The 113,006-nt window shown below is 73.3% G+C and carries 101 protein-coding genes and 3 tRNA genes (1 of these 104 only partly in view); 66 read left to right on the top strand and 38 right to left on the bottom strand.

Annotated features, from left to right (window positions below; genetic code table 11):
* The first annotated feature begins 179 nt into the window (after window positions 1-179).
* From ACF09K_RS06640 to ACF09K_RS06655, 4 genes are all read left to right on the top strand, one after another.
* Entirely contained in the window at window positions 180-1,112 is a 933-nt protein-coding gene (locus tag ACF09K_RS06640) for a ribokinase (RefSeq protein ID WP_392241398.1), read from the top strand.
* A complete protein-coding gene (rbsD, locus tag ACF09K_RS06645) occupies window positions 1,109-1,498 on the top strand; it encodes a D-ribose pyranase (RefSeq protein WP_392241399.1) in 390 nt (129 codons plus the stop codon). Before ACF09K_RS06640 ends, rbsD begins: the two co-directional genes overlap by 4 nt.
* 151 nt (window positions 1,499-1,649) lie before the next feature.
* Entirely contained in the window at window positions 1,650-1,823 is a 174-nt protein-coding gene (locus ACF09K_RS06650; RefSeq protein ID WP_392241400.1) for a type II toxin-antitoxin system VapB family antitoxin, read from the top strand.
* Window positions 1,824-1,961: 138 nt separating this feature from the next.
* Window positions 1,962-2,501, top strand: coding sequence for a GNAT family N-acetyltransferase (locus ACF09K_RS06655; protein ID WP_392241401.1), 540 nt, complete (start codon window positions 1,962-1,964; stop codon window positions 2,499-2,501).
* 72 nt (window positions 2,502-2,573) lie between these two features.
* Here the strand turns inward: ACF09K_RS06655 and ACF09K_RS06660 are convergent, their stop codons facing one another.
* A complete protein-coding gene (locus ACF09K_RS06660; RefSeq protein WP_392241402.1) occupies window positions 2,574-2,837 on the bottom strand; it encodes a GntR family transcriptional regulator in 264 nt (87 codons plus the stop codon).
* Between the two features lie 166 nt (window positions 2,838-3,003).
* On the opposite strand from ACF09K_RS06660, the gene ACF09K_RS06665 reads away from it, so the two are divergent.
* Complete coding sequence (locus ACF09K_RS06665) at window positions 3,004-3,231, top strand: hypothetical protein (protein WP_392241403.1); 228 nt, start codon at window positions 3,004-3,006, stop codon at window positions 3,229-3,231.
* On the top strand, window positions 3,228-3,488 hold the full coding sequence (locus ACF09K_RS06670; protein ID WP_392241404.1) for a hypothetical protein: 261 nt from the start codon (window positions 3,228-3,230) through the stop codon (window positions 3,486-3,488). Before ACF09K_RS06665 ends, ACF09K_RS06670 begins: the two co-directional genes overlap by 4 nt.
* Before the next feature lie 70 nt (window positions 3,489-3,558).
* Here the strand turns inward: ACF09K_RS06670 and ACF09K_RS06675 are convergent, their stop codons facing one another.
* Both ACF09K_RS06675 and ACF09K_RS06680 read right to left on the bottom strand, forming a co-directional pair.
* Window positions 3,559-3,918, bottom strand: coding sequence for a hypothetical protein (locus ACF09K_RS06675; RefSeq protein WP_392241405.1), 360 nt, complete (start codon window positions 3,916-3,918; stop codon window positions 3,559-3,561).
* Window positions 3,915-4,394 carry a hypothetical protein gene (locus tag ACF09K_RS06680; RefSeq protein ID WP_392241406.1) on the bottom strand — a complete coding sequence of 160 codons (480 nt, stop codon included), beginning with the start codon at window positions 4,392-4,394 and terminating at the stop codon, window positions 3,915-3,917. The genes ACF09K_RS06675 and ACF09K_RS06680 overlap by 4 nt, the downstream gene beginning before the upstream one ends.
* A 453-nt stretch (window positions 4,395-4,847) precedes the next feature.
* Between ACF09K_RS06680 and ACF09K_RS06685 the strand changes: the two genes are divergently transcribed.
* From ACF09K_RS06685 to ACF09K_RS06730, 10 genes are all read left to right on the top strand, one after another.
* Entirely contained in the window at window positions 4,848-5,180 is a 333-nt protein-coding gene (locus tag ACF09K_RS06685; RefSeq protein WP_392241407.1) for a hypothetical protein, read from the top strand.
* Between the two features lie 46 nt (window positions 5,181-5,226).
* A complete protein-coding gene (locus ACF09K_RS06690) occupies window positions 5,227-5,538 on the top strand; it encodes a pore-forming ESAT-6 family protein (RefSeq protein WP_363088395.1) in 312 nt (103 codons plus the stop codon).
* A 110-nt stretch (window positions 5,539-5,648) separates the two neighbouring features.
* On the top strand, window positions 5,649-6,038 hold the full coding sequence (locus ACF09K_RS06695) for a DUF6507 family protein (RefSeq protein WP_366059277.1): 390 nt from the start codon (window positions 5,649-5,651) through the stop codon (window positions 6,036-6,038).
* Window positions 6,035-8,653 (top strand): hypothetical protein, encoded by a 2,619-nt coding sequence (locus ACF09K_RS06700; RefSeq protein ID WP_392241408.1) that lies wholly within the window; start codon window positions 6,035-6,037, stop codon window positions 8,651-8,653. Before ACF09K_RS06695 ends, ACF09K_RS06700 begins: the two co-directional genes overlap by 4 nt.
* Before the next feature lie 11 nt (window positions 8,654-8,664).
* On the top strand, window positions 8,665-9,534 hold the full coding sequence (locus ACF09K_RS06705; protein ID WP_392241409.1) for an immunity 49 family protein: 870 nt from the start codon (window positions 8,665-8,667) through the stop codon (window positions 9,532-9,534).
* 51 nt (window positions 9,535-9,585) lie between these two features.
* Complete coding sequence (locus tag ACF09K_RS06710; RefSeq protein ID WP_392241410.1) at window positions 9,586-9,852, top strand: hypothetical protein; 267 nt, start codon at window positions 9,586-9,588, stop codon at window positions 9,850-9,852.
* A gap of 16 nt (window positions 9,853-9,868) precedes the next feature.
* Window positions 9,869-11,254, top strand: coding sequence for a type VII secretion integral membrane protein EccD (gene eccD / locus ACF09K_RS06715; RefSeq protein ID WP_392241411.1), 1,386 nt, complete (start codon window positions 9,869-9,871; stop codon window positions 11,252-11,254).
* Between the two features lie 462 nt (window positions 11,255-11,716).
* Window positions 11,717-12,802, top strand: coding sequence for a hypothetical protein (locus tag ACF09K_RS06720; protein WP_392241412.1), 1,086 nt, complete (start codon window positions 11,717-11,719; stop codon window positions 12,800-12,802).
* 205 nt (window positions 12,803-13,007) lie between these two features.
* On the top strand, window positions 13,008-17,072 hold the full coding sequence (gene eccCa, locus ACF09K_RS06725) for a type VII secretion protein EccCa (RefSeq protein WP_392241413.1): 4,065 nt from the start codon (window positions 13,008-13,010) through the stop codon (window positions 17,070-17,072).
* Window positions 17,069-18,541 (top strand): DUF6177 family protein, encoded by a 1,473-nt coding sequence (locus tag ACF09K_RS06730; protein ID WP_392241414.1) that lies wholly within the window; start codon window positions 17,069-17,071, stop codon window positions 18,539-18,541. Before eccCa ends, ACF09K_RS06730 begins: the two co-directional genes overlap by 4 nt.
* A 193-nt stretch (window positions 18,542-18,734) precedes the next feature.
* On the opposite strand, the gene ACF09K_RS06735 is transcribed toward ACF09K_RS06730, so the two are convergent.
* The 3 genes from ACF09K_RS06735 to ACF09K_RS06745 are packed head-to-tail and all read right to left on the bottom strand — an operon-like array spanning window position 18,735 to window position 21,864.
* Entirely contained in the window at window positions 18,735-19,565 is an 831-nt protein-coding gene (locus tag ACF09K_RS06735; protein ID WP_392241415.1) for a sugar phosphate isomerase/epimerase family protein, read from the bottom strand.
* Window positions 19,562-20,716, bottom strand: a complete 1,155-nt coding sequence (locus tag ACF09K_RS06740) for a dihydrodipicolinate synthase family protein (RefSeq protein ID WP_392241416.1) — start codon at window positions 20,714-20,716, stop codon at window positions 19,562-19,564. Before ACF09K_RS06740 ends, ACF09K_RS06735 begins: the two co-directional genes overlap by 4 nt.
* Window positions 20,713-21,864, bottom strand: coding sequence for a Gfo/Idh/MocA family protein (locus tag ACF09K_RS06745; protein WP_392241417.1), 1,152 nt, complete (start codon window positions 21,862-21,864; stop codon window positions 20,713-20,715). Before ACF09K_RS06745 ends, ACF09K_RS06740 begins: the two co-directional genes overlap by 4 nt.
* Before the next feature lie 323 nt (window positions 21,865-22,187).
* On the opposite strand from ACF09K_RS06745, the gene ACF09K_RS06750 reads away from it, so the two are divergent.
* The 3 genes from ACF09K_RS06750 (at window position 22,188) to ACF09K_RS06760 (ending at window position 25,866) form a co-directional block, all read left to right on the top strand.
* Entirely contained in the window at window positions 22,188-23,234 is a 1,047-nt protein-coding gene (locus ACF09K_RS06750; RefSeq protein ID WP_392241418.1) for a LacI family DNA-binding transcriptional regulator, read from the top strand.
* A gap of 303 nt (window positions 23,235-23,537) precedes the next feature.
* Window positions 23,538-24,338: a sugar phosphate isomerase/epimerase family protein gene (locus tag ACF09K_RS06755; protein WP_392241419.1), complete on the top strand. Its 801-nt coding sequence runs from the start codon at window positions 23,538-23,540 to the stop codon at window positions 24,336-24,338.
* A 205-nt stretch (window positions 24,339-24,543) separates the two neighbouring features.
* Window positions 24,544-25,866 carry an MFS transporter gene (locus ACF09K_RS06760; RefSeq protein WP_392241420.1) on the top strand — a complete coding sequence of 441 codons (1,323 nt, stop codon included), beginning with the start codon at window positions 24,544-24,546 and terminating at the stop codon, window positions 25,864-25,866.
* Here the strand turns inward: ACF09K_RS06760 and ACF09K_RS06765 are convergent.
* The 4 genes from ACF09K_RS06765 to ACF09K_RS06780 form a co-directional block, all read right to left on the bottom strand.
* Window positions 25,838-26,458 carry an RBBP9/YdeN family alpha/beta hydrolase gene (locus tag ACF09K_RS06765; RefSeq protein WP_392241421.1) on the bottom strand — a complete coding sequence of 207 codons (621 nt, stop codon included), beginning with the start codon at window positions 26,456-26,458 and terminating at the stop codon, window positions 25,838-25,840. The genes ACF09K_RS06760 and ACF09K_RS06765 overlap by 29 nt on opposite strands.
* Before the next feature lie 229 nt (window positions 26,459-26,687).
* Window positions 26,688-26,828 (bottom strand): hypothetical protein, encoded by a 141-nt coding sequence (locus ACF09K_RS06770; RefSeq protein ID WP_392241422.1) that lies wholly within the window; start codon window positions 26,826-26,828, stop codon window positions 26,688-26,690.
* Window positions 26,825-28,066, bottom strand: coding sequence for a 3-phosphoshikimate 1-carboxyvinyltransferase (gene aroA / locus ACF09K_RS06775; protein WP_392241423.1), 1,242 nt, complete (start codon window positions 28,064-28,066; stop codon window positions 26,825-26,827). Before aroA ends, ACF09K_RS06770 begins: the two co-directional genes overlap by 4 nt.
* 156 nt (window positions 28,067-28,222) lie before the next feature.
* Complete coding sequence (locus tag ACF09K_RS06780) at window positions 28,223-29,146, bottom strand: EamA family transporter (protein WP_392241424.1); 924 nt, start codon at window positions 29,144-29,146, stop codon at window positions 28,223-28,225.
* A gap of 89 nt (window positions 29,147-29,235) precedes the next feature.
* On the opposite strand from ACF09K_RS06780, the gene ACF09K_RS06785 reads away from it, so the two are divergent.
* Both ACF09K_RS06785 and ACF09K_RS06790 read left to right on the top strand, forming a co-directional pair.
* Entirely contained in the window at window positions 29,236-30,156 is a 921-nt protein-coding gene (locus ACF09K_RS06785; protein ID WP_392241425.1) for a LysR family transcriptional regulator, read from the top strand.
* 382 nt (window positions 30,157-30,538) lie between these two features.
* The gene (locus ACF09K_RS06790; protein WP_392241426.1) at window positions 30,539-32,362 is read left to right on the top strand and encodes a glycoside hydrolase family 3 protein; all 1,824 of its coding nucleotides are present in this window, start codon (window positions 30,539-30,541) and stop codon (window positions 32,360-32,362) included.
* An 87-nt stretch (window positions 32,363-32,449) separates the two neighbouring features.
* Here the strand turns inward: ACF09K_RS06790 and ACF09K_RS06795 are convergent, their stop codons facing one another.
* The 5 genes from ACF09K_RS06795 to ACF09K_RS06815 all read right to left on the bottom strand — a co-directional run bounded on the left by ACF09K_RS06795 (window position 32,450) and on the right by ACF09K_RS06815 (window position 40,380).
* Window positions 32,450-33,871: a S28 family serine protease gene (locus ACF09K_RS06795; protein WP_392241427.1), complete on the bottom strand. Its 1,422-nt coding sequence runs from the start codon at window positions 33,869-33,871 to the stop codon at window positions 32,450-32,452.
* Window positions 33,872-34,037: 166 nt separating this feature from the next.
* The gene (locus ACF09K_RS06800; protein WP_392241428.1) at window positions 34,038-34,427 is read right to left on the bottom strand and encodes a hypothetical protein; all 390 of its coding nucleotides are present in this window, start codon (window positions 34,425-34,427) and stop codon (window positions 34,038-34,040) included.
* Between the two features lie 85 nt (window positions 34,428-34,512).
* Complete coding sequence (locus ACF09K_RS06805) at window positions 34,513-38,295, bottom strand: ABC transporter ATP-binding protein (protein ID WP_392241429.1); 3,783 nt, start codon at window positions 38,293-38,295, stop codon at window positions 34,513-34,515.
* 158 nt (window positions 38,296-38,453) lie between these two features.
* Window positions 38,454-39,488 carry an esterase-like activity of phytase family protein gene (locus ACF09K_RS06810; protein ID WP_392241430.1) on the bottom strand — a complete coding sequence of 345 codons (1,035 nt, stop codon included), beginning with the start codon at window positions 39,486-39,488 and terminating at the stop codon, window positions 38,454-38,456.
* Window positions 39,489-39,558: 70 nt separating this feature from the next.
* Window positions 39,559-40,380, bottom strand: coding sequence for a serine hydrolase (locus tag ACF09K_RS06815; protein WP_392241640.1), 822 nt, complete (start codon window positions 40,378-40,380; stop codon window positions 39,559-39,561).
* Between the two features lie 211 nt (window positions 40,381-40,591).
* Here ACF09K_RS06815 and ACF09K_RS06820 point away from each other — a divergent pair, with 211 nt between their 5' ends.
* The 5 genes from ACF09K_RS06820 to infA all read left to right on the top strand — a co-directional run bounded on the left by ACF09K_RS06820 (window position 40,592) and on the right by infA (window position 45,722).
* Window positions 40,592-40,969: a hypothetical protein gene (locus ACF09K_RS06820; protein ID WP_392241431.1), complete on the top strand. Its 378-nt coding sequence runs from the start codon at window positions 40,592-40,594 to the stop codon at window positions 40,967-40,969.
* Between the two features lie 293 nt (window positions 40,970-41,262).
* Window positions 41,263-43,446: an ArnT family glycosyltransferase gene (locus tag ACF09K_RS06825; RefSeq protein WP_392241432.1), complete on the top strand. Its 2,184-nt coding sequence runs from the start codon at window positions 41,263-41,265 to the stop codon at window positions 43,444-43,446.
* 193 nt (window positions 43,447-43,639) lie between these two features.
* Entirely contained in the window at window positions 43,640-44,443 is an 804-nt protein-coding gene (locus tag ACF09K_RS06830; RefSeq protein WP_392241433.1) for an endonuclease I family protein, read from the top strand.
* A 266-nt stretch (window positions 44,444-44,709) separates the two neighbouring features.
* On the top strand, window positions 44,710-45,501 hold the full coding sequence (locus ACF09K_RS06835) for a GNAT family N-acetyltransferase (protein WP_392241434.1): 792 nt from the start codon (window positions 44,710-44,712) through the stop codon (window positions 45,499-45,501).
* Window positions 45,498-45,722 carry a translation initiation factor IF-1 gene (gene infA / locus ACF09K_RS06840; protein ID WP_392241435.1) on the top strand — a complete coding sequence of 75 codons (225 nt, stop codon included), beginning with the start codon at window positions 45,498-45,500 and terminating at the stop codon, window positions 45,720-45,722. The genes ACF09K_RS06835 and infA overlap by 4 nt, the downstream gene beginning before the upstream one ends.
* A gap of 294 nt (window positions 45,723-46,016) precedes the next feature.
* Here infA and ACF09K_RS06845 read toward each other — a convergent pair whose 3' ends face one another.
* Together ACF09K_RS06845 and ACF09K_RS06850 are read right to left on the bottom strand one after the other, a co-directional pair.
* On the bottom strand, window positions 46,017-46,382 hold the full coding sequence (locus ACF09K_RS06845) for a hypothetical protein (RefSeq protein WP_392241436.1): 366 nt from the start codon (window positions 46,380-46,382) through the stop codon (window positions 46,017-46,019).
* The gene (locus ACF09K_RS06850) at window positions 46,379-46,744 is read right to left on the bottom strand and encodes a hypothetical protein (protein WP_392241437.1); all 366 of its coding nucleotides are present in this window, start codon (window positions 46,742-46,744) and stop codon (window positions 46,379-46,381) included. Before ACF09K_RS06850 ends, ACF09K_RS06845 begins: the two co-directional genes overlap by 4 nt.
* A 194-nt stretch (window positions 46,745-46,938) precedes the next feature.
* On the opposite strand from ACF09K_RS06850, the gene ACF09K_RS06855 reads away from it, so the two are divergent.
* Together ACF09K_RS06855 and ACF09K_RS06860 are read left to right on the top strand one after the other, a co-directional pair.
* Window positions 46,939-47,733, top strand: a complete 795-nt coding sequence (locus ACF09K_RS06855) for a Scr1 family TA system antitoxin-like transcriptional regulator (protein WP_392241438.1) — start codon at window positions 46,939-46,941, stop codon at window positions 47,731-47,733.
* Window positions 47,726-47,947: a DUF397 domain-containing protein gene (locus ACF09K_RS06860; RefSeq protein WP_392241439.1), complete on the top strand. Its 222-nt coding sequence runs from the start codon at window positions 47,726-47,728 to the stop codon at window positions 47,945-47,947. The genes ACF09K_RS06855 and ACF09K_RS06860 overlap by 8 nt, the downstream gene beginning before the upstream one ends.
* A 165-nt stretch (window positions 47,948-48,112) precedes the next feature.
* Here ACF09K_RS06860 and ACF09K_RS06865 read toward each other — a convergent pair whose 3' ends face one another.
* The 4 genes from ACF09K_RS06865 to speB all read right to left on the bottom strand — a co-directional run bounded on the left by ACF09K_RS06865 (window position 48,113) and on the right by speB (window position 52,855).
* Window positions 48,113-48,793, bottom strand: a complete 681-nt coding sequence (locus tag ACF09K_RS06865; protein ID WP_392241440.1) for an RloB family protein — start codon at window positions 48,791-48,793, stop codon at window positions 48,113-48,115.
* On the bottom strand, window positions 48,793-50,070 hold the full coding sequence (locus ACF09K_RS06870; RefSeq protein WP_392241441.1) for an ATP/GTP-binding protein: 1,278 nt from the start codon (window positions 50,068-50,070) through the stop codon (window positions 48,793-48,795). Before ACF09K_RS06870 ends, ACF09K_RS06865 begins: the two co-directional genes overlap by 1 nt.
* A 116-nt stretch (window positions 50,071-50,186) precedes the next feature.
* Window positions 50,187-51,878 carry a thiamine pyrophosphate-binding protein gene (locus tag ACF09K_RS06875; protein WP_392241442.1) on the bottom strand — a complete coding sequence of 564 codons (1,692 nt, stop codon included), beginning with the start codon at window positions 51,876-51,878 and terminating at the stop codon, window positions 50,187-50,189.
* Window positions 51,875-52,855: an agmatinase gene (gene speB / locus ACF09K_RS06880; RefSeq protein ID WP_392241443.1), complete on the bottom strand. Its 981-nt coding sequence runs from the start codon at window positions 52,853-52,855 to the stop codon at window positions 51,875-51,877. Before speB ends, ACF09K_RS06875 begins: the two co-directional genes overlap by 4 nt.
* 217 nt (window positions 52,856-53,072) lie before the next feature.
* Between speB and ACF09K_RS06885 the strand changes: the two genes are divergently transcribed.
* Both ACF09K_RS06885 and ACF09K_RS06890 read left to right on the top strand, forming a co-directional pair.
* Window positions 53,073-54,587, top strand: coding sequence for a helix-turn-helix domain-containing protein (locus ACF09K_RS06885; protein WP_392241444.1), 1,515 nt, complete (start codon window positions 53,073-53,075; stop codon window positions 54,585-54,587).
* Between the two features lie 114 nt (window positions 54,588-54,701).
* A complete protein-coding gene (locus ACF09K_RS06890; protein ID WP_392241445.1) occupies window positions 54,702-55,490 on the top strand; it encodes a phosphatase in 789 nt (262 codons plus the stop codon).
* A 103-nt stretch (window positions 55,491-55,593) separates the two neighbouring features.
* Here the strand turns inward: ACF09K_RS06890 and ACF09K_RS06895 are convergent, their stop codons facing one another.
* From ACF09K_RS06895 to ACF09K_RS06905, 3 genes are all read right to left on the bottom strand, one after another.
* Complete coding sequence (locus ACF09K_RS06895; protein WP_392241446.1) at window positions 55,594-56,466, bottom strand: acyl-CoA thioesterase; 873 nt, start codon at window positions 56,464-56,466, stop codon at window positions 55,594-55,596.
* 35 nt (window positions 56,467-56,501) lie between these two features.
* Window positions 56,502-57,659, bottom strand: coding sequence for an acyl-CoA dehydrogenase family protein (locus tag ACF09K_RS06900; protein WP_392241447.1), 1,158 nt, complete (start codon window positions 57,657-57,659; stop codon window positions 56,502-56,504).
* A 149-nt stretch (window positions 57,660-57,808) separates the two neighbouring features.
* Window positions 57,809-58,405, bottom strand: a complete 597-nt coding sequence (locus ACF09K_RS06905; protein WP_392241448.1) for a TetR/AcrR family transcriptional regulator — start codon at window positions 58,403-58,405, stop codon at window positions 57,809-57,811.
* Window positions 58,406-58,503: 98 nt separating this feature from the next.
* Between ACF09K_RS06905 and ACF09K_RS06910 the strand changes: the two genes are divergently transcribed.
* The 12 genes from ACF09K_RS06910 to glmS all read left to right on the top strand — a co-directional run bounded on the left by ACF09K_RS06910 (window position 58,504) and on the right by glmS (window position 74,044).
* The gene (locus ACF09K_RS06910) at window positions 58,504-60,120 is read left to right on the top strand and encodes a carboxyl transferase domain-containing protein (RefSeq protein WP_392241449.1); all 1,617 of its coding nucleotides are present in this window, start codon (window positions 58,504-58,506) and stop codon (window positions 60,118-60,120) included.
* 14 nt (window positions 60,121-60,134) lie between these two features.
* On the top strand, window positions 60,135-62,078 hold the full coding sequence (locus ACF09K_RS06915; protein WP_392241450.1) for a biotin carboxylase N-terminal domain-containing protein: 1,944 nt from the start codon (window positions 60,135-60,137) through the stop codon (window positions 62,076-62,078).
* Window positions 62,075-63,052 (top strand): hydroxymethylglutaryl-CoA lyase, encoded by a 978-nt coding sequence (locus tag ACF09K_RS06920; RefSeq protein WP_392241451.1) that lies wholly within the window; start codon window positions 62,075-62,077, stop codon window positions 63,050-63,052. Before ACF09K_RS06915 ends, ACF09K_RS06920 begins: the two co-directional genes overlap by 4 nt.
* A 5-nt stretch (window positions 63,053-63,057) precedes the next feature.
* Window positions 63,058-64,218, top strand: a complete 1,161-nt coding sequence (locus tag ACF09K_RS06925) for an acyl-CoA dehydrogenase family protein (protein WP_392241452.1) — start codon at window positions 63,058-63,060, stop codon at window positions 64,216-64,218.
* Between the two features lie 194 nt (window positions 64,219-64,412).
* Window positions 64,413-65,462 carry an ABC transporter substrate-binding protein gene (locus ACF09K_RS06930; protein WP_392241453.1) on the top strand — a complete coding sequence of 350 codons (1,050 nt, stop codon included), beginning with the start codon at window positions 64,413-64,415 and terminating at the stop codon, window positions 65,460-65,462.
* Between the two features lie 131 nt (window positions 65,463-65,593).
* On the top strand, window positions 65,594-66,403 hold the full coding sequence (locus ACF09K_RS06935) for a siderophore-interacting protein (RefSeq protein ID WP_392241454.1): 810 nt from the start codon (window positions 65,594-65,596) through the stop codon (window positions 66,401-66,403).
* Window positions 66,404-66,575: 172 nt separating this feature from the next.
* A complete protein-coding gene (gene desA / locus ACF09K_RS06940) occupies window positions 66,576-68,018 on the top strand; it encodes a lysine decarboxylase DesA (RefSeq protein ID WP_392241455.1) in 1,443 nt (480 codons plus the stop codon).
* The gene (locus ACF09K_RS06945; RefSeq protein WP_392241456.1) at window positions 68,002-69,294 is read left to right on the top strand and encodes a lysine N(6)-hydroxylase/L-ornithine N(5)-oxygenase family protein; all 1,293 of its coding nucleotides are present in this window, start codon (window positions 68,002-68,004) and stop codon (window positions 69,292-69,294) included. The genes desA and ACF09K_RS06945 overlap by 17 nt, the downstream gene beginning before the upstream one ends.
* The gene (locus tag ACF09K_RS06950; protein ID WP_392241457.1) at window positions 69,291-69,842 is read left to right on the top strand and encodes a GNAT family N-acetyltransferase; all 552 of its coding nucleotides are present in this window, start codon (window positions 69,291-69,293) and stop codon (window positions 69,840-69,842) included. The genes ACF09K_RS06945 and ACF09K_RS06950 overlap by 4 nt, the downstream gene beginning before the upstream one ends.
* On the top strand, window positions 69,839-71,650 hold the full coding sequence (locus tag ACF09K_RS06955) for an IucA/IucC family protein (protein ID WP_392241458.1): 1,812 nt from the start codon (window positions 69,839-69,841) through the stop codon (window positions 71,648-71,650). The genes ACF09K_RS06950 and ACF09K_RS06955 overlap by 4 nt, the downstream gene beginning before the upstream one ends.
* 271 nt (window positions 71,651-71,921) lie before the next feature.
* Complete coding sequence (locus ACF09K_RS06960; protein WP_363088612.1) at window positions 71,922-72,179, top strand: hypothetical protein; 258 nt, start codon at window positions 71,922-71,924, stop codon at window positions 72,177-72,179.
* 47 nt (window positions 72,180-72,226) lie between these two features.
* Window positions 72,227-74,044, top strand: coding sequence for a glutamine--fructose-6-phosphate transaminase (isomerizing) (glmS, locus tag ACF09K_RS06965; protein WP_392241459.1), 1,818 nt, complete (start codon window positions 72,227-72,229; stop codon window positions 74,042-74,044).
* Window positions 74,045-74,374: 330 nt separating this feature from the next.
* Here the strand turns inward: glmS and ACF09K_RS06970 are convergent, their stop codons facing one another.
* On the bottom strand, window positions 74,375-74,902 hold the full coding sequence (locus ACF09K_RS06970; RefSeq protein WP_392241460.1) for a universal stress protein: 528 nt from the start codon (window positions 74,900-74,902) through the stop codon (window positions 74,375-74,377).
* A 306-nt stretch (window positions 74,903-75,208) separates the two neighbouring features.
* Between ACF09K_RS06970 and ACF09K_RS06975 the strand changes: the two genes are divergently transcribed.
* The 4 genes from ACF09K_RS06975 (at window position 75,209) to ACF09K_RS06990 (ending at window position 78,059) form a co-directional block, all read left to right on the top strand.
* A complete protein-coding gene (locus ACF09K_RS06975; protein ID WP_392241461.1) occupies window positions 75,209-75,538 on the top strand; it encodes a hypothetical protein in 330 nt (109 codons plus the stop codon).
* A gap of 380 nt (window positions 75,539-75,918) precedes the next feature.
* Window positions 75,919-77,166, top strand: coding sequence for a helix-turn-helix domain-containing protein (locus tag ACF09K_RS06980; protein WP_392241462.1), 1,248 nt, complete (start codon window positions 75,919-75,921; stop codon window positions 77,164-77,166).
* Between the two features lie 135 nt (window positions 77,167-77,301).
* The gene (gene orn, locus ACF09K_RS06985; protein WP_392241463.1) at window positions 77,302-77,904 is read left to right on the top strand and encodes an oligoribonuclease; all 603 of its coding nucleotides are present in this window, start codon (window positions 77,302-77,304) and stop codon (window positions 77,902-77,904) included.
* Between the two features lie 82 nt (window positions 77,905-77,986).
* A tRNA-His gene (locus ACF09K_RS06990) sits at window positions 77,987-78,059 on the top strand.
* Between the two features lie 265 nt (window positions 78,060-78,324).
* On the opposite strand, the gene ACF09K_RS06995 is transcribed toward ACF09K_RS06990, so the two are convergent.
* The gene (locus tag ACF09K_RS06995; protein ID WP_392241464.1) at window positions 78,325-79,380 is read right to left on the bottom strand and encodes a LacI family DNA-binding transcriptional regulator; all 1,056 of its coding nucleotides are present in this window, start codon (window positions 79,378-79,380) and stop codon (window positions 78,325-78,327) included.
* 338 nt (window positions 79,381-79,718) lie between these two features.
* Between ACF09K_RS06995 and ACF09K_RS07000 the strand changes: the two genes are divergently transcribed.
* The 4 genes from ACF09K_RS07000 to ACF09K_RS07015 all read left to right on the top strand — a co-directional run bounded on the left by ACF09K_RS07000 (window position 79,719) and on the right by ACF09K_RS07015 (window position 85,257).
* Window positions 79,719-81,047 (top strand): extracellular solute-binding protein, encoded by a 1,329-nt coding sequence (locus ACF09K_RS07000; RefSeq protein WP_392241465.1) that lies wholly within the window; start codon window positions 79,719-79,721, stop codon window positions 81,045-81,047.
* Window positions 81,048-81,052: 5 nt separating this feature from the next.
* Window positions 81,053-82,060 (top strand): carbohydrate ABC transporter permease, encoded by a 1,008-nt coding sequence (locus ACF09K_RS07005; RefSeq protein ID WP_382790501.1) that lies wholly within the window; start codon window positions 81,053-81,055, stop codon window positions 82,058-82,060.
* 10 nt (window positions 82,061-82,070) lie between these two features.
* Window positions 82,071-82,985 (top strand): carbohydrate ABC transporter permease, encoded by a 915-nt coding sequence (locus ACF09K_RS07010; RefSeq protein WP_382790498.1) that lies wholly within the window; start codon window positions 82,071-82,073, stop codon window positions 82,983-82,985.
* Between the two features lie 835 nt (window positions 82,986-83,820).
* Window positions 83,821-85,257, top strand: a complete 1,437-nt coding sequence (locus tag ACF09K_RS07015; protein WP_392241466.1) for a GH1 family beta-glucosidase — start codon at window positions 83,821-83,823, stop codon at window positions 85,255-85,257.
* Window positions 85,258-85,379: 122 nt separating this feature from the next.
* On the opposite strand, the gene ACF09K_RS07020 is transcribed toward ACF09K_RS07015, so the two are convergent.
* The 3 genes from ACF09K_RS07020 to ACF09K_RS07030 all read right to left on the bottom strand — a co-directional run bounded on the left by ACF09K_RS07020 (window position 85,380) and on the right by ACF09K_RS07030 (window position 87,955).
* A complete protein-coding gene (locus tag ACF09K_RS07020; protein ID WP_392241467.1) occupies window positions 85,380-85,709 on the bottom strand; it encodes a PIN domain-containing protein in 330 nt (109 codons plus the stop codon).
* Window positions 85,710-85,793: 84 nt separating this feature from the next.
* On the bottom strand, window positions 85,794-87,194 hold the full coding sequence (locus ACF09K_RS07025) for an ATP-binding protein (protein ID WP_392241468.1): 1,401 nt from the start codon (window positions 87,192-87,194) through the stop codon (window positions 85,794-85,796).
* A complete protein-coding gene (locus ACF09K_RS07030; protein ID WP_392241469.1) occupies window positions 87,191-87,955 on the bottom strand; it encodes a response regulator transcription factor in 765 nt (254 codons plus the stop codon). The genes ACF09K_RS07025 and ACF09K_RS07030 overlap by 4 nt, the downstream gene beginning before the upstream one ends.
* Window positions 87,956-88,141: 186 nt before the next feature.
* Between ACF09K_RS07030 and ACF09K_RS07035 the strand changes: the two genes are divergently transcribed.
* Window positions 88,142-88,681: a hypothetical protein gene (locus ACF09K_RS07035; protein ID WP_392241470.1), complete on the top strand. Its 540-nt coding sequence runs from the start codon at window positions 88,142-88,144 to the stop codon at window positions 88,679-88,681.
* Window positions 88,682-88,706: 25 nt separating this feature from the next.
* Here ACF09K_RS07035 and ACF09K_RS07040 read toward each other — a convergent pair whose 3' ends face one another.
* Entirely contained in the window at window positions 88,707-89,576 is an 870-nt protein-coding gene (locus ACF09K_RS07040; RefSeq protein WP_392241471.1) for a spermidine synthase, read from the bottom strand.
* 149 nt (window positions 89,577-89,725) lie between these two features.
* Window positions 89,726-90,148 carry a hypothetical protein gene (locus ACF09K_RS07045; protein ID WP_392241472.1) on the bottom strand — a complete coding sequence of 141 codons (423 nt, stop codon included), beginning with the start codon at window positions 90,146-90,148 and terminating at the stop codon, window positions 89,726-89,728.
* A gap of 230 nt (window positions 90,149-90,378) precedes the next feature.
* Here ACF09K_RS07045 and ACF09K_RS07050 point away from each other — a divergent pair, with 230 nt between their 5' ends.
* A complete protein-coding gene (locus ACF09K_RS07050; RefSeq protein ID WP_392241473.1) occupies window positions 90,379-91,794 on the top strand; it encodes a tetratricopeptide repeat protein in 1,416 nt (471 codons plus the stop codon).
* Between the two features lie 222 nt (window positions 91,795-92,016).
* Here ACF09K_RS07050 and ACF09K_RS07055 read toward each other — a convergent pair whose 3' ends face one another.
* The gene (locus ACF09K_RS07055; RefSeq protein ID WP_392241474.1) at window positions 92,017-92,613 is read right to left on the bottom strand and encodes a histidine phosphatase family protein; all 597 of its coding nucleotides are present in this window, start codon (window positions 92,611-92,613) and stop codon (window positions 92,017-92,019) included.
* A gap of 189 nt (window positions 92,614-92,802) precedes the next feature.
* On the opposite strand from ACF09K_RS07055, the gene ACF09K_RS07060 reads away from it, so the two are divergent.
* The 7 genes from ACF09K_RS07060 to ACF09K_RS07090 all read left to right on the top strand — a co-directional run bounded on the left by ACF09K_RS07060 (window position 92,803) and on the right by ACF09K_RS07090 (window position 99,449).
* A complete protein-coding gene (locus ACF09K_RS07060) occupies window positions 92,803-93,756 on the top strand; it encodes a phosphatase PAP2 family protein (RefSeq protein WP_392241475.1) in 954 nt (317 codons plus the stop codon).
* The gene (locus tag ACF09K_RS07065) at window positions 93,707-94,828 is read left to right on the top strand and encodes a hypothetical protein (protein WP_392241476.1); all 1,122 of its coding nucleotides are present in this window, start codon (window positions 93,707-93,709) and stop codon (window positions 94,826-94,828) included. The genes ACF09K_RS07060 and ACF09K_RS07065 overlap by 50 nt, the downstream gene beginning before the upstream one ends.
* Window positions 94,819-96,543, top strand: a complete 1,725-nt coding sequence (locus ACF09K_RS07070) for a hypothetical protein (protein ID WP_392241477.1) — start codon at window positions 94,819-94,821, stop codon at window positions 96,541-96,543. Before ACF09K_RS07065 ends, ACF09K_RS07070 begins: the two co-directional genes overlap by 10 nt.
* On the top strand, window positions 96,540-97,880 hold the full coding sequence (locus ACF09K_RS07075) for an AAA domain-containing protein (RefSeq protein ID WP_392241478.1): 1,341 nt from the start codon (window positions 96,540-96,542) through the stop codon (window positions 97,878-97,880). The genes ACF09K_RS07070 and ACF09K_RS07075 overlap by 4 nt, the downstream gene beginning before the upstream one ends.
* Window positions 97,881-98,243: 363 nt before the next feature.
* A complete protein-coding gene (locus tag ACF09K_RS07080; RefSeq protein ID WP_392241479.1) occupies window positions 98,244-98,612 on the top strand; it encodes a hypothetical protein in 369 nt (122 codons plus the stop codon).
* 161 nt (window positions 98,613-98,773) lie between these two features.
* Entirely contained in the window at window positions 98,774-99,385 is a 612-nt protein-coding gene (locus tag ACF09K_RS07085; protein WP_392241480.1) for a bifunctional DNA primase/polymerase, read from the top strand.
* Window positions 99,376-99,449, top strand: a tRNA-Lys gene (locus ACF09K_RS07090). The genes ACF09K_RS07085 and ACF09K_RS07090 overlap by 10 nt, the downstream gene beginning before the upstream one ends.
* A gap of 161 nt (window positions 99,450-99,610) precedes the next feature.
* On the opposite strand, the gene ACF09K_RS07095 is transcribed toward ACF09K_RS07090, so the two are convergent.
* Complete coding sequence (locus tag ACF09K_RS07095) at window positions 99,611-100,867, bottom strand: M6 family metalloprotease domain-containing protein (protein WP_392241481.1); 1,257 nt, start codon at window positions 100,865-100,867, stop codon at window positions 99,611-99,613.
* 317 nt (window positions 100,868-101,184) lie between these two features.
* Between ACF09K_RS07095 and ACF09K_RS07100 the strand changes: the two genes are divergently transcribed.
* Window positions 101,185-103,044, top strand: coding sequence for a putative bifunctional diguanylate cyclase/phosphodiesterase (locus ACF09K_RS07100; RefSeq protein WP_392241482.1), 1,860 nt, complete (start codon window positions 101,185-101,187; stop codon window positions 103,042-103,044).
* Here the strand turns inward: ACF09K_RS07100 and ACF09K_RS07105 are convergent.
* Both ACF09K_RS07105 and ACF09K_RS07110 read right to left on the bottom strand, forming a co-directional pair.
* Window positions 103,023-104,153, bottom strand: coding sequence for an LLM class flavin-dependent oxidoreductase (locus ACF09K_RS07105; protein WP_392241641.1), 1,131 nt, complete (start codon window positions 104,151-104,153; stop codon window positions 103,023-103,025). The genes ACF09K_RS07100 and ACF09K_RS07105 overlap by 22 nt on opposite strands.
* 342 nt (window positions 104,154-104,495) lie before the next feature.
* The gene (locus ACF09K_RS07110; protein WP_392241483.1) at window positions 104,496-105,227 is read right to left on the bottom strand and encodes a decarboxylase; all 732 of its coding nucleotides are present in this window, start codon (window positions 105,225-105,227) and stop codon (window positions 104,496-104,498) included.
* A 541-nt stretch (window positions 105,228-105,768) separates the two neighbouring features.
* On the opposite strand from ACF09K_RS07110, the gene ehuB reads away from it, so the two are divergent.
* The 6 genes from ehuB (at window position 105,769) to ACF09K_RS07140 (ending at window position 110,201) form a co-directional block, all read left to right on the top strand.
* Window positions 105,769-106,695, top strand: coding sequence for an ectoine/hydroxyectoine ABC transporter substrate-binding protein EhuB (ehuB, locus tag ACF09K_RS07115; RefSeq protein WP_392241484.1), 927 nt, complete (start codon window positions 105,769-105,771; stop codon window positions 106,693-106,695).
* Window positions 106,695-107,438, top strand: coding sequence for an ectoine/hydroxyectoine ABC transporter permease subunit EhuC (gene ehuC, locus ACF09K_RS07120; RefSeq protein WP_392241485.1), 744 nt, complete (start codon window positions 106,695-106,697; stop codon window positions 107,436-107,438). The genes ehuB and ehuC overlap by 1 nt, the downstream gene beginning before the upstream one ends.
* Window positions 107,435-108,082, top strand: coding sequence for an ectoine/hydroxyectoine ABC transporter permease subunit EhuD (gene ehuD / locus ACF09K_RS07125; protein WP_392241486.1), 648 nt, complete (start codon window positions 107,435-107,437; stop codon window positions 108,080-108,082). Before ehuC ends, ehuD begins: the two co-directional genes overlap by 4 nt.
* A gap of 133 nt (window positions 108,083-108,215) precedes the next feature.
* A complete protein-coding gene (gene ehuA, locus ACF09K_RS07130; protein WP_392241642.1) occupies window positions 108,216-108,986 on the top strand; it encodes an ectoine/hydroxyectoine ABC transporter ATP-binding protein EhuA in 771 nt (256 codons plus the stop codon).
* A gap of 185 nt (window positions 108,987-109,171) precedes the next feature.
* Window positions 109,172-109,930, top strand: coding sequence for an IclR family transcriptional regulator (locus ACF09K_RS07135; RefSeq protein WP_392241487.1), 759 nt, complete (start codon window positions 109,172-109,174; stop codon window positions 109,928-109,930).
* 197 nt (window positions 109,931-110,127) lie between these two features.
* Window positions 110,128-110,201: transfer RNA gene (locus ACF09K_RS07140), tRNA-Lys, on the top strand.
* A gap of 109 nt (window positions 110,202-110,310) precedes the next feature.
* Here ACF09K_RS07140 and ACF09K_RS07145 read toward each other — a convergent pair.
* The 3 genes from ACF09K_RS07145 to ACF09K_RS07155 all read right to left on the bottom strand — a co-directional run.
* Complete coding sequence (locus ACF09K_RS07145; RefSeq protein ID WP_392241488.1) at window positions 110,311-110,916, bottom strand: lytic polysaccharide monooxygenase; 606 nt, start codon at window positions 110,914-110,916, stop codon at window positions 110,311-110,313.
* A gap of 138 nt (window positions 110,917-111,054) precedes the next feature.
* On the bottom strand, window positions 111,055-112,164 hold the full coding sequence (locus tag ACF09K_RS07150; RefSeq protein WP_392241489.1) for an SPFH domain-containing protein: 1,110 nt from the start codon (window positions 112,162-112,164) through the stop codon (window positions 111,055-111,057).
* A 169-nt stretch (window positions 112,165-112,333) separates the two neighbouring features.
* Window positions 112,334-113,006, bottom strand: partial view of a peptidoglycan-binding protein gene (locus ACF09K_RS07155; protein ID WP_392241490.1) — the 3' portion only. It continues 671 nt past the right edge of the window; only the last 673 of its 1,344 coding nucleotides appear in the window; its start codon lies beyond the right edge, outside the window; it ends in the stop codon at window positions 112,334-112,336.

A 113,006-nucleotide genomic window follows, 5' to 3' on the forward strand; every position in this document is an offset into this window, starting at 1 on the left:
TTGGGGGGGGCTGGGTGTGGTGGGGGGGGTTGGGGGGGGGGGGGGGGGGTGGGGGGCGGGGGGGGGGGGGGGCGGTGGGGCGGGGGGGGGGGGGGGGGGCCCCGGCCGGGGAACCGGGTCCGTCCGCCCGCCCGCCTCACGTCACGTACGACATGTACGACGTACGCAGGGGAGTTCTCATGTACGACTACGACCTCCTGGTCGTGGGGTCGGCCAACGCCGACCTGGTGATCGGCGTCGAGCGGCGCCCGGCGGCGGGCGAGACGGTCCTCGGCTCGGACCTGGCCGTCCACCCGGGCGGCAAGGGCGCCAACCAGGCGGTCGCGGCCGCCCGCCTCGGTGCCCGCACGGCGCTGCTGGCACGGCTCGGCGACGACGCGTACGGCCGGCTGCTGCTCGACTCGCAGCGGGCGGCCGGGGTGGACACCGCGGGCGTGCTGGCGGGCGGGGCGCCGACCGGGATCGCGCTGATCACGGTGGACCCGTCGGGCGACAACAGCATCGTGGTGTCCCCGGGCGCGAACGGGCGCCTGACCCCGGACGACGTGCGCGCCGCCGCCGGCCTGGTCCGGGCCTCCCGCGTGGTGTCGGCGCAGTTGGAGATCCCGCTGGAGACGGTCGTGGAGGTCGTACGGAACCTGGCGCCGGGCAGCCGCTTCGTGCTGAACCCGTCGCCGCCGCGTCCGCTGCCGGACGAGGTGCTGGCGGCCTGCGACCCGCTGATCGTCAACGAGCACGAGGCGAAGGTCATCCTCGGCGGGGCGGGGGCGGACGACTCGGGAGCCGGTGACGCGGCGGTCGGTGACCGGCCGGAGGAATGGGCGCGGGCACTGCTCGCGAGAGGGCCGAAGTCGGTGGTCGTGACGCTGGGTTCGCAGGGCGCGCTGGTGGCGTCGGCGGAGGGCGTGGAGGAGGTGGCGGCGGTGAAGGTCGACGCCGTGGACACCACCGGGGCGGGCGACTCCTTCACGGCGGCGCTGGCGTGGAAGCTGGGCGCGGGGTCCTCGCTCGCACAGGCCGCGGCGTACGCGGCGCGGGTGGGGGCGGTGGCCGTGACGCGACGGGGCGCGCAGGAGTCGTTCCCCACGGCGGCGGAGGTGGCCGCCCTGTGAGGAAGGCCGGAATCCTCAACCGCCACCTCGCGGGCGCGCTGGCCGAGTTGGGCCACGGGCACGGGGTGCTGGTGTGCGACGCGGGGATGCCGATCCCCGAGGGCCCGCGCGTCGTGGACCTCGCCTTCCGGGCGGGGGTCCCCTCCTTCGCGGAGGTCCTGGAGGGCCTGCTGGCCGAGCTGGTCGTGGAGGGCGCGACGGCGGCCTCGGAGGTGCGGGAGGCGAACCCGGCGGCGGCCGGCCTGCTGGACGCGCACTTCCCCGACCTGGCCCTGGTCCCGCACGAGGAGCTGAAGAGGCTGTCGTCGGGGGCCCGCCTGGTGGTGCGCACGGGCGAGGCCCGGCCGTACGCGAACGTGCTGCTGCGGTGCGGGGTGTTCTTCTGAACGGGTGAGGCGCGGGGACGCTTCGAGGGGCTCGGTCGGTCGGCCGGGCCCCTCGGCCTGCCAGGTCCCGGAGCCGGTCCCAGGGCGGGTCCGTGAACGTGAGTGACGTGCTCCTATGTGTACATCACCAACGTTCTGCGGGAGGCGCGGCATGCCTGCAACCCGGATCGATATCGATGACGACGTCCCGGAAAGCGCCCACGGCTCTGTCGCCGAGCAGCAGGAGCATGCGGTCCGTATCAGCCGTCACTTCGAGCGTGCGCGCGACTGGGGTGCCGTCGAGGACGCCGAGCGCATGCATCGGACGGAGAAGCGCAGCCGGTGATCCTTTTGCTTGACACGTGAACGATCTGGGGACAGTGATCTGTCCGGCCTCAAGCCGAAGGTGTTGTCCGCGGTTCGGGTCCCAGTGGAGCCGAGCATTTCCCGTCCGGGTGGTTTGACCACCTGTTAGCGTGCGCGGATGGAAGATCTGGGATCCGTGGCCTGGCCGCCGGAACCGATCAGGACCGAGAGGCTCGTGCTCCGTGAGTCCGAGGCCCGGGACCGTGCGGCGTTCGTCGAGCTGCTGGCGTCGCCGGAGGTGCACACCTACCTCGGCGGCCCCCGGCCGCGTGACGAGCTCGAGCGGGAGATGCCCGAGGTGCCCGAGCGGTGGCCCGGGAGTTTCGTCGTCGATCTCGACGGGGCGATGATCGGTCAGATCCTGCTCAGGAGGGCAACGGGACACCGTCGCCCGGCCGCCGCGGGAAAGGCCGATCTCGGCTACCTGTTCCTGCCGCGGGCCTGGGGATCCGGGTACGCCACCGAGGCGTGCGCGGCCGCTCTCCGCTGGCTCGCCGGCGCGCTTCCCGGCGAGCCGGTGGTGCTCACCACCCAGACCGCCAACGTCGCCTCGATGCGCCTCGCGGCGAAGCTGGGGTTCATCGAGGTGGAGCGGTTCGAGGCCTGGGACGCCGAGCAGTGGCTGGGTATGCGCTCCCCGGTTGCGCCGTCCGGCTGAGTCGGCGACGGAGTCCTGGCAGTGCTTTTCGACGTCACCCGTCGCGGACGCCCGCCTCCTCCGGAGTGTCGTCTAAGCAGGTGTGTCGGGAGCGGGCGGCAGGGGGTCGGAGACGAACGATCCCCGAGCGCGGACCGTCACGACGAGCCCCCTCTCCCGAAGGATGTCCAGAGCGCGGCGGACCGTACCCGGACCGACTTTGTGCTCGTGCGTCATGGTCAGTTCGCCCGGCAGCCGCGTGCCCGGCGGGTACTCACCGGAACGGATCTTCCGTTCGATGATCGCTGCGAGCTGTTCATAGACGTACTGCGGTGAATCGGGGCTGATCTTGTCCACCCGTCGACCGTATGCCGCTACCTTCCACCGCGCATTACTTAGCACTACTACCAACTACTACCTACTACTACCCTCTGCGCGCTACAGTTCCCGGAAACGAAGACGCCCCGGCGGGAAGATGACAGCTTCCATGCCGGGGCTGAGCCGACTGACAAGGAGTCGACCTGTGCGCAGCCTACTGGCCGCTGTCCTGAGCCTCTTCCTGCCGCCCCGGGGAGCGCACCGCGCCCTCACCCCGCTCTCCTTCGCGGCCACCCCTGCCCCACAGCCGCCCCACGTCCGCCGGACGCGCCCGCACCCCGCGGACGTGATCCTCGCCGACGGCCTGCCCCTGGTGCGGCCGTACCTCGCGGTCCTGGGCCAGGACCACGTCCTGGCGGAGGCCGCCGTATGAGTGCGCGGTGCTTCCGCAGTCTCGGCGTCGACCCCACCACCGGCAGGGAGGCGTTCGTGGACGCGCGCCCCGGTGGTGTGCTGGACGAACTGGCCGACGTCCATGCTCTGAAGGCCGCCGCCGTCCTGGTGACGGTCGTCGGGGCCGTGCTGGAGGGAGGCCGGTCGTCGGACACCGAACTCGCCGCCTTCGTGCCGGCGCTGCACGCGGCACTGGAGGAGTGCGTGGGCATCATGGCGGCGGACCGGGGGCGGTGATGTGGACGGGTCGTCGGACATCACGTTGTCGTGATGTCCGACGACCCGCTTTTCACTCGGCCGTGCGGGATCAGCTTCGGTCCGTGGCTCGCGGGTGCCCTGTACCCGCGAAGGTGACCCAGCAGGTGTTACGGATCGTGTCCAGGAGGTACCAGACACGGCCGCCGCCGGTCACCTCGATCTGCCACTGCTCGCAGGTCTGTCCGCGATGCGTACCGTGTGCCAGACCGCCCTTGAGCCGGTGGTGCCGGGGCGTCTCGGTGGTCGGCCTGGGGGCGGTACGCATGGCGATCCAGGCGCGATAGGTGTTCTCACCGGCCTGTTGGGCGAGATTCTCCCAGCCCTTGGCCGAGGCCGCGTCGGCAAACCGGACTTCCCAGTGGCCTTCTGGCGCCGGTGGTGCGGCGCGGTCGCCGCGGCCCGCGGTCATACGACGTCCCGCGGGTCCGGCACCGGACCGTAGTCCTCGTCGTGGTCCCGGGTCAGTGCGGCCAGCAGATCGGGGTCGGAGTAGACCTCGGCAGTGTGCCGCCAAGCGATGAGCAGCTGGGCGACGGAGGCGCTGTTGCCGATCGAGTCGGCGGCGCGCATGGTGTCGACCAGTTCGACGGCGAAGGCGTGGAGATCGGGCTCGGGCAGGAAACGAACCCACGGGAAGGCGTCCGGCAGTATGCCAAGGAGCAGCTCCGTGCTGCCGGGTTCCCGGCGCGCCATCGCGGCGAGCATCCGGGTGGCTGCCGACACCACGGTCTGGTCCTGCTCGGCACGCGCCGCGGTGGTGAGGACCAGGTCCTCGCCGTCTCTGCGGTGGAGGAGCAGTCTCGGTGATTCCTGAAGCCGGGCCAGCGTCTGCTTGTTCTTGTTCACCAGCTCGGAGAAATTCACTGCTGCACTTTCGGCACCCATGACTTTGAAACTACTTCGAAATTTGCCTCGGCGCCATCACCCGAAGGAGGGGAGCGGAACGGCGGGCCGGTCGCACGCGAGCAGCCCGCATCGGCGACCGGTTCCTCTCCCTTCACCGATGAAGGATCTTCTCTTGGCGCAGGGAGGACCAGAGCCTTCGCGACCACACTTCACCCCGCCCGCGGACGACGCGGCCCGTTCCGGGGGTCCCAGGCGTCGACAGCCTCCGCACCCCCTCTGCACGACGCTCCGCGCACACATGAGGACATGCCCTGGACGCCCACCTACGGAGCAGCAAGACAGTGACTAGGGAGGCCAGGACGGCGGGACATCGTTCCAGCCGCGTCCGGATCACGTCACAGCGCAACCAACCGCGTTGCGCCCGCAACGGATTGTGCGACAACATGCTCGAACAACTATGTGATGCGTACGTGATGCACGGGGGTGACACACGTGAAGTTCGACATGGGGTCCACGACCCTGTCGGAGCTGGGCAGGAGCACGTTCGGTTCGAGCACCGACCTGGGCACGCTGATCCGCATGCTCATCCAGGCGGCCGAGCCGCTGGAGGGCAAGTTCAACGGCTCCGGGAAGGTCGCCTTCGACTCCTTCAAGACGCGTGCGGACGAGATCACCGCCGCGCTGAACGAGTCGCTGGGCGCGATCCTCGAGGGCCAGGGCGGCATGGACACCGCGTTCGCCACCGGTGACACCGAGCAGCAGGACAACGCCAACAAGAACATGGGCGCCGCCAACTTCGACGCGGCCCGCTTCGGCGCGCGTTAGAACGCCGGGCGGGGCAGGGGCCGACAACCACAGGGGGTTTGTGACGATGGGCCAGAATCTGGACCGCCGCTCCTACGACACCGGCGCGTCGAGCGAGGTGCAGGGCGGACTGCAGGGAATCGTCGGGCAGTTGGAGCGTGTGCTGGCCGACCGCGACAGCGCGGTGAAGGCCGCCATGGCCGACTTCCAGGCCGACGGGGTCTCCGAGGAGTACCACGGCAAGGAGCTGCGCTGGAACCGCGCGGCCAACGAGGTGCGCAGCATCATCCAACTGGTGCGCACCACCCTCGAGGACAACGACGGGACGGCCCAGTCGACGATGGCGAAGGCGCGCGCGGCGGTCGACAACATCGGCTGACGCGGGCGCGGGCTCCGACGCCGACGCGCTCACGGGCGCGGGCTCGGGCGCGTCGGCGGGTGACGGCACACGGGAGTGCACGGAAGCACGGGGAAGTACGGGGAATCCACATGACGGGGTGGGACATCTCGCCGTCGGGCGTGCAGCACGTCCTCACGGAGACGGCGAAGGCGGCCGAGGGCCTCTCGGACACCGGGAAGGCCCTGCAGGAGACCATGCCGAGCGCGGCGAAGTCCGCCGGCACGATCCAGCAGGGCGGCGTGGAGAAGAGCGGGGTCCAGGGGCCGGTCGCGGCGGCGCTGGGCGAGTTCTTCACCGCCTACCAGGAGAAGCTGATGTACGTCGCTGTGCGCACGTCGAACTCCCTCAACGGGGCGGCCACCGCGACCAACGCGTACGTCAAGGGTGACCTGGACATGGCCGCGCAGGCCCAGGCGAACGCGTTGAAGGAACCGAAGATCGACCTGCCGGGCGTGGACGGGCAGCAGGGGGGCCAGTGAGCGCGGACCTCATCGACCCGCAGAACATCCCGCAGTTCACCGGCGATCTGGAGCAACTGGGCACGGACTCGATGCTGTTGACGGCGGAGGCGCTCGTCTTCCGCCAGTCGGGATCGGACGTGCACACCCGTTTCCAGGGGCTGTCCGCGTGCTACACCGCTCCGGAGGCGGACCAGTTGTTCGCCACGACGGCGCCGGTGGCGGCCAAGGCCGACGAGTTCGCCGACGACCTGGAGAAGGTGGCGTCGGCCCTCAGCTCGTACGAGACGGAGATCCAGCCGCTCGTGGCCAAGCTGAAGAGCCTCAAGCAGCGTGCGGAGACCTTCCGGCACCAGATCGCGGGGGACGACGACTGGCGCGAGGACGACGACAACGTCCAGCTCAACAACGACCTGGTGCACGACGTCAACGCCACCACGGCCGCCTTCTGGCAGGCGGAGATCACCTGCCACAACAAGATCACCGCACTGGTGGGCGGCTCGACGCTGATCCTGGAGGACGGCGCCGAGAAACGGCTGGTCGAGCGCGGCACCACCACCTACGGCTTCACCGCCGACCTCCTGGACCAGTCCGGGGAACTGCCCTGGGGCAAGACCGTGGAGAAGGAACGGCACGGGCTCGACTGGCTGGGCCACCAGGTGTGGGAGTTCGGCAAGGGATTCGTCGTCGACGGGGTGTGGGGCACGATCCGGGGCCTCGGCACTCTCGTCGGCGTCGACGGCTGGGACGCGGCGGGCGAGGCCTGGAAGGGGCTCGGCAAGCTCGCGACCGGCGTGCTCATCACCGCGGTGCCGGTCGTCGGCACCGCGTACTGGATGATGCCCGAGGACAAGCTGCCCTCCTACCTGCGCGACTCCCGCGACACGGTCAAGGAGGCGGGCAAGGCGCTGGTCGCCTGGGACCAGTGGGGCGACAACCCCGCACGGGCGGGCGGCGCGGTCACCTTCAACGTCCTGACGACGGTCTTCACGGGAGGCGCCGGAGCGGCGGCCAAGGGCGGCGCGGTCGCCCGCACGGTCGGCGTGCTCGGCAGGACGGCCCGGCTCGTCGACCCCATGACGTACCTCGGCAAGGCCGCCAAGTTCGGCACGGTCAAGGTCACCGACCTGTTCGCCGGCCTGCGGGGCGTGCACGCGGGCGCCTACGACGACCTCCTCTCCGGAGCGGGACGCGTCCAGCCCGACGGCAGCGTGGTGCGGATCGCCGACGACATGCCGGTCATCCGCGACAACGTCGTGGAATGGCCGGACGGCACCCGCCTCGACCTGACCGACGGCTCGGTCGTACGCGCGGACGGGACGGCGGCGCCGGCGAAGGTGGAACTGTCGGCGGCGGACCGGGAGTTGCTGGAACGGAGCCTGCCGCACGAGGAGGGTGTGCTCGTCGGGGCCGGCGACCGGGCAGGCGCGCACGCCGCCGGGGGCACGGCGGCCCACGTCGGCGGCGACACGACGGGACGGGCCGCCGGGAACACGGCACCGACCGCCCACGTCGGCGAGCAGGCCGGGGCCCGCGGCACGGACACGGTGCCCGCACGCGGCACCGGGGGTCACGCGACAGGCGGCGACGGGCCCACGGGCGGCGACCACGGACCCGCGGGCGGCGGAACCGACAGCGGTCGGGTTCCCACCCCACACGGCGGGACCGGCGGCGGCCACGGGGGCGGCGACGGCTCGGGCGGATCGCCGTCCGGCAGCCGCGATCCGCTGGACGTCGAACGCGAGATCATGCACCGGCAGGTCGAGCGGGCCAACAACGACCCCCAGTGGTTCAAGGAGAACTACCGCAAGAACGGGTACCGGCGCTCCACGGCCAGCGAGGGCGGGTACGGCCAGGTCGTACCCCAGCTCACGCGCAACCCGTTCGCGCCCCCCGAGTGGATCGCGGCCAGTGACATGCCTCCGGCGATCAAGGAGCACTACGTGCACCTGGATCCCGTCAGGGGCAAGGCTTCGGACCTCCCCCACGAGACGCTGAAAGACCTGAACGAGCAGGCCGCCAAGCGGGACGCGGCCGTCAAGGCCGACGACGCGGCGGAGAAGGCCCTCAAAGAGGCGGAGAAAGCCTATTCCGCCAACCCCACAGACGAGTTGGCCGCCGCGAGGGATCTCGCCGACGAGACGCACTCACCGCTCCACGGCGACGCGAACCGGCAGAGCGAACTGCTCGGCGAGCACGCCGCCGAGCACCACGCGGTACCCGAGCACTACCCCGGTGCGGTGCGCCTGGACGACGGGGCGTTCGGGAACAATCGGTTCGACCAGGTGTACCGGACGACGGACGGCCGGTACGTGGTGGTCGAGGCGAAGGGGTCCACCACGGCTTCTCTCGGAGTGCGCAAGGGGCTCAGCGGGCGGTTGGTGACCCAAGGCACGCGAGAGTACTTCCGAACCATTCTCGACCAGATGGATATTCGGGCCGAAAGGAACGAATCAAAAGCCGAGAAAACCGGAAATCAGGACCTGCTCGAAGCGGCCAAGGCCGAACGCAAGCTGGCGGAGGATCTGAGCATGGCCCTCAAACGGGGCGAGGTGGATTACGTCCTCGTGAAAGCCAAGTTCAAGGGCCCTAAGTACGCTGGTTACGAGATGCTGCAGTTCGACATCACGAAATGAGGGAACCGTCCATGCCGACGAGGATTTCGCGGCCGCTGGCAGAAGGAAGCCACCCGGATCCGGACGGGCTGCGACAGAGGATCAATGCGCGCACCGTCAAAGACATCGAGGACTTGGAGGAGTACCCCGACAGCCTCGACATGACGTTCAACCGAGCACGCCAGAGAGCCGCACTCCTGTGCGTCGAGGACCCCACCGCCGAGAAGCTGGAGACGTGGGAAGCCTGGGTCATGGCCATGCAGGTCGGGTCCGCCCTGTTCGCCTCGGCGACCGCTCCCGAGGGTTCCACCGTCGAGTGCATGATCGGCCATGAGGTGCGCACCATTCCCGCCGTGGGGATCACGCATTTCGTGGACGCCGGTACCTGGTTGGATGCCTTCTGGCTGGCCGTCGTCTGCCGGGACCAGGTGCGGATGACGCAGTTGTGCCAGGTGCCGATCGAGACGCTGCGGGCCTCCGGCGCCGTCTTCGAGGAGTACGTCTACCACTGGGTCGACGCCCTCCAGACCTACTGGCTGGAGCGCCCCGGACTCGGGGACAAACTCGTCGCCGCGTTCGACGGGACCGACCCGGACCGGCTGCGGTTCATGGACCGCGAGACCATGCTCAAGGTCCTGTATCCGCCGATCAATCTCTTCTACCGCTTCGTCGGCCAGGACCCGGTCAAGTTCAACGAGGCCCTGGTCCAGGCGCTCCAACTCCACAAGGAATACTGGACGGCGAACGAGGAGCGCCAGGAGACGAGTGACGGCGACGTCCCCCTCGCGATCCTCGCCCTCACCTGCCTCGCCCACGACGCCGGGCGGCCCATCGAGGTCGAGTCGGAATACCTGCCCGAGCACCTGCTCAAGCGCAGCTGGCTGGGCGAATTCCCCACGTGAGACACGTAAGACACGCGAGACAGGTGAGACACGCGAGACAGGTGAGCTGACATGACCGCCCAGGAGTACGACAGCCAGCTCCTCGAGTCCGTCTCCGTGCGGCGGCGGCGGTTGCGGGACGCGCTGTTGTTCGGGGCGCAGCGGCAGCGGCGGGCCGTGGACGAGCGGGTGGGGAAGGTGCTGGCCGGGACGGTCGTCGCGGCCGTGCTGTGCGCGGGGTGCGTGGGGTGGTCGTTCGTGTCGCACCGGGTGATCGGGCAGAACAGCCCGTACTCCCCCGGCGTTTCCACACCCTCCGACGGTCCTACAAGCCGGTGATAGGTTCGCGAACGTGATGTCTACGGGGGCCTTGAGCAGGGAAACGGCCGGTGGGCCCGCGGTGTTGAGCCGGGTCACACTCGTCGGTGAGCGGCGTCGCGTCGATCTCGTGCTTCCGGCGCGGGAGCCGGTCGGGCTGCTGCTGCCCGAGATCATGCGGTTGCTGGACGACCGCGCGGAGGGGCGGCCCGCCTCGCGTCACCTCGTCACGGTGGACGGCTCCGCGCTCGACCACGACGGCACGCTGGAGACGGCGGGCGTCCGCGACGGCGCCGTCCTGCGTCTCGTCCGCGCGGAGGACGCCCCGCCCGCTCCCGTCGTGCACGACGTCACCGACGAGGTGGCCGAGGACCTCGGCCACCGGGCATGGCGGTGGGGGCCGGCCGCGCGCCGGGTCACGGCGGGTGTCGCGAGCGTGGGCTGGGTGGTCGTCGCCGCCCTGTTCGCGCGTGCGCACTACGACCGTCCGGCCGTCGCCGGTGCGCTGCTCGCCGCCGCCGGCCTGGCCGCGGTCGCGGGTGCGGTCCTGGGGCGGGCGCGCAGGCACGCGCTCGCCGCGACCCTCCTGTGTGCCGGCGGCGCGCTCGGTGTACCGGGCGTGTGGAGCCTCGTCGACGTCGTCGGCGGGTCCTCGGCGGGTGCCCTGCGGCTCGCCGGGGTGGCCGCCGTGGGCGTGCTGGTCCTCGTCCTGCTCGGGCTGTTCACGCCGCTGGGGCGGGGCGGGGTCGTGGGGGCCGGCGCCCTGGCCCTGACCGCCGTCGGCTGGGAGGCCGTCGTCGCCGTGCAGTCCGGCGCCGGGACGGCGGAGCAGCAGGCCCGTGCCGGGGCCGTTCTCGGTGTCGTCTGCGTGGTGCTGCTCGGGGTGCTGCCGCGGCTCGCGCTGATGGCGTCCGGGCTCTCCGGGCTCGACGACCGGCGGGCCGGTGGCGTCTCCGTCAGCCGCCACCAGGTGTCCGCCGCCCTGGCCGCGGCCCACCGAGGGCTGGTGCTCGCCACGGTCACCCTGGCCGGGTCGGCCGCCGTGGCCGCCGTACTGGCGCTGCGGGCCCCCTCCGTGTGGACGGTGCCGCTCGCCTCGGTCGTCGCGGTGGTGCTGGCCCTGCGGTCCCGGGCGTTTCCGCTGGTCGCCGAGGTGGTCGTCCTGCTGGCCGCCGCGGCGTGCGTCGCCGTACGGTTGTCGACGGTGTGGGCGGAGCGGTCCCCGGCCGCGGCGCCGCTGGCCGTCCTCGTCGTGCTGGCGGTCCTGCCGCTCGTCGTGCTCGCGGTACAGCCGGCCGAGCACGTGCGGGTCCGGCTGCGGCGGGTCGGTGACCTGCTCGAGTCGGTGGGGGTCATCGCGCTGCTTCCGCTGCTGATCGGCGTGTTCGGTGTGTACGGGCGACTGCTCGACACCTTCGCTTAGGGGCTTGAGGGGCGCGGCGGCATGACGAACGGGGAACAGGGGCGGGAGCGGCCGTCGGCGCACGGCGGGGACGGCGACTGGCAGCGGGACGTGCTGCGGGAGTTGAGCGGCGGGGGAAGCGGCCGTCCGGACGGGGGGACGCGCACCGGTGCGGGGAGCGGGTCCTCTCCGGCCGCCGCCGGTACCGGCGAGCCCGCACCGCGGCTCGTGCACCCCGCGCCCCCGCACCCCGCACCCTCACGGCCGGCGGCCGCAACGGCGGAAGCGGGGGCGGCAGCGGACGCGGAAGCGGAAGCGGAAGGTGACACGTCCGGTCCGTACGTTCCCGGCCCTCACGCCACCACTCCCCACGCCACCGGCTCGTACGTCCCCGGCTCGTACGTCCCCGGCCCGGTGGCCCCGGTCGGAACCGTCGTCCCGTCCGCGCCCGGTGATCCGGCGGGTTCCGCCTCCCCGGCGCCCGTGACCGGTCCCGGTTCCCGGGCCGACGTACCCGCTCCCGCCTCCGGGGCCGCCGACGAGCCGGCCCCGGAGCGGCCCGCGACGCCCACCGCCCCGGGCACCACCCCGGCCCCCGCCCCCGCCGCGGTTCCCGCCCCCGTCCGCAACCCCCGTCTCCCGGCCTCTCCCGCCCCCGAGTCCTCCCCCACCCTCGATCCCCGTCTCCTCCTCGCTCTCGGACGGCCCCTGCACGGCGACTCCGTGACCCGGCGTACGGGTCGGGCGCTGCGCAAGCTCACCTCGTCCGTCACGCAGGACGTCACCGAACGGACCAGGATCGCGCGCGAGTTGCAGCAGCCCGTCACCACGGGCCGGGTGGTGGCCGTCACCTCCATCCGGGGCGGCGTCGGCAAGTCCACCGTCTCCGCACTGCTCGGGCGGACCCTGAACCACTACCGGCACGACCCGGTGCTGACGCTGGAGGCGGATGCCGCCCTGGGCACCCTGCCGGTGCGCATGGGGGCGGAGGCGGTGCGCTGGACGTGCGCCGATCTCGCGTCGATCCTCCACCCGTCCATGCAACTGACGGACGTGACGGGGTACTTGGTGCCGGTGCCGGACGGCGGCTGGCTGCTGCCCGCGAGCCGGGGGCAGGTCGGCGCCCCGCTCGACATGACGTCGTACCGCAAGGTGACGCTGGCGCTGCGCCGCTACTTCGCCGTGACCGTCGTCGACTGCGAGACGCTGCCCGGCGAGGTGGCCCGTACGGCGATGGACACCGCGCACGCCCGGGTGGTGGTCGCGCCGACCACCGCGGAGGGCGTCGGCGCGACCCGTCAGGTGCTGGACTGGCTGGCCCGGTTGCCGCACTCGGCCCTGGCCACGACGGTCGTGGCGCTGGTCGCCGGCACCCCCGACACCGTCCTCGACGACAAGACGGCCGCCGGGCACCTGAAGGAGCCGGGGGTCACCGTGGTCACCGTGCCGTACGACCGCCATCTGGCCGGGGGCGGCCCCATCCGCACCGACCTCCTGGCGCACGCCACGCGGGAGGCCGTCCTGCGGCTGGCCGCCGAGGTCATGGGGCGCGCGGTGAGGGTGCGGTGAGCATCCGGCGGGCGCACCCGATCCGATCCGCGCACCCGGTCCGGCAGGCGCGCCCCGGCCCGTGCCCGTGCTCGCCCCGGCCGACGCACCCCCACGCCACGTGCTCGCTGCGGCCGGCGCACCCCGACGCCCCGCCCCCGCTCCGCCCCGGCCCGCGCCCGCCCCTCCCCTCCCCCGTCACGACCCGCTCCGGAGAAGTCCGCCCGTGACCCTGCGCATCGTCCACCGGCCCGCCCGCAGCACCCGTCCCCCGGAGCCCGCCCGGCCCCGCACGGTCGAGGCGCCGCCCAACCTGCCCGAGGGCAAGACCGGCAACGCGGCCACCGCGCTGCTGCCGATGGCCGGCGTCATGGGTTCCGTGATCATGATGACCGTGGTCCGCAACAGCCGGTTCGCGGTGCTGGGCGCGGTCGTGCTCGTCCTCGCGCTGGTGGCGGCGGTCGCGCTGTTCCTGTCGCAGCGCGGCAAGGCGCAGCGCACCCGGCGCACGCAACGCGAGCGCTACCTGGAGTACCTGGAGGAGCTGCGGGAGGAGCTGGGGGCCGCCGAGCGCCGGCTGCGGGACGCGGAGCGGGAGCTGAACCCGCCGCCGGACGCGCTGTACGACCTGGTGGGCGACCCCGCCCGGTTGTGGGAGCGGCGCCGTCAGGACGCCGACTTCCTGCGGGTGCGGGTCGGTCTCGGTGACGTGCCGGTCCAGGAGCCGGTGGTCCAGCAGAGCGGCGCCGGCGGGGTACTGACGCCGCCGGACCCGTTCATGCTCAACGAGGCGCGCGCCCTGCAGCGCCGGTTCGCGACGGCCGCCGACGTGCCGCTGACGGTGCCGCTGGACCGGGCGGGGAACGTCAGCGTCGTCGGCGACCGGGAGGACGTCCTGCGGGTCGCCCGGGCGCTGCTGGTGCAGACGGCGGTGACGCACGCCCCCGACGACGTCGGGCTCGCCCTGGCCGTGCCCGGCGAGCGGATCGCCGCGTGGGAGTGGGCGAAGTGGCTGCCCCACGTGCTGGATCCGCGGGCGCACGACGGTCCGGTGGCCGCCCGCCGCATCGCGCCCGACCTCGGGCAGCTGGCCGGACTGCTGCGGCACGAGCTGGGCCGCCGGTCCGGGTACGCGGCGGAAGTGCGGCGCGGCCTCGCCGACCGGAGCGCGCTGCGGCTCGCGGACCGGCTGCTGGTGGTCGTGGACGCCCACGGGGAGCCGGCCGCCGAACTCCCCCGCCCGGACGCCGCGGTCGGGCTGCCGGACATGGGGGTCACCGTGGTGCACCTGCTGCAGGAGCAGGTCCACGAGCCGGACGAGGTGAGCGTGCGCCTCACCGTCCGCGGCGAGCGGGTGGTCGTCGAGGACCTGCGCGGTTCCGCCGCCGCGGGCGGCTCCGCCCCGGCCACGACCGCCACGCCCGCCGCGGGCGGCGCCGCCGGGGGCACCTCCCCCGCGGTCGCCGCCGCCGAGGGCGCCGTCGACCCGGTCACCGCGGCCGGGGCGGAGGGCATCGCCCGGCTGCTGGCCCCGCTGCGGCTGTCGCCGGAGTCCGCCGCCGAGGGCAGCCCCGTCGCCGGGCCGGTCGACTTCCCCGCGCTCCTCGGCATCGCCGATCCCGCCGGACTCGACCTGGCCGCCCTGTGGAAGCCCCGCGGCGAACGCGACTTCCTCCGCGTGCCCATCGGCCTGACGGACCGTCACGAGCCGGTGCTGCTGGACCTGAAGGAGTCCTCCCAGCTCGGCATGGGCCCGCACGGGCTGTGCGTGGGCGCCACCGGCTCGGGCAAGAGCGAGCTGCTGCGCACCCTCGTCCTCGCCCTGGTCGCCACCCACTCCCCCGAGGACCTGGCGCTCGTCCTGGTCGACTACAAGGGCGGTGCCACGTTCGCCCCCTTCGCCGAACTCCCGCACACGGCCGGAACGATCACCAACCTGGAGAACCAGGCCGGGCTCGTCGAACGCGTCCACACCAGCCTCGCCGGCGAGGTCAAGCGCCGCCAGCAGGTTCTGAAGGACGCCGGCAACGTCGCCGACATCGGCCACTACGCCGTGCTGCGCGCGACGGAGCGGCCGGACCTCGAACCGCTCCCGCACCTGTTCGTCGTCATCGACGAGTTCGGCGAACTCCTCACCGCCAAGCCGGACTTCATCGACCTGTTCCTGTCCATCGGGCGCATCGGCCGCTCCATCGGCGTGCACCTGCTGCTGTCCAGCCAACGCATCGAGGGCGGCCGGCTCAAGGGCCTGGACACCTACCTGTCGTACCGGCTGGGCCTGCGCACCTTCTCCGCCGACGAGTCCCGCACGGTCCTCGACACCACCGACGCCTTCCACCTGCCGCCCCTGCCCGGGTTCGGCTACCTGAAGGTCGACACCTCCACCTACGAACGGTTCAAGGCCGGGTACGTCTCCGGCGCCCACCGCGGCCCGGCGGCGCTCGAGCAGCGGGACGAGGAGCCGCTCGCCCTGCCCTACCCGGCGTACAACACCGCGGGCCGGGCCGGGGCGCCGGCGGAGGAACCCGCCGCCACCCGGCGGGAGACCGGCCCGACCGTCCTGTCCCTCATGGTCGGCCGGCTCGCGGGCGCCGCGCCCGCCGTGCGCCGCGTCTGGCTGCCGCCGCTGCCGGACGCCGTCACCCTGGACGCGGCCGCGGGACCGGTCCGGGTCTCCGAGCGCGGGCTGCACCTGGCGCGCGCCACGGGCGGGATGCGGGTGCCGCTCGGGGTGCTCGACGACCCGGCCCGGCAGTGGCAGGGCCAGTGGGTGCTGGACCTGACCACGGCCGGCGGTCACGTGGCCGTGATCGGCGGCCCCCAGTCCGGCAAGACCACGCTCCTGCGGACCCTCGTCCTCTCCCTGGCGGTCACCCACACGCCCCGCGACGTCGCCGTGTACGGCCTGGACCTGGTCGGCGGCGGCCTGTCGGCGACGGCCGCCCTGCCGCACGTCGGCGGGGTCGCCGGGCGGGCCGACCGGGAACGCGCGGCCCGTACGGTGGCCGAGGTGCGCGCCATGCTCGCCGAGCGCGAGACGGTCTTCCGCGAGCACGGCATCGACTCCGTCGACCAGCTGCGCCGGCTCCGCGCCCAAGGGGGGCTGCCGCAGCTCGGCTCCACCGACGTCGTCCTGGTGGTCGACGGGTTCGGCGCGCTGCGCGACGACTTCGCCGACCTCGACGAGCCGGTCGCCGACCTGCTGAAACGGGGCGGCGGCTACGGCATCCACGTGGTGGCGGGCATGCTGCGCTGGAACGACGTCCGCATCGCCACCCAGTCCCTCTTCGGCACCCGTGTCGAGCTGCGCCTGAACGACCCCGCCGACTCCTCCGTCGACCGCAAGCTCTCCGGGACCCTCGCGCCGGACGTGCCCGGCCGGGTGCTCACCGACGGCAGGCTGTTCGCACAGGCCGCCCTGCCCCGCCTCGACGGCTCGCCCACGACCGGCGACCTGGGCCCGGCCCTGGACGAGGCGGCCCGCTCCGTCCGCGCCACCTGGCACGGCGAGCCCGCCGCCCCGGTGCGGGTGCTGCCGGCCCGGCTGCCGGTGACCCGGCTGCCCCCGCCGGCCGCCGAACCGCGGCGGATACCCCTCGGCCTCGACCAGGACGCCCTCGCGCCCGTGCTGCTCGACCTCTTCGGCGGCGACCAGCACCTGCTGGTCCTCGGCGACAACGAGTGCGGCAAGACGAACCTGCTGAAACTGGTCGTCGCCGGGCTCGTCGAGCGGTACTCCGACGACGAGCTGGTCTTCGGCGTCTTCGACCCGCGCCGCGGCCTGCGCGGCGTCGTCCCGGAGCCGTACCGGGGCGGCTACGCCCACAACGCCACGCTCGCCGGCGCCCTCTCCACGGGCATCGCCGCCGAACTGGGCAAGCGGCTGCCGGAGACCGCCGACCCGGACGCGCCCGAGAGCGGCGAACCCGCCTTCCGGGGCCCGCGGATCGTCATCCTCGTCGACGACTACGACATCCTCACCACCGCCGGACAGCAGCCCCTCGCGCCCTTCCTGCCGTACGTCTCCTCCGCGCAGGACATCGGCCTGCACTTCGTCCTGGCGCGCCGCACCGCGGGAGCCTCCCGCGCGCTGTACGAGCCGCTGCTGACCACCCTGCGCGAGACGGGCACCACCGCCCTGGTGATGACCGGCGACCGCACCGAGGGGCAGCTCTTCCCCGGCCTGTACGCCTCCCCGCAGCCGCCCGGCCGCGGCACCCTGGTCCGTCGCGGCCGACGCCATCAGCTCGTCCAGACCGCGTTGACCGGAGCCGGAGAGGAGGGGTCGTGACCAAGGACGTCATCGCCCTCACCCCGAGGATGCCGGACACCTGGGCCCTGCTGGCCGGCCTGTACGCGGGCGGGCCCGGGGCGGGCGTGAGCGCCGCGTCCGAGGGCGCCGTACTGCGGCTGTGCGCCCCGGACGGCAGGCCCCTCGTGTCCGTGGAGGCCCCGCTGCTGGTCCAGGTCCCCGGGGAGGCCGAACGGCTGCTCGGGCGGGACGTGCCCGTGCCGTTCTGGTGGACCGAGGCCCGGGCCTCCGGCGCCGTGCCCGGGGCCGAACGGCTGGCGGGATCGGTGTGCGGGCGGCTCGCCCTGCTGCTGGGCGGCACCACCTGGCCCGAACCGGCGGCGGGCACCGAGGTCGTGGACGTGGCCGCGGGCACCGCGGGAGCCGACGCGACCACGGGCACCACGGGCACCGGAAGGGCCGACGTGGCCGCGGCCCTCGCGCCGGACGACGGGCAGCCGGTCGTGGACGTCCTCACCGACAGCACGTCCGTCGTCCTGGCCGACCGGCCCGTCCTGGCCCTGACCACCTGGCTCTCGGAGGTGCTGCGCGACACCTCCGAGTCGGGCCGTGCCCTGCAGATCGTCACCCCGCCGCACGTCCGGCTCAGCGCCCCGGCCCGCGCCACCCTCCTCCAGGTGCCCAACCGCTGGGTCGTCCAGGACCCGGCCCAGGGCTACTACGACGGGCTGTCCGGGGCGGTGCTGCGCTGGCGGGACGGGACGTTCGCACCCGTGCCCGGACCGGACGGCGCGGTCCCGGTCGCCGAGGCGTTCGCCCGGACGTCCCCGTCGCCCGACCGGCAGCTCGTCGTCGCCTTCCGTACGACGCTCCCCGCGCACGAGGACGTCGTCCTGGGCGAAGCGCTCGAGACGGCCTGGCGCGGGCTCACCGGCTCGGCGCCGGCCGGCTGGGGCACCGCGGAACCCGTCAACCTGCCCTGGTCGACCCGGCAGCTGACCGAACTGGCCCGCGGCCGGGCCCCCGAGCCCACCCATCTGCTCGTGACGGGGCACCCCGGCCGGCCCGCGCTGGCGTGGATCCGGGTCACGCGGACGACCGCGGGCGTCGAGCAGGACGTCACGTTCACCCTCGGGTACGGGGAGGACGAGGCGCCGCCCCTGGAGGCGATCGCGCCCCTCGCCGAGACCCTCGTCGTGGAGCACGGCCTGACGACGATGCTGGCCTCGGTGCGGCGGGCCTCCCGCAACCTCACCACGGCGCCCGTGCTCCAGGCGCCGCCCGTCCCGGTCGCCTTCACCCTGGGCGCGCACGACGTGCGGGGCATCGGACTCACCCACGCCCGCCGCCCGCCCGTCGGGGTACGGCCCGTCACCCTGGGGCCCGCCTCCGGACCGGCCCTGCACTACCCGCTGGGGGACGGCTCGGACGTCGGCGCCCTCGTCGAGCTGCAGCGCCTGGCGGCACACTTGCGGGCCGGTGCGCCGGGTGCGGGAACGGAGACCTGACGACCCCACCCCCGGATCCGCGGCACCGGAACCACGGCACCGGTTCTGCGGCACCGGCTTCCGGGCAACGGGCCCGGACGCGGGTCCCGGGCAACGGGTCCGGGCAACGGAGCCCGCGGCACCCGGACCCGAGAGCCGGGTCCGGGCCGTGGGTCCGGCACCGGGGCTCGGCCCGGCCCCTCCCCGTCGTGCGTCACGCCGTGTGTTCGGCGAACCGTACCGCCGTCTCCGCCAGCACCTCCCGTCCGTCCCTCGCCCACAGCGCGTCGTTGAAGAGCTCCACCTCGATCGCGCCGGTGTAGCCGGCCGCCTCCACGCGGGCCTGCCACGCGCGCATGTCGATCGCGCCGTCGCCGATCTGGCCGCGGCCGTTGAGGACGCCCTCGGGCAACGGAGTGGTCCAGTCGGCCAGCTGGAAGGTGTGGATGCGGCCGGACGCGCCGGCCCGGGCGATCTCGGCGGGGGCCCGGTCGTCCCACCAGATGTGGTAGGTGTCGACGGTGACGCCCACCTGGTGGGCGGGGAAGCGCTCCGCGATGTCCAGGGCCTGGGTGAGCGTCGAGACGACGCAGCGGTCGGAGGCGTACATGGGGTGCAGGGGCTCGATGGCCAGTCTCACCCCGTGGTCCTCGGCGTAGGGGCCGAGTTCCGTCAGTGCGTCCGCGATGCGTTCCCGGGCTCCGTGCAGGTCCTTGGAGCCGGGCGGGAGGCCGCCCGAGACCAGGACCAGCACCTCGGTGCCCAGGGTCGCCGCCTCGTCGACCGCCCGGCGGTTGTCGGCCAGGGCCGCCGCGCGCCCGTCCGGGTCGGCGGCCGTGAGGAAGCCGCCGCGGCACAGCGTCGTCACCGTCAGGCCGGCGTCGCGGACCAGCTTGGCCGTCTCCTCGACGCCGTACGCCTGGACCGGTTCGCGCCACAGGCCGACGTTGCCGACGCCCAGGTCGGTGCAGGCCGCCGCCAGTTCGGGCAGCGACAGCTGCTTGACGGTCATCTGGTTGATGCTGAAGCGCTCGAGACCGCTCACTGCGTCACCCCGTACAGGGCGAGCAGGTTCTTCATGCGTTCCTCGGCCAGCTTCGGGTCGGGGAACAGGCCCAGGCCGTCGGCGAGTTCGTAGGCGCGGGCGAAGTGGGGCAGGGAGCGGGCGGACTGCAGGCCGCCGACCATCGTGAAGTGCGACTGGTGGCCGGCCAGCCAGGCCAGGAACACCACGCCCGTCTTGTAGAAGCGGGTCGGGGCCTGGAAGAGGTGGCGGGAGAGCTCGACCGTGGGGTCGAGCAGGGAGCGGAAGCCGCTCACGTCGCCGGTGTCCAGGACGCGGACCGCCTCCGCCGCCAGCGGGCCCAGCGGGTCGAAGACGCCGAGCAGGGCGTGGCTGAAGCCCTGCTCGTCGCCGGCGATCAGCTCGGGGTAGTGGAAGTCGTCGCCGGTGTAGCAGCGGACGCCGTCCGGCAGGCGGCGGCGCAGCTCGACCTCGCGCCGGGCGTCCAGCAGCGAGACCTTGATGCCGTCGACCTTGTCCGGGTGGGCGGCGATGACCTGGAGGAACACCTCCGTCGCCGCGTCCAGGTCCGACGAGCCCCAGTAGCCCTCCAGTGCCGGGTCGAACATCGGGCCCAGCCAGTGCAGGATCACGGGTTCGGCGGACTGGCGCAGGAGGTGGCCGTAGACGTCGAGGTAGTCCTCGGGGCCGGCGGCGGCCGCGGCCAGGGCGCGGGAGGCCATCAGGATGGCCTGGGCACCGGAGGCCTCGACGAGGGCGAGCTGCTCCTCGTAGGCCGCGCGGACCTCGGCCGGGGACGCCGGGCCGGTGAGCTGGTCGGTGCCGACGCCGCAGGCGATCAGGCCGCCGACCGCCTCGGCCTCGGCGGCGGAGCGGCGGATCAGCTCGGCCGCGCCCGCCCAGTCGAGGCCCATGCCGCGCTGGGCGGTGTCCATGGCCTCGGCGACGCCGAGCCCGTGGGACCACAGGTGGCGGCGGAAGGCGAGGGTGGCGTCCCAGTCGACGGCGGCGGGGGAGTCGGGGGAGACGTCGGCGTACGGGTCCGCGACGACGTGCGCCGCGGAGAAGACCGTGCGGGAGGTGAAGGCGCTTCCGGTGGTGACGGCGAGGGGTTCCGCGCGGGGCTCGTAGGTCCGCAGGGTCCCGCCGGAGTCGGGGAGCCGGACGGTCACAGCGCGACCTCCGGGACGTCGAGGCGGCGGCCCTCGGCGGAGGACCTCAGGCCCAGCTCGGCGAGCTGGACGCCGCGGGCGCCGGCCAGGAGGTCCCAGTGGTAGGGGGCGTCGGCGTAGACGTGCCTGAGGAACAGCTCCCACTGGGCCTTGAACCCGTTGTCGAAGTCGCCGTTGTCGGGGACCTCCTGCCACTGGTCGCGGAAGACCTCGGTGGCCGGGATGTCGGGGTTCCAGACCGGCTTGGGGGTGGCGGAGCGGTGCTGGACGCGGCAGTTGCGCAGGCCGGCGACCGCCGAGCCCTCGGTGCCGTCGACCTGGAACTCCACCAGTTCGTCGCGGTTGACGCGGACCGTCCAGGAGGAGTTGATCTGGGCGATGGCGCCGCCGTCGAGTTCGAAGATGCCGTAGGCGGCGTCGTCGGCGGTCGCGTCGTAGGGCTTGCCGTTCTCGTCCCAGCGCTGCGGGACGTGGGTGGCGGTCAGGGCCTGGACGGACTTCACGCGGCCGAACAGCTCGTGCAGGACGTACTCCCAGTGCGGGAACATGTCGACGACGATGCCGCCGCCGTCCTCGGCACGGTAGTTCCACGAGGGGCGCTGGGCGTCCTGCCAGTCGCCCTCGAAGACCCAGTAGCCGAACTCGCCGCGCACGGACAGGATCCGGCCGAAGAAGCCGCCGTCGATGAGGCGCTTCAGCTTCAGCAGGCCCGGCAGGAACAGCTTGTCCTGGACGACGCCGTGCTTGATGCCCGCGGCGCCGGCCAGCCGGGCCAGTTCGAGGGCGCCGTCGAGGCCGGTGGCGGTGGGCTTCTCGGTGTAGACGTGCTTGCCGGCCGCGATCGCCTTGCGGATCGCCTCCTCGCGGGCGGAGGTGACCTGGGCGTCGAAGTAGACGTCCACGGTCGGGTCGGCGAGGACCGCGTCGAGGTCCGTCGAGACGTGCTCCAGACCGTGCTTCTCGGCAAGCGCGTTCAGTACGTGTTCCCGGCGTCCGACCAGGATCGGCTCCGGCCACAGCACGGTGCCGTCGCCGAGGTCGAGGCCGCCCTGCTCGCGCAGGGCGAGGATGGAGCGGACCAGGTGCTGGCGGTAACCCATGCGCCCGGTAACGCCGTTCATGGCGATACGCACCGTCTTGCGTGTCACGTCGGTCCCTTCTTAGGCGTGGTCCGCGGCGGCGTGCGCGGGGGTGTCCGCGGCGTCGCGCGCGTCTCGTACGCGGGTGTGCGCGCCGCGTACGCCTCGGCACTGATCAGCGTCACAGCAAGCGCTTTCTATACGAGAAGAAGCTAGCCTCTGACCGGCGGTCCGGACAAGACCGTGTCCGTCCCGAGCTGTTCGAGGGGGCGAACAACCCGGGTCCGGGGCCGTAAGGTCGGCTCGACACGCCCGGAACCAGGCACGCGAGTCCGCTGTCTACCAGGGCGAACGACGACGTACGACGAGATGCGTGACCGGAGGACGACGAGATGACGGTGACCCTGGCGGACGTGGCGGCCCGCGCGCAGGTCTCGCCCGCGACGGTGTCGCGCGTGCTGAACGGGAACTACCCCGTGGCCGCGTCGACCCGGGAACGGGTCCTGCGGGCCGTGGACGAGCTGGACTACGTGCTCAACGGTCCCGCGAGCGCGCTCGCCGCGGCCACCTCCGACCTGGTGGGCATCCTGGTCAACGACATCGCCGACCCCTTCTTCGGCATCATGGCGAGCGCGATCCAGGGCGAGATCGGCGGGCCCGGCGGGCGCGCCGGCGGCGAACGGCTCGCGGTGGTCTGCAACACCGGGGGCACGCCCGAGCGCGAGCTGACCTACCTGACGCTGTTGCAGCGGCAGCGGGCCGCGGCCGTCGTACTGACCGGCGGGGCCCTGGAGGACGGGCCGCACGCCGACGCGGTGGCGGCGAAGCTGCGCAGGCTGACCGAGGCCGGCACCCGGGTCGTGCTGTGCGGGCGGCCGCCCGCGCCCGGCACCGGGGCGATCGCGCTCACCTTCGACAACCGCGGCGGCGGCCGGGAACTGACCGAGCACCTCATCGGGCTCGGACACCGGCGGCTCGGCTACATCGCGGGCCCCGAGGAGCGCACCACCACCCGGCACCGGCTGGAGGGCCACCGGGCGGCACTGGCCGCGGCCGGCATCGAGGAGGACCCCCGCTGGACGGTCCACGGCCGCTACGACCGGCGCGCGGGCCACGAGGCCACGCTGGAGCTGCTGCGGCGGGACCCGGAACTGACCGCCGTGGTCGCGGCGAACGACTCCGTCGCGCTCGGCGCGTGCGCGGCCCTGCGGGAGTCCGGCCTGCGCATCCCGGAGGACGTGTCCGTGGCCGGCTTCGACGACCTGCCCTTCAGCATCGACGCGGTGCCCGCGCTCACGACGGTGCGGCTGCCGCTGGCCGAGGCGGGGGCGCGGGCGGGCCGCATCGCCATGGGCCGGGAGGAACCGCCGCCCGGGGAGATCGCGATGGTGCGGGGGGAACTGATGGTGCGGGGTTCCTCGGGAGTACCGCGGGGCTGAGGGGTCCGGGGGCCGAGGGCGCGGCCCGGGGGCCGGGGGCGGGATCCGGAGCTGAGGGCGGAGGCCGGAGGCCGGAGGCCGGAGGCGAAACCCGGGGACCGAAGACGGGACCCGGAGGCCGGGGGCAGGACCCGGAGGCCGGGGGCGGAGCCGTCGGAGCAGAGGCCGCGGCAGGACGGAGACCAGGAGCCGAGGGCGGGACCGTCGGAGTGGGGGCCGAGGGCGGGACCGTCGGAGTGGGGCCGAGGGGGGCCGGGGCGCGGCGGCCGTGGGCGGGGCCGTTCGCGAGTAGGGTCCGAGGACATGAAGCTCGCCTTCTCCACTCTCGGAGTTCCCGGTCTTCCGATCCCCGACGTGCTGCGGCTCGCGACCGCGCACGGGTACCACGGTGTCGAGCTGCGCGCCCATCCCGAGGAGCCCGTGCATCCGGGCCTCGGCCCGGCCGAACGGGCCGGTGTGGCCGACGGGTTCAGGGCGGCCGGGGTCGAGGTGCTCGGGATCGCGGGGTACGCGCGCGTGGCCGCTCCGGGCGACGACGAACCGGTGATCGACGAGATCCGCGCGCTCACCGCACTCGCCCGCGACCTCGGCGCCCCCCACGTCCGCGTGTTCCCCGGCGGCGCCGACGGGCAGGACCCGGCCGAGGCGGACGCCGTCGCCGCCGGGCGGCTGGGCACCGCCGCCGAGTACGCCGCCGACCTCGGCGTACGCGTCCTGCTGGAGACCCACGACTCGCACCGCACCGGCGCCGCCGCGACGCGGGTCCTCGGCCTGGTCGGCCACCGGCAGGTGGGCGCGCTGTGGGACGTGATGCAGACCTGGCTGGGCGGCGAGCAGCCGCAGGAGACCTACGCCGCGCTCGCGCCGTATCTCGGATACGTGCGGGTCAAGGACATCGCCTCCGCCGAGGACACCACCCCGTTGGCGCTGGGCGCCGGTGTGCTGCCCCTGTCCGAGTGCGTGGAGGTCCTCTCCCGCCACGGCTGGGACGGGTGGCTGTGCTGGGAGTACGAGAAGCGGTGGTACGACGCCGCCGAGCCGCTGACCGGCCTGCTGGACACCGGACGGGAACACCTGGCGAGGCTCCTCAACGAGTCGGCGTGAGCGGCGGGGTGAGGAGCGGGACGGGCGGCCGGTGACGGGCGGGAAGTCTCCGCCGGGTCGCCGGATCTCCGGCCGGTCGCCGGGCCGGTGAACGACCGGCGGGCCGGTAAACGACTGGCGGGCCGGCGCGGGCGCGGGCTAGCCTCCGCGCCGTGCATCGATCCCCAGCGCGGCCCGTGGCCCGGCCCGCCGCCCCCTCGGCGTCATGAGTCTCGGCCGGACCTTCCTCGACGTCCGCCCCCTCCGCACCTCCCCCGTCTTCCGCCGGCTGCTGATCGGGCGCACCGTCTCCACGCTCGGCGGCTTCATGACCATGGTCACCGTCATGTACCAGGTGTGGGACATGACCCACAGTTCGGTGTGGAGCGGTGCGGTCGGGCTGGCGCAGGCACTGCCGATGGTCGGCGTGGGGCTGTTCGCCGGTGCCTGGGTCGACCGCGCCGACCGCCGCCGCATCTACCTGATCGCCACCGTCGGCCAGGCCCTCTGCTCGCTGCTGCTCGCCGTGCAGGGCTTCACCGGGCACGTGCCCGTGCCGCTCGTCCTGGCGCTGGTCGCGGCGCAGGCCTCGTTCGGGGCGGTCGGGGGTCCCGCGGCCGGCGTGTTCGTGCCGCGGCTGCTGCCCAGGGACCAGGTGGCCGCGGGGCTCGCGCTGAACCAGGCGACCGGGCAGTCGATGATGCTGCTCGGCCCGGCCGTCGCCGGCCTGGTGCTCGGCTGGTGGGGCATCGGCGTCTGCTACCTGCTGGACGCCCTCAGTTTCGGGCTGGCCTTCTACGGCGCGTTCGGCCTGCCCGCGCTGCCGCCCGAGGGCGGGAAGTCCCGGCCCGGACTGCACGGCGTGCTGGACGGGCTGCGGTTCCTGACCGGCCACCGGGTGGTGCGCGGCGCCCTGCTGACGGACCTGGCCGCGACCGTGCTGGCGATGCCGGTCAGCCTCTTCCCGCTGGTCAACGCGGAACGCTTCGGCGGCGACCCGCGCACGCTGGGCCTGTTCCTGTCCGCGCTCGCCGTCGGCGGTGTCACCGCCACCGCCCTCTCCGGGCCGGTGACCCGGCTGGCGCGGCCGGGGCCGGTGATGCTGTGCTCCTCCGCCCTGTGGGGCGTGTCCCTCGCCCTGTTCGGCCTGACGACCAGCGCCTGGGCGGGCCTCGGGGTGCTGATGGTGGCCGGTGCCGCGGACGCCGTGGCCGTCCTGTCCCGTACGACCATCGTCCAGACCCGTACGCCCGACGCGCTCCTGGGCCGGGTGACGGCGGCCGAGGCGATCGTCGGGCAGGCGGGCCCGCACCTGGGCAACCTGCGCGGTGGCCTCGCGGCCGGCTGGTCCTCGGGCGCCACCGCCCTGGTCACGGGCGGCCTGATGTGCCTCCTGGCGGTGACGACGGTGGCCGCCACGACGCCGGAACTGCGGGGCGGGGCGAGGGCGGGAACAGGAGCGGGGACGGAGACCGGGACAGGGAGGGGGGCGGGGGCGAGGACGGAGGACTCCGACGGTTCTACGACGGCTGCCCCGGCCGGGCCGTGAAGCGCGCGTCGCCGTCCTCGCACCACTCCAGCACCGAGGGCCAGGAGCCGTAGCCCGCGTCCAGGTCCAGGTGGGCGGCGCCGGGCAGGACGTCGGCGGTCAGGCCGAGCGGGGTGCCGTACGCGGACTGGACGCCCTCCGGGCAGTACGGGTCGTCGTCGCCCGCGACCAGGCGGGTCGGGCAGGGCAGGGCCAGGCCGCCGAGGTCGTGGGCGGGGAGGGCGAACTCCGCGATCTCGGGGTGTGCTGCGAGGACCGGCGCGGAGGGGGGCGCCACCAGCAGGACCCGGTCGACGGCGTCGAGACCGGGCAGGCCGCGGGCCACGGCGTGCAGCCACAGCACGGTGGAGAGGCTGTGCGCGACGACGACCCGCTCGCGCCCGCCGTCCAGACCGTCGAGCCGGCGGGCCAGCTCCCCGAGCCAGACCTCCAGGACGGGGTCGTCGGGGTCGGGCAGCTGCGGGTAGGCGACGGCGTGGCCGCGCTCGGTCAGGCGGTCGGCCAGCCAGTGCTGCCAGTGGTCGGCGGGCCGGTGGTTCTGCCAGCCGTGCAGGACGAGGAAGGAGCGGCGGGGCCCGGTCGTCGTGGTCATGTTCCCGATCATTTCCGGGCGTGGAGCGGCAGGTCCACCCCGTCTTGAGCGGTGGGACCGCCGAGCGCCGCCGCCCGGCCGGAGGCCAGGCCGCGGGGGCGGTCGGGAGGCACCGGTGACCGAAGTCGGCCACGGCGGTCCGGGCCGTACGCGGCCGGACCACGGTGGTTCAGGCCGTACGCGGCCGAAGCAAGGTGGTCCAGGCCGTACGCGACCGGACCACGGTGGTTCAGGCCGTGCGGGAGAGGAAGTCCGCGACCCGCCGCTCCCGTCGTTCCCGGCGTTCGGGCCATTCGTCCGCCGTGATCGAGAAGACCGCAGTGTCCCGGAGACGGTCCTCCTCGACCGGCCCCTCCAGGGTGAACGTCATCCGCCGATGCCCTTCCTCAAGTCCGCGAACGCCTCGTGGAAACCCGGGAAAGTCTTGCGGACGCACCCCGGGTCGTCGAACGATATTCCGGGCGTGCGCAGTCCGGTCACCGCGAAGGACATGACGATGCGGTGGTCGCCGTACGACGTGATCTCGGCGCCCTCGGGCGCGGCGCCGGGGCGGATCTCGATCCAGTCGGGGCCCGTCGCCACGTCCACGCCCAGCCGGCGGAGGTTGTGCGCGCACGCCTCCAGGCGGTCGCACTCCTTCACGCGCGTGTTGGCCACGTCCTCGATGCGGACCGGGCCGGAGGCGTAGGGAGCGATCGCGGCGAGGGTCGGCATGGTGTCGGAGACGTCCCGCATGTTGACGGTGAGGCCGCGGAGTTCGCCGGTGCCGCGCACGGTCGTGCGGTCCGCCCCGACCGTGACCCGCGCGCCCATCCGGCGCAGTACGTCCACGAAGCCCAGGTCGCCCTGGAGCGCGCCCGCACCGAGGCCCGGCACGGTCACCTCGGCGCCCGGCGTCACCGCGGCCGCCGCGAAGAAGTAGCTCGCCGTCGACGCGTCCGGCTCGATCGCGTACGTCGTCGCCCGGTAGCCGCCCGGCGGGACGACGTAGGTGTCGCCCTCGCGGACCACCTCCACGCCGAACGCCCGCATCATCGCGAGCGTGATCTCCACATACGGCGCCGAGACCAGGTCGGTGACCGTGACGCGCAGGCCGGTGCGGGTGAGCGGGCCGAGCAGCAGCAGGGCGGTCAGGTACTGGGAGGACTGGCCGGCGTCCAGGACGACGTCCCCGCCCTCCACCCCCGCCGCGGCGACGGTCAGCGGGTGGTGCCCCTCCGCCTCCTCGTGCCGCAGGTCCACACCCAGGTCGCGCAGGGCACGGGTCAGCGGCAGCAGGGGCCTGCGGCGCATCTGGGGGGAGGCGTCGAAGCGGTACGTGCCGTAGCCGGCGGCGGCCAGGGTGGGCAGGAAGCGGGCGGTGGTGGCGCCGTCCCGGCAGTACACGTCGGCTTCGCGGACCGCGGGGCCCTGCGGGCGGCCGTCGACCTGCCAGGCGTCCGGGGTGCGGCCGACGCGGTAGCCGAGCCGTACGAGGCCCTCGGCGAATCCCTCGGTGTCGTCCGACCGCAGGGGCCGCCGGAGGGTGGTGACCCCGTCGGCGGCCGCGGCGAGGAACAGGGCGCGGGCGGTGAGGGACTTGGAACCGGGAATGTCGACAAGGGCCATGCCCCGCATGATCCCGTCCGGGGGTCGTCCGGGGGCGGGGTGTCCAACCAGTGGACGGGGCGTCCACTCAGTGGGCGGGTGCGGGGTCGCTCCCGCGAGGGGGCGGGTGCGGGTCAGTGGTGGCTGGGCGCGCGGTTCCCCGCGCCCCCGGGTGGGTCACGTGAGCGGTGTTCCCTTCAGCAGTTCTCGGGGCGTGTCGCTTTCCTCCGCCGGCGACGGCCGTCTGCGGGCCGGCGCCAGGGAGGTCAGGGCCACTCCGCCCACCAGGAGGGCCGCCGCGCACCAGCGCAGGCCGCTGACCGGTTCGTCCAGGAGGACGGCCGCCGAGGTCATGCCGAAGACCGGGACGAGGAGCGAGAAGGGGGCCACGGTGGACGCCGGATGGCGGTGCAGCAGCCAGCCCCAGGCGCCGAAGCCGAACACCGTCGCGATCCAGGCGACGTAGACGACCGTGCCGGCGCCCCGCCAGTCCAGGGCCCGCAGTGCGGCCAGGTCCCCGGCGGGGCCCTCGGTCAGGAGGGACAGGGCCAGGAGCGGCAGGACCGGGACCGTGCTGACCCAGACCATGAAGTTCAGCGCGTCCGGCGGGGACGCCTTGCGGGTGAGGACGTTCGAGGCGCCCCAGCAGGCCGCCGCCGCGACGACCAGCGCGAACGCGCCGAGCGGGCCCGAGGCGCCCTCGTCCACCGCGGCCACGCCGATGCCCGCGAGGGCCACCGCCATGCCCAGCAGGCGGACGGGGGTGGGGCGTTCACCGAGGAACGCGAAGGCGATGCCCGCCGTGAACACCGACTGGATCTGGAGGACCAGGGAGGACAGTCCGGCCGGCATCCCCGCGTCCATGCCGACGAAGAGGAACCCGAACTTGGCCACCCCCAGCACCAGTCCGACCGCCACGATCCACTTCCACGCCACCTTCGGGCGGCCCACGAGGAACACCGCGGGCAGGGCCGCCACCAGGAAGCGCAGGGCCGAGAAGAGCAGGGGCGGGAAGTGGTCGAGACCGATCTCGATGACGGTGAAGTTCAGCCCCCAGACGGCGGCGACGAGAACGGCGAGGAGGAGGTGGGCTGGGCGCATGCGTCGAGGATCACCCGTCCCGACCGTGAAGCACCAGCGATGATTGCTGCACGGTGGGATGTAGCAGAACTGATGGAAGGGGGGGGCCGGTGCTCGATCTCCAGCGTCTGCGCGCCCTGCACGCCGTCGCCGTCCACGGCACCGTCGGGGCCGCCGCCACCGCGCTCGGCTACACCCCGTCGGCCGTCTCCCAGCAGATCGCCAAGCTGGAACGGGAGACCAGGACCGTCCTCCTCGAACGCGAGGGCCGGGGCGTCCGCCTCACCGACGACGCCCATCGACTCGTCGACGCCGCACGCGAGTTGCTGGCGATCGTGGAGCGGACGGAGACCGAGCTGGAGGAACGCCGGGGGGTGCCGGCGGGCCGGCTGAGCGTGGCCGCCTTCGCGTCGGCGGCCCGCGGTCTGATGCCCCCGGTCCTCGCCGACCTCGCCCGGCGGCACCCGGACCTGGACGCCCGTCTCACCGAGGTCGACCCGCACCTGTCGGTGGACCTCGTCGCCAAGGGCGCCGTGGACCTCGCCGTCGCGCACGACTGGGACATCGCCCCGCTGCCCGCCCCCGCGGGCGTCGAGCAGGCGGTGATCGGCGACGACCTGTGCGACCTGCTGGTCCCCGCGGGCCATCCGCTCGCCGGGCGGACGGGCGTACGGCGCGAGGAGCTGGGCGGCGAGCGGTGGATCTGCCAGCCGCCGGGCCGGGTCTGCCACGACTGGCTGGTGCGCACCCTGCGCGCGGCCGGGCACGAGCCGGACATCGTGCACCGGGCCGAGGAGAACCCGACCCTCGTCGCCCTGGTCGCCGCCGGTCTGGGCGTGGCCCTCCTCCCCCGCCTCGGCCGCGGCGCCCTGCCGCCGGGGGTGGTCGAGGTCCCCCTGGACCCGGTGCCGGTGCGCCGCCTGTACGCCCTCTGGCGCGCCGGTGCGGCCCGCCGCCCGGCGATCGCGGAGACGGTGCGGGCGCTGAGGGAGCACTGGCCGGGGGTGGCGGCGGTCCCCCCGGGGACCTGAGCCCGGCACGCCCCCGGACCGCCCCGTCCCCACGGCTTGCGTCCACCGGAGGGGCGGGGGGACCTTCCCGCCCCTCCGGGGCCGGCGGCATCCGTCCTCGACGTGCCCCGTCCGTTGCGCCGATGGCGGCCCCCGCGCCGGCACCGTGCGCGTTCCCTTGACTGGCGGAAACTTCCCGGTTACTGCTGACGCGACGGAAGTTTCCTTCAGCGGATCACCGGACCACCGGTACCACGGGGTCGCGGGACCGCAGGGCCCACAGGACCCGCAGGACCCGCAGGACCCGCAGGACCCGCAGGACCCGCAGGACCGCAGGACCGCAGGACCGCAGGACCGCAGGACCCGCTGGATCATCCCCGGATCGCCTCCGGAAGGAGCGCACGTGCCCTCCAGACGTACCGTCCTGGCCGCCGGTGCCGGCCTCACCACCGCCCTCGCCCCCGCCCTCCCCCTCGGCGGCACCGCGCACGCCGGCACCGCGCACGCGGGTGCCGACCGCCGCCTGCGCGCGCTGGTCTCCCGCATGTCGCTGGAGGAGAAGGTCGGCCAGGTCTTCGTGACACGGGTGTACGGCCACTCGGCGACCGACCCCGATCCGGCCGACGCCGACGCCAACCTCGCCGAGCTCGGCGTGCGCACCGCCGCCGAGCTGATCGCCCGTTACCGCGTGGGCGGCGTCATCTACTTCACGTGGGCGCACAACACCCGCGACCCGCTCCAGATCGCGGACCTCTCCAACGGCGTCCAGCGCGCGTCCCTCGCCCTGCCGCGCGGACTGCCCGTGCTGGTCTCCACCGACCAGGAGCACGGCATCGTCGCGCGCGTGGGCCGGCCCGCCACCCTGTTCCCGGGCGCGATGGCGATCGGCGCCGGGGGATCGCGGTCCGACGCCCGCACCCTCGGCCGCGTCGCGGGCGCCGAACTGCGGGCGATGGGCGTCCGGCAGGACTACTCCCCCGTCGCCGACGTGAACGTCGACCCGGCCAACCCGGTCATCGGCGTCCGCTCGTTCGGCGCGGACCCGGAGGCGGTGGCGGAACTGGCCGCGGCGGAGATCCGCGGCTACCGGGCGGCCGGGGTGGCGGCGACCGCCAAGCACTTCCCCGGGCACGGCGACACCGCCGTCGACAGCCACTACGGCTTCCCCGTCATCACGCACACGCGACAGGAGTGGGAGGCGCTGGACGCGGTGCCGTTCCGGGCGGCGATCGCGGCCGGCGTCGACGCGATCATGACCGCGCACATCCTGGTCCCGGCCCTGGACGACTCGGGCGACCCGGCCACCCTGTCCCGGCCGGTCGTGACCGGCCTGCTGCGCGAACACCTCGGCTACGACGGGGTCGTGGTCACCGACGCGCTCGACATGGCGGGCGTGCGGACGAAGTACGGGGACGACCGGGTGCCGGTGCTCGCGCTGAGGGCGGGCGTCGACCAGCTCCTCAACCCGCCGAAGCTGGACGTCGCCTGGAACGCCGTGCTGCGGGCCGTGCGGGACGGGGAGCTGACCGAGGCGCGGCTGGAGGAGTCGGTCCTGCGGATCCTGCGGCTGAAGGACCGCCTCGGCCTGCTCGACGACCCCTACGCCGAGCGGGAACGGGTGGGGCGGACGGTGGGCACGCGGGCGCACCTCGCGGCGGCCGGCCGGATCGCCGGGCGGACGACGACCCTGCTGGTCAACGAGGGTCCCGTGCTGCCGCTGTCGCCGCGCGCGCACCGGCGGCTGCTGGTGGTGGGCGCCGACCCGGCGTCCCCCTCGGGCACCACGGGCCCGCCCACCGGGGTCCTCGCCGCCGCCCTCACCGAACTGGGGTTCACGGCGACGGCGCTGTCCACGGGCACGGCCCCGTCCGCGGAGACGATCGCGCGCGCGGTGACGGCGGCGGGCGACGCGGACGCGGTGGTGGTGGCGACGTACAACGTCACCGCGACGAGCCCGCAGAGGACGCTCGTCGGGCAACTGCTGGCCACCGGGCGCCCGGTGGTCGCGGTGGCGGTCCGCAATCCGTACGACGTGGCCCAGCTGCCGTCCGTGAAGGCGTACTTGGCGTCCTACTCCTGGACCGACGTCGAACTGCGGGCCGCCGCACGGGTGATCGCGGGAGCCGCGGGGCCGCGGGGCCGGCTGCCGGTGCCGGTGCAGCGCGCGGACGACCCGACGCGGGTGCTGTACCCGATCGGGCACGGCCTGACCTACCGGGGCCGCTGACCGGACCGCACGGCACGACGGCCGGCCGGCGGGTGAGCCGGCCGGCCGTCGTGGTCGGGCAGTGCGTCGTGCGCGGATCGCGGGAGGCTACGGGCGCAGCGCCGGCTCGCGCTCCACGTCCCGCACGTCCAGCTTGGCGTCGAACTTCGCCAGCGGCCTGGCCGCGGCGGCGTCCTCCTGGACGGCGGCCGGGGCGACGCCCGCCCAGTCCAGGATGCGGGCCGTGGCGAGGGCCTTCTCGTCGGCGACGAGGCCGGCCACGTTCGCGCCGTGGTTCATGCCGGGCGCGGTGAGGACGTAGGAGTCCTTCGCGCCCTTGCCGAGGCGGAACCGCTCGGCGCCCCACGGGTCGTTCTGGCCGTAGACGAACAGCATGTGGTGGGCGTTGTGCCGCACCCACGTGTCGACGTCGCGCATCGCCCACGGCTGGAACTTCATGGAGATGTCCCGGGGGACGAAGTTGCGCGGGGGCTGGTAGCCGTAGCGGACGTACTTCTTCTCGATGTGCGGGAAGTGGATGGTGGGCGCGCCGAGCTGGGTGCCCGCCTGGTAGTAGTACGGGGTGTACGGCGACAGGCCCTGGTCGGTGTAGAAGGAGAACCCGGAGATCGTGTCGATCGAGGTCCAGATCTCGTCGTCGGTCGCGTTCTTCGCGTCGGCGGGGATCGTGTCGCAGTCGGACAGCAGGCTGTACTGCCAGAAGCCCCACACGTAGTCGAGGACGACGGCCTCGTAGGCGCGGTCCAGGCTGCCGATGGTGGTGAAGGTGTAGCCGTTCTCGGCGGCGTAGGCCTCGTACTTCTCCTCCAGTGCCGCGCGGCGCACCAGGGCCTCGCGCTGCACGGCGTTCAGGCGGTCGCGGCACTCCTCGGTCCCGACGGACGCGAAGAAGCGGTCGTAGGCCGAGTCCTCGTCGTTCACCACGTCGTTGGGGGCGACGTACGCGACGACGCCGTCCATGTCGCGCGGGTAGAAGCGCTCGTAGTAGGTGGCCGTCATGCCGCCCTTGGAGCCGCCCGTGGAGATCCAGTTCTGCGGGTAGACCGCCTTCAGCGCCCGGAAGATGCGGTGCTGGTCGCTCGCGGCCTGCCAGATGTCCAGCTTGGACCAGTCGGCGGGGTCGGGGCGGGAGGGGGTGAAGAAGCGGTACTCCATGGAGACCTGGTTGCCGTCCACGATCTGGGTGGGCTCGCGGCGGCTGGGGTTCGTGGAGACGCTGTAACCGCCGGTGTAGAACACCGTCGGGCGGCTGACGTCCTTGTGCAGCACGGTGATCCGCTGCTGGAACGTGCCCTTGGAGGGGTGCCGGTGGTCCACCGGCTGGGTGTAGTTCAGGACGAAGTAGCGGTAGCCGGGGTACGGCTTCTCCTGGACCAGGCTCATGCCGGGTACGGAGAGGAGCCGGTCTTTGATGTCCGCTTCCGGCTCGGCGGCGGTGGCCGCCCCGGCCGTGGTCAGCGTGCCGATGAGCACGGTGAACGCCAGCAGCCATCTGAGCGCCTTGCGCATGCGCGTGCACCCTCCCTGTGAGACAGATGTGCGCCGGAAGCTATCGGAGCAACACCCGTCACACCAGAGGGTATTGGCAAGTGGGGCATATGTCGGCCGGGACGCGGCGCCCGGAGGACGCCGGTCCGCCGGCGCGGGTCAGCCGGTGCGGGTCAGCCGGCGCGGGTCAGCACAGGATCCAGCCGGAGGTGTACGTCCCGCTGCCCACCGAGCCCGACACCCGCACGCAGCGGTGTCCGGCGTAGACCTCCACCGGCGGCGAACTGCGCGTGTGCTTGCGCGACTTGCGCACGGCCACGTGGCCGCGCGCCTGCACGCCGACCGACACCGCCCGCTTCGTGCCGGGGTGCTTCTGGACGGTCACGGCGCACACCCGGCCGCCGTTCTTGTAGACGAGGACGGAGCCGGTGGAGAACGGCAGCATCCGCACCTGGCGGCCCGCGCAGGCGGCGGGCGCGGCCTGGGCGCTGCCCGGCGCCGCCACCGCGAACAGGAGGGACGCGGTCAGCACGGCCAGCCCCGCCCCCAGCCGTCGGCGTATCGCACCACTGTCCACGGTCGTCGACCCCTCCCCCGTCCGCCGCACGCGCGGCCGTACGGGTGTACGGACGCAGGGCGCGTGCCGGATGGTTGCGCGACCGTCAGCGGGACGCGCCGACGGGCTCCTCCGGTTCCGCCTCGCCGACGAACGCCCGCCACAGCCCGGCGTACCGCCCGTCCCGCGCGAGCAGTTCCTCGTGCGTGCCGTCCTCGGCGACCCGGCCGTGGTCCATGACGACGACCCGGTCCGCGCGGGCCGCCGTGGTCAGACGGTGGGCCACGATCAGGGTGGTGCGCGCGTGCGCGCTCGTCGAGGGGTGGTGGTCGGGCGACGGGAGGGCGGTGCGGCGGCCCGCGACGCGGTCGGTGGCCTGGTTGACCAGGGCCTCCGTGGCCAGGTCCAGGGCGGCCGTCGCCTCGTCGAGGAGCAGGACGTCGGGGTCGACCAGCTCGGCGCGGGCCAGCGCGATCAGCTGCCGCTGCCCGGCGGAGAGGTTGCGGCCGCGCTCGGCGACCTCGTGGAGGTAGCCGCCGTCTAGGGTGGCGATCATCTCGTGCGCGCCGACCGCCCGCGCCGCCGCCTCCACCTCGGCGTCGGTGGCGTCGGGACGGCCGTAGGCGATGGCGTCGCGGACGGTGCCGGGGAAGAGGTACGCCTCCTGCGGGACGACGCCCAGCCGGTGGCGGTACGACGTGAGGTCGAGGGTGCGCAGGTCCGTGCCGTCGACCAGCACCCGGCCGCTGGTGGGGTCGTAGAACCGGGCCACCAGCTTCACCAGGGTGGACTTGCCGGCGCCGGTCTCGCCGACGAACGCGACGGTCTGGCCGGCGGGGATGCTCAACGCGATGCCGGTCAGGGCCTCCTCGTCCTCGCCGTAGGTGAAGTGCACGTCCTCGAAGGTGATCTCGCCGCGCAGCGAGCCGACGGCGCGGGGCTCCTCCGCGGGGCTCGTGGACGCGGGCTCCCGGAGGAGTTCCTGGATGCGGCCCAGCGAGACCGTGGCCTGCTGGTAGCCGTCGAAGACCTGGGAGAGCTGCTGGACGGGCGCGAAGAACAGGTCGATGTAGAGCAGGTAGGCCACCAGCGCGCCGGTCGTCAGCGTCGCCGCGTCGATCCGGTGCGCGCCCACGACCAGGACGGCCGCGACGGCGGCCGAGGACAGCAGCTGGACGAAGGGGAAGTAGACCGAGATCAGCCACTGGCCGCGGATGCGGGCCCGGCGGTAGTCGTCGCTGTGCTCCGCGAACCGCGCCCCGCCGTCGCGCTCGCGCCGGAAGGCCTGCACGATCCGCAGTCCGGCGACCGACTCCTGGAGGTCGGCGTTGACCGCCGACACCCGCTCGCGGGCGAGTTCGTACGCCTTCACGCTGGCCCGGCGGAAGAAGAAGGTGGCGACGAGCAGCGGCGGCAGGGTCGCGAAGACGACCAGGGCCAGCTGCACGTCGAGCACCAGCAGGGCCGCCATGATGCCGAAGAAGGTGACGACCGAGACGAACGCGGTGACCAGGCCGGTCTGCAGGAACGTCGACAGCGCGTCGACGTCCGTGGTCATCCTCGTCATGATCCGGCCGGTCAGCTCGCGCTCGTAGTAGTCGAGGCCGAGCCGCTGGAGCTGGGCGAAGATCTTCAGGCGCAGGGCGTACAGGACGCGTTCGCCGGTGCGGCCGGTCATCCGGATCTCGGCGGTCTGGGCGACCCACTGGGCGAGCACGGCGAGCAGCGCGAGCAGGGAGGCGGTCCAGACGGCGCCCACGGCCATCCGGGTGACGCCGTCGTCGATGCCGTGCCGGATCATGACCGGCAGCAGCAGGCCCGTGCCGGCGTCCACGGCGACCAGGCCGAGGCTGACCAGCAGCGGCAGGCCGAAGCCCCGCAGCAGCCGGCGCAGGCCGTAGGAGTCCTCCGCGGCGACCGCGCGGGTCTCGTCGACGTCGGGGACGTCCGTCGCCGGGGGCAGCGCCGCCACCTGTGCGAGCAGCTCGGGCGTGGCGGGCGTACCGGCGAGCGCGGTGTCCTTGCGCTCGCGGTCGCCGGTCCACAGCCGGGGGGTGACCCCGCGCTCGGCGTCGAACTCGGCGTCCAGCTCGTCCCGTATCGAGGTGTCCTCGCGGGGCTCGTCGGGGCGGACGCGGCCGGGCGAGACGCCGCCCAGCTCGTCCGGGTCGGTGAGCAGGCGGCGGTAGAGGGCCGAGCGCTCCTGGAGCTCCTCGTGGGTGCCGAGGTCGGCGAGCCGGCCGCCGTCGAGGACGGCGATGCGGTCGGCGAGGTTGAGGGTGGAGCGGCGGTGCGCGATGAGGAGGGTCGTACGGCCCTCCATGACCTGCTTCAGGGCCTCGTGGATCTCGTGCTCCACGCGCGCGTCCACCGCCGAGGTGGCGTCGTCGAGGACGAGCAGCCGCGGGTCGGTGAGGATCGCGCGGGCGAGCGCGACGCGCTGGCGCTGGCCGCCGGAGAGGGTGAGGCCGTGCTCGCCGACCTTCGTGGCGTAGCCCTGGGGCAGCTCGGCGATGAACCGGTCGGCCTGGGCGGCGCGGGCGGCGGCCTCGACCTCCTCGTCGGTGGCGTCGGGACGGCCGTACGCGATGTTGGCGCGGATCGTGTCGGAGAACAGGAAGGAGTCCTCGGGCACCAGGCCGATCGCGGCCCGCAGCGAGTCCTGGGTCAGCTCGCGCACGTCGTGGCCGCCGACGAGGACGGCGCCGCCGGTGACGTCGTAGAAGCGGGGCAGCAGCAGGGAGACCGTGGACTTCCCGGAGCCGGAGGAGCCGACGACGGCGAGGGTCTCGCCGGCGCGGATCTCGAAGCTGAGCCCGTCCAGCACCGGGGTGACCGTGCCGGAGGCGTCGGCGTACCCGAAGGACACGTCGTCGAACTCGACGGTCGCGGGCGCGTCGGCGGGCAGCGCCTTGGTGCCGTCCTCGATCGCCGGCTCGGTGTCGATCAGCTCCAGGACGCGCTCGGTGCCCGCACGGGCCTGCTGGGCGACGGTGAGGACCACGGCGAGCATGCGGACGGGGCCGACGAGCTGCGCCAGGTAGGTGGAGAAGGCGACGAAGGTGCCGAGGGTGATGTGCCCGTGCACGGCGAGCCAGCCGCCCAGCGCGAGCATCGCGACCTGGCCGAGCGCGGGGACGGACTGCAGGGCCGGGGTGTAGCGCGCGTTCAGGCGGATCGTGCGCAGCCGCCCGGCGTAGAGCCGGCGGCCGACCTCGCGCAGCTTGCCGGTCTCCTGCTCCTCCTGCCCGAAGCCCTTCACCACCCGCACGCCGCTGACGGCGCCGTCGACCACGCCCGCGACGGCGGCGGCCTGCGCCTGCGCGTACCAGGTGGCCGGGTGCAGTCTGGCCCGGCTGCGCCTGGCGATCACCCACAGGCCGGGGGCCACGGCCAGCGCGACCAGGGTGAGCGGCGGCGACAGCCAGGCCATGATCCCCAGGGAGATCAGGAACAGCAGGACGTTCCCGATGGTCATCGGGAGCATGAAGAGCAGGCCCTGGATGAGCTGGAGGTCGCTGGTCGCCCGGCCGACGACCTGCCCGGTGGACAGCTCGTCCTGCCGGCGGCCGTCGAGCCGGGTGATCGCCCCGTACATCTCGGTGCGCAGGTCGTGCTGGACGTCGAGGGCGAGCCGGCCGCCGTAGTAGCGGCGGACGTAGGTGAGGGCGTAGACGATCACGGCCGCGCCGATCAGGGCGCCCGCCCAGGGCGCCATGTCACGGCTGTGGTCGCCGATCACGTCGTCGATGATCACCTTGGTGATCAGCGGGACCAGCGCCATGACGGCCATGCCGCCGAGGGAGGAGCCGAGGGCGAGGACCACGTCCGTCCGATGGCGCCACGCGTAGCCCGCCAGTCGCCGTGCCCATCCCCGTTGCGCAGCCACGCCGGTGCCTTCCGTCAGACCTGATCTTCCAGAAGGCACCAACATGCCGGGAAGCGGATTTCATCCCTCCGCAACAATCCCGGGGTCACGGGCCGGGCGCGGACGCGCGGGAACCGGGTCGTGGGCCGGGTCCGGACACGCGGGAGCGGGGTCCCGGGTCAGACGCGGACGCGCAGGAAGTAGAGGCGGGTCGTCTGGGTGGCGTTCTGGTTGTCGTCGCTGACCAGCAGGACCTTCAGGGTGTTCGCGCTCCGACCCGTGATCACCATGCCCTCGATGTTGTCGAGGAGCGGGTTCGGCTGGGGCTGCTTCGCGGTCGCCCCCTGTGACGGGCAGGTCACGAGGTCGGCGAGGAGGGTCTTGGCGACCGGGCGTACGCCGTCCTGGCCGGTCAGGTGCTCGATGCCGCTGGTGTCCGTGGCGCGGCGGGGGTCGGCGAGGTAGAGGCGGACCGTGTTGCCGACGCCCGCGGTGAAGCCGCGCTCCAGGACGAGGAGGCGGCCGTCGGGGGTCGCCTGCACCTCGGGGACGCCGAGCCCGGCGTCGGCACGGTAGGCGTACTGGGCGCCGAGCGCGAAGCGGCCGCCGCCGCGCGTCCACGTCTGGAAGCGGAGCGTGCCGGGCGCGTCGCCGGAGAGGGCGTACTCCATCGACGCGAGGAGGGTGCGGCCGCCGGGCAGCAGGGTGAGGCCCTCGAAGGTGCCGTTGGGGGCGGCGCGGCCGGCCGGGGCGACCCGCAGCGCGTCCGGGACGGGGAGGCGGTCCAGGATCGCGCCGGAGGCGCTGTGACGGCGCACGGAGGGCTCCGTCTCGGAGGTGACCAGGAAGGTGCCGTCCCGGTCGGCGACCAAACCCTCGGAGTCCAGGGCGGCGCCGTTCTCGTCGGCGAGGGGGACGACTCCGGTCGGCCGCAGGGTCCGCGCGTCGAGGCGGAACAGGACGGAGCGGTCGGAGAGGGCCGTGAGGGTGCCGCCGGGGGTCCCACCGCCGGAGCGGGACCGGGCGAGCGCGGAGAGGTTGCCGACGAAGGTGCCGTCGTACATCGTCTTGTCGAGGGCGTCGGAGAAGCGGTCGAGGGAGACCGAGGCCGAACAGGCGTGGCTCCGAGCGGCGTTCGCCGGTCCGGCGGCGACCAGGCAGGTGGCCGCCGCCAGGCCGGCGGTGAGGGTGGCGAGTACGGTTCGCAGGCGCATGGCGGTCACCGTAGGGCAACGGGTGGTGACCCGGCGGAACATGCGCCGAAGTGGCTGGGAACGAAGCCCTTCAGGAAGCCGCGAGGTCCCGGTGGATGAGCTTGGCGACGCCCTGGATGGTGGTGATGCCGTAGCTCATGGTGCTGTTGCCGTGGGTGAGGACGGTGATGGTGTAGTCGTGGCCGCCGCCCTTGAAGGTGCCGACGCTGTGCACCCGCCAGCCGTGGGTGGCGCGCGAGAGCCAGCCGTTCTTGACGTGCCAGTCGACCCCGGCGGGCCGCCCGTAGGGGGTGCCCCAGCGCTGCGACGGGACGACCTTCGCCATCAGGGTGTTGACGTAGGCGCGCGAGGTGTCGGTGAGGACGGTGTTCCTGGCCGTGAGGAGCTTGAGCAGCTTCTGCTCGTCGGTGACGGTGATCTGGGTCAGACCCCAGTAGTTGTCGGCGCCCGGCTTGGTCTGCGTCATTCGGGCGGCCGTGAGGAACGCCCTGATCTTCGTCAGGCCGAGCTGCTTCCACAGGGTGGAGGTGGAGGCGTTGTCCGACTTGGTGATCATCGCCGTGGCGAGGGTCTTCTCACGGCTGGTCAGCGTCCTGCCGTGCTTCTGCGCGTCCCACAGCAGCGCGGACAGGACGGTGACCTTGACGACGCTGGCCGAGTCGAAGGCCGTGGCGGCGCGCAGGGTGCAGGTGGTGTTGGTGCTGCGGTCGTAGAGGCCGACGGCGACCGTGCCCTTGCGGGTGGCGAGCGCCGCGGTGATGTCCTTCTTCAGTTTGGCGGCGAGGCCGGCCTTGGCCGACGTGCAGGCGACGGTCGGGGTGGCGGCCGCGGCCGGCGTGGCGGCGGCCACCCCGGTGAGGAGGATGCCGGCGCCGAGGGCGGTGGCGGCCAGGCCCCGCCTGCGCGCTGCTCGCCCCGTTCGCTCGTTTCGCCCGTGTCTCGCCCGTCCGGATCCGCGTGCGGGTCCGGTTCTGGATATGCGGAGAGTCATGCCATGGTGACTCGCACGCACGACCGACAGTTGTACGTGTGCTCCAGGAAGTCGTACGTGTGCTCCAGGAATCGGATTCGTCGCGCGCCGGAGCGGTGGGTAGGCATGGGGCATGCCGAACGAGACACCGAACGGGCACTTCCGGGCAGGACAGTTGGGCGCCGCCCTGTGGGTGCTGCGCCGCCTGGCCGTGCCCGACGCCAAGGCTCCCGAAGAGAGCGGGTTCCGCGGGAAGAAGGTCCCCGTCCAGCTCCTGGCCGGGGACCAGGCGTCCCTGATGAAGCACCTCCTGCTCGCGAGGCGTCACGGCGGAGCCCGCTGGGAGGCGGCGACCGAGGTGTTCCGCGACATCCCGGACCTCCTCCCGTCGCACCTGCCGGGCCACACGATGGAGCCGGGCGAGGAGAACGCCTTCGTCGCCGGGCATCAGCAGCAGATCGCCGCCTACAAGGAGAAGTTCGGGGCGCTGGTGGGTGACGTGGCCGGGTGACCTGGTGGCCGGGCAGCCGGATGCCCCGGTGGCCCGGTGGCATGGCGACCGGGTAGCCGGATGCCCCGGTGGCCGGGTGACCCGGCCACCGGCTGACCGGCGTTCCGCGGCGGCGCCCCGGACGGGTGCCGCCCACCGGGCCCGCTCCCCGCTCCTCGCCCACTCTCCTGCCCGCTCTCCGTCCGCTCCCCTGCCCGCTCTCCGTCCGCTCCCCTGCCCGCTCTCCGCCGGCTCACAGGTGGCCACCAGGCTGGGCACAGCCCCCACCCATCGGCGCTCTGCACGGTGGACCGGTGACATCAGCCACCGATCTCCCCCACCCGACCGTGTCCACCGACCGGCCGCCGCCCGCGGCGGACCCGGCGCCGAACCCGGCGCCCCCGCCGGACAGGGCGCCGCGCTGGTCGCTCCCCGCGCTGCTCGCGATCCTGGTGCTGGCGGCGGTGCTGTACTCCTGGAACCTCTCCGGCTCCGGGCTCAACAGCTTCTACAGCGCCGCCGTGCTGAGCGGCACCCAGAGCTGGAAGGCCTGGTTCTTCGGCTCGTTGGACGCGGGGAACTTCCTCACCGTCGACAAGCCGCCGTTCGCCCTGATGGTGATGGGCCTGTCCTGCCGCGTGTTCGGCTTCGGGACCTGGCAGATGATGCTGCCGATGATCCTGACCGCCCTCGGCACGATCTGGATCCTGCACGCGAGCGTGAAGCGGGTCTGGGGGCACGGCGCGGCGGCGGTCGCCGCGCTGGTCCTCGCGCTGACCCCGATCACGGTGGCCATCAACCGGGACAACAACCCCGACACCCTGCTGGTGTTCCTGATGGCGGGCGGCGCCGCGCTGGCCCTGCGGGCGGTGCGCGACGGCAGGCTGCTGCCGCTGCTCGGCTCGGCCGCCTGCTTCGGCCTCGCCTTCAACACCAAGATGCTCCAGGGCTACATCGCCCTGCCCGCCGTCTTCGCGGTCTACCTGTACGCGGCCAAGCCGGCGCTGGTGAGGCGGCTCGTCAACCTGGCCGCCGCGGCCGTGGTCCTCGCCGTCTCCAGCTTCTGGTGGGCGGCGGCCGTCTCCCTGGTACCGGCCGACGAACGGCCCTACGTCGGCGGTTCGACCGACGGCACCGCCTGGAACCTGATCATGGGCTACAACGGCCTCGGCCGCGTCCTCGGCGGCGAGGGCAACGGCGGGGGCGGCGGGGGCGGGGGCGGCGGCTTCTCCGGGACCGCCGGCATCGGCCGGATGTTCAACGACGTCCTCGGCGGCCAGATCTCCTGGCTGATCCCCTTCGCGGGCATCGCGCTCGCCTGCGGCCTGGTCCTGTGCGGGCGCGCCCCGCGCACCGACCCCACCCGCGCCGCGCTGGCGATGTGGGGCGGCTGGACGGTCCTGCACTACCTGACCTTCGCCCTGGCGGAGGGCACCATGCACCCCTACTACACGACCGCGCTGGCCCCGGGCATCGCGGCGCTGTGCGGGGGCGGCGGCCTGATGCTGCTGCGGGCCTTCCGCGCCGAGAAGCGGTGGGTGTGGGTGCTGCCGCTCGCCCTCGCGGTCACGGCCGTCTGGGCGATCGTGCTGCTGCGCCGGGCCTCCGGCTGGAACACCTGGCTGTGGCCCGCCGTCGGGATCGTGACGGCGCTCGCGATCGTGGGCCTGCTGGTGTTCCGCTCGGGCCACCGTCCCCGGCTGCTGGCGGCCTCGGTGGCCGCGGCGGTCGTCGCGTCGGTGGCCGGTCCGGCGGCGTACGCCTGGTCGGTGCCGTCCGGTTCGGGCGGCGGGATGGGCGGCACGAACCCGACGGCCGGCCCCACGACCGGGAACGGCGGCTTCGGCGGCGGCCGGGGCGGGTTCCCGGGCGCCGGCGGCGAACAGGGCGAGCAGGCGGAGGCGGACGGACCGGCGGGCGGCCCGCCGGACGGCGGCGCCGGCGGCTTCCCCGGGAGCGGCGAGCAGCCGGGCGGCACACCTCCCGGCGGCACCACGGCCGACGACGGTACGGCACCGGGCGGCACCGCCCCGGAGGGCGGCACCGCGGCGGGCGACGGTCCGGGCGGCATGGGCGGCGGCATGGGCGGCGGCGGCGCGAGCACCGAGCTGCTCTCCTACCTGAAGGAGCACCAGGACGGCGCCAAGTGGCTGCTGGCGGTGTCGAGTTCGCAGTCCGCCGCGCAGCTCGTCCTCAGCAGCGGCGAGCCGGTGATCTCCATGTGGGGCTGGTCCGGCTCCGACAACGCGATGACCCTGGCCCGGCTGAAGGAGCTGGTGGAGAAGGGCGAACTGCACTACGTCCAGCTCGGCGGCGGCATGGGCGGCGGTTCCACGGCCGCCTCCGAGGTGACGGAGTGGGTGCGGGAGAACGGGACGGCGGTGCGGGAGAGCGACTACGGCTCGACCTCGTCGAGCACGGCCGCCGACCCGGAGTCGGCCGCCGCTTCCGCTTCCGAGTCGACCGTCTACCGCCTGGACCCCTCGGACGTGAACTGACCACACAGCGGCAGCGGAACAGCCCCTGACCCCTCGTCAGGGGCTGTTTTGCGCCATCAACTCGCGTAGACAAGGGGCAGTTTGCCGGTTCCCGTCATCTGATCGACATGTCAGATTCATTGCCTTAGCCGCATGTGCATGTCACTCTCCCGATTGCCGCCCCCACTCAACACGCGTAGATCGGACTCCCCACATGCTGACGACACGCATACGCCGCTGGAAGCCGGTGGCGCTCGCCACCACCGCCGTCCTGGTCGGCCTCACCGTGCCCGCGCTCACCGCGACCCCCGCCGCGGCGACCACGACGGCGTACGACTCGACGTACTACAAGAACGCGGTCGGCAAGACGGGTGCGAGCCTGAAGTCCTCGCTGCACACGATCATCACGCCCCAGACGAAGATCTCGTACTCCGCGGTCTGGAACGCGCTGAAGGTCACCGACCAGGATCCGAACAACAGCAACAACGTGATCCTGCTGTACAGCGGCGTCTCGCGCAGCAAGTCCCTCAACGGCGGCGACCTCGGCGACTGGAACCGCGAACACACGTGGGCCAAGTCCCACGGCGACTTCGGCGAGGTGACCGGTCCCGGCACCGACCTGCACCACCTGCGCCCGGCGGACGTCCAGGTCAACAGCATCCGCGGCAACAAGGACTTCGACAACGGCGGCAGCGCGGTCAGCGGCGGGGGCGGCAGTCTCACGGACTCCGACTCCTTCGAGCCGCGCGACGCGGACAAGGGCGACGTGGCCCGCATGATCCTCTACATGGCCGTGCGCTACGACGGCGGCGACGGCTTCGCCGACCTCGAGCCCAACGAGAGCGTCAACAACGGCAGCAACCCCTACATGGGCAGGCTCGCCGTGCTCAAGCAGTGGAACCAGCAGGACCCGCCGAGCGCCTTCGAGGAGAAGCGCAACCAGGTCATCTACGACACCTACCAGCACAACCGCAACCCGTTCATCGACCACCCGGAGTGGGTCGAGGCGATCTGGTAGACGGGCGGTTCCGCACCGTCACGGCCGGCCGCTGTCGTCGGTCCCGCCACGAGCGCGCGGAAGTCCCGTCCCGAGCGCGCGGAAAAGGATTTGAGCGGGCGGAGCCCCGCTGCTACTTTCGCGGCGGACCGTGACGTCGTCGTAGGAGGTGAGACCCGTGAACGCAGTTACCCATGGGTGCTCCCCCAACTCGTCACGGTCCGGCGGCTGACGTCCGGTGTCGCCGGGAGCGCCTGAGATCGAGGCACTCCCCGAAGGAGACACCGATGAACACGAAGCCTTTCCCCTCCGGCCCGGGCGGGAACGCGGTGACGGTCACGCGCGTCGCGGACCGGCAGTGGCACGCACTGGACGACGACCTGGTGGTCGGCCGCGGGTACGCGCAACGCCGGCCCGACGGACGCCTGTTCGTCAGCGTCGACGCCTGGCACGACGCCGCCTTCGACCGGCTCGCCGAGGCGATGCCGGCGGACCTGCCCGCACCGCTGTACACGGTGGTCGACGAGGCCGACACCGAACTGACGGCCGGCTGGCGGCGGGCGGGTTTCACCGTCCGGCGCCGCGAGTGGGAGTACGTCGTGCCCACCGACCCGCGGGTCACCGGGCTCGAAGCGGTCCTGCCGCCCCCGGGGGTGACGATCGTGCCCGCCGGACAGGCGGACGAGAGCCTGCTGCGGGCGGTGGACCGCGCGATCCGTGACGAGGTCGAGGCGGCCGTCGGGTGGCGGTCGATGCCCGCGGAGGTCGTCCCCCGCCCCGAGGGCGACACCGTCGTCGACCCGTCGCTGTACACGGTGGCCGCGGCGCCGGACCGCTACCTGGGGCTGATCCGGGTGGTGAGGGTGAAGCGGCCGCGCATCGGGCTGGTCGCGGTCCGGGCCGGCGAGCAGCGCCGCGGCATCGCACGGGCACTGCTCGCCCACGCCCTGGGAACGCTGCACCGCTCGGGGACCACCGCGGCCTGGGCCGAGGTCGACGAGTCCAACCGGGCGGCCTCGGCGCTCTTCGAGGGCATCGGCGCCCGTCCGGCGGGCAGCAACCTGGAGCTGGTGCGATGACGAGGAGCAGGAACGTCGTCGAGGTCGAGGGCCGGGTCGTCGAGTGCCTGCGCAGCGCCATGTTCACCGTGGAGCTCGAGAACGGCCACCAGGTGCTCGCGCACATCAGCGGGAAGATCCGCAAGAACTACATCAAGATCATGCTGGAGGACCGGGTGCTGGTGGAACTCCCGCCGTACGACCTGACGCGCGGCCGGATCGTGTTCCGGTACCGGAACTAGCGTCGGCCGGCGCCTTCTGCGGTAGCTGATCCCGGGGGGCCCGGTCACGGTGTTCCCGTGACCGGGCCCCGATGCCGACCCGCACGGCGGCAACAGCTTCACCTCACGGCTGTGCGCCACGAGCGTGACGACGGCTGGCTCAACCTGAAGCCCGACGACCTCGTCACCAACGGCGGCGTTCCGCACCACGGCCGCCCTTCACCCTTGAAGCAGTGGAATGAAGGACATGGCTGAGCGCGCAGACGTAGATGGTTTCGCACCGGTACGTCCGCACGCTCGGCGGAGGCGGGCGGGTCAGGTACCGAGGTCCTCTTCAAGGGCGGCGCCGGGGGCCTCGTCGCCGCGGGGCACGGGGAGGCGCGCTCCCCTGCTCCGGGCGATCCGATGTACGTCGTGGAGCGCTTCGGCCAAGCGGGCCGCGAGGTAGCGGAGTTGGGGCGCGGTGGCCTTGCCGTCGCCCAGGAGATCGACGGCGTGGCCGAGAAGGTCGTCGGCCATGTCGAGCTGGACGGCCTCGACGTCGTCGGCGAGGCGCGAGAGACGGCCGGTGCCGGTGTCGTCGGTGACGAGGTAGCAGGGGTTGCCGTCGAGGTTGGACCAGGGGAGGAGGCGGGGCCGGCCGGCTGCGGTGACGGCGAGGCCGTGGCTTTCGTAGATCATGCGGCGGCCACCTCGTTGCCCCGGATGCGGCGCGGGCCGACGTCGACACCGTGGATGCGCCGTGGCCCTACGTCGATGCCGTGCACGGCGAGCCAGAGGGTCCGGCGACGGGCGCGCTGCTGCTTGGCCTGCGTGCGCCGTTCGTGGGCGAGGAGGTAGGGGCGGACGAGCCGGGAGTCCTCGCCGTGGAAGAGGGCCTCGTGCGGGGAGGGGCGGCGGCCGGATGCGACGGGGGCGGCCGGCACGGGGGTGGGCCGTCCCTCACCCCCGGCGCGGTGCCGGTTCCGGTGGCGGTGGCGCCCGGAGGCGGGCAACAGCAGTCGCAGCAGCGGCTCGACGAGGCAGGCGATACGGTTCAACACGTCTTCAACTCCGTTGCGGTTGAGGGCCATGCCCCCGGGCCGTCGGTAGCGGTCGCGGGGGTCTTCCGTACCCGAGGGCAGGACGACGTGCATGGACGTCGCTGTGTAGCGATCCACTCACAGAGTGAGACGGGCCGGGCTAGGCTCGCCAGGGGGTCGGACGTGACAACGCATCTGTCACACGGGAGTTGACGATGAGCAACATCTATGGGGAGTGGTTGAGGGCGCAGCGCGACGCGGCCGGGCTGACGCAGCAGGAGCTGGCGACGGCCGCCGTCATGACGCGTTCGCACATCGCCCACATCGAGGCGGGCCGGCGCACCCCGTCCAAGGAGGACGCGAGACGCCTCGACAGGGCGCTGAACACGGGCGACGTGCTCAGCAGCTTCCTGCCGGACGACGACACCGCAGTGGTGAAGCACTTCGAAGCGGCTTACGCTCTCGAACAGCAGGCTGTCGAGATCCGTGAGTTCGCCCTCTCCTTCGTACCCGGCACACTCCAGACGGAAGGGTACGCACGTGCGGTCCTGGGCCCCTCCTACCCTCCATTGGGTGAAGAGGAATGTGACAGGCTCGTTGTCACACGGCTGGAGCGGGCGAAGATCCTTGAGGATCCCGTGTCACCAGTAGTGTGGGCACTTCTGGACCAGAGCGTCCTGGACCGGCCGATCGGCGGCCCAGAGGTCATGGCCGAGCAGATCACACACATCGTCAGACTGGCGGAGTCACGACGGGTCCGCGTGCACGTACTACCGCGCTCCTTGGGGTTCCACCCCTTGCTGGAGAGCATGCTGACGCTGATGTGGTTCGACGATCAGCCGCCGGTGGCATACAGCGAGGGGGTCCGCATGGGGAAGGTGCACGACTCCCCGACCATGGTTCGGGAGCTGCAAGGCCGTTACGATCTCGCACTGAGCGATGCTCTGCCACTGAAGGAGTCACTGGCCCTGCTGAGGGCGACAGCAAAGGATTACGGACGTCATGACTGAACCGATCATCTCGAACGCTGCCGCGCTGACCGGTTGGCGGAAGTCCTCCTACAGCGGCAGCGAGGGCGGCAGCTGCCTGGAGGTCCTGGACGACCACCCCACAGGTGTCCCTGTCCGCGACTCCAAGACCCCTGAGGGACCCGCACTGGTCTTCCCGTCGGCCGGCTGGGCATCGTTCGTCACAGCAGTCAAGGACGGCAATCTGTCCGCCTGACCGCTCACCGCCACGACTCATCCGGCCCGCACCCCTTGGGCGGGCCGGACGCCGTTCCCTCAGGCCGCCAAGTCAGAAGCCTTGACTCGCCCCGACAACAGGTCATCCTGTGAACCCGCTCGGGTCCTGCCGAAATCGGCGCATGTGATCATGGCTGGGAGGGTGTCAGTACGTGTCGATATGCAGCGCCTTCTCCACGAACTCGTGCACGTCCGTGTAGGGGTCCCTGTCCCACTTGGCCACATGCGCCGCGTGCTGGCCGTTCATCCGCTCGGCGTTCTTCCGCGCCGTCTTGTAGCGGCCCAGGACCTGGTGCGGCAGGACGATCTTGGGAGTCTTGGCGTCCTGGGAGCCCCGCTGGAACGGGAGCCGCCCGGCCGCCCCGTCGCACACCCCGGCGAACGAACCGCTGACCGGCTTGTAGTGGGCGAGGCGCCACACCTCGAAGCACGGATGCGAGAAGGCGACCCCGATGCCCGCCCTCTCCGCCTGGTCCAGTGCGTCGCGAACGTACGCGTAGTTGTCGTGGTCGAAGAGGCACCAGACCTGAGGCAGGTACTTCTCCTCCAGCTTGGCCCGCTTCGCCTTGCGGTCCTCCTCGCGCTTCAGCCTGATCGCCTGCTCGACGAGGTCGAGCGGCTTGCGCCCGCTGTCCGCCCTGCGGTTGGCGATGTGCATCTCCACTGGAACCTCGTCGGCGAGCGGGACGCCCTGGTCCTTGAGGATGTCGAGATACGAGGGCTCGGTCACCTTGCCCTCGGTGAAGACGAAGACCTGACGCTTGCGCTGCCCGCCCCTCCGGGCCGGACGCTCCCACGAGTCCCTGCCCCTCTGCGCCCGCCCCATCAGTCGCGCCCCGCCCCGTCCGCTCGCTCGCCCGTCCCGTCGTACGTTCCCGCCTCGCGCGCCACGAGCAGCCGCCGCGCGATCTGTCCTTCCAGCAGGGCTGGAACCCCGCCAAAGGCGCCTGCGAGATAGGACTGCGTAAGGTTCTCGTCCTCGCCCAACTCCACATCGGTGAGCGGATACAGCCCGGTCGACCCGTCCTTGTCCTTCTCCGTCAGCCACACCTGCTCAGGGTCAAGGAGTCTCTCGCCGCTTGGTGTGGTGAGGACCGTCGCGTCGTGCGTCGTGAAGACAAGCTGAGCGCCCATGGGGTTCGCATACGGGTCGTGGAAGAGCCGAACAACCTCTGCGGCGAAACGCGAGTGCAGGCTTGAGTCGAGTTCGTCGACGAGCAGAACCGCGCCTTCGTCGAGGGCGACGAGCAAAGGGCCGAGGAGGCCGAACCAGGAACGAGTACCGAGGGACTCCTCCTCCCAGTCGAAGGAGACATCCCCGGCCACCGAATGGTGTGTCAGCTTCACCGTTTCCCGACCTGGGCTGTCCTGAACGATCCTTGCTCCGGTGATGCCGAGGTCGGCAACGCGCAGCAACTCCCGAATCCGGTCAGCCCTCGGCCCCGACAGTTCCTTCATGGTGTACTGCGCGCGCTCGTCCCGCTCGCCCTCCGGGCTGATCATCCAGAAGTTGCGGCGGAACCAGTGGAACAGCGGGGAGAGCTGCGGGTGGTTGTCCGTCCCGGCTGTGGAGAGCAGCAGTGCGTTCGGACGCGTACGCCGTACGAGCTGGGCCCGGTCCTTGACGCGTCCACCGGGCCACTTGAAGACGTCCGGACGGGAGGCGTCGCGGTCGAGCCATTCCTGGCGGCGGCCCTTCGGATAGCTGTGCAGCCATTCGGACTCGACACGGGTGGCACCGAGTTCGAAGCCGTACGTCCAGCGGACCGCGTCGATGACGACGTCGACCTCGAAGAAGGAGGGTTCGCTCTCGCTCTTGGGGTCCAGAGCGAAGACCTGGCGCGGAATGCCGTCGTAGGAGGCCCAGCGCGCATAGGAGTTGAGGACCGCGTTGCGCATGTCGGTCATCGCGGCCAGCACGTTGGACTTGCCGGAGGCGTTGGCCCCGAAGATGCCGATCAGCGGGAGCACGGAGAGGGATCCGCCGCCGGCGAGTTCCACCGGGTTCGCCGATGCGCTCTGCCCGCCGCCGGGCACGACGAAGGACAGTTCCTGCTCGTCCCGCAGGGACCGTACGTTCGCTACGCGGAATCTCAGCAGCACGCTGTCCTCCTCTCCGGGCTCAGAGTAATGGCCGCGTCCGACATCGACCCGGCCGGAACGCCCGCGACCTCACGGAACATATCCGGTGAAGGTCGCCGCCACAGCCGGTCGGGGGATCAGTCCGAGCCCAGGTGGGTCGGGGCGAACATCCGCAGCCGGGCCGGCAGGACCACCACCGAGGGGCCCGGTGACTTCAGCGCCTCCGCTAGGTCGGCCGCCAGGTTCTCCGGGGACGTACGCACGCCCGGGACGCCGAAGGACTCGGCCAGGGCCGCGAAGTCCGGGCCGGTCAGCTCCGTCGCCGTGGTCTCCCCGAAGGACTCCGTCATGTACTCGCGGAGGATGCCGTAGCCGCCGTCGTCGACGATCAGCCAAGTGACGTCCAGGTCGTGCTGGCGGGCGGTGGCGAGTTCGGCGATCGAGTAGAGGGCGCCGCCGTCGCCCGAGACGGCGAGGACCGGGCGGGTGGGGTCGGCGACCGCCGCGCCGAGGGCGGCCGGGAAGGCGTAGCCGAGGCCGCCGGCGCCCTGGGCGGAGTGCAGGTGGTTGGGCCCCATGGCGTCGAACGCGGACCAGGCCCAGTAGGCCAGGATCGTCATGTCCCAGAAGGACGGCGAGTCGGCGGGCAGGGCCCGGCGGACCGCCGTCAGCACCTGCTGTTCCCGGGTGAGGTCCTGCGCGGCGATCCGTTCGCGCACGCGGGCCAGCACCTCCCGTACGCGCTCCGGGGCGCTCGCGTCCTCGCGCCGTCGCACCGTCTCCAGGAGCGCCTGGAGGGCGAGGCGGGCGTCGGCGTGGATGCCGACGCCCGGGTGGTTGGACTCCAGCTTGCCGAGGTCGGCCTCGATCTGGATCACGCGGCCGCGCGGGGCGAACGTGTGGTAGTTCGAGGAGAGTTCACCGAGGCCCGAGCCGATCACCAGCAGGACGTCCGCGTCCTCCAGGAAGTCGGTGGTGTGGCGGTCCTCCAGCCAGGACCGGAGCGACAGCGGGTGCGTCCAGGGGAAGGCGCCCTTGCCGCCGGGGGTGGTGACCACCGGCGCCTGGACGCGCTCGGCGAGCTGCCTGAGCTTGCCGGAGGCGTCGGAGCGGACCACTCCCCCGCCCGCGATGATCGCCGGACGGGCGGCGTTCGCCAGCAGGTGGGCGGCGAGCGCGGTGAGTTCGGGACGCGGGGGCAGCTCGTCCGGGGTGGCGTCCATCGCCGTCACCACCGGCAGGACCGTCTCCGCGACGAGGACGTCCTGCGGGATCTCCACCCACACCGGCCCGGGCGGGACGGTCAGCGCCGACTTCCAGGCCTCCGCGATCGCGGAGGGGATCTGGGACGCCGTGCGCGCCGTGTGCACGGACTTGACGACGCCCCGGAACGACGCCGCCTGGTCGGGGAGTTCGTGCAGGTAGCCGCGGCGGCCGCCGCCCAGGCCGGCCGTCGGGACCTGACTGCTGATCGCCAGCACGGGGGCGGACGCGGCCGCGGCCTCCTGGAGCGCGGGCAGGGAGGTCAGCGCGCCCGGCCCCGTGGACAGCAGCAGGGGCGCCGCCTCACCGGTGATCCGGCCGTACGCGTCCGCCGCGAACCCGGCGTTGTTCTCCACCCGCAGGCCGACGTAGCGCAGGCCGGAGCGGCGCAGCGCGTCGAACACGCCGAGCGCGTGCTGGCCGGGCAGTCCGAAGACGGTGGTCGCGCCGAGCCCGGCCAGCGTCTCCACGACCAGGTCCCCGCCCGTGCGGCCGGGAGGAGGGTTCAGCGCGGCCTCCGTCTGCGCGGCGGTCGGGCGGAGTACCAGGTCATGGTCGTGGGTCACCGGCCGTCGTTCTCCTTGCGGGCTTCCGCGATCTGACGGGACATGATCGTGGTCAGTTCGTACGCCGTGTGGGACGCGGCCACCGACGTGATCTCCGCGTGATCGTACGCCGGTGCCACCTCGACGACGTCCGCCGAGACCAGGTGGCAGGAGGCCAGGCCGCGCAGGATCTCCAGGAGTTCGCGGGAGGTCATGCCGCCGGCCTCGGGGGTGCCGGTGCCGGGGGCGTGCGCAGGGTCGAGGCAGTCGATGTCGATGGAGATGTACAGGGGGCGGTCGCCGATGCGCTGGCGGAGCTGGTCGGCGACCTCGTCGGCGCCGCGCCGGTAGACGTCCGCCGAGGTGACGATGCCGAAGCCCATCTTCTCGTCGTCGGTGAGGTCCTGCCTGCCGTAGAGCGGGCCGCGGGTGCCGACGTGGGAGAGCGCCTCGGTGTCGAGGATGCCCTCCTCGACGGCGCGGCGGAACGGGGTGCCGTGCGTGTACTCGGCGCCGAAGTAGGTGTCCCAGGTGTCGAGGTGGGCGTCGAAGTGGAGCAGGGCGACCGGGCCGTGCTTCTTGGCGACCGAGCGCAGGAGGGGCAGGGCGATGGTGTGGTCGCCGCCGAGGGTCAGCAGGCGGGCGCCGGTGCCCAGCAGGTCGTCGGCGGCCGCCTCGATCGTCTCGACGGCCTCGTTGATGTCGAACGGGTTCACGGCGATGTCGCCGCCGTCGGCGACCTGCGCGAGGGCGAAGGGGGAGGCGTCCTGCGCCGGGTTGTACGGGCGCAGCAGCCGGGACGCCTCACGGATCGCGTTGCCGCCGAAGCGGGCGCCCGGCCGGTAGGAGACGCCGGAGTCGAACGGGACGCCGACCACGGCGACGTCGGCGCGGCCGACCTCGTCGAGGCGGGGCAGCCGGGCGAAGGTCGCGGGGCCGGCGTACCGCGGCACCCGCGAGGAGTCGACCGGGCCGCGGGGCGTCTCGCTGCTGCTCATCTGCTGCCTTCTTTCCTGCGCGCTTTCCGGGGCGCCGTCGCGTATGTACCGCTCTGTCCTACTGTGCACGACTCTACCGGCGAGCCCGGACACGTTCGGACGTGCGTTCGGGCGCCGCGCCGGCGAGCCGGTCGGGACGACCCTAGACGGCCGGAGAGCGGTGGCGAAGTGTACGTTTCCTCCACAAGAGCCGTTCCGAACGGAGGAAACGCACATCGTGCCGGAGTCCGCGGCGGTACCCGTGCCGCCGACGCCCCCCGTCCCCCTCGCCGCCCTGCTGGCGCGCGAGGACCTCGCCCTGCGCCGGATCGCCGGGCCCCGCGGGCCGGACCCGGCCGTCCACGGGGCCCACGCCTCGGAGATGGCCGACCCCTACCCGTACCTGCTGGGCGGCGAGCTGCTGCTGACGGCCGGGGCGCACCTTCCCGGGGCGGCGGCCGGCCTGGACACCTACTGCGACGCCTACGTCGCGCGGATCGTGGCCGCCGGCGGCGCGGCCCTCGGGTTCGGTCTCGCCCCGGTGCACGACACCGTGCCGCGCGCCCTGGTCGCCGCCTGCGAGGCCCGGGGGCTGCCCCTGCTGGAGGTCCCGCCGCGGACCACCTTCTCCGGCGTGGCCCGCGCGGTCTGGGAGCTCATGGCGCAGGCCCGGCACGACGGGCTGCGCCGGGTCACCGAGGCGCAGCAGAGCCTCGCCGCCGCCGCGTCCCGGCCGGACCCGGTGCCGTCGGTGCTGCGGCAGCTGGCCCGGCGGACGGGCGGCCGCGCGGTGCTGTACGGCCCGGACGGCACGGAGGTCGCGGCGGCGGGGCGGGAGCCCGGGAGCGGGACGGGTGCGGCGCTGGCACGGCTGGCGCGGGTCGTCCGCCCGGCCGGCCCGCCGCCGACGGGCACGGCCACCGCTCCGACGGCCCCCGCCCCCGCCCCCGTCCCCTCCTCCGCCACCGACACCACCGGCGGCGCCTCCCTCGCCGCCTACGCCCTCGGGTCCGGCCGGGGCTTCGTGCTCGGGATCGCCGCTCCGCACCGGGAGGCCGGCGACCACACCGTCGCCGCCGTCGCCGCCGTCCTGCTGTCGCTGCTCACCGGTGAACACCGCGGCGGCCCGGAAGCGGCCCGCTCCGCGGCCCTCGTACGGCTGCTGCTCGGCGCCGCGCCGGAGTCCGTGGCCCCGCTGCTCGGCGGGGACCGGTGGCAGGTCGTGCACGGGCGGCCCGAGGGCCGGGCGCCGGACGCGGTGGCCGCCGCCGCGCTGGGCGCCGCGCTCGGGTCGCCGCTGGTCGACCTCGGGGAGGACGTCGTACGGGTCCTGGTGCCGGGCGAGCGGGAGCCGCTCGCGCAGCCGGGCTGGACGCTGGGGGTCGGCGCCGCGGCGGACCCCGCCGACTGGCCGGCCGCCGACGTGCGGGCGGCCCGCGCCCTGGCGCGCGCCCGCGCCACCCGCGCGCCCCTGGTCCGGCACGGCGCGCGCCCCGCGCTCGCCGACCTGGTGCCGCCCGACGAGGCCGAGGCGCACGCCCGCGCGCTGCTCGCCCCCCTCGACGAGACCCTCGCGGCCACCCTGCGCGCCTGGCTGTCCCTGCACGGCGGCTGGGACCGCACGGCGGTGGCGCTGGGCGTGCACCGCAACACCGTGCGGCAGCGGATCGCGCGCTGCGCGGCCCTGCTGGGGACGGACCTGGACGACCCGGACGTACGGATGGAACTGTGGTTCGCCCTGCGGCAACGGTGAGTCCGCCGGGGCGGACCGGGCGGCGGGCCGGGCGGCGGGCCGGGGTGAGTGACCCGCGTCCCAGCGTCCGGGAGGCCACGGACTCCCACCGGCGGCTGCCCCACAATGGAGACCATGCCGATACCCGGGACACCCAGCCGCGCCGAGCTCGTCGAACACCTCGTGAGGACCCGTATCGCGGGTGACGTCGCCACCCCGCGCGAGAACAACCTCTCCCACTACCGCCAGCTGGCCAACGGCGTCCGCAACTTCTGGCTCGGCCTGGAGCTCGGCGACCGCTGGACCGACGAGCAGGACGTGCTCGCGGTGATGGCGGAGCGGGTCGGCGTCAACGACGACCCCGGGTACCGCCACGGCCAGGACACCATCGACCCCCAGCTCACCGTCGACGGCCTGGAGCGGCTCGCCGGGCGGCTGCGCAAGGCGGCCGAGGACCGGCAGCGGGTGCTGTTCGCGACCGGTCACCCGGGCGGGCTGCTGGACGTGCACCGGGCCACGGCGGACGCGCTGCGCCGGGCCGGCTGCGAGATCGTCGTCATCCCCGACGGACTCCAGACGGACGAGGGGTACGTCATGCAGTTCGCCGACGTGGCGGTGCTGGAGCACGGCGCCACCCTGTGGCACACCCACTCGGGCGAACCGATGAGGGCGATCCTGACCGCCCTGGAGCGCGGGGGCCGCCCGCTGCCGGACCTGGTCGTCGCCGACCACGGCTGGGCGGGGTACGCCGGACAGCACGGAGTGGACTCCGTCGGGTACGCCGACTGCAACGACCCGGCGCTGTTCCTCGCCGAGGCCGAGGGCACCGTCCAGGTGACCGTCCCCCTCGACGACCACGTGGTCAGCCCCCGCCACTACGACCCGATGACGGCGTACCTGCTGGCGGAGGCGGGACTGCGCTAGTCCTCGGGTCGCCCGGTTCTCGGGTCGCCCGGAAAGGCGGCGGCGGCGTTCACCGTGAAGGTGTTCTCGCCGCCGCCCCGTTCCCGTGGGGTGGCCGTGCCCCTCAGTCCTCCCGGGGGACGCGCACCACGCCTTCCTGGATGACCGAGACGGCGAGCCGTCCGTCCTGCGTGTAGATGCGGGCCTGGCCCAGGCCCCGGCCGCCGTGCGCCGACGGCGACTCCTGGTCGTAGAGCAGCCACTCGTCGGCGCGGAACGGGCGGTGGAACCACATCGCGTGGTCCAGCGAGGCGCCGACCACGTCCCCGACCGCCCAGCCGCCGCGGCCGTGCGCGAGCAGGACCGAGTCCAGGAGCGTCATGTCGGAGACGTAGGTGGCCAGGACGACGTGCAGCAGGGGGTCGTCCGCGAGCTTGCCGTCGGTGCGGAACCAGACCTGGCTGTGCGGCTCGCGCGGTTCGCCGAACCTGCCGTACGGCGGCTCGTCGACGTAGCGCAGGTCGACGGCCCGGCGCGCCTCCAGGAACCGCTCGACGACGTCCGCCGGGAGGTGGCCGTAGCCGCGCAGGCGCTCCTCGGAGGTCGGCAGGGACGCCGGGTCCGGGGAGAGGGGCATCGGGGTCTGGTGGTCGAGCCCCTCCTCGTACGCCTGGAAGGACGCCGAGAGGGTGAAGATCGGCCGGCCGTGCTGGACGGCGACCGCCCGGCGGGTGGTGAAGGAGCGGCCGTCGCGGATGCGCTCGACGTTGTAGACGATGGGCGCCCCGGGGTCGCCCATCCGCAGGAAGTACGCGTGCAGGGAGTGGGCGTGCCGGTCGGCGGGGACCGTGCGCCCGGCGGCGACCAGCGCCTGGGCCGCGACCTGCCCGCCGAAGACGCGGGGGACGACGGCGGAGCGGGAGCGGCCGCGGAAGATGTTCTCCTCGATCTGCTCGAGGTCGAGCAGATCGAGGAGATCCTGTAGTGCCTGGTTCATGAGGACGGTGATATCCGGCGGTGATTGCGGCCGGCTTACAGACCCATGTCCTTGGCGATGATCGTCTTCATGATCTCGCTGGTGCCGCCGTAGATGCGGTTGACCCGGTTGTCCGCGTACAGGCGGGCGATCGGGTACTCGTTCATGTAGCCGTAACCTCCGTGCAGCTGGAGGCAGCGATCGATGACGCGGTGCGCGACCTCGGTGCAGAACAGCTTGGCGCTGGCGGCCTCGGCGGGGGTCAGCTCGCCGGCGTCGAGGGCCTCCGTGGCGCGGTCGGCGACGGCCTCGGCCGCGTCCACCTCGGCCTGGCAGGCGGCCAGCTCGAACTTGGTGTTCTGGAAGTGGGCGACCGGCTTGCCGAAGACGGTGCGCTCCTGCACGTACTGCTTGGCGAACCGGACGGCGGCCTTGGCCTGGGCGTAGGCGCCGAAGGCGATGCCCCAGCGCTCGGAGGCCAGGTTGTGGCCGAGGTAGGAGAAGCCCTTGTTCTCCTCGCCGAGCAGGTCCTCGACGGGCACCTTGACGTCGACGAAGGCCAGCTCGGCCGTGTCGGAGGTGCGCAGGCCCAGCTTGTCCAGCTTGCGGCCGATGGAGTAGCCCTCGGACTTGGTGTCGACGGCGAAGAGGGAGATGCCGTGCCGGCGGTCCTCGGCGGTCGGGGCGGCGGTCCGGGCGCAGACGATCACCTTGTCGGCGTGGACGCCGCCGGTGATGAAGGTCTTGGCGCCGTTGAGGACGTAGTGCGTGCCGTCCTCGCTCAGCTTGGCGGTGGACTTCATGCCCGCGAGGTCGGAACCGGTGCCCGGCTCCGTCATCGCGATGGCCCACATCTCCTCGCCGGAGACGAACTTCGGCAGGTAGCGCTTCTTCTGCTCCTCGGTGGCGAGCATCTTGATGTACGGCAGGGCGAGCAGCACGTGCACGCCGGAACCGCCGAACTGGACGCCGGCGCGGGCGGTCTCCTCGTACAGGACGGCCTCGAACTTGTGGCTGTCCAGGCCGGCGCCGCCGAACTCCTCGGGCACGTTGATGCCGAAGATGCCCAGCTCGCCGAGCTTGTAGTAGAACTCCCGCGGGGCCTGGCCGGCGGCGAACCACTCGTCGTAGACGGGCACGACCTCGGCCTCGATGAAGGCGCGAAGGGTCTCCCGGAACGCCTCGTGATCCTCGTTGAACACCGTACGGCGCACGCCGCCACCTCCACGTACATCGGCCTGTCTAAGCGCTTGCTCATATCACCGTACCGGCGAGTACGAAGCGCGTCCAGGGTGGGTACGGGGTAACCCTCGTCACGCCCGCGCGGGCCGCGCGCCGCCTCCGCGGCCCGCCCCCGCGCCCCTCACTCCTGCGCCGCCGAGGCGAAGGCGCCGCGGGCCATCCGGTGCAGCAGGTCCGCCATGGCCGCCCGGTCGGGGAGGGTGCCCGCGCGCCCCAGGTGCGGGGTGGAGTTGAGCAGCCCGAACACCGAGTGCACCGCCGACCGGGCCGTCGGCTCCGTCAGCGCCGGGTGGACCTCGCGGACGACCTCCACCCACAGCTCGACGTACTGCCGCTGCAACTGCCGCACCAGCTTGCGGTCGCTGTCGCGGAGGCGGTCCAGCTCCCGGTCGTGCAGGGTGATCAGGGGGCGGTCGTCGAGCGCGAAGTCGGTGTGCCCCTCGATGAGCGAGTCGAGGACCGTCCCGGCCCGGGCCCCGTCGGCCTCCTGCACCCGGCGCCGCGCGCCGGTCAGCAGCCGGCCGCTGATCCCGACCAGCAGCTCGGCGAGCATCGCGTCCTTGCCGGGGAAGTGCCGGTAGAGGCCGGGGCCGCTGATGCCGACCGCGGCCCCTATCTCGTCCACGCCGACGCCGTGGAACCCGCGTTCGGCGAACAGGCGCGCGGCTTCCTTGAGGATCTGCTCGCGGCGGGTGGGGGCGTCGGTTCTGGTGGCCATGAAAACAATTCTAGACAACCGGGTTAGCGATCGTTAACCTGACGGAAATGGTTAACGCTCATTAACCAGTCGACCACTGGGTGAGGGGACCGCAAGGTATGGAGCAGGCACCGGAGCTGACCAGCGCGGCCGATCCCGCGTCGGAGGCCTGGCGGACCAACGAGAGGGCCCATCTCGCGCTCGTCGAGGAGTTGCGCGGCAAGCTCGCCGCGGCCCGGCTGGGCGGCGGGGAGAAGGCGCGGGCCCGGCACACCGCGCGCGGGAAGCTGCTGCCGAGGGACCGGGTGGACGCCCTCCTGGACCCCGGCTCGCCGTTCCTGGAGCTGGCCCCCCTCGCCGCCGACGGGCTGTACGACGGGCAGGCCCCCGCGGCCGGGGTGATCGCGGGGATCGGCCGGGTCAGCGGCCGGGAGTGCGTGATCGTCGCCAACGACGCCACCGTCAAGGGCGGGACGTACTACCCGATGACGGTGAAGAAGCACCTGCGGGCCCAGGAGGTGGCCCTCGAGAACCGGCTGCCGTGCCTGTACCTGGTGGACTCCGGCGGCGCCTTCCTGCCCCTGCAGGACGAGGTCTTCCCGGACCGCGAGCACTTCGGGCGCATCTTCTACAACCAGGCCCGCATGTCCGGGGCCGGCATCCCGCAGATCGCCGCCGTGCTCGGCTCGTGCACGGCCGGCGGGGCGTACGTCCCGGCGATGAGCGACGAGGCGGTCATCGTGCGCGGCCAGGGCACGATCTTCCTGGGCGGTCCGCCGCTGGTGAAGGCCGCCACCGGCGAGGTCGTCACCGCGGAGGAGCTGGGCGGCGGCGAGGTCCACGCGCGGGTCTCGGGCGTCACCGACCACCTCGCGGAGGACGACGCGCACGCCCTGCGCATCGTGCGGACCGTCGTCTCCACCCTCCCGGCCCGCCGCCCGCTCCCCTGGGAGGTGCGGCCCGCGGTCGAGCCCAAGGTCGACCCCCACGGGCTGTACGGCGCGGTCCCGGTCGACTCCCGCACCCCCTACGACGTGCGGGAGGTCATCGCCCGCATCACGGACGGCTCCCGTTTCGCGGAGTTCAAGTCCGAGTTCGGGCAGACCCTGGTCACCGGCTTCGCCCGCGTCCACGGGCACCCGGTCGGCATCGTCGCCAACAACGGCATCCTGTTCTCCGAGTCCGCCCAGAAGGGCGCCCACTTCATCGAGCTGTGCGACCAGCGCGGCATCCCCCTGCTGTTCCTCCAGAACATCTCCGGCTTCATGGTCGGCAAGGACTACGAGGCCGGCGGCATCGCCAAGCACGGCGCCAAGATGGTCACCGCGGTGGCCTGCACGCGCGTGCCCAAACTGACGGTCGTGGTCGGCGGGTCGTACGGCGCGGGGAACTACTCGATGTGCGGCCGGGCCTACTCCCCCCGCTTCCTGTGGATGTGGCCGAACGCCAAGATCTCCGTGATGGGCGGCGAGCAGGCCGCCTCCGTCCTCGCCACCGTCAAGCGCGACCAGCTGGAGGCGCGCGGCCAGGACTGGCCCGCCGAGGAGGAAGAGGCGTTCAAGGCCCCGGTCCGCGAGCAGTACGAGCGCCAGGGCAGCGCCTACTACGCGACCGCCCGGCTCTGGGACGACGGGGTCATCGACCCGCTGGAGACCCGGCAGGTGCTGGGTCTGGCCCTGACCGCCTGTGCCAACGCGCCGCTGGGCGAACCCCAGTTCGGCGTCTTCCGGATGTGAGGGGCTTCAAGACGATGTTCGACACAGTCCTCGTCGCCAACCGGGGCGAGATCGCCGTCCGGGTGATCCGCACCCTGCGTTCCCTGGGCGTGCGCTCGGTGGCCGTCTTCTCCGACGCCGACGCCGACGCGCGGCACGTCCGGGAGGCCGACACGGCCGTCCGGATCGGTCCGGCGCCGGCCGCCGAGAGCTACCTGTCGGTGGAGCGGCTGCTGGAGGCCGCCGCCCGCACCGGCGCCCAGGCCGTCCACCCCGGGTACGGCTTCCTCGCGGAGAACGCCGGCTTCGCGCGCGCCTGCGCCGACGCCGGGCTCGTGTTCATCGGCCCGCCGGCCGAGGCGATCTCCCTCATGGGCGACAAGATCCGCGCCAAGGAGACCGTGCAGGCGGCGGGCGTCCCGGTGGTTCCCGGGTCGAGCGGGAGCGGGCTGGGCGACGCCGAACTGGCCGCCGCCGCCCTGGAGATCGGCATGCCCGTGCTGCTCAAGCCGTCGGCCGGCGGCGGCGGCAAGGGCATGCGGCTGGTGCGGGAGGAGGGCGTCCTCCTGGACGAGATCGCCGCCGCCCGCCGCGAGGCCCGCGCCTCCTTCGGGGACGACACGCTGCTCGTGGAGCGGTGGGTCGACCGGCCCCGGCACATCGAGATCCAGGTCCTGGCGGACGGCCACGGCCGGGTGATCCACCTGGGCGAGCGCGAGTGCTCCCTCCAGCGCCGGCACCAGAAGCTGATCGAGGAGGCGCCCAGCGTGCTCCTCGACGAGACGACCCGCGCGGGGATGGGCGAGGCCGCGGTCCAGGCGGCCCTGTCCTGCGGCTACCGGGGCGCGGGCACGGTGGAGTTCATCGTGCCCGGCGGGGACCCGAAGGCCTACTACTTCATGGAGATGAACACCCGTCTCCAGGTGGAGCACCCCGTCACCGAGCTGGTCACCGGGCTCGACCTGGTGGAGTGGCAGCTGCGGGTGGCGGCCGGGGAGCGGCTGCCGTACGCGCAGGACGACGTCCGCCTCACGGGGCACGCCGTCGAGGCGCGGGTGTGCGCCGAGACGGTGTCCGTCCGGGAGGGCGCCCGCGGCTTCCTGCCGTCCGGCGGCACCGTGCTGCGGCTGCGCGAGCCGCGGGGCGAGGGCGTGCGCACCGACTCGGGGCTGAGCGAGGGCACCGAGGTCGGCAGCCTGTACGACCCGATGCTCTCCAAGGTGATCGCGTACGGCCCCGACCGGGCCACGGCGCTGCGCAGGCTCCGGGCCGCCCTCGCCGACACGGTCACGCTGGGCGTGCCGACCAACGCCGGGTTCCTGCGCCGGCTGCTCGCCCACCCGGCGGTCGTGGCGGGCGAGCTGGACACCGGCCTGGTCGAGCGGGTCATGGACGACCTGGTCCCCACCGAGGTGCCGGAGGAGGTCTACGAGGCCGCCGCGGCCGTCCGGCTGGAGGCACTGGAACCGTCCGGGACGGGGTGGACGGACCCCTTCTCGGTGCCGAGCGGGTGGCGGCTGGGCGGGGAGCACCGGCCGCCGGCGTTCCCGCTGCGGGTCACCGACCCCGTGGAGCACACGCCGCGCGGCACGCACTCGGTCACCGACGACGAGGTGAGCGTCACCCTCGACGGCGTCCGGCACACCTTCCACCGGGCCGGTGACTGGCTGGGCCGCGACGGCGACGCCTGGCAGGTGCGCGACCACGACCCGGTGGCCGCGTCCCTGACCGGGGCCGGGCACGCGGGCGCCGACTCGCTGACCGCGCCCATGCCGGGCACGGTGACGGTGGTGAAGGTCGCCGTCGGCGACGAGGTGGCGGCCGGGCAGAGCCTGCTGGTGGTGGAGGCGATGAAGATGGAGCACGTCATCTCCGCCCCGCACGCCGGCACGGTCGCCGAACTCGACGTCACGGCGGGCTCCACCGTCGCCATGGACCAGGTGCTGGCCGTGATCGCGCCGCACGGGGAGGAGGGATGAGCGTGCGAGGACTTCCGATGACCGTGCCCGCGCCGGGCCTACCCCCGCGGGTCAGGATCCACGAGGTCGGCGCCCGCGACGGCCTGCAGAACGAGAAGGCGACCGTGCCGACGGCCGTGAAGGCCGAGTTCGTGCACCGGCTCGCCGACGCCGGGCTGACCACGATCGAGGCGACCAGCTTCGTCCACCCGAAGTGGGTGCCCCAGCTCGCCGACGCCGAGGAGCTGTTCCCGATGCTCGCCGGCCTGCCGGTGGAGCTGCCGGTGCTCGTGCCGAACGAACGCGGGCTGGACCGGGCGCTGGCGCTCGGGGCGCGGCGGGTCGCGGTGTTCGCCAGCGCCACCGAGTCCTTCGCCAAGGCCAACCTCAACCGCACGGTCGACGAGTCGCTGGCCATGTTCCACCCGGTGGTGGAGCGGGCCAAGGCCGACGGGGTGCACGTGCGCGGCTACCTCTCCATGTGCTTCGGCGACCCCTGGGAGGGCGCGGTCCCGGTCCACCAGGTCGTCCGGGTGTGCCGGGCCCTCGTCGACATGGGCTGCGACGAGCTGAGCCTCGGCGACACCATCGGGGTCGCCACCCCCGGTCACGTCGGGGAGCTGCTGACCGCGCTCGGCGAGGAGGGCATCCCCGTCGGCGCGCTGGGCGTGCACTTCCACGACACGTACGGCCAGGCCCTCGCCAACACCCTCGCCGCGCTCCGGCACGGCGTCACCACCGTCGACGCCTCGGCGGGCGGCCTGGGCGGCTGCCCGTTCGCGAGGTCCGCCACCGGCAACCTCGCCACCGAGGATCTCGTGTGGATGCTGACCGGCCTCGGCATCGACACCGGGGTCGACCTCGGCCGTCTCGTCGCCACCAGCGTCTGGATGGCCGGCCGGCTGGGCCGGCCCAGCCCGTCCCGCACCGTCCGCGCCCTGTCCCACGAGGACGCAGAGGGCCAAGAGGGCCGCGAGGCCCACAAGGAGCAGTGACCGCCATGGACCACCGACTCTCCCCCGAGCTGGAAGAACTGCGGCGCACCGTCGAGCAGTTCGCGCACGACGTCGTCGCGCCGAAGATCGGCGACTTCTACGAGCGGCACGAGTTCCCGTACGAGATCGTCCGCGAGATGGGCCGCATGGGCCTGTTCGGGCTGCCCTTCCCCGAGGAGTACGGCGGCATGGGCGGCGACTACCTGGCGCTGGGCATCGCGCTGGAGGAACTGGCCCGCGTCGACTCGTCGGTGGCGATCACCCTGGAGGCGGGCGTCTCGCTGGGCGCGATGCCGGTCCACCTCTTCGGCACCGAGGAGCAGAAGCGGGAGTGGCTGCCGCGGCTGTGCTCCGGCGAGATCCTGGGCGCGTTCGGCCTGACCGAGCCGGACGGCGGCAGCGACGCGGGCGCGACGCGCACGACGGCCCGCCTCGACCCGGACACCGGCGAGTGGGTGATCAACGGCACGAAGTGCTTCATCACCAACTCGGGCACGGACATCACGGGCCTGGTCACCGTCACCGCGGTCACCGGCCGCAAGCCGGACGGCAGGCCGCTGATCTCCGCGATCGTCGTCCCGTCCGGCACCCCCGGTTTCACGGTCGCCGCGCCCTACTCCAAGGTCGGCTGGAACGCCTCGGACACGCGTGAACTGTCCTTCACGGACGTCCGCGTCCCGGCGGCCAACCTGCTGGGCGAGGAGGGCCGCGGCTACGCCCAGTTCCTGCGCATCCTGGACGAGGGCCGCGTCGCCATCGCGGCCCTGGCGACCGGGCTGGCCCAGGGCTGCGTCGACGAGTCGGTGAAGTACGCCAGGGAGCGCCGCGCCTTCGGCCGTCCGATCGGCGCCAACCAGGCGATCCAGTTCAAGATCGCCGACATGGAGATGAAGGCCCACACGGCCCGCCTCGCCTGGCGCGACGCGGCGTCGCGCCTGGTGTCCGGGGAGTCCTTCAAGAAGGAGGCGGCCCTGGCGAAGCTGTACTCCTCGACGGTCGCCGTCGACAACGCCCGCGACGCCACCCAGGTCCACGGCGGCTACGGCTTCATGAACGAGTACCCGGTCGCCCGCATGTGGCGCGACTCCAAGATCCTGGAGATCGGCGAGGGCACGAGCGAGGTGCAGCGGATGCTGATCGCCCGGGAACTGGGTCTGGTCGGCTGAGGCCCACCCGCACTTCCGGCAACTCGCTTGTCCGGTGGGCGTTCCGGTCCGGGACGGCGGGTGCGGACACCTTCGCCGGGGCGGGGCCGGACGGTTCCGGCCGGGCCCGCCCCCTGGACAAGATCTGAGGTTAGGCTAACCTACCTTTCGAATTGTCCGGCGGTGATCCGCCCCGTTCGAAAGCGGCCACACTCATGTCCAACACCAGAGCCACTCACCTCACCCGTCGCGGCGTCCTCGCCGCCGGTGGCGCCCTCGGCCTCGGTGCCGTGCTCGCGGCCTGCGGGGACGACGACTCCCGGAGCGGTGGCTCGAAGTCGACGGAGGGCGCCGCCGCCAAGTCCGGTCCCTGGACGTTCGAGGACGACCGCAAGACCACCGTGAAGCTCGACAAGGTCCCGGCGAACATCGTCGCGTTCACCGGCGTCGCGGCCGCCCTCTTCGACTACGGCATCCAGGTCAAGGGCGTCTTCGGACCGACGAGGACCACCGCCGGCAAGGCGGACGTCCAGGCCGGCGACATGGACGTCAGCAAGGTCGAGGTCCTCGGCAACGTCTGGGACGAGTTCAACGTCGAGAAGTACGCGGCCCTCGCGCCCGACGTGCTCGTCTCCACGATGTTCGACAACGCCGGCACCCTCTGGTACGTCCCCGAGGCCTCCAAGGACAAGATCGCCAAGCTGGCCCCGAGCGTCGCCGTCTCCGTCTACGACCGGCAGCTCACCGCTCCGCTGGAGCGCATGTGGGAGCTGGCCGAGTCCCTCGGCGCGGACATGGCCGCGGCCGGGGTCACCGACGCCAGGAAGCGCTTCGAGACCGCCGCTACCCGACTGCGCGCCGCCGCCAAGGCCAAGCCCGACATCAAGGTCATGGCCGGGTCCGCGAGCGACCAGCTGTTCTACGTCTCCGGCACCAACCTCTCCGTCGACCTGGAGTACTTCAAGGCCCTCGGCGTGAACTTCGTCGAGCCGCCGGAGAGCGCCAAGGCCGTGGGCGGCGGCTGGTACGAGTCGCTGAGCTGGGAGAACGTCGACAAGTACCAGGCCGACATCATCATGATGGACGACCGCTCCTCGACGATCCAGCCGGCCGACATCACCAAGCCGACGTGGAAGCAGCTCCCCGCGGTGAAGGCCGGGCAGGTCATCGCCCGCTCGCCCGAGCCGATCCTGTCGTACGACAAGTGCGTGCCGCTGCTGGAGACCCTCGCCGAGGCGCTCGAGAAGGCCAAGAAGGTCGCCTGACCGAGGCGTTCGAGGCGACCGGGGCCCGCGCCCGCCGGCCGGGCCGGACGGACCCGGGCCACCGCCCCGACCACCGCCACCGCCACCGCCACCGCTAGGCCGAATGCCCCTCCCCCTCCCCAGGAGACCGCATGACCACGGCCGTCGCCGCCCCGTTCCGTTTCTTCGCCCTGCACGTCGTACGGACGAGACGGCTCGGGCCGTCCCTGGTCCGGGTGAGTTTCGCCGGGGAGGACCTGCGGCACTTCCTCTCCGACGGCCGGGACCAGTCCCTGTCGCTGTTCCTGCCGCACCCGGGCCAGACCGCGCCGGTCGTGCCCGTGGAGCTGGGGGACGACTGGTGGCAGGGCTGGCGTGAACTGCCGGACGACGTACGGGCGGTGATGCGCTCGTACACGCTGCGGGAGCTGCGCCGGGACCCCGACGAGATCGACGTCGACTTCGTGCTGCACACCCCGGCCGGGCCCGCCTCCGCGTGGGCCGGCCGGGCCCGCGCCGGTGACCGGGTGCTGCTGCTCGGCCCCGCCGTCGCCGACAACCGGGCGATCCGGTTCCGGCCGCCGGACGACACCGACCTGGTGCTGCTGTGGGGCGACGAGACGGCCCTGCCGGCGATCGCGTCCATCCTCGCCGCGCTGCCCGCCGGACAGCGCGTCCGGGCGTGGCTGGACGTGCGCGACGCCCGCGACGCGCGGGACCTGGTGACCGCGGCGGACGCCGAGATCTCCTGGCGGACCGACGGGTCCTGCCTCGACGCCCTGCGCGCGGCCCCGTTCCCGTCCGCCGAGCGGCCGTACGCCTGGATCGCGGGCGAGTCGGGCTCGGTGAAGGCGCTGCGCCGGCACCTGGTGCACGAGCGCGGCATCGACCGGCGCCGGATCACCTTCGTCGGGTACTGGCGCCGGGGCCTGACGGAGGAGCAGCTGCGCGCGGCCGGATGACCAACCGCCTTTTCCCTCAAGGCAATTGACGATTCGTCCAACGTGACGACCGTCACGGCGGGGCGGCGTTTCACCCGCGCTTCTTAGGTTAGGCTAACCTAAGGAAAAATCGAGGCTCCGCTCCCGCGTCCGTCCCGCGGCGGACCCGTCCCCATCCCGGAGGACCCCCACGATGCGCTCGCACCTGCTCAATGACACGAACGCGGAGCGGTACCGCCGCTCCGTGACCGAAGGAGTCGAGCGGGTGGCCGCCAAACTCGCCGCCACCGAACGTCCGTTCACCGGCGTCACGGTCGACGCCCTCACCCCCCGCATCGAGGGCATCGACCTCGACCGGCCGCTGGGCGACACCACGGCGGTGCTGGACGAACTGGAGGAGGTCTACCTCCGCGACGCGGTCTACTTCCACCACCCCCGCTACCTCGCCCACCTCAACTGCCCGGTCGTCATCCCGGCCGTGCTCGGCGAGGCGGTCCTGTCCGCCGTCAACTCCTCGCTGGACACCTGGGACCAGTCGGCGGGCGGCACCCTTATCGAGCGGAAACTGGTCGACTGGACGGCCGCCCGGATCGGCCTCGGCCCCGCCGCCGACGGCGTGTTCACCTCCGGCGGCAGCCAGTCCAACCTCCAGGCGCTGCTCCTCGCCCGCGAGGAGGCCAAGACCGGTTCCCCGGAGAAACTGCGCGTCTTCGCCTCCGACGTCAGCCACTTCAGCGTGCAGAAGTCGGCGAAACTGCTGGGGCTGGGACCGGACGCGGTGATCTCGATCCCCGTCGACCACGACAAGCGCATGCAGACCGTCGCCCTCGCCCGCGAACTCCAGCGCTGCGAAGAGGCCGGCCTCCACCCCATGGCCGTCGTCGCCACCGCCGGCACCACCGACTTCGGCTCCATCGACCCGCTGCCGGAGATCGCCGAGCTGTGCGAGCGCCACGGCGCCTGGATGCACGTCGACGCCGCCTACGGCTGCGGACTGCTCGCCTCGCTGAAGTACCGCGACCGCATCGACGGCATCGAGCGCGCCGACTCCGTCACCGTGGACTACCACAAGTCCTTCTTCCAGCCGGTGAGTTCCTCGGCCGTCCTGGTCCGGGACGCGGCCACGCTGCGCCACGCCACCTACCACGCCGAGTACCTGAACCCCCGCCGCACGGTGCAGGAACGCATCCCCAACCAGGTCGACAAGTCCCTCCAGACCACCCGCCGCTTCGACGCGCTGAAACTGTGGATGACGCTGCGCACGATGGGCGCCGACGGCATCGGCCGGCTGTTCGACGAGGTCTGCGACCTCGCGGCCCGGGGCTGGGAACTGCTCGCCGCCGACCCGCGCTTCGAGGTCGTCGTCGAACCGTCGCTGTCCACCCTGGTCTTCCGCTACGTCCCGCGGGCCGTCACCGACCCGGACGCGGTCGACCACGCCAACCTCCACGCCCGCAAGGCCCTGTTCGCCTCCGGCGACGCGGTGGTGGCGGGCACCAAGGCGGACGGCCGCCACTACCTGAAGTTCACCCTGCTGAACCCCGAGACGACGGTCGACGACATGGCCGCCGTCCTCGAACTGATCGCCGGCCACGCCGAGCAGTACCTGGGAGAGTCCCTTGACCGCGCGTCCTGAAAACCCCGCCGCCACCCACGACTTCGTCGGGATCGGGCTCGGCCCCTTCAACCTGGGCCTCGCCTGTCTGACCGAGCCCATCGACGCGCTGAACGGCGTCTTCCTGGAGTCCAAGCCCGACTTCGAGTGGCACGCCGGCATGTTCCTCGACGGCGCGCACCTGCAGACGCCGTTCATGTCGGACCTGGTCACCCTCGCCGACCCCACCTCGCCGTACTCCTTCCTCAACTACCTGAAGGAGAAGGGCCGGCTGTACTCGTTCTACATCCGCGAGAACTTCTACCCGCTGCGCGTGGAGTACGACGACTACTGCCGCTGGGCCGCCGGGAAGCTGAGCAGCGTGCGCTTCTCGACGACGGTCGCCGAGGTGACGTACGACGAGGGCACCGAACTGTACGCCGTGCGGACCACCGGCGGCGAGGAGTTCCGCGCCCCGCACCTGGTCCTCGGCACCGGCACCGTGCCCTACGTGCCCGAGGTGTGCCGCGGCCTGGAGGACGGCGTCCTGCACACCTCGCAGTACGTGCACCGCGGGGCGGAGCTGCGGGAGAAGAAGTCGATCACCGTGGTCGGCAGCGGGCAGAGCGCCGCCGAGATCTACCACGAGCTGCTCTCCGAGATCGACGTCCACGGCTACCAGCTCAACTGGGTCACCCGCTCCCCGCGGTTCTTCCCGCTGGAGTACACCAAGCTGACCCTGGAGATGACCTCCCCGGACTACGTCGACTACTTCCGCGCGCTGCCCGAGGAGACCCGCTACCGGCTGGAGAAGCAGCAGAAGGGCCTGTTCAAGGGCATCAACTCGGAGCTGATCGACGCGATCTTCGACCTGCTCTACCAGAAGAACGTCGAGAGCGGCGGCCGCGGCGTCCCCACCCGGCTGCTCACCAACTCCTCGCTGACCTCCGCGCGGTACGAGGACGGCGGCTGCACGCTCGGCTTCCACCACGACGAGCAGGGCAAGGACTTCGAGATCCGCACCGAGGGCCTGGTGCTGGCCACCGGCTACCACTACGAGCCGCCGGCCTTCCTCGACCCGATCCGCGACCGGCTCCGCTTCGACGGGCACGGCCGTTTCGACGTGACCCGCGACTACGCGATCGACGTCACCGGCCGGGGCGTCTTCCTGCAGAACGCCGGCGTCCACACGCACAGCGTCACCAGCCCGGACCTCGGCATGGGCCCCTACCGCAACAGCCACATCATCCGCGAGCTGCTCGGCAGCGAGTACTACCCGGTCGAGAAGACCATCGCGTTCCAGGAGTTCGGCGCATGAACACCACCCCGGCCGTCGGCCGTCTCACCTTCCGCCCCCTCGACCCCCTGGAGGACGCCGAGCTGCTGCACTCCTGGGTGACGCACCCCAAGGCGGCTTTCTGGATGATGCAGGACGCCTCCCTGGCCGACGTCGAGCGCGCCTACACGGAGATCGCCGCCGACGAGCACCACCACGCCCTGCTCGGGCTGCACGACGGCACCCCGGCCTTCCTGATGGAGCACTACGACCCCCGCCACCGCGAGCTGGTCGGCCTGTACGCACCGCGGCCCGGCGACGTCGGCATGCACTTCCTGGTCGCCCCCACCGACCGGCCCGTGCACGGCTTCACCCGCGCGGTCATCACCGCCGTCGTGGCCCGCCTCTTCCAGGATCCCGCCGTCGAACGGGTGGTGGTCGAGCCGGACGTCTCCAACACGGCCGTGCACGCGCTGAACGAGGCCGTCGGCTTCGTCCCCGAACGCGAGATCGACAAGCCGGAGAAGAAGGCGCTGCTCAGCTTCTGCACGCGGGAGCGGTTCGCCGCCGCCACGGGGGTGGACGCGTGAGCCTCGCCGACACCGTGGCCCACCTCTCCCCCGAACGCTGGGAGGAGGCCAACCGCCTGCTGGTCCGCAAGGCCCTCGCGGAGTTCGCCCACGAGCGGCTGATCGCGCCCGAGCCGACGGACGGGTCCACGAGCGGGTCCACGGGCGAGCAGGACGGGCGGAACGAGCGGTACGTCGTCCGCAGCGACGACGGCCTGACCTCCTACCGCTTCACCGCCGTGCGCCGCGCCCTGGACCACTGGCAGGTCGACGCCGGCTCGATCACCCGCACCCGGGACGGCGCCGCGCTGCCCCTGGACGCACTGGACTTCTTCGTCGAGCTGCGGGGGACGCTCGGCCTGAGCGACGAGATCCTGCCGGTCTACCTGGAGGAGATCTCCTCCACCCTCTCCGGCACCTGCTACAAGCTCGCCAAGCCGCGGATCACGGCCGCCGGGCTGCTGGAAGGCGGCTTCCAGGCCATCGAGAGCGGCATGACCGAGGGCCACCCCTGCTTCGTCGCCAACAACGGTCGGCTCGGCTTCGACGTCGAGGAGTACCTGGCGTACGCGCCGGAGACCGCGCACCCGGTCCGCCTGGTGTGGCTGGCCGCGCACCGGTCGCGGGCGGCGTTCACGGCGGGCGCCGGCATCGACCACGAGTCGTTCGTCCGGCAGGAGCTGGGCGAGGAGACCGTCGAGCGCTTCGACGGCGTCCTGCGCGGACGGGGCCTGGACCCGGCCGACTACCTCCTCATCCCCGTCCACCCCTGGCAGTGGCGGAACAAGCTCAGCGTCACCTTCGCCGCCGAGATCGCCCGCCAGAACCTGGTGTGCCTGGGCGAGGGCGACGACGAGTACCTGGCCCAGCAGTCCATCCGGACCTTCTTCAACGCGACCCACCCCGAGAAGCACTACGTGAAGACGGCCCTGTCCGTCCTCAACATGGGCTTCATGCGCGGCCTGTCGGCGGCGTACATGGAGGCGACCCCGGCGATCAACGACTGGCTGCACCGGCTGATCGACAACGACCCCGTGCTGAAGTCGACGGGGCTGTCGATCATCCGGGAGCGGGCGGCCGTCGGCTACCGGCACCTGGAGTACGAGGCGGCCACCGACCGCCACTCGCCGTACCGCAAGATGCTGGCCGCGCTGTGGCGGGAGAGCCCCGTCCCCTCCCTCCGCGACGGCGAGTCCCTGACCACGATGGCCGCCCTGGTCCACGTGGACCACGAGGGCACGTCGGTGGCCGGCGCGCTGATCGAGCGGTCGGGCCTGGCCCCCGCCGAGTGGCTGCGGCACTACCTGCGGGCGTACTACACCCCCCTGCTGCACTCCTTCTACGCCTACGACCTGGCCTTCATGCCGCACGGCGAGAACACCATCCTGGTCCTGAAGGACGGTGTCGTGCAGCGGGCGGTCTACAAGGACATCGCCGAGGAGATCGTCGTCATGGACCCGGACGCGGTGCTGCCGCCCGAGGTGCGGCGCGTCCGGGCCGAGGTCCCCGAGGACATGAAGCTCCTGTCGATCTTCACGGACGTCTTCGACTGCTTCTTCCGCTTCCTCGCCGCCGGCCTGGCCGAGGAGGGGGTCCTGACGGAGGACGGCTTCTGGCGCACGGTCGCCGAGGTGAGCCGCGAGTACCAGGAGGCGCACCCCGAACTCGACGACCGGTTCCGGCAGTACGACCTGTTCGCCCCCGAGTTCGCGCTGTCCTGCCTCAACCGTCTCCAGCTGCGGAACAACCGGCAGATGGTGGACCTGGCGGACCCGTCGGGCGCGCTCCAGCTGGTCGGGACGCTGAGGAACCCCCTCGCCGGTCTCTGACCCGCCGACGGGCGCACGCCCCCGAGTACGGTCCTCGGGGGCGTGCGTCGTGCCGTCCCGCCCCGGATCGTCCCGCCCCGGATCGTCCCGGTCCGGCTCGTCCCGGTCCGGCTCGTCCCGGTCCGGCTCGTCCCGGGTGCCCCGTCTCCGGCACGATCCGCCGGACAGGCCCCGGCGCGCGCACGGTCCACTCACGGCCCCCCGCCAGGGGTCTGCCCGGAATCGGGCAGGAATCTTGCGAAACTCTCGCCGGTACCTCAGGATCTACCGGGTGCACGACGAACTCGTTGATCACCTGACGCGCTCCACCCCGCTGAACCGGGGTGAGGCCCTGCGGGTGATCCAGGACGTCCTCGCCTACTTCGACGAGACGACCGAGGAGTTCGTCCGTCGCCGCCACCGCGAGCTCCAGGCCCAGGGCCTGGTCAACGCGGAGATCTTCGAACGGATCGCGGCGGACCTGAAATACCGGGCGGTGGCACCGCCGGAGCCGACACTCCGTCAGCTGCGCCGCATGGTCTACGGCTGAACGACCGGCCCCGGACCAGCCGAGAACTACAGAGGGATTGCCTACACATGTGCGGAATCGTCGGATACATCGGGAAGCGTGACGTCGCGCCCCTGCTCCTGGAAGGCCTGCAGCGCCTGGAGTACCGCGGCTACGACTCCGCGGGCATCGTCGTCACCTCCCCGAAGACGGCCGGCCTGAAGATGGTCAAGGCCAAGGGGCGCGTCCGCGACCTGGAGGCCAAGGTCCCGGCCCGCTTCAAGGGCACCACCGGCATCGCCCACACCCGCTGGGCCACCCACGGCGCCCCCTCCGACGTGAACGCCCACCCGCACATGTCGGCCGACCTCAAGGTCGCCGTCGTCCACAACGGCATCATCGACAACGCCTCCGACCTGCGCCGCAAGCTGGAGGCGGACGGCGTCGAGTTCCTCTCCGAGACCGACACCGAGGTCCTCGTCCACCTCATCGCCCGTTCCGTGGCCGAGAAGCTCGAGGACAAGGTCCGCGAGGCGCTGCGCGTGGTCGAGGGCACCTACGGCATCGCCGTCATGCACGCCGACTTCAACGACCGCATCGTCGTGGCCCGCAACGGCTCCCCGGTCGTCCTCGGCATCGGCGAGAAGGAGATGTTCGTCGCCTCGGACATCGCCGCCCTGGTCGCCCACACCCGCCAGATAGTCACCCTCGACGACGGCGAGATGGCCACCCTCAAGGCCGACGACTTCCGCACCTACACCACGGAGGGCACCCGCACCACCGCGGAGCCCACCACCGTGGAGTGGGAGGCCGCCTCCTACGACATGGGCGGCCACGACACCTACATGCACAAGGAGATCCACGAGCAGGCCGACGCCGTGGACCGCGTGCTGCGCGGCCGCATCGACGACCGCTTCTCCACCGTGCACCTGGGCGGCCTCAACCTGGACGCCCGCGAGGCGCGCCGGATCCGCCGCGTGAAGATCCTCGGCTGCGGCACCTCGTACCACGCGGGCATGATCGGCGCCCAGATGATCGAGGAGCTGGCCCGCATCCCCGCGGACGCCGAGCCCGCCTCCGAGTTCCGCTACCGCAACGCGGTCGTCGACCCCGACACCCTGTACATCGCCGTCTCCCAGTCGGGTGAGACCTACGACGTGCTGGCCGCCGTCCAGGAGCTGAAGCGCAAGGGCGCACGGGTGCTCGGCGTCGTGAACGTGGTCGGCTCCGCCATCGCCCGCGAGGCCGACGGCGGCGTCTACGTGCACGCCGGGCCGGAGGTCTGCGTCGTCTCCACCAAGTGCTTCACCAACACCACCGTCGCCTTCGCGCTGCTCGCGCTGCACCTCGGCCGCACCCGCGACCTGTCGGTGCGCGACGGCAAGCGGATCATCGAGGGCCTGCGCAAGCTGCCCGCCCAGATCGCCGAGATCCTGAAGGGCGAGGAGGAGATCGAGAAGCTGGCGGAGCAGTTCGCCGAGGCCCGCTCGATGCTCTTCATCGGCCGCGTCCGGGGCTACCCGGTGGCCCGCGAGGCCTCCCTGAAGCTCAAGGAGGTCTCCTACATCCACGCCGAGGCCTACCCGGCCTCCGAGCTGAAGCACGGCCCGCTCGCCCTGATCGAGCCCGCCCTGCCGACGGTCGCGATCGTCCCCGACGACGACCTGCTGGAGAAGAACCGCGCCGCCCTGGAGGAGATCAAGGCCCGCAGCGGCCGGATCCTCGCGGTGGCCCACCAGGAGCAGGAGAAGGCCGACCAGACGATCGTCGTCCCCAAGAACGAGGACGAGCTCGACCCCATCCTCATGGGCATCCCCCTCCAGCTCCTCGCCTACTACACGGCCAAGGCCCTCGGCCGTGACATCGACAAGCCGAGGAACCTGGCGAAGTCGGTGACGGTCGAGTAGGGCGTGTTTCGAAAGTCCCGTCTGCCCGGCGACGCCTGGCACGCACGCTCGCCGCGTTGTCGGGATCACCCCGATACAACCAGTATCGGGGCGACCCTCCGCCTTGCGATCGCACGCACCAGACGCCGCCGGGCCTGCCCTTCGGGCAGACGACGCCACTTTCGAAACACGCCCTGGAGCGACCAGGAGGACGGACCCCCCGTGACGCCGGCGCGCGCGGGGGGTCCGCCGCGTCGCACCGCGACCCGCCGCACCGCACCGCGTCGCGCAAGGGGAGTTGAGGGGATCCGGGCGCATCGCGCCCGGAGCGAGGGGGAGTCGGCGGGAGCGTCAGGGAATGACGACGACGGGCCGCCTCGCCCGCTTGGCGAGCCGCCCCGCGACCGACCCGAAGATCCGCCCGACGAGGCCGTGCGTCGAGCCGACGACGATCGCGTCCGCCGCGTACTCCCGCCCCACCTCCTCGAGTTCGTGGCAGATGTCGCCACCGCGCTCGACCAGGATCCAGGGCACCTCGGACAGGTACTCGGCGCAGGCCAGTTCCAGGCCGAGCACCTCGGTGCGGTGGTCGGGCACGTCCACGAAGACCGGCGGCTCGCAGCCCGCCCACACCGTGGTGGGCAGCCTGTTGGCCACGTGGACGATGATCAGGCCCGCACGGGAGCGGTGCGCCATGCCGACGGCGTACGCCAGGGCCCGCTCGCTGGACGTCGATCCGTCGAAGCCGACGACGACACCGTGCCGGAAAGCGGGATCACAGGAGGGGCGTGCCTCCCCCGCCGCCAGGGGGTCGGCCGCCGCGTGATCGGCGACCGGCCGCTTGCGGTCCGCTGGTTCGAAGAATTCGTGACCGGCCATGGCTGTCTCGGCGTATCGATCCTTTGAAGGGTGGGACGAGCGTGAGCGGCGAAGCGTGTCCGGGAATCCTCTTCCCCACCCCATACCCCCAAGGGTACGGCGCCACGCCTCCACGGCCCAGTCCCGCCCACGGTCCGCGGGGGGTTCCAGGGAGCATGCACGAGGGGCCGCCCGTAACGCAACGGTCGCTGCCCCGTACAGGCGGTTCGCACGGGGTTCACCCGCCCGTCGGTTCGCCCGGTGAGTGACCGGCCGGTCGAACCGGCGTTGAACCACCCGAACCGCCCCCCAGGGAGGAGTCCGCCCATGCCCTCGTCCCGACCGGCCGCCGAGACCCGCTCCGGCGACCCCAGGACGACGGAGCTGATCCGCTGGGCGGCCTTCAGCTGCGTCCTCGTCCCGGTCGTCCTCCTCTGGTACGGCGCCTCCCTGGGGGGAGCCGCGGGCACCGCCGTCGGCCTGACCGCCGTCACGGCCGTCTGCCGGCTGCTGCTGCGCCGCTCCGAGCGGTGCGCGGCACGGCTCCCCGACAGGGAACGGCCGCCGCGCGCACCGCACCGGGGAGGCCGTCGGCGCACCGGAACCGGGGCGCGCCGTGGCGGTCGTCACAGCGGCGGAGGCACACCGGTCGGTTGACCGGTTTTCACGCACGCGGACGTATCTTTTCAGCCAACTTCCGGATGTCGCACACGCCTTGCCGCGACCACCCTCCTCACCGCGTCCGACCTGCGCAAAAGGGCGCTCCGGGGGCCCTGGCACCCTACGTGGATTGGCCACTGCGACGAGGCGCACTTCCCCGCACGGCCCATGAGTGCAACGCTTCGTGATCGAATGCTTCACGCCAAGTTGCCATGTCGACAATGTGCCGGGTGACGAACTGGCCACTCCGGCATCACACGACACAGTAGATTCGATCTTGAGACTGTCTACGGCGGGGGACTCGTGCAGGACCGAGGGGAAACGTGCAGGAGCGACACAACCGAGGAGCCGCGACCACCGAGGGGGGCTTAGCAGGGATGAGCCACGACTCCACTGCCGCGCCGGAAGCCGCGGCCCGGAAACTGTCCGGGCGACGCCGCAAGGAGATCGTCGCGGTACTGCTGTTCAGCGGCGGTCCCATCTTCGAGAGTTCCATTCCGCTGTCGGTGTTCGGAATCGACCGCCAGGACGCCGGCGTGCCCCGCTACCGCCTTCTGGTGTGCGCGGGCGAGGACGGCCCGCTGCGGACCACAGGGGGCCTGGAACTCACCGCGCCACACGGCCTGGAGGCGATATCGAGGGCGGGCACGGTCGTCGTACCGGCCTGGCGCTCGATCACCTCGCCGCCACCGGCCGACGCGCTCGACGCACTGCGCCGGGCGCACGAGGAGGGTGCCCGCATCGTGGGCCTGTGCACCGGCGCGTTCGTGCTGGCGGCGGCGGGCCTGCTGGACGGCAGGCCGGCCACGACCCACTGGATGTACGCACCGACGCTGGCCAAGCGCTATCCGTCGGTGCACGTCGATCCGCGTGAACTGTTCGTCGACGACGGCGACGTGCTGACGTCGGCGGGGACCGCGGCCGGCATCGACCTCTGTCTCCACATCGTGCGGACGGACCACGGCAACGAGGCGGCCGGTGCGCTGGCCCGCCGGCTCGTGGTCCCGCCGCGCCGGACGGGCGGCCAGGAGCGCTACCTCGACCGGTCTTTACCGGAGGAGATCGGCGCCGACCCGCTCGCGGAGGTCGTCGCCTGGGCGCTGGAACACCTCCACGAGCAGTTCGACGTGGAGACGCTGGCCGCGCGCGCCTACATGAGCCGGCGGACGTTCGACCGCCGGTTCCGGTCGCTGACCGGCAGCGCGCCGCTGCAATGGCTGATCACCCAGCGGGTGCTCCAGGCGCAGCGGCTGCTGGAGACGTCGGACTACTCCGTCGACGAGGTCGCCGGACGGTGCGGCTTCCGCTCGCCGGTGGCGCTGCGCGGACACTTCCGGCGGCAGCTCGGGTCCTCGCCGGCGGCCTACCGGGCGGCGTACCGGGCACGGCGGCCGCAGAGCGAGCGGACGCCCGCGGCGGAGAGTGAACCGGCGGCCGCCGTCGCGGCGGGCGGCACGGGCGGGGCCGGCGCCGCGCACCCCGAGACCGCGGGGGTGCCGCCGCAGGTACGGCGGACCGCGGGAGCGGGGGCGCTGGGCACGGCCTCGGCGGGCGCGGAGCAGCACCTGCGGGACGCGTACGCGGGATCCCGGGGCGGCGTCCCGGGGCAGCGCAGCGGGATGTGAGGAGCGGGCGGTGGCGGACGGGGAGACCCGCCCGCCACCGCCCCTCCCCGTTCCCGCCCCGAGGGCCGCGCGCCGGGGAACGTCCACCGTGACGCGGGGCACCGGAAGGGGGGACGTCACCCTTAGGGTGGACGCATGAACGATCGCATGGTGTGGATCGACTGCGAGATGACCGGCCTCTCGCTGTCGGACGACGCGCTCATCGAGGTTGCCGCCCTCGTCACCGACTCCGAGCTGAACATCCTCGGCGACGGCGTGGACATCGTCGTACGGCCGCCGGACGCGGCCCTGGAGACGATGCCGGAGGTGGTGCGTCAGATGCACACCGCGTCCGGGCTGCTCGACGAGCTGGCGGGCGGCACCACCCTGGCCGACGCCGAGGAGCGGGTCCTCGCCTACGTCCGCGAGCACGTGAAGGAGCCCGGCAAGGCCCCGCTGTGCGGGAACTCCGTCGGCACCGACCGCGGTTTCCTGGCGCGGGACATGCCGACGCTGGAGAACTACCTCCACTACCGGATCGTCGACGTCTCCTCCGTCAAGGAACTGGCCCGGCGCTGGTACCCGCGGGCCTACTTCAACAGCCCGGAGAAGAACGGCAACCACCGCGCCCTCGCCGACATCCGCGAGTCCATCGCGGAGCTGCGCTACTACCGCGAGGCCGTGTTCGTGCCGCAGCCCGGACCGGACTCCGACACCGCGAAGGCGATCGCCGCGAAGCACGTCCTGCCCGCCGGGTGAAAGCCGTGCGCGAGCACCCCTTCGGACCCTGTACACTTTTTCTCGGCCGGTAGGGAGACCGCAAAGTCGACCGCCGGGCATGGTGGGTGTAGCTCAGTTGGTAGAGCACCTGGTTGTGGTCCAGGTGGCCGCGGGTTCAAGTCCCGTCACTCACCCTGAATGATCAAGGGCTGGCCTGTGGGAACAGGCCAGCCCTTCGTCATGTCCGCATCCTCCGGGAACGGAAACGGAGGGGACCACGGCCCTCCCTTCTCCTCCCTTTCTCTTCTCTCCCCCCGCTCCCTCCCCTCCCCGCGCTCGCGCCCGCCACGAGCGGCTCGTCGCGGAGACCGCCCGGGCGACGGGGACACCGGGGCACGGACCGCCCGGGCGACGGGAACGCGGGGTACGGCCGGCGGGACGCGGCGGCGGCGGCGACCGCTACGCCGACGCGCGCACCATCAGCTCCGTGGCCAGGACCACCTGGCGCCGCTCCAGGCCCCGCGACACCGCCGGGCGGTCGTCCGCGATCTCCGTGAGCAGCAGGTCGAGCATGCGGCGCCCCATCTCCTCGATGGGCTGGCGCACGCTGGTCAGCGGCGGGTCCATGTGGCGGGCGATCGCCGAGTCGTCGTAGCCGATCAGGGCCACGTCGTCCGGGATGCGGCGGCCCGCCTCGCGCAGGGCCTGGCGGGCGCCGGCCGCCATCACGTCGGAACCGGCGAACACCGCGTCGAGGGCGGGGTCGCGGGCCAGCAGCTCACGCATCGCCCGCTGACCGCCCTCCTCGGTGAAGTCACCCTGCGCGATGACGAGTTCGTCCGCCCCGTACCCCGCGTCGAGCAGGGCGTCGCGGTAGCCGTCCACACGCCGCTGGGCGCCGTACACGTCGAGGCGGCCGGTGATGTGGCCGATGTGGCGGCAGCCGCGGGCCAGCAGGTGCTCGACGGCCGAACGGGCGCCGCCGTAGTTGTCGGAGTCCACGGACGGCAGCGTCTCGGCGGCGGAGCGCGGGCCGCTGATCACGGCCGGGATCTCCAGCTGGGCGATGAGGTCGGGCAGCGGGTCGTCGGCGTGCACCGAGACGAGGAGGACGCCGTCCACGCGGTGGGCGGCCAGGTACTGGGCCAGGCGCTGCCGCTCCCGGTCGCTGCCCGCGAAGATCAGCAGCAGCTGCATCTCCGTGTCGGCGAGTTCCGCGCCCACCCCGCGCAGGATGTCGGAGAAGTACGGTTCGGCGAAGAAGCGGGTCTCCGGCTCGGGCACCACCAGGGCGATCGCGTTCGTGCGGTTGGCGGCGAGGGCGCGGGCCGCGGTGTTGGGGACGTAGCCCAGCTCGGCGACCGCGGCCTCGACGGCGGCCCGGGTGGCGTCGCTGACCCGGGGCGAACCGTTGATCACCCGGGAGACCGTGCCGCGGCCCACCCCCGCGCGTGCCGCCACCTCTTCGAGGGTCGGCCGGCCACCACTCCGTCCCCGCGTACCGTGGGTTGCCATGGGCACCGCCTTCCCGCTGTCATCATCGCACCGGCCTGGAATCTAACAGTCCCGGCCGGTCACCCCGCCGCCCCCGGGGGGCTCGCACCCCCGGCCGAAAAGCATCGCCCGGCGTGTTAGCTAACAGCCGGATAACTGAACGCATCTCTGCGCGCCCCCGCCCTTGACACCCTCGCCCGAACCGACGACTCTTCAACACATCACCTGTGGGAGCGCTCCCACGGTACCTGACACATACACAACCCGCACGTTCCCCGCCCGAGCCGCAGCGAGAAACTAACGGGCCCAACAATGCAGTTGGCCGGGGGGTCGGCACGTCAGGGCAACAGGAGGACGCAATGCGAGCACGTACCCGAAGCTCCCGTCGGGTGGTAGTCCTGGCGACCGTCGCCACCATGGGCGCAGGCCTGCTGGCCGGCTGTGCCGACGACGGCGGCGACAAGGCCTCCGACGACTCGTCGTCGGGCGGTGGCAAGGGCAAGACCACGATCACCCTGGGACTCTTCGGCACGATGGGCTTCAAGGAAGCCGGTCTCTACGCCGAGTACGAGAAGCTCAACCCGAACATCAAGATCGCCGAGAACGTGATCGAGCGCAACGAGAACTACTACCCCGCGCTCGTCAACCACCTCACCACCAACAGCGGTCTCCAGGACATCCAGGCGATCGAGGTCGCCAACATCGCGGAGGTCACCGCGACCCAGAGCGCGAAGCTCCAGGACATGTCCAAGGTGTCGGGCGTGGACAAGAGCAAGTGGCTGGACTGGAAGTGGGCGCAGGCCACGACCAAGGAGGACAAGACCATCGCGCTCGGCACGGACGTCGGCCCGATGGCCCTCTGCTACCGCACGGACCTCTTCCAGCAGGCCGGTCTGCCGACCGACCCGGCGGAGGTCGGCAAGCTGTGGGCGGGCGACTGGAACAAGTTCGTCTCCGTCGGCGAGCAGTACAAGAAGAAGGCACCGGCGGGCACCTTCTTCATGGACTCCCCCGGCGGCCTGCTCAACGCCGTCCTCAGCAGCCAGGAGGAGAAGTTCTACGACTCCTCCGGCGAGGTCATCTACAAGAAGAACAAGGCCGTCAAGGACGCCTTCGACCTGACCGCGAAGGCCGCCGAGCAGGGCCTGGTGCAGGCGCAGACGCAGTTCCAGCCGGCGTGGGACACCACGATCTCGAACAGCAAGTTCGCGACGATCGCCTGCCCGCCGTGGATGCTCGGCACCCTCAAGGGCAAGTCGAAGCCGGAGTCCTTCGGCAAGTGGGCCGTCGCGGTCGCTCCGAAGTCCGGCAACTGGGGCGGTTCCTTCCTGTCCGTGCCCTCCAGCGGCAAGAACGTGAAGGAGGCCGAGAAGCTGGTGGCCTGGCTGACCGCGCCCGAGCAGCAGGCGAAGCTGTTCAAGGTGCAGGGCTCCTTCCCCAGCACGCCGAGCGCGTACACCATGCCCGAGGTGACCGGCGCCAAGAACGAGATGACCGGTGACCTCAACATCGGCACCATCTTCGCCGAGGCCGCGAAGGCTGCCCCGGTCCAGGTGATCGGCCCGAAGGACCAGATCATCCAGCAGGGCCTGAGCGACAACGGCGTCATCCTCGTGACGAAGGGCAAGTCGCCTGAGGAGGCCTGGGAGACGGCGACGAAGACCATCGACAACAACCTGGACAAGTGACCCGAATGGCCACCCACGACACCGCCGCGCCCCCCGTCAAGGAGGGGGGCGCGGCCCCGGGCCGACCGCCCGCCGGCCCGGCCGGGGCGGAGCAGCGGCACCGGGCCCGGCTCTCCCGCCGCTGGCAGCGGGACATGCGCTGGAGCCCCTACGCGTTCGTCTCGCCGTTCTTCCTGCTGTTCCTGGCGTTCGGCCTGTTCCCGCTGATCTACACCGGCTGGGCCTCGCTGCACCAGGTGGAGATGACGGCACCCACCGACATGGAGTGGGTGGGGCTGCGCAACTACACCCGGATCTTCGACGACGAGTTCTTCTGGAACGCGGCGAAGAACACGCTCACGATCGGCGTCATCTCGACGGTGCCGCAGCTGCTGATGGCGATGGGGCTCGCCCACATCCTCAACTACAAGCTGCGCGGCTCGACGTTCTTCCGGGTCACGATGCTCGCCCCGTACGCGACCTCCATCGCGGCCGCCTCCCTCGTCTTCGTGCTGCTGTTCGGGCGCGACTACGGCATGATCAACTGGGTGCTGGACATGGTCGGGGTCGGCCCGATCGACTGGCAGAGCGACAAGTGGCCCTCGCAGTTCGCGGTCTCCACGATCGTCATCTGGCGCTGGACCGGCTACAACGCGCTGATCTACCTGGCGGCGATGCAGGCGATCCCGCAGGACCTGTACGAGTCGGCGGCGCTGGACGGCGCGAGCCGCTGGAAGCAGTTCCTCCACGTGACCCTGCCGTCGCTGCGCCCGACGATCCTGTTCACGGTCGTCGTCTCGACGATCGGCGCCACCCAGGTGTTCGGCGAGCCGCTGCTGTTCGACGCCAACAAGGGGGCGTCGGGCGGTTCGGAGCACCAGTTCCAGACCCTGGGCCTGTACCTGTACGAGCAGGGCTGGGTCAACCAGCACCTGGGCCGTGCCTCCGCGATCGCCTGGACCATGTTCCTGATCCTGATCGTGGTCGGCATCGTCAACTACGTCATCTCGCGCCGGCTGCGCGCCAGTAGTTAGGAGTACGGCCGTGACGACGACCATGACACCGCCCCCCTCTCCGCCGGACACGGCCGTGAAGAAGTCCGGCCGGGTGCGGCGGCCCAAGTCGGCGCGGGCCGGCGGGCAGATGCACGCGGGGCCGATCGCGTACGTGATCCTGGCCCTGTTCACCGTCGGTTCGCTGTTCCCGCTGGTGTGGACGGCGATCGCCGCCTCCCGCGACAACAACCGCCTGGCGCAGACACCGCCGCCGTTCTGGTTCGGGTCCAACCTCTTCGACAACCTGGACATCGCCTGGAACGACGCCAACCTCGGCACGGCGTTCCTCAACACGACGATCGTGGCGGGGACCTCGGCCGTGACGATCGTGTTCCTGTCCACGATCGCCGGGTTCGCCTTCGCCAAACTGAAGTTCAAGGGCCGCGGCGCGATGATGCTGATCGTGGTCGGCACGATGATGGTGCCGCCGCAGCTCAGCGTGATCCCGCTGTACATGATGGTCGCCAAGCTGGAGTGGACCGACCAGCTCCAGGCGGTGATCCTGCCGTCGCTGGTCAGCGCGTTCGGTGTGTTCTTCATGCGGCAGTACCTGCTCCAGGCACTGCCCGACGAGATCATCGAGGCGGCCCGGATGGACGGCGCGAGCAGCTGGCGCGTGGTGTGGCACGTGGTGTTCCCCGCGGCGCGCCCCGCGATGGCGGTGCTCGGCATGCTGATGTTCGTCCAGACCTGGAACGACTTCCTGTGGCCGTTCCTGGTGCTCAGCCAGACCGGCAACCCGACCGTGCAGGTCGCGGTCGCGGGTCTCGGCCGCGGGTACACGCCCGACCAGTCCCTGATCATGGCGGGCGCGCTGCTGGGCACGCTGCCGCTGCTGCTGGTCTTCGCGATCTTCGGCAAGCAGATCGTGGGCGGCATCATGCAGGGCGCGGTGAAGGGCTGATGTGCGGGCGCTCCGCGGCGGGGCCGGGGCGGGGGCCGGAGCCCTCGCGGGTCCGGCCGCCGCGCGGGACCGGCGGCGGCGTCGGCCACCGCGACCGTGCGGGGCTGACCACGGTGCCGGACCGGCGTCCGCGCGGCGCCGGTGCGGCCGCGGAGCCGGCTCGCGCGCGGGTCCGGCCCCACGGCGGGACCGGCGCCCCGACAGGCCGGACGCCCGCACCGGACCGGCACCGTGCCGGACCGGCGGCCACGCGACACCCCGCCGGTCCGGCCTCGGCACGGCACCGGCACCGGCACCCCGCCGGTCCGGCGTCCGCGCGGGCCTGACACCCTGGTGATCACGACGTCCGCGCGGGCCGGGACCTCCCGCGGTCCCTCGTCCGTACGGTGCCGGCACCCTCGCGGGTCCCGGGGCCGCACGGGACGCACCACCCCGGCGGGCCGGGAATCCGCACGGGACCGGCGCACCGCCCGCCCGGCGCCCCGCCCGTCCGGTACTCCGTCCGTCCGGTGCTCGCACGGGACCGGCACCCCGCCGGTCCGGTGCCGGCGCGGGACGGACACCCCGCCGACCCGGCATCCGTACGGGCCGGCACCCCGCCGGCAGGCGTCCGCGCAGGTCCGGCACCCGACAGGGCCGGTGTCCGTGCGGTCCGCCACCCAGCCGTCCGGCAACCAGCCGGTCCGGCGCCCGTGCGGGGCCGACCACCCCTCAGGTGCCGCCTCCGGCGGAGCCGGGTCACCGCCGCCCCGGCCCTCCGCACCTCTGCCCGCCCTTTCCCCCCATTCCTTCGTCGGTCTCGACGACCTCGACGACCACCCATGGGAGCGCTTCCATGTCCGAGTCCGCACAGTCGGCCAACCCGGTGACCTTCCCCCAGGCCTTCCTCTGGGGCGCGGCGACGTCCGCGTACCAGATCGAGGGGGCGGTGCGGGAGGACGGCCGCACACCCTCCATCTGGGACACCTTCAGCCACACGCCCGGCAAGACCGCCGGCGGCGACACCGGTGACGTCGCCGTCGACCACTACCACCGCTACCGCGACGACGTCGCGCTGATGGCCGACCTGGGCCTGAACTCGTACCGCTTCTCCATCTCGTGGTCGCGGGTCCAGCCGACCGGCCGCGGCCCCGCGGTCCAGGTGGGCCTGGACTTCTACCGCCGGCTGGTGGACGAGCTGCTGGCGAAGGGCATCAAGCCGGCCGTCACGCTCTACCACTGGGACCTCCCGCAGGAGCTGGAGGACGCGGGCGGCTGGCCGGAGCGGGACACCGCGTACCGGTTCGCCGAGTACGCGCAGATCGTCGGGGAGGCGCTCGGCGACCGGGTGGAGCAGTGGATCACGCTCAACGAGCCGTGGTGCAGCGCCTTCCTGGGGTACGCCGCCGGAGTGCACGCCCCCGGCCGCACCGACCCGGCCGCGTCCCTGAGGGCCGCGCACCACCTCAACCTGGCGCACGGCCTGGGCACCAAGGCCCTGCGGTCGGTGATGCCGACCCGCAACTCGGTGGCGATCAGTCTCAACTCCTCGGTCGTCAGGCCGCTCTCGCAGACCCCCGACGACCTGGCCGCGGTCCGCCGGATCGACGACCTGGCCAACGGCGTCTTCCACGGCCCGATCCTGCGCGGCGCGTACCCCGAGACGCTCCTCGCCGCGACCTCGTCGCTCACCGACTGGTCGTACGTCCTCGACGGCGACCTGCGCACCATCAACCAGCCGCTGGACGCGCTGGGCCTCAACTACTACACGCCCACCCTGGTCTCCGCGGCGGACGCCGACCCGACGGCGCCGCGGGCGGACGGCCACGGCGCCGGCGAGCACTCCCCCTGGCCGGCCGCGGACGACGTCGCCTTCCACCAGACGCCGGGCGAGCGCACCGAGATGGGCTGGACGATCGACCCGACGGGCCTGCACGACCTGATCATGCGGTACACGAAGGAGGCCCCGGGCCTGCCGCTGTACATCACGGAGAACGGCGCGGCCTACGACGACAAGCCCGACTCCGACGGCCGCGTCCACGACCCGGAGCGGATCGCCTACCTGCACGGCCACCTGCGGGCCGTGCGCCGCGCGATCACGGAGGGCGCGGACGTCCGCGGCTACTACCTGTGGTCGCTGATGGACAACTTCGAGTGGGCGTACGGCTACGAGAAGCGGTTCGGCGCGGTGTACGTGGACTACGCGACCCTCGCCCGCACCCCGAAGTCGAGCGCCCTGTGGTACGGCCGGGCGGCCCGCACGGGAACCCTGCCGGCGCTCGAGACGGCCTGACCGAAGACCCCCGGGGTGGGGATCCCGGGAGAACGGGGGAACAGGGGAAGGGGCGCGGCACGCCGTGGGGGCGTGCCGCGCCCCGCTGTCTTCCCATGAGGGGTGGCCCACGGTGGCCCAGGTCAGAGGCTGCCGGGTGCCACGAGCCACTGCGCCGACTGGCCCGTGACCGAGGCGATCGTCTCGAAGTCGTGGTCGTGGTGCAGCACGGTCAGCCCCTGGAGTTCGGCCGTCGCGGCGACGAGCAGGTCCACGGCGCCCGCCGAGCGGTGCCGCCCCTTCTCGGTGAGTTCGCGGTGCACGTCCCACGCGCGGGTCACGGCCCGGTCGTCCACGGGGACCCGGCCGAACAGGGCGTCCAGATCCTCGTCCAGCGCGGCCCGGTCCTCGGCGTTCTCGGCGCTGTCGGGGTGACCGAGTTGCTCATCGCATGCCCCGCCTTCACTGCTCACGAGGGTGGGTGCGGCAGCACGCCAGCGCTCCCGCATCGGGCGAAACACCTGATCAGGACGGGGTTCGAGGATCTCGGGGCGCGCTCAGGGGAGGGATCGGGAGCGGTTGAAGGTGACGGCCCGTCCGCGCTGCCGGCGGCGTCGCACCGTGCCCCGGTGGCCCCTGCGCTCCGGCTCCCGCCCGTCGAGCTGGATCCAGATCCGCACCTCGGTGCCGCCCAGCACGGACGAGCCGATGCGTACGTCCCCGCCGGTCGACTCCGCGAGCCGGCGCACGATGTCCAGCCCGAGCCCGGTCGACCCGGCGGCGCCGGAGCCCCGGCCGCGGGCCATCGCCGCCTCCGGGTCGGGTATGCCGGGGCCCGCGTCCGAGACGAGGACGATCACCGCGTCCTCGCCGTCGTGCAGGTCGACCGCGAAGGCCGTGCCCTCGGGGGTGTGCCGGAAGACGTTGCCCAGCAGGGCGTCGAGGGCGGCGACGAGGTCGGCGCGGGCCACCGGGACGCGCACCGGCCGGTCGGCGCCGGCCACCCGCACCTTGCGGCCCTCGTCCTCCGCGAGCGCCGACCAGAACGCCATCCGCTCCCGGACGACCTCGGCGGCGTCGCATCCGGCGCCCGGTCCGGCGGCCGCGGTCTGCGGCTTGGCCTCGCGGGCGGTGCGGATGACGGTGTCGACCTCCCGCTCCAGCTGGGCGACCGCGGCGCGGGTCTGCTCGGCGGCCGGGGAGTCGCCGAGGGAGGCCGCGTTGAGCCGCAGCACGGTCAGCGGTGTGCGGAGCCGGTGGGAGAGGTCGGCGGCCAGCTCCCGCTCGTTCGCCAGGAGTTGGACGACCTGGTCGGCCATGGAGTTGAACGCGGTCGCCGCGAGCCGCAGTTCGTCCGGCCCCTCCTCCGGCACGCGTGCGCCCAGTCTCCCCTCCCCCAGTTCGTGCGCGCCCTCGGCCAGCCGCCGGGCGGGCCGCACCATGCGCACGCCCAGCCGGTCGGCGACGGCCACCGAGCCGACGACCAGTGCGGCGCCGACCGCGGCGAGCACCGCCCAGGCCGTCCCGACCCCGTTGGTGACCTCGGACTCGGGGACGTAGACCTCCACGACGACCGTGCCGAAGCCCAGCGCGGCGGGTTGCAGGAGCACGGAGCCGCCGGGCACCTCGGCGGTGGAGGCGCGGCCCAGCTCGCGGACGGCCGCGATGTCGGCGGCGGTGGCGCGGCGCCGGCCGAGGTCGAGGGCCTGCCGGCCGTCACCGGCGGGGACGTGCACCGCCATGCCGTCGTGGGAGCCCGCGGCGGCGACGACCCGCTCCACCTGGTCGCGGTCGGTGGTGAGGGACAGCGCGGGGACCACGACGGCGGCCTCCCGCTCGGCGTTGGAGAAGGCGCGGTCGCGGGCCAGCTCCTTGACGACCAGTCCGAGCGGCACGGCGAAGGCGACCACGACCATCGTGGTGACCGCCAGGCAGACCTTGACGAGGGCCCACCTCATCGCGGCTCCCCCGCGGGCGGCACGGCGGGCGGCATGACGGGAGGAGCGGCGGGCACGGCGGGCGGCGCGGCGGGCGGTTCCAGCTTCACGCCGACGCCCCGCAGGGTGTGCAGGTAGCGCGGGCGGGCCGCCGTCTCGCCCAGCTTGCGGCGCAGCCAGGACAGATGGACGTCGATGGTCTGGTCGTCGCCGTAGGACTGCTGCCAGACCTCGGCGAGCAGCTCGCGGCGCGGGACGACGACGCCGGGGCGGCCGGCGAGGAAGGCGAGCAGGTCGAACTCGCGGCGGGTGAGGTCGAGTCGGACGCCGTCCAGCTCGGCCCGGCGGCGCAACGGGTCGACGGTCAGCCCGCCGACGCGCAGCACGCTGGACGGCGGTGCCTCACCGGCACCGGAGCGGGAGCGGGAGCGGCGCAGGACGGCCGCCATGCGCGCGGAGAGGTGCTCGACCGAGAACGGTTTCGTCAGATAGTCGTCCGCGCCCGCGTTGAGGAGCCGGACGATCTCCGTCTCGTCGTCGCGGGCGGTGGCGATGATGACGGGTACGTCCGTGATGCCGCGCAGCATCTTCAGGGCCTCGGAGCCGTCCAGGTCCGGCAGTCCGAGGTCCAGCACGACCACGTCGAAGCGGAAATGGGCGACCTCGCGCAGCGCCTCCAGTGCCGTGCCGACACTGCGCACGGTGTGTGCGGCGTCGGTGAGGTGCCGGATGAGCGCCGAGCGGACGAACTGGTCGTCCTCGACCACGAGCACACTTGCCATGCGCCGCAACCTACGCCATGCGGCCGGGCCCCCTCCGGGCCTGTGCACAACTCCGCTCCTGTGGACGACCGGTGGGGACGGGGCGGGGCGCGCGGGGCGTGCCGGGGGCGGCGGGGCGCGCGGCAGGGGCGTGCGGTGGGCCGTCCGTGCGACACGGCTGTGGCGGGTGGGGCAGGATGTCCCGCGATGCGCAGAGGACTCGTACACGTACTGGCCTGGACGCTCGCCACGGGCGCGGCGGTCACGCTGTCGTGGTGGGGTGTCCACACGGTCCTGGCGGGCACGGCGTACGACCCGCCGCGCGCCCTGCCGCTGACGGCGGGCGACGTGCCCACCGGGGAGCCGGGGCCGCCGGCGGCCCCGGCCGGCGGCCGCCCCGCGCCGGCACCGTCCCCGCCTGCTCCGCCGTCCGAGGCGCCGGCCGCCGCGCCGTCCCCGTCCCGGACCTCCGGGAGTCCGGCGGCCCCGCCCCGTGCCCGGCCGTCGGCCTCTCCCAGCCCGTCCGGCCGGGTCAAGAGCTACGACACCGACGGCGGACTGGTGGTCTTCGACCTCGGGAGGACCTCGGCCTCGCTCGTCTCGGCCACGCCGGGCGCGGGCTGGTCGATGCAGGTGTGGAAGACCGGGTCCTGGATCCGGGTGGAGTTCGCCGCGGGCGCGGACCGCGTGTCGGTCTTCTGCACCTGGCACGACGGACCGCCGCGTGTGGAGATCGGCACCTACTGAGCGGGCTGCCGGGCGGGCGGGGCGCTCAGCGGAAGACGGACGGGGGCGGGGCCGGTGACGCCACCGCCGAGGCGTCGACGACCGGTACGGCGCCGCCGGTGAAGTCGGTGAGGTCCTTGCCGTGCTCGACGCGGCCGGGGTGCGGGTCGGAAGCCGCCCTGCGGGTCAGTTCGGCGATCGGCAGCGGCAGGTCGGAGGCGACGAGGACGGCGTTGCCGAACCGCTTGCCGCGCAGCACGGCGGGGTCGGCGACCAGGGCGAGTTCCGGGAAGCGGGCGGCGGCGGTGGCGATCTGGGCGCGCAGGTGCGCGAGCGGGGGTCCGTCGGCCAGGTTGGCGGCGTAGACACCACCGGGCCTCAGGGCCCCGCGGACCTCGTCGAGGAACTCGGTCGAGGTCAGGTGCGCGGGGGTGCGGGCACCGCTGAACACGTCGGCGATGACGAGGTCGGCCCATCCGTCCGGCACCTTGCCGAGCCCCTCGCGGGCGTCGGCGGACCGCACCCGGATCCGGGCGCCGGGATCCAGCGGCAGCTCCCGGCGCACCAGCCGGACGAGGGCCGCGTCCCGTTCGACGACCTGCTGGGTGGAGCGGGGGCGGGTGGCGGCGACGTACCGGGCGAGGGTGAAGGCGCCGCCGCCGAGGTGGAGGACGTGCAGCGGCCTGCCGGGCGGGGCGGCGAGGTCGATGACGTGCCCGAGCCGCCGCTGGTACTCGAAGGAGAGGTACCCGGGGTCGTCGAGGTCCACGTGCGACTGGGGTGCCCCGTCGATGAGCAGCGTCCAGGCCCGCGCCCGGTCGCGGTCCGGGAGGAGCCGGGCGAGCCCGCCGTCGACGGCCTCGGTGACGGTCGCGTCGCTGTCGCGTTCGCGCCGGGAGTTCCTGGACCTTGCCATGCGGGCATTTTCGCAGGGTCCGGGCGCGCCGCGTTCCCCCGGTCGTCCACCGCCGGGCGGGAGGCGGCGCCGGCCGGCGGCCGCCTCGAGAACACGGGAGCACGGGAGCACGGGGTGGGCACGAGGCCGGCCGCCTCCGAGGGGGCCGGCTACCGGCAGCTGTCCGCCGCCTCGATGAGCCGCGCCGCCTCGCCCAGCGCCTTCTGGAGCTCGGCCGGGTCGGTCGCGAGATCGGTCTCGTCGGGCGGGAGCAGCCAGTCCGAGCCCTCGACGGGGGGCTCGGGGGCGAGTCTCAGCCCCCGTCCGCCGGTCTCCGTACAGGTGCTGCCCGGGACGTCCCAGGCGGCGGCGGTGCCCGGCGGCACCAGGAAGGCGAGGGTGCCGGGTCCGTCGTAGTGGAGCACGGGCCCCATCGCGTCGCCGGCTCCCCGGCGCAGGATGTCGGCAGCCTCCAGCCCCTGCCGGGCCGGCACCGTCACGAGATCGCATGCCGTCCCCGACGACACGAGAGGATCGTTCCTCCGGCTGGTCTCCACTCCCGGCCTCCCTCGGCGGTCGCTGTGCACGTCCATCGGGTCCAACGCGACGGACCGTCAACGGCTACGCGGAAATGCGCCGCAAAGGATGGCAGTTCATGGCAGATCGCGGAGGAGATATCCGGTTTTGTGGCCAAACGACGTGTGGCGGGCCGATCACAGAAGGTACGTTCATGCCCGCCGGGAACAGGGTGCTCACACCGACGGATCGGTCGTCCCGCACTGCTCCCGGCATGGTTCGACGGTTCGCACGAGAGGACCCGGCCATGGCGTCGTCACCGGTGACCCCACCTCGGCCCGACCGGCCGGCACGGCCCAACCCCACCTTCCGGCGGCTGCGCGGACAGCGCTCGCCGGCCGAGTTCGCCGCGTTGGTGCGGCGGGCCGCGCGCGAGATCGGGGAGCGGGTGAGCTGTGACGCGCGCTATGTCGGCCGCGTCGAGGCGGGCGAGATCCGCTGTCCCAACTACGCGTACGAGCGGGTGTTCCTGCACATGTTCCCCGGCCGCACGCTCACCGATCTGGGGTTCGCGCCCCGTTCGTCCGTCCGCGGGCGGGGGGCGCACCCCCTCGACGACGCGCCGGGCACCGGTGAGACGCGCGGGGCGCACGAGCCGTATGACACGCAGGACCCGTACGACACGCACCACAACGACGAGGAGAGCGACGTGCTGCGTCGCGCATTCATGACCGGCGGGGGCGCCACGGTGGCCGCCGTCTCGATCGGCCCCCTGGGGCTCGCCCTGGACGCGTCGGCGGCCGAACGCCCCGGGCGGCGCCCCGGGTCGGTCGAGGCGGCCGCCCTGGAGGAAGCGGTCCGCAGGATCCGGCTGCTGGACGACCGGCACGGCGCCGACGGGCTCTACCGGCGCGCGGCGACACCGCTGCGCACCGCCTACGCCCTGCTGGACGCCGGAGCGGTACGGCAGGCGACCGCCGACCGGCTCCACTCGGGCGCGGGCGAACTGGCCGTCTCCGTGGGCTGGCTGGCGCACGACTCGGGCCGGTTCGACGACGCCCGCTCGCACTACGCGGAGGCCCTCGCGACCGCCCGGACGACCGGTGACGACGCCCTGGAGGCGCACGCCTTCTGCAACACGGCGTTCCTCGCGCGCGACGCGGGCCGCCCGCGCGAGGCGGTCCGGGCGGCGCAGGCCGCACAGCGCGTCGCCCGCCCGCTGGGCTCCGCCCGGCTGATGTCGCTGCTCGCGCTGCGCGAGGCGGGCGGCTGGGCCGGGCTCGCCGACCGCACCGGCTGCGAGCAGGCACTCGCGCGCGCGCACGCCCTGTACGCGCGCGGCCCCTCGGACGCCGACCCCGAGTGGATGAGCTTCTACGGCGAGGCCGAACTGGAGGGTCTGGAGGCGCAGTGCTGGTCCACGCTCGGGGCGTGGCCACGGGCGGCCCGGCACGCGCGGCGGGCGGCGCGGCTCCAGGACCCCCACTTCACGCGGAACATCGCGCTGTACACCGCCGAGCTGGCGGACGACCTCGCGCGCGGGGGGCGGCCCGACGAGGCGGCCGCGGCCGGGGTGCGGGTGCTGGACCTGCTGGACGAGGTGCAGTCGTCACGGATCCGGACGATGCTCGCGGGGACGGCGCGGGTGCTGCTGCCCCACCGGCGGGCCCCGGGCGTGTCGGAGTTCCTGGAGCGGCACGCCGCGGCCCCGCGCAGGGCGTGACCGCCGCGGTCCCCGTGCCGCCGCCCGCGGACGCCCCGGCCACACCCCCGGACGACCCGGACGACCCGGGCGACCCGGCTCGGCCGGCCAGACCGGTCAGGTCGGCGGACGCCCCGGTCACACCCCGGAAGACCCGGCGGACAGCCCGGTCACACCCCGGACGCCCGGGCCAGACCGGCGGACGACCCGGTCACACCCCGGTCACTCCCTCGGACACCCCGGCTAGCCGACCAGGTGTCCCAGGTCGTTCCAGCTCTCGACGGCCGGTTCGCCGTAGGCCCAGCCGAGTATGGACAGCGACGTCGGGTGGAGGCGTATGCGGGCCGCGAAGTCCAGCGGGAGGCCCAGCCACCGGGCGCCGATCGAGCGCAGGATGTGCCCGTGGGCGAAGACCAGCACGTCCCGGTCGGCGGACCGCGCCCACGCGACGACCTCGTCCGCGCGCGCGGTGACCTCCGCCAGGGTCTCGCCCCCCGGCACGCCGTCGCGCCAGATGAGCCAGCCCGGCCGGACCGCCTGGATCTCGGCGGGGGTCATGCCCTCGTAGGCGCCGTAGTCGAACTCCATGAGCGTGTCCCACTGCGTGGCCCGCTCGCCGAAGCCGGCGAGTTCGCACGTCTCCCGCGCGCGCACCAGCGGGCTGGTGCGGACCTCGACGCCGGCGAGACCGTCGAACGGCGCCCGGTGCAGCCGCTCGCCGAGCAGCTCGGCGCCGCGCCGGCCCTCCTCCAGCAGGGGCACGTCGGTCCTGCCGGTGTGCTTGCCGGACAGTGACCACCCGGTCTGTCCGTGCCGGGCCAGCAGGATGCGCGGTGCCATGGAGAACCCTTCCGGGGAGATCAGGGGCGGAACCCCTCCATCATCGCGCACCCCGAACAGGGGCAACCCGGTGGGCGATCCCAGCGTCTTTGAGTGCCGGGGGCGTCCCTGCGGGGGCGCGTCCCCAGGCCGTAAAGTGGCACCTCCGTGCCACGGGCACCGCAGCGACACGAAGGGGGAGGCGATCGGATGCCGCAGACCGAGACACCAGGCATCGAGGCGGCCCCGCCGGCCAGGCTGCGGTGGTGGACGGAACTGCCCCTGATCGTGCTGGTGTACGCCTGCTACTCCGCGGGCCGGCTGCTCGCGCGCGGCGACGTCGGCAGCGCGGTCGACCACGGGCTGGCGATCCTGCGGATCGAGAAGGTCCTGCGCATCAACGCCGAGCACCCGCTGAACCGGCTGTTCCGGACCGAGGCGTGGATCGGGGTGCCGGCCGACTTCTGGTACGCGTCGCTGCACTACGTGGTCACCCCGGTGGTCCTGGTGTGGCTGTTCCGCTCCCGCACCCTGCACTACCGGGCGGCCCGCACCTGGCTGATGACGTCGACGTTCATCGGCCTGATCGGCTTCACCCTGCTGCCCACCTGCCCGCCGCGCCTGCTCTCCGCGGACCACGGCTTCGTGGACACGATGGCCCAGTACAGCTCGTACGGCTGGTGGGGCGGCGAGGCGAGCGCCCCGCGCGGCCTGGGCGGCATGACCAACCAGTACGCGGCCATGCCGAGCCTGCACGTCGGCTGGGCGCTGTGGTGCGGGGTGATGCTGTGGCGGCACGGCGGCACCCGCGCGGCGAAGACCGCGGGCGTGGTCTACCCGCTGGTGACGACGATCGTGGTGATGGGCACCGCGAACCACTACTTCCTCGACGCGGTCGCGGGCGCGGCCGTGATGGGCGCGGGACTGCTGCTGGCGCCGCTGGTGACGCGCCGGGCGGAGCGGGTCGCGGGCTGGGCGGCGGCCCGGTTCCCGTCCGTCCCGGTGGCAACTCGGGGCACGGAGGCCCCGATTGTCAGTGGCGGATGCCAGACTTCCCCGGGTGAGCGAATTCCACGGCAGCGCGAGTCACGGTTCGGGCCCGGAGCCGAGCCGGGTGCCACCCCCTCGGAGGCGGGGGACGGCGCTCCGGCAGCGGCTCGCTGACCTGCGCGGACCCGACGTACCCGCCAAGGCGCTGGACGCCCGCGCCCTGGCGGCGCTCGCCGCCAACCCGGGGTGCAGCCGCCGTGCGATCCTCGACGGCGCCGGGGTGGACAAGGCCGCGCTGGCCGGCGCGCTCGGCTCGCCCTCGGCGTTCGGCCAGTCCCAGTTCGCCCTCACCCGTGGCAACGCCTTCGAGGCGAAGGTGAAGGCCGACGGCGGCGCCGACCTGTTGCGCCTGGTGCACGAGAGGCTGGACCCGCGCGCGGAGCCGCCCACCGGGGCGGGCGTCCCCGACCTGTCGGCGACCGGCCCCGAGGGGCGTACGGCGCGGACGGCGCTGGCGCTGCGCGAGGCCGTCGCGGCGTCCGGCACCTGGACCCTCCTCGACCACCCGATGCTCGCGCTCGACGTGGCGGGCTCCCCGGCGTTCCTGGAGCCGGACGCGGTCGTGGTGCACCCCGACGGCAGCTGGACGGTCGTGGAGATCAAGTCGTTCCCCCTGCTGGACGGCTCCGCGGACCCCGCGAAGGTCGGCGCGGCCGCCCGGCAGGCCGCGGTGTACGTGCTGGCGCTGGAGGCGGTCGCCGCCCGCCTCGATCCCGCGCCGCGGGTGCGCCACCGCATCCTGCTGGTCTGCCCCAAGGACTTCTCCAACCTGCCCGCCGCGTCCGCCGTGGACATCCGCAAGCAGCGCGCGGTCACCCACCGCCAGCTGGCCCGGCTGACCCGCATCGAGGAGATCGCCGACACGCTCCCCGAGGGCACCTGCTTCTCGCCGGAGCTGCCTCCCGAGCGGCTCACGGCGGCCGTCGAGGCCGTCCCGGCGGCGTACGCGCCCGAGTGCCTGGCCGCCTGCGAGCTGGCCTTCCACTGCCGGGGCCGTTCCCGCGCGGCCGGCGCGGTCACCGCCCTCGGCCGCCCCGTCCGCGCCGAGCTGGGCGGCCTGACGACGGTCGAGGACGTGCTGGCCGCCGCGCGCGGGGAGGCCGGCGATCCCGACGACCCGGCCGTGGCGGCCCTGCGCCGGGCCGCCCTGCTGCGCGACGAGGCCCTGGGGGCGACGTGTCGCTGATCAGCACCCTGGCCCGCCTGGAGGCCGTCGCCACCGGCCGCGCCCGCCCCGCCGCCACCGTCCGCCACCGGCACCTGTCCGGGCGGCCCCTGGTGTTCGTGCCGCTGACCACCGCCGGTGAGGCGGGCGCTCCGCTCGGCGCCCTCGTCGGCACCGACCGGGACGCGCCCCGGCTGCTGGTCGTACCGCAGCCGCGCGACCGCGACCTGCGGTTCGCGTTCCTCGCCGAGCTGGCCGACATCGTCCTGCCGTACATCGACTCCCACGCCGACGCCGTCGAGGCCGCCGAGCGCAGCGAGACCGATCCCGGGACCGGCAAGCGCGTCAAGGTCGAGGTCGAGCTGTGCTCCGACGCGCCCCAGCTGATCGTCCCGAGCCGCGCGGGCGTCGAGTACGTCCGCCTCCTGGGCCGCTCCACCCGCTTCCGGCGCACGGCGGAGCAGGACCCGGAGACGCCGTATCCGGCACCGCCGCGCGTGCCGCTGCTCGGGCGGTGGCTGACGCACTTCGGGGAGCGGTCCCGGGTGCCCGGCTCCTCGCTGCTGCTGGCGCTCACGGAGGTGCTGGCGCGGCACTGGGCGACCGGGCAGTCCGGCCTGGAGGACCAGCACCTGGGGGCGCTGCTCGCCTGGATCGCCCCTCCCGGGGGCGAGAGCGGCGCCGAGGCCGCGCTGCGGGCCGAGCTGGCCCGTGACGGCGAGGGCCAGCTGCTGTGCCCGCCGGCCGGTCCGGCGACCGACCCGGCGTTCGACAACAAGCTGCTCGCCCCCGCCATCGAGCGCTACGACCGCGCGCGGACCGCCCTGGCCGCCGCCGAGGACGGCCTCCAGGCCGACGACCGCCTGGGCGAGCTGACCGCCGCCGAGCGGGCGGTCCGGGACCTCGTGCTGAGCCGGACCCTGCCCACCTGGGAGAAGGTGTGGCAGGGCATCGACCTGCTGCGGGAGCTGCCCGAGGGGGCGCACGTCGAGGAGCGGTGGACCCGCGACCGCTGGTCGTTCACCGGCCACCGCGACCGGGTCGTGGCGGGCGAGCCGCCGCAGCCGCGCCGCGACGACGCGGTCACCGCCGCCAACAAGCTGGCCGTGCGCGAGCGGGAACAGGCCCGGCTGGAGGCGCAGGAGGCCCTCGACGACCCGCTGGTGATGGCGGGCCGGCGACTGGCCGGGGAGGCGTTCGCGGGCGAGGTCGTCGACGTGGTGATGGCGTACGGAGAGGGCAGGCGGCCCACCCCGCGCCCGCTGGTCACCGTCCGCACCGACGACCGGCCGCACCTCGGGGAGCGGGTCAAGGTGTACCGGTCGCTGGGCGGGAAGCCGCAGGCGGCGGAGTTCGTACGGCGGGCCGCCGCGGACGGCGCGGCGGGCGCGACCGGCCCCGGCAGCGCGGACCGCGCGAACGGCACCGCCGACGCGGGCAGTGCGGCTGGCGCGGGCGCCCCGGCCGGGGCGGGCGGTGCGGACGGGGCGGCCGGGGCGGAGGACGAAGGGCTGCTGGTGCTGCGGATCGTCGACAAGATGGGCCGCGGCAAGGAGCCGGAGGAGGGGTCCGTGCCCGAGAAGGGCGACCGGGTGTGCTTCACCCTGTTCGAGCACGAGCAGCGCGGCGGCGCCAAGCTGCCCGACCCGGAGGACACGCCGTGGACGCACGGCGGGCCGCCCGGGGAACCGGTGCCCGAAGCCGCCGACCCCGTCACCGAGGAGGACGTCCTGTGACCACCGAGGCCGTCCACGACCCCGGTACCGCCGCCACCCGCGCCACCGACGCGATCCTGCGCGACACGCTGCACGGCACCGCGCGCGGGGTCGTCGTGGACTCCCCGCCCGGTGCCGGCAAGTCCACGCTCGTCGTCCGCGCGGCGCTGGAACTGGCGGACGCGGGGCGGCCGCTGATGGTCGTCGCGCAGACCAACGCGCAGGTCGACGACCTGGTGCTGCGGCTCGCCGAGAAGAACTCCGAACTGCCGGTGGGCCGCCTGCACAGCAGCGACGCCGACGCCTACGACAAGGCGCTGGACGGCCTGCCGAACGTACGGAAGTCGGCGAAGGCCGGTGACCTGGCCGGGCTTCCGGTCGTCATCTCCACGGCCGCCAAGTGGGCGCACGTGAAGGCCGACGAGCCGTGGCCGCACGCGATCGTGGACGAGGCCTACCAGATGCGCTCGGACGGGCTGCTGGCCGTGGCCGGACTGTTCGAGCGGGCGCTGTTCGTGGGCGACCCGGGGCAGCTGGACCCGTTCGCGATCGTGGGCAGCGAGCAGTGGGCCGGTCTGTCGTACGATCCGTCGGCCTCGGCGGTGTCGACGCTGCTGGCGCACAACCCCGGCCTGCCGCAGCACCGGCTGCCGGTGTCCTGGCGGCTGCCGGCGTCGGCGGCGCCGCTGGTCTCGGACGCCTTCTACCCGTTCACGCCGTTCCGCAGCGGCACCGGCCACGGCGACCGGAAGCTGTCCTTCGGCGTCCCCTCCGACGGCTCGGGGCCCGACCGGGTGATCGACGAGGCGGCGGAGTCCGGCTGGGGCCTGCTGGAGCTGCCCGCCCGGCACACGCCCCGCACCGACCCGGAGGCGGTGCGGGCGGTCGCCGCGGTCGTCCGGCGCCTCCTGGACCGGGGCGGCGCGGCCGTCTCCGAGCGCTCCCCCGCCCCCACCCCCCTCACCGCCGACCGGATCGCCGTCGGCACCGCCCACCGCGACCAGGCGGCGGCGGTCCGCGCGGCGCTGGCCGAGCTGGGCGTCACGGACGTCACCGTCGACACGGCGAACCGGCTCCAGGGCCGCGAGTACGACGTCACGGTCGTCCTGCACCCCCTGTCCGGCCGCCCCGACGCCACCGCCTTCCACCTGGAGACGGGCCGCCTGTGCGTCCTGGCCTCCCGTCACCGCCACGCCTGCGTCGTCGTCTGCCGGGCGGGAGTCACCGACCTCCTGGACGCCTACCCCTCGACGGAACCGGTCCAGCTGGGAACCACCGTGAAGTTCCCGGACGGCTGGGAGGCGAACCACGCGGTCCTCGCCCACCTCGCCGACCACCGGATCCCCTGGACACCCTGACCGACCCCGCCCCACCCCTCCCGGACGGAGTCCGGCACGCCGCCGGAGGCGGCCGACGAGCACAGCCCGGACGGCTGGGAGGCGAACCACGCGGTCCTCGCCCACCTCGCCGACCACCGGATCCCCTGGACACCCTGACCACACCCCCACCCGCACCCCGTCCCCGGCCCGCCATACCGCCGGAGGCGGCCGGGGAATACGGCCGGGCGCCAGGTGGCTTGGAAGTGCCGGTGGCTGGGGAGCATCGCCGGGGGCGGACGGCTCGGCAAGGCCGGGGCCCCGGTCCCCTTGCGCCGCCGGGGGACAATGGAGGGTGGTCCGCTCACCGGCGGCGCCACCCCGACCGCACGAGAAGGAGAAGACATGGCGGAGCCCACGCCGGGTCGGAACGAACCGCGGCTACGCCCCGCGCCCCTGCTCTTCGAGCCCGCCGAGGCGGCCGGCGATCCGGAGCACTTCTTCGATCTGGAGTCGATAGACGATCCCGGCGCGCTGCTGACGCGGGCCACGGAGCTGACGCAGGCCTTCCGCGCGGCGGCCGACCGGGCGATGGAGTTCCAGGCCGTGGCCGCGGCCCAGCTCGCCGATCCGCGCCGCTTCGACCGGCTGACGGCGGCGGACATCGCCGACCGGGCCGAGTGGACCGAGGACTACGCGAAGAAGATGGTCGAGTTCGGACGGGACCTGCTGAGCGGGGACGTCGAGGGGCACGGGCACGCCGACCCCGTGTGACGGGCGTGGTGACGCCCGTGCGGCCGTGGGATCCGCGCCGGTCGCCCCCGCCGGGACCGGGCATATGCCGGGCGGGCAAGATACCCCCTCCCCTCTCCTCCCGTCCCGGTTTCCCGGAACCCTGCGAGACCGTTCGCTCACGGCGGGTAGACCTTGTCGGCATGAGCAGCGCACGGAACGCCCCGGACACCGGCCGCCGCGACGCCTGCGGGGCCACCGCGGACGGCGTCGCCTGGCTGGCGTCCGCCGCCCCGTTCCCCCGCAGCACCCTGGCCCTGTGGGAGGAGCGCCCGCACGCCCCGGTCGTGCTGCCCTGCGGGCCCGTCTTCGACGTCGTCAGCGCCCCCGCGGTGTTCGGGCGGCTGATGCTGGACCGGCTGTGGGACGAGGGGCCGGGCTCCGGGCCGGTGGCCGCGTTCCGCGGGCGGATGCTGCTGTTCGCCGCACCCGGCACCGCCCGGCGGCTCCCCTCGCTCCTCGAGTGGGAGGAGTGGAGCGCCGACGGCCGCCGGGACGGACGTGCGGGGACGGTGCCGCCGCTGCTGTGCCACGGCAAGGGGGACGCGGTCACCGTGCCGGCGCCGCTCACCCCGGAGGCGAGCGGCGCCGGCACCCGCTGGGTGACCGCCCCGGACGCCCGCCACCCCTGGCTGCCGGGCCCGGAGATCCTGCTCTGGGCGGCCGTCCGGGCCGCCCGGGCCGCGGTGCGGATATCGATTTCTCACGCCTCGGATCCGGATGCTAAGGTCTACGACGTCAGCAGGCGCCGCTAGCTCAGTTGGTTAGAGCAGCTGACTCTTAATCAGCGGGTCCGGGGTTCGAGTCCCTGGCGGCGCACCGACAGCAAGGCCCCTCGCGGAAGCGGGGGGCCTTTCGCTTGCCCGTCCGCCGCCCTTCACGTGCCGGCCGCCGGGGCCCGTCCGACGGGACCCTGCGGACGGGCCCCGGCCGCCGGCACCCGCCCACCGGGATCCGTCCGGCGGATCGGGCGGCCGGCCCTACGCCGTGATCCGGACCGTCCAGGAGCCCGCCGCGGTGCGCTCCTCCACCTCCACCCGTACGCCCTCCCCCGGCACGGTGAAGCTCTCGCCGGCGTCGACCGGGGCGTCGGCGAGGGGCGGGTAGACCGAGTCGCCCCAGCAGGCGTCGGTGGCGGGGTGGGCGTCGACCACCTCGACCGGGCCGCGGCCGGATGCCGCGCCGCTCCGGACGCGGTAGACGAGCACGCCCGAGCGGCAGGACGCGCGGTCGTTGCCGATGCGGCCGCGGGCCTCGAAGGCGAGCGCGCTGTCGGCGCCGGTGCGGACGACCGCGAGCTTGGTGCCGTTGCCGAGCCCGAAGGCCGGCGAGCCGGCGGCCCGGCTCACCGGCACGTCCGGCCCGGCGCCCAGCGGCTCCAGGGTCAGGCGGGCCGGCGTCCCGCGGGGCACGCACACCACCTGGCGCGGCTCCAGCCAGCCCAGCTTCCACTTGTGCCAGGCGAACAGGTCCGGAGCGAGACCGAACTGACTGCCCATCAGGTCCCAGTCGCCGACGTGCGTGTCCCAGTCGCCCGTGCCGTCCGCGGGGCGGCGGTAGAGGTCGGGCAGATCGAACACGTGTCCGGTCTCGTGGGCGAGGACGAGCCGGTCCGGCGGATGCTGCTCGAAGACGGTGACGATCCGCCGGATGTCCGTGCCGTCGGCGCGCAGCGGGGTGTCCATGTTGACGACCTTGGTGGCGTCGGAGTCCACGCCGGGGGCGTCCGGGTCGGCGACGAGGTAGACGACGCCGTAGCGGGAGAAGTCGACCAGTGCGTCGGCGGCGGCGAGGGCGTCGCGCAGGTAGGCGCCGCGGTGCGCGGGGCTCCAGTCGCGCCGCATGGCGTACGCAGTGGACGGCTTCGGCATCCGGATCCAGCGCTTCAGGGGATGCGCGCGCAGGGTGAACCTGCCGTAGGAGGCCTGCTCGAAGTAGCGGGTGGTGGCCGGGAAGTGGTCGGCGGCGAGTTCGGCCGGGGGGACCGTCGGCACCCGGTCCGGGAACGACAGGAAGACCATCACCGCGTCGAGGGCGCGGGCGGGCCGCGGATAGGCGGCGTTCCAGGTGTCCAGGCCCTCGGAGTGGTGGGCGTCCGTGCGCTTCAGCGCGCAGGGGGTGGCCGAGAAGGGCTCCGCCGCGGGGGCGCTGACGAGGCAGGTCGCGGCGAGGGCCGAGAGGGTGGTGAACAGGGCCGCGGTGCTGCGCAGTCGGGGGCGCGGGAGCTGTCGCGGCACAGGGACCTCCGGGAGCGGTTCACGGGACACCGCCACCCAGCCTGGGGTAATTCGTCACGCTACGCCGCGTTTGCCTGCCCCAGACGAGTGAGGACGCGGAAACGGGGGCATCATGCCGACACCCCCGGAGTACTCACGGAACGTCACAAGCGGTCGCCTGCCCGCAGAACCGGTCCCTCCGGGGGCAGAAACGATCTGTCGGAAACGTCGGTCGTTCCGGGACACTGGGCAGTGGCTGCGGACGCCAGGGGGCAGCCTCTATGATCGGCAGACTTTTCCTGCACGGACAGAGATCGAGTGCACTGCGGGAGCGAGCGGTGAGCGGAACGTCCGAAGGGCCGACGCCCGCGGCAGACCTCGACCGGTCGGCCGTCACGGTGAGTGACATCACGGCATCTACTCGTAGGGGCGCCGCCGGGGACGCCGACGGCGGGCCACCGGCCTACCGCTCCGTCTTCGCGGCCGCGCCCCTCGCCATGGCGGTCGTGGACCGCCGCGGCCTGGTCACCGACGCCAACGAGGCGCTCGGCGGGCTGCTCTGCGGGCTGCCGGGCGGCGGGTCCGCGGGGCTGGTCGGGCGGTCCGCCGCCGACCTGCTGGACCTGGCCTCCGACACGCGCACCTGGCACGCCTACCGGGAGGTGCTGCGCGGCCGCCGGGCGGAACTGCGCTGCACGCGGCGGCTGAAACGGCCCGACGGGCGCCCCCTGTGGGTCCAGGTCGCGGTGGCGCCGCTGGACGGCGGCACGGGCGGCGTCCTGCTGTCGGTCACCGACGTCAGCGGTCACCGGGAGTTGCAGGACCGGCTGCGCCACCTCGAGATGCACGATCCGGTGACCCTGCTGCCCAACCGCACCCTGTTCTTCGAGCGGGTGACGGGAGCGCTGGAGACGGAGTCGTTCGAGCAGGGCGGAACCGGCCGGATCGGGCTGTGCTACCTCGACCTGGACGGGTTCAGGGCGGTCAACGACACGCTCGGCCACCGGGTCGGCGACCAGTTGCTGGCCGCCGTCGCGGAGCGGCTGACGGCGTGCGCGGAGGAGGCGGGGCGGACCCGGCCGGGCGTGCCGCTGGTGGCGCGGCTCGGCGGGGACGAGTTCGCCCTGCTGGTGGAGGACTCCACGGGCACCGAACAGCTCGCGGACCTCGCCGAGTCCGCGCTGAAGGCGCTCCAGGCGCCGTTCGACCTCTCGGGGCAGCGGCTGAACGTCTCCGCGTCGATCGGTGTCGTCGAGCGGCACGCGGCCGGCACCACGGCCACCGGGCTGATGCAGGCCGCCGATACGACCCTGTACTGGGCGAAGGTGGACGGCAAGGACCGCTGGACGCTGTTCGACCCGGAGCGCAACGCGCACCTGATGACCCGTCAGACACTGGCCTCCACCCTGCGTCCGGCCATCGAGCGGGGCGAGTTCCGGCTCGACTACCAGCCGCTGGTGGGGATGTCGGACGGGCGGCTGCGCGGGGTGGAGGCGCTGGTGCGCTGGGACCACCCCCGGTTCGGCCTGCTGCCGCCGAACCGGTTCGTCGCGCTCGCCGAGGAGGACGGCTCCATCGTGCCGCTGGGGCGCTGGGTGCTGGCCACCGCCTGCCGGCAGGCGCGGGCCTGGCAGCTGGCCCGTCCGGACGATCCGCCGCTGTTCGTGAGCGTCAACGTGGCGGTCCGTCAGGTGTGGGACTCCGACCTGGTGGCGGACGTGGCGGAGATCCTCGCCGAGACCGGACTGGCCCCCTCGCTGCTCCAGTTGGAGCTGACGGAGTCCGCGGTGATGGGTTCGGCCGGACGTCCGCTGCAGGCCCTCCAGGCGCTCAGCGACATGGGCGTGAACATCGCCATCGACGATTTCGGGACCGGCTACTCCAACCTGGCGTACCTGAGCCGGCTCCCGGTGTCGGTGCTCAAGCTGGACGGGTCGTTCGTGCGCGGCTTCCAGTACGAGGGCACGGGCGCGCCGCCGAATCCGGCGGACGAGGTCGTCGTCGAGGCGATGATCGCCCTCGCGCACCGGCTCGGACTGACCGTGACCGCGGAGTGCGTGGAGACGTCCGCGCAGGCCGGCCGGCTGCGGCGGATCGGCTGCGACACCGGACAGGGGTGGCTCTACTCCCGCCCGGTGCCGCCGGACCGCATCTCCGAGCTGATGGCCGGCGCGTCCTACGCGGTCGGCAACCCGTAGGCGTCCGCGACGAGTTCGTAGGAGCGCAGGCGCAGGTCGCCCCGGTGGGCGTGGCTGGTGAGCATCAGCTCGTCGGCGCCGGTGCGCTTGTGCAGGCCGTCGAGGCCGGAGCGGACCTCGTCGGCCGTGCCGTGGATGATGTTCGCCGTCCAGGAGTCGACGAACTCCCGCTCCAGCGGGGTGAACTCATGGGCCTCCGCCTCCTGCGGGGAGGGGAACAGGCCGGGCCGGCCGCCGCGCAGCCGGACCATGTTCAGGCCGGTGGCCAGGACCTGGCGGCGCGCCTCGCGCTCGTCGTCGGCGGCCAGCACCGAGACGCCGATGAGGGCGTACGGCTCGGCGAGGACCGCGGACGGCCGGAAGGACTCCCGGTAGAGGTCGAGGGCCGGGACCGTGTTCTGCGCGGAGAAGTGGTGCGCGAAGGCGAACGGCAGCCCCAGCAGGCCGGCCAGCCGGGCGCTGAACCCGGAGGAGCCGAGCAGCCACACCGGCGGGCGGTGCCGGGACTGGACGCCGCCGGGCGAGGTGGCCTGGACGGGGCCGGGGACGGCGTGGATACGGCGGTAGGGGTGCCCGTCGGGGAAGTCGTCGTCGAGGAACCGGGTCAGCTCGGCGAGCTGCTCGGGGAAGTCGTCGGCGCCCTCGTGCAGCCGGTCGGTGCGGCGCAGGGCGGCGGCGGTGGCGCCGTCGGTGCCGGGGGCGCGGCCGAGACCGAGGTCGACGCGTCCGGGGGCGAGGGCCTCCAGGGTGCCGAACTGCTCGGCGATCACCAGCGGGGCGTGGTTGGGCAGCATGACGCCGCCCGAGCCGAGCCGGATGCGGCCGGTGTGGGCGGCGAGGTGGGCGAGGATCACCGCGGGCGAGGAGGAGGCGACGCCCGGCATCGAGTGGTGCTCGGCGACCCAGTACCGGTGGAAGCCCCGGGCCTCGGCGAGCCGGGCGAGGTCGACGCTGGTGCGCAGGGCGTCGGTGGCGGTGTGCCCGGAACCGACGGTGACCAGGTCCAGCACGGAGAGGGGGGCGGGGGCGCTGCCGTGCGCCGCCCCCCGGATCCCGTCGGCCGCCGCGTCACGGGCGGCCGCGTCACCGGCGGCCGTGCCACGGGCCACCGACTCGCCGGCCGCCGCTCCATCGGCCCTGTTCTCGCCTGCCGCCGTCTCGTCTGCCGCCACGGGGGTTCCTCCTGCATCTCGGCGTGCGCTGTCCGTCGGACGCTAACAGGAGGCTGTCCCCGCTTATTCCCGGCGGGTGGCGAGGGGGCGGGGGCGGGGGGCTCGTGCCCGGTGGGCAAGGCCCTCAGGGCATGGCCGGTGGTCCCGGGGTTTCCGTTTCCCGGCGGCGTCCGACGAGGCGGAGCACCACGCCCGGCCCACGGCCGGTGTGTCCGTGGGCCGTGGGCCACGGCCACACCGGCTATGGGTCCCTGGGCCGCGGGCGGCGTCGTTCCGGGCTCATGCCTGCACGATCGGCTCCCGGGTGAACAGTGCTCCCAGGCCGGGCGCGTTGACCCGGCGGTCGGTCAGGCGGAGGGCCTCCCAGACGGTGACCTGGTTGGCGGTGAGGACCGGCTTGCCGAGGTCCTTCTCCAGGGCGGGGAGGTGGGCGGCCGTGTGCAGGGCGGTGCCGGGGAGGAGGACCGCGTCCGCGTCGGGGGTGTCGGCCTCGCGGGCCAGGGCGAGCACCTCCGCCTCCCCCCAGGTGCCGACCTCGGCGGCGGTGGCGGGACCGGAGCCGCGCAGTGCCGTCACCTCGACGCCGCCCGCCCGCAGGAATCCGGCGAAGAGCCCGGCGACGTCGTCGGGGTAGACCGACCCGACCGCGACCCGCGCGGCCCCGATCTCCCGCGCCGCGTGGACGAAGCCGAAGGACGTGGAGGAGGCGGGCATCCCGGCGGCGCGGGCCAGTGCGCGCACCTGCTCGTGGGCGCCCTCCCAGCCGTGCACGAAGCCGCCGCTGGTGCAGGCCCACACGACCGCCTCCGCGCCGGACAGCCGCAGTTGCTCGACGCCGGCCGCCAGACGTCCGGGCTCGCCCAGCGCCCGCAGGGCGTCGACGCGGTGCGCGTCCTCACCGATGTCCGTGTGGGCCAGGTCCAGCCGGATGTCACTGCCCAGGAGCTGCTCGATGCGCGGGTAGTCGTCCTCGGCGGAGTGGCCCGGGTAGAGGAATCCGAGTGAGGTCATGTCCAGCCTTCCTGGTGTTCTTCCGGCAGTGCGGGGACCGGTTCCGCGGCCCCCTCGTCCAGCGGAGCCAGGTACGGCCCCACGGCTCGGGTACCCCGTCGGCGCGGCGCCGCCCCCACTTCGTCACCTGGTTGGCCGAGACGCCGCGGGAGCACCGGTCCCGCCGGGCGGCACGGCGGGGCAACGGACCGCACCGGAGGCCGTGTTGACGGCGGTGGGCCCGGGTGCGGCCCGGGTGCGGCCCGGGTGTGGACGCGGTCGGTCCGCACCCGCCGGACACCCGGCCACGACCGGGAACGAGGCCCCTGTAACGGCCGGGACCAGACCTCGGCCCGACCGGGGACCGGGCTTCGGCCCACGAGGGAGGGGCATCGGCCCGGCCGGGCAAGAGACGTCGGCGCGACCGGGAAAGGGGCATCGGCCCGGCCGGGCGAGGGGCATCGGACAGCGCGCTTCCCGCCCGCCCCGGAGGGGCCCTCGGCGGCGGCCGGGCCGAAAGTGATCCGCATGACCCGCATGAGGTCTGGGTAGCCGCGCGCCCATGGCTCGACCACAGGTACATCGATCAGGAACTCCCGGCAGACCCCGCTCGGGGCTCAGCCGCCGATCACTGCTCGTCGGAGCGGTGTCGCTGGGCGCGGCGGGCGGTCTCGGGACGGCCGGCTGCAGCCGCGTCCCGGACGACGGGAGGGTCCTGGGGGGCGGTCTTCTGGACACCCTGCGCGAGCAGGGGTCCGTGAAGATCGGCATCGCCAGTGAGCCGCCCTTCGGCTACGTCGGGGACGACGGACGGGCCACCGGCGAGGCGCCCGCGATCGCCGAGGTGGTCTTCCGGCGGCTCGGCATCGACGAGGTCGAGCCGGTCCCGGTGGACTTCGGCGCCCTGATACCCGGGCTGAAGGCGCGGCAGTTCGACGTGGTGGCCGCCGGCATGTACATCAACCCGGTCCGGTGCGAGCAGGTCCTGTTCGCCGACCCGGACTACCTGCTGCTGGACTCCTTCATCGTCAGGAAGGGCAATCCGCACGGCATCAGGACGTACGCGGACGTCAAGGAGAAGGGGCTCACGCTGGCCTCCGGCAAGGCCTACGCCCAGATCGACTACGCCAAGGCCGCCGGCATCCGCGACGTCCTCGTGCTCCCCGACCAGGTGGCCGGCCTGGACGCGGTGGCCCAGGGCCGGGTGGACGCCTTCGCGGGCACCCGCATCACGGTCGCGTCGGCGGTGGCGGGTTCCGGGCGCGTCTCGGCGACCGAGCCGTTCCAGCCCGTGGTGGACGGCAGGCCCGCCTACGGGGCGGGCGGGTTCGCCTTCCGGCTGTCCGAGAAGAACCTCCGGGACGCCTTCAACGAGGAACTGCTGAAGCTCAAGGAGAACGACTACGAGGAGCTGCTGAAGATCGTCTCCCCCTTCGGTTTCGGCAGGGACGACATGACGGACCTCACGGCGAAGGAGCTGTGCGGCTGATGATGAGTTCGGAGTTCCTCACCGCCTGGTTCCTGCCGGGCATCTGGGTCACCGTCCAGGTCACGGTGTACGCGGCGGCCCTCGGCGCCGTCATCTCGTTCGGGATCGGCCTGGCCCGCGGTTCGCGGTACTGGATCGTCCGCTTCCTCGCCGGGACCTACTTCGAGGTCTTCCGCGGCATGTCGGCGCTGGTGCTGATGTTCTGGATGTTCTTCGCCCTGCCCCTCTTCGGCTGGCAGCTGGTGCCCCTGTGGGCCGGTGTCAGCGCGCTCGGCCTGACCTACGGCGCCTACGGCTCGGAGATCGTGCGCGGTTCCCTGGCCGCCGTCGCCCCGGCGCAGAAGGAGGCGGGCATCGCCCTCAACTTCACCCGGTGGCAGCGGCTGCGCCTGATCGAGCTGCCGCAGGCGTGGCCCGCGATGGTGCCGCCGTTCAACAACCTGCTGATCGAGCTGCTGAAGGGGACCGCCCTGGTCTCGGTCATCACGGTGGCCGACATGACGTTCGCCGGCAACCTGCTCCGGCTGGGCACCAACGAGACCGCCCCGGTCTACACCCTGCTGCTGGTCCTCTACTTCGTCCTCGCCTTCCTCCTCACCCGCGGCATGCGGCTGCTGGAGCGCAGGGCGAAGGCCGGCGTCGGTCAGCCGCCGGAGAAGCCGGCCGGGAAGCCCGGCGCCCGGGGCGCGAGCCCCCTGGCCGGTCCGCAGGCCGGTTCGCAGGCCGCGGGAGGCAAGGGATGAACTGGAACTGGAACGTCGTGGAAGACTTCATGCCGCGGTTCTGGGACGGCGTGCTCGTCACCCTGCAGGCCCTGGCCGCCGGCACCCTGATCGCGTTCGCGCTGGGTCTGGTGTGGGCGCTGGCCCAGCGGTCCACGCGGGTGTGGGTGCGCTGGCCGGTCGTCGCGGTGACGGAGTTCGTCCGCAACACCCCGCTGCTGGTGCAGCTGTTCTTCCTGTTCTACGTGGTGCCCGACTTCGGCCCGTCGATGTCGCCGCTGGCCACCGGCATCGTCGGCCTCGGACTGCACTACTCCACCTACACCGCCGAGGTCTACCGCGCGGGCATCGACGGCGTCCCGGCCGGCCAGTGGGAGGCGGCCACGGCGCTGAGCCTGTCCAGGGCCCGCACCTGGCGGGCGGTGATCCTCCCGCAGGCGATCCGCCGCGTCGTCCCGCCGCTGGGCAACTACGTCGTCGCCATGCTCAAGGACTCGCCGATGATCGCCACCATCGGCGTCTTCGACATGCTCGGCGAGGCCCAGTCCTTCAGCAACGAGACCTTCACCACCGAGGCGCTCACCGTCGTGGGCGTGGCCTTCATCGCCATCGCCTACCCCGCCTCCCTCCTGATCCGAGCCCTGGAGCGACGCCTTGTCCGCTGAGACCAACCCCGCACAGACCGATCCCGTGCAGAGCGATCCCGTGCAGAGCGATGCCCCGCAGAGCGGTCCCGCGCGGAGCACCCCCGCACGGAGCGACGCCGCGCGGAGCACCGGCCCCCTCGCCAATCCGCCCGTGGACGGCCGCGAGCTGATCCGCTTCGACCAGGTCACCAAGCGCTTCGGCGACCACACCGTCCTGGACCGGCTCGACTTCTCCGTCGACTCCGGCAAGCACGTCACGCTGATCGGCCCGTCGGGCTCCGGCAAGACGACGATCCTGCGGCTGCTGATGACCCTGGACCGGCCCGACGAGGGCACGATCAGGGTGGGCGGCGAGTACCTGACCCACGAGGAGCGGGGCGGCAGGCTGGTGCGGGCCGGCGAGAAACACGTCCGCGAGGTCCGCAAGAACATCGGGATGGTCTTCCAGCAGTTCAACCTGTTCCCGAACATGAAGGTGCTGCGCAACCTCACCGAGGCCCCGGTCACCGTCCTCGGCCTGTCCAGGGACGAGGCCGAGCAGCGGGCCCGCGAGCTGCTCGACCTGGTGGGCCTGGGCGAGCACGTCGACAAGTACCCGACGCAGCTGTCCGGCGGCCAGCAGCAGCGGGTGGCGATCGCGCGGGCGCTGGCCATGCGGCCGCAGGTGCTGCTCCTGGACGAGGTGACCTCCGCGCTGGACCCGGAGCTGGTGGCCGGCGTCCTGGACGTGCTGCGGGACATCGCCCGCACCACCGACATCACGATGCTCTGCGTGACCCACGAGATGAACTTCGCCCGGGACATCTCGGACCGGGTGCTGATGTTCGACGCGGGCCGCGTCATCGAGTCGGGCCCGCCGGAGAAGATCTTCAGCGAGCCGGAGCAGGAGCGGACGCGGGAGTTCCTCAGCGCCGTGCTCTGAGACCGGGCGGCGCCCGCACCACACCTTCGGCATATGCCGAGGGAACAGTCGCCCTGCTGAGGGGGCCGTCATCCGCTCGACGCGCCTTCCCACGGACCCGTCGCCGGATATCGTGGAACCGGTTCACCGACCGGATGACGGCCCAGGCAGCAAGCGCAGCCGACACAGCGAGCGCAGGGGGAACCGTGGCGCTGAAACACGAGCCGACCGCGCCGTACGACTCGACCCAGGACGCACTGCGCGTCCTGGAGACGGTGGCCCGGCACACCACAGGCGTCACCGACGCCGGACTGACCCGCGAGACCGGCATCGGCACGGAGCGACTGACCCCGCTCCTGCGGATGCTGCGCCGCGAGGGATACGTCGAGCAGGTCACCGACGGGGCGTACGTCACCGGCGCCGCCCTGACCCGCCTGGCGTCCGCACACCACCACGAGGAGGCCCTCAGGAACCAGCTCCAGCAGACCCTGGACCGGCTGCGCGACCGCCTCGGCGCCGCCGTCTACCTCAGCCGCTACGTCGACGGGGAGGTCACCGTCACCCAGTACGCCGACGGCCCGGGCACGCCCGCGGTCAACGAGTGGGTGGACTTCCGTTCCTGCGCCCACGCCACCGCGCTCGGCAAGAGCATCCTCGGCCAGCTCGACCACGACGGCCGGCGCGACCACCTGTCCCGGCACAGGATGGCCCGCCTCACCTCGCGCACCATCACCAGCGACAGGCTGCTGCTCTCCCGCCTGGCGTCGCAGCCGCCCACGGTGCCGGTGCTCGACCTCCAGGAGTACGCCGTGGGCACGGTCTGCGCGGCCGTCCCGATCACGGCCGGCTCCACCGCGGGCTGCCTGGCCCTGTCCCTGCCCGTCGAACACGCCCACCGGCTGCGCCGGGCCGCCGACACCCTGAACCGGAACGCGACCCGGGTGCTGCTCTCGCTGGCCCTCTAGCGCTTTCACCACACGCCTGGACGACTCGGTCGCCCCGGTCACCTCCGGTCACCCCCGGTCGCCGGGGACGGCCGGGGTGGTCCGGGGGCCTTCCGGGACGGCCCCCGACGGCCGGCGGCAGCTGGTCCGGAGCACCCCCGCGGACCGGGTAGTATTTTCTTCGTCGCCGGCCGCCGAGAGCGGAAGGCGGGAGTCATGCGCCGCTAGCTCAGTTGGTTAGAGCAGCTGACTCTTAATCAGCGGGTCCGGGGTTCGAGTCCCTGGCGGCGCACCGAAGAAGGGCCCCTCGTGTTCGCACGAGGGGCCCTTCGGCGTGTGCGGACGACACCACGGACGACACCACGGACGACACCCGGCCCGGCGGCCCGCGGCCCCGGAGGTCAGAACGTGACGTCGGAGCAGGCGTAGAACGCGTTGGCCGTGTCGGCGACCGTCCAGACCGCGACGATGACGTGGTGCCCGCTCAGCCCGGACGGCAGGGTGCCGCTGTGGGAGAGGGTCTGCGGCGGGCGCTGACCGCCGTAGGGCACCGTGAGGAACGGCGTCAGGTTGAGGTCGGAGCGGGCCAGGTTGTGGTTCTGGTTCCAGCCCGGCCTGGTGACGTAGTACCGGAAGTCGGTCGTGGCGTGCATGGCGGTGAACTGCCAGCGGAACGTGTAGGACTGGCCGCCGCTCACCCGGGTGGTCGGCCAGGCCGCGCCCGACGGGGTCCTCGGGCTGTCGAGCTGGGCGAACGGGGTGTTGTTCGCCGAGCAGATCCGGCCGTCGGCCGGCCCGGCGGCCGGGAAGCCCTTGGGGCCCTCGACGCTCTGCGGCTCCCACTGGATGTTGCCGCAGCCGGCGACGGTGCCGTTCTGGCAGAGCTTCTGCCTGCTGACGGGGAGGTCGGTGTAGCCGTGGCCGCTCGCGCCTCCGGCGGTGAGCACGAGGGCTCCCGCCGTGGTGAGGCCGAGCGCGGCGGCGTACCACTTGGTCTTTTTGCGCATGCTGCCGCTCCTGGAGGACGTGGGGAGGTTCCGTGAGGCGTGCAGGTCTAGACCAAGTTCGAGATTATTGCCGATCGCTGGACATGTCCATACCAATGGGGAGACGTGTTCGACGGGTCGTCGGGGCGGCCGCCCCCGTCAGGGCGACTGCTCCCCCCGTCCCGAGCAGAACGCCACCGTCAGGTCCTTCACCAGCGCCTTGCGCTCGTAGTCGTCGAGTTCCACCAGCCCGCGCATGGTCAGCCGGGTCACCGTGTCCTCCACCGAGTCCACCACCGAGCCCAGCACCGACGCCCGCTGCTGGGCGTCCAGCGCGGCGATCCGGCGCCGGTTCATGGCGGCGGCCACCTCGGGGGCGTACTCCACCCGCAACGGCTGGACCGAGAACACCTCCAGGCCGATCGCGCCCGCGTCCCGCGCGACCCGCCGGGTCAGCGCCTCCCCGGACGCCTCGACCGCCCCCCGCCCGGCGCCCGGCGTCTCCACCGGGACCCGGGCGAGCGCCGCCTCGACGCACTCGCGCAGATACGCCTCGTGGTCCTCCACGCCCAGCGTGGCCCGCGCGGTGTCCCGCACCCGCCACACCACGAGCGCCGCCACCCGCAGCGCGACCCCGTTGCCGTCGGCCGCGGGCATCGCCTCGCTGCGCCAGTGCCGCAGCCGTACGTCGACCCGGCGGCGCAGCAGCAGCGGGTTCACCCACAGCAGGCCGGTGCGCCGGACCGTCCCCCGGTAGCGGCCGAACAGGCCGAGCACCCAGGCCCGCCCGGTCGTGCCGCGCGCCAGCCCGCCGAAGCCGAACAGGCCGAGGGCGCCCGCCCCCGCGTACGCCGCCCACTGCGCGGGGCCGAGCCCGGCGCCGGCCGACGCGGGCAGCGCGAGCGCCTCCACCAGCGCCGGCGGCAGCACGCCCGCCCACCACGAGGCGGCCGCGCAGCCCGCCGCCCCGCACACCCCGGCGGCCACCCCGACCGCGCCGGGCAGCACGCGGCCGGGCCGCTCGACGAGCTCCGGGTCGACCTGCGCGAGGGGCCGCGGCTTCGCCGGAGCCGGCCGGCGGAACCTCGGCCGCTCCCCGGTGCCCGCCCGGCTGCCCACGACGGTGGGCCCGAGCGGCACCGGCCTCGGCTCGGGCTCGTCGCGGAACAGCAGGTGGACGGGGATCTCGGTGGTCGCCTCGTTCTGGATCAGCCGGACGGGCCGGGGCGGCCCCTCCGATCCGGGCGTCTGAGAAGTGGTCGTACTCATGCGTGCCTCCAGCCTCCGCGCCGGATACGCCATGACACATGGCAGTGGATGGGGTGGATGGGGTGGACGAGATGGATGGGGACGGCCGGGCCGCCGCGCGCCCGTCCGGACGTCCGGGGTCGCCGGGCGGCCCGGCCCGCGTGCGGCTCACGGGCGGCCGTCCGACGGCCTACGAGAACAGCCGCCGCCAGGTCTCCGGTCCCGGGTAGCCGTCGGCCGCCCCGCCGCGCCAGCCCTGGGCGCGCTGGAAGGCCTCGACGCCCCGCCGGTCCGCCTCGCCCCAGCGCGGTCCGGGCCCCTGGGTGTAGTGCTTGCCGAACCCTTTCTTCACCAGCTGCCTCCCCAGCCGGGTGACGTGCGCGTTGTCGGCGCCGGGCCGGAACGCGGCCCGGCCGGGATAGGCGGGGACCGCCGGGGCGGGCGCGCCCACCGCCCCGGACCCCGCGGGGGCGATGTCCTTGCCCCTGCCGGTGGTCAGCAGCGACCAGGTCAGCGGACCGGGCAGCCCGTCGGCGCCGGCGCCGCTCCAGCCCTGGGCCCGCTGGAACGCCTGGGTGGCCCGCCGGTCGGCGTCCGACCAGCGCGGGCCGGGCCCCGAGGCGTAGAACCGCTTCGCGCCGCGCTCGACGAGGAGGCGGCCGACCAGGGTGACGTTCTTGTTGTCCGCGCCGGGCCCGAAGGCCGCCCGCCCCGGGTACGGGGCCGCCGCGGCGCCGGGGCCGGGGTTGGCGCCGTCCCCGCCGCCCTCCTTGCCCGGGACCTGCGGCACCCCGGGGGCGGTCGGCTCGGCGGTCAGGCCCTTGTAGCGGTAGGGGACGTACTTGCCGGAGTTGGTCCAGTAC

It is taken from the genome of Streptomyces sp. NPDC014882 (assembly GCF_043081325.1).
GTDB lineage: Bacteria > Actinomycetota > Actinomycetes > Streptomycetales > Streptomycetaceae > Streptomyces.

Bases quoted from the DNA above. Each gene is read 5' to 3' on its own strand.
- ACF09K_RS06640 (WP_392241398.1), top strand. From the start codon at position 180: ATGTACGACTACGACCTCCTGGTCGTGGGGTCGGCCAACGCCGACCTG.
- ACF09K_RS06650 (WP_392241400.1), top strand. From the start codon at position 1,650: ATGCCTGCAACCCGGATCGATATCGATGACGACGTCCCGGAAAGCGCC.
- ACF09K_RS06655 (WP_392241401.1), top strand. From the start codon at position 1,962: ATGGAAGATCTGGGATCCGTGGCCTGGCCGCCGGAACCGATCAGGACC.
- ACF09K_RS06670 (WP_392241404.1), top strand. From the start codon at position 3,228: ATGAGTGCGCGGTGCTTCCGCAGTCTCGGCGTCGACCCCACCACCGGC.
- ACF09K_RS06675 (WP_392241405.1), bottom strand. From the start codon at position 3,918: ATGACCGCGGGCCGCGGCGACCGCGCCGCACCACCGGCGCCAGAAGGC.
- ACF09K_RS06680 (WP_392241406.1), bottom strand. From the start codon at position 4,394: ATGGGTGCCGAAAGTGCAGCAGTGAATTTCTCCGAGCTGGTGAACAAG.
- ACF09K_RS06690 (WP_363088395.1), top strand. From the start codon at position 5,227: ATGGGCCAGAATCTGGACCGCCGCTCCTACGACACCGGCGCGTCGAGC.
- ACF09K_RS06695 (WP_366059277.1), top strand. From the start codon at position 5,649: ATGACGGGGTGGGACATCTCGCCGTCGGGCGTGCAGCACGTCCTCACG.
- ACF09K_RS06705 (WP_392241409.1), top strand. From the start codon at position 8,665: ATGCCGACGAGGATTTCGCGGCCGCTGGCAGAAGGAAGCCACCCGGAT.
- ACF09K_RS06710 (WP_392241410.1), top strand. From the start codon at position 9,586: ATGACCGCCCAGGAGTACGACAGCCAGCTCCTCGAGTCCGTCTCCGTG.
- eccD (WP_392241411.1), top strand. From the start codon at position 9,869: ATGTCTACGGGGGCCTTGAGCAGGGAAACGGCCGGTGGGCCCGCGGTG.
- ACF09K_RS06750 (WP_392241418.1), top strand. From the start codon at position 22,188: ATGACGGTGACCCTGGCGGACGTGGCGGCCCGCGCGCAGGTCTCGCCC.
- ACF09K_RS06755 (WP_392241419.1), top strand. From the start codon at position 23,538: ATGAAGCTCGCCTTCTCCACTCTCGGAGTTCCCGGTCTTCCGATCCCC.
- ACF09K_RS06760 (WP_392241420.1), top strand. From the start codon at position 24,544: ATGAGTCTCGGCCGGACCTTCCTCGACGTCCGCCCCCTCCGCACCTCC.
- ACF09K_RS06765 (WP_392241421.1), bottom strand. From the start codon at position 26,458: ATGACCACGACGACCGGGCCCCGCCGCTCCTTCCTCGTCCTGCACGGC.
- ACF09K_RS06770 (WP_392241422.1), bottom strand. From the start codon at position 26,828: ATGACGTTCACCCTGGAGGGGCCGGTCGAGGAGGACCGTCTCCGGGAC.
- aroA (WP_392241423.1), bottom strand. From the start codon at position 28,066: ATGGCCCTTGTCGACATTCCCGGTTCCAAGTCCCTCACCGCCCGCGCC.
- ACF09K_RS06780 (WP_392241424.1), bottom strand. From the start codon at position 29,146: ATGCGCCCAGCCCACCTCCTCCTCGCCGTTCTCGTCGCCGCCGTCTGG.
- ACF09K_RS06795 (WP_392241427.1), bottom strand. From the start codon at position 33,871: ATGCGCAAGGCGCTCAGATGGCTGCTGGCGTTCACCGTGCTCATCGGC.
- ACF09K_RS06810 (WP_392241430.1), bottom strand. From the start codon at position 39,488: ATGCGCCTGCGAACCGTACTCGCCACCCTCACCGCCGGCCTGGCGGCG.
- ACF09K_RS06820 (WP_392241431.1), top strand. From the start codon at position 40,592: ATGCCGAACGAGACACCGAACGGGCACTTCCGGGCAGGACAGTTGGGC.
- ACF09K_RS06830 (WP_392241433.1), top strand. From the start codon at position 43,640: ATGCTGACGACACGCATACGCCGCTGGAAGCCGGTGGCGCTCGCCACC.
- ACF09K_RS06835 (WP_392241434.1), top strand. From the start codon at position 44,710: ATGAACACGAAGCCTTTCCCCTCCGGCCCGGGCGGGAACGCGGTGACG.
- infA (WP_392241435.1), top strand. From the start codon at position 45,498: ATGACGAGGAGCAGGAACGTCGTCGAGGTCGAGGGCCGGGTCGTCGAG.
- ACF09K_RS06845 (WP_392241436.1), bottom strand. From the start codon at position 46,382: ATGATCTACGAAAGCCACGGCCTCGCCGTCACCGCAGCCGGCCGGCCC.
- ACF09K_RS06855 (WP_392241438.1), top strand. From the start codon at position 46,939: ATGAGCAACATCTATGGGGAGTGGTTGAGGGCGCAGCGCGACGCGGCC.
- ACF09K_RS06860 (WP_392241439.1), top strand. From the start codon at position 47,726: ATGACTGAACCGATCATCTCGAACGCTGCCGCGCTGACCGGTTGGCGG.
- ACF09K_RS06865 (WP_392241440.1), bottom strand. From the start codon at position 48,793: ATGGGGCGGGCGCAGAGGGGCAGGGACTCGTGGGAGCGTCCGGCCCGG.
- speB (WP_392241443.1), bottom strand. From the start codon at position 52,855: ATGAGCAGCAGCGAGACGCCCCGCGGCCCGGTCGACTCCTCGCGGGTG.
- ACF09K_RS06890 (WP_392241445.1), top strand. From the start codon at position 54,702: ATGCCGATACCCGGGACACCCAGCCGCGCCGAGCTCGTCGAACACCTC.
- ACF09K_RS06895 (WP_392241446.1), bottom strand. From the start codon at position 56,466: ATGAACCAGGCACTACAGGATCTCCTCGATCTGCTCGACCTCGAGCAG.
- ACF09K_RS06905 (WP_392241448.1), bottom strand. From the start codon at position 58,405: ATGGCCACCAGAACCGACGCCCCCACCCGCCGCGAGCAGATCCTCAAG.
- ACF09K_RS06910 (WP_392241449.1), top strand. From the start codon at position 58,504: ATGGAGCAGGCACCGGAGCTGACCAGCGCGGCCGATCCCGCGTCGGAG.
- ACF09K_RS06915 (WP_392241450.1), top strand. From the start codon at position 60,135: ATGTTCGACACAGTCCTCGTCGCCAACCGGGGCGAGATCGCCGTCCGG.
- ACF09K_RS06920 (WP_392241451.1), top strand. From the start codon at position 62,075: ATGAGCGTGCGAGGACTTCCGATGACCGTGCCCGCGCCGGGCCTACCC.
- ACF09K_RS06925 (WP_392241452.1), top strand. From the start codon at position 63,058: ATGGACCACCGACTCTCCCCCGAGCTGGAAGAACTGCGGCGCACCGTC.
- ACF09K_RS06930 (WP_392241453.1), top strand. From the start codon at position 64,413: ATGTCCAACACCAGAGCCACTCACCTCACCCGTCGCGGCGTCCTCGCC.
- ACF09K_RS06935 (WP_392241454.1), top strand. From the start codon at position 65,594: ATGACCACGGCCGTCGCCGCCCCGTTCCGTTTCTTCGCCCTGCACGTC.
- desA (WP_392241455.1), top strand. From the start codon at position 66,576: ATGCGCTCGCACCTGCTCAATGACACGAACGCGGAGCGGTACCGCCGC.
- ACF09K_RS06950 (WP_392241457.1), top strand. From the start codon at position 69,291: ATGAACACCACCCCGGCCGTCGGCCGTCTCACCTTCCGCCCCCTCGAC.
- glmS (WP_392241459.1), top strand. From the start codon at position 72,227: ATGTGCGGAATCGTCGGATACATCGGGAAGCGTGACGTCGCGCCCCTG.
- ACF09K_RS06970 (WP_392241460.1), bottom strand. From the start codon at position 74,902: ATGGCCGGTCACGAATTCTTCGAACCAGCGGACCGCAAGCGGCCGGTC.
- ACF09K_RS06975 (WP_392241461.1), top strand. From the start codon at position 75,209: ATGCCCTCGTCCCGACCGGCCGCCGAGACCCGCTCCGGCGACCCCAGG.
- ACF09K_RS06980 (WP_392241462.1), top strand. From the start codon at position 75,919: ATGAGCCACGACTCCACTGCCGCGCCGGAAGCCGCGGCCCGGAAACTG.
- orn (WP_392241463.1), top strand. From the start codon at position 77,302: ATGAACGATCGCATGGTGTGGATCGACTGCGAGATGACCGGCCTCTCG.
- ACF09K_RS06995 (WP_392241464.1), bottom strand. From the start codon at position 79,380: ATGGCAACCCACGGTACGCGGGGACGGAGTGGTGGCCGGCCGACCCTC.
- ACF09K_RS07000 (WP_392241465.1), top strand. From the start codon at position 79,719: ATGCGAGCACGTACCCGAAGCTCCCGTCGGGTGGTAGTCCTGGCGACC.
- ACF09K_RS07005 (WP_382790501.1), top strand. From the start codon at position 81,053: ATGGCCACCCACGACACCGCCGCGCCCCCCGTCAAGGAGGGGGGCGCG.
- ACF09K_RS07015 (WP_392241466.1), top strand. From the start codon at position 83,821: ATGTCCGAGTCCGCACAGTCGGCCAACCCGGTGACCTTCCCCCAGGCC.
- ACF09K_RS07025 (WP_392241468.1), bottom strand. From the start codon at position 87,194: ATGAGGTGGGCCCTCGTCAAGGTCTGCCTGGCGGTCACCACGATGGTC.
- ACF09K_RS07030 (WP_392241469.1), bottom strand. From the start codon at position 87,955: ATGGCAAGTGTGCTCGTGGTCGAGGACGACCAGTTCGTCCGCTCGGCG.
- ACF09K_RS07035 (WP_392241470.1), top strand. From the start codon at position 88,142: ATGCGCAGAGGACTCGTACACGTACTGGCCTGGACGCTCGCCACGGGC.
- ACF09K_RS07040 (WP_392241471.1), bottom strand. From the start codon at position 89,576: ATGGCAAGGTCCAGGAACTCCCGGCGCGAACGCGACAGCGACGCGACC.
- ACF09K_RS07045 (WP_392241472.1), bottom strand. From the start codon at position 90,148: ATGGACGTGCACAGCGACCGCCGAGGGAGGCCGGGAGTGGAGACCAGC.
- ACF09K_RS07050 (WP_392241473.1), top strand. From the start codon at position 90,379: ATGGCGTCGTCACCGGTGACCCCACCTCGGCCCGACCGGCCGGCACGG.
- ACF09K_RS07055 (WP_392241474.1), bottom strand. From the start codon at position 92,613: ATGGCACCGCGCATCCTGCTGGCCCGGCACGGACAGACCGGGTGGTCA.
- ACF09K_RS07060 (WP_392241475.1), top strand. From the start codon at position 92,803: ATGCCGCAGACCGAGACACCAGGCATCGAGGCGGCCCCGCCGGCCAGG.
- ACF09K_RS07080 (WP_392241479.1), top strand. From the start codon at position 98,244: ATGGCGGAGCCCACGCCGGGTCGGAACGAACCGCGGCTACGCCCCGCG.
- ACF09K_RS07085 (WP_392241480.1), top strand. From the start codon at position 98,774: ATGAGCAGCGCACGGAACGCCCCGGACACCGGCCGCCGCGACGCCTGC.
- ACF09K_RS07110 (WP_392241483.1), bottom strand. From the start codon at position 105,227: ATGACCTCACTCGGATTCCTCTACCCGGGCCACTCCGCCGAGGACGAC.
- ehuB (WP_392241484.1), top strand. From the start codon at position 105,769: ATGGCTCGACCACAGGTACATCGATCAGGAACTCCCGGCAGACCCCGC.
- ehuC (WP_392241485.1), top strand. From the start codon at position 106,695: ATGATGAGTTCGGAGTTCCTCACCGCCTGGTTCCTGCCGGGCATCTGG.
- ehuD (WP_392241486.1), top strand. From the start codon at position 107,435: ATGAACTGGAACTGGAACGTCGTGGAAGACTTCATGCCGCGGTTCTGG.
- ACF09K_RS07145 (WP_392241488.1), bottom strand. From the start codon at position 110,916: ATGCGCAAAAAGACCAAGTGGTACGCCGCCGCGCTCGGCCTCACCACG.
- ACF09K_RS07150 (WP_392241489.1), bottom strand. From the start codon at position 112,164: ATGAGTACGACCACTTCTCAGACGCCCGGATCGGAGGGGCCGCCCCGG.